This is a genomic window from Streptomyces sp. NPDC104202 (genome assembly GCF_055584185.1).
Map to the genome: position 1 here is coordinate 1 of NZ_JBVJMN010000020.1, position 114260 is coordinate 114260.

The following is a 114260-nucleotide window of genomic DNA, read 5'->3' on the forward strand; positions in this document are numbered from 1 at the left end:
TTTTTTTCTCGTGGTGTGGGGGCCGTACCCCCCCCCCCCCCCCCCCCCCCCCCCCCCCCCCCCCCCCCCCCCCCCCCCCCGCCCCCGTCGGCGCGCGGTCAGACCCGCTGGGGCTGCGGCTCCCCGATGAAGGTGCTCCACAGGGCCGCGTACCGCCCGCCCAGGGCGAGCAGCTCCTCGTGGGTGCCGTCCTCCGCCACCCGGCCGTGGTCCATCACGACCACCCGGTCGGCGCGGGCCGCCGTGGTGAGGCGGTGGGCGACGACGAGCGTGGTGCGGCGGCCGGCGAGGCGGTCGGTGGCGTGGTTGACCTGGGCCTCGGTGGCGAGGTCGAGGGCGGCGGTGGCCTCGTCGAGCAGCAGGACGTCGGGGTCGACGAGCTCGGCGCGCGCCAGCGCGATCAGCTGGCGCTGGCCGGCCGACAGGTTCCGCCCGCGCTCGGCGACCTCGTGGAGGTAGCCGCCGTCGAGCGTGGCGATCATGTCGTGCGCGCCGACCGCCCGGGCCGCCGCCTCGACCTCGGCGTCGGTCGCCGCGGGGCGTCCGTAGGCGATGGCGTCGCGGATCGTCCCGGCGAAGAGGTACGTCTCCTGCGGCACGACGCCGAGCCGGTGGCGGTACGCGGTGAGGTCGAGGTCCCGCAGATCGGTGCCGTCGGCGGTGACCCGCCCGCCGGTCGGGTCGTAGAAGCGCGCGACCAGCTTCACCAGGGTCGACTTGCCCGCGCCGGTCTCGCCGACGAAGGCGACGGTCTGGCCGGCCGGGATGCGCAGGTCGACGCCGGTGAGCGCCTCCTCGCCGTCGTCGGCGGAGCCGTACCCGAAGGAGACGTCCTCGAAGGCGATCTCGCCGCGCAGCGACAGCACGTCCAGGGGCGCGTCGGCGGCGGCCGTCGACGTCGGCTCCTGGAGGAGCTCCTGCATCCGCTTCAGCGAGACGGACGCCTGCTGGTACCCGTCGAAGACCTGCGAGAGCTGCTGCACGGGCGCGAAGAAGAGGTCGATGTAGAGGAGGTAGGCGACCAGGGCGCCGGTGGTGAGCGTGCCGGCCTCGATGCGGTTCGCGCCGACGACCATGACGGCCGCGGCGGCCGCCGAGGAGAGCAGGGTGACGAAGGGGAAGTAGACCGAGATCAGCCACTGGCCGCGCACGCGTGCCTCGCGGTACTCCTCGCTGCGGGCGGTGAAGCGGTCCGCGACGGAGTCCTCGCGGCGGAACGCCTGCACGATGCGGAGGCCGGAGACGGACTCCTGGAGGTCGGCGTTGACGATGCTGATCCGGTCCCGGGCCAGCTCGTACGCCCGCACGCTCGACCGGCGGAAGAAGTAGGTGGCGAGGGCCAGGACCGGCAGGGTCGCGAAGACGACCAGCGCGAGCTGGAGGTCGAGGAACACCAGCGCCACCATGATCCCGAAGAAGGTGACGACCGAGACGAAGGCGGTGACGAGGCCGGTCTGCAGGAACGTCGACAGGGCGTCCACGTCGGTGGTCATCCGGGTCATGATCCGGCCGGTCAGCTCGCGCTCGTAGTAGTCGAGGCCGAGCCGCTGGAGCTGGGCGAAGATCTTCAGCCGCAGGGCGTACAGCACCCGCTCGCCGGTCCGGCCCGTCATCCGGGTCTCCGCGGTCTGCGCGACCCACTGCACGAGCACGGTGACCAGGGCGAGCGCGGAGGCGGCCCAGACGGCGCCGACGGCGAGCCGGTTCACGCCTTCGTCGATGCCGTGCCGGATCAGGACGGGGAGCAGCAGGCCGGCGCCCGCGTCGAGCGCGACCAGGCCGAGGCTGATCAGCAGGGGGACGCCGAAGCCGCGGAGCAGCCGACGCAGCCCGTAGGCGTTCTCGGGCGAGACGGCCCGCGCCTCGTCGACGGCGGGGGTGTCGGTGGCCGGCGGCAGGGCGGCGACGGCGGCGAGCAGCTCGGGGGTGGCCCCGGGCGCGGCGCTCTCGCGGTCCGCGGCCCCGTCCCGTACCCACAGGGTGGGGGTGATGCCCCGCTCGGCGTCGAACTCGGCGTCGAGCTCGGCCCGCAGCGTGCGGTCCTCGGGAAGCTCGGCCGGCGCGGCCACGTGGCCGGGCGAGACGGCGCCCAGCTCGTCGGGGTCGGTGAGGAGACGCCGGTAGAGCTCCGAGCGCTCCTCCAGCTCCTCGTGGGTGCCGATGTCGGAGAGACGGCCGTCGTCGAGGACGGCGATCCGGTCGGCGAGGCCGAGGGTGGAGCGGCGGTGGGCGATGAGCAGCGTCGTGCGGCCCGCCATCACCGACTTCAGCGCCTCGTGGATCTCGTGCTCGACCCGGGCGTCGACGGCCGAGGTGGCGTCGTCGAGGAGGAGGAGCCGGGGGTCGGTGAGGATGGCGCGGGCGAGGGCGACGCGCTGGCGCTGGCCGCCGGAGAGGGTGAGGCCGTGCTCGCCGACCCGGGTGTCGTACCCCTCGGGCAGTTCGGCGATGAACCGGTCGGCCTGGGCGGCGCGGGCGGCGTTCTCGATCTGCTCCTGGGTGGCGTCCGGTGCGCCGTACGCGATGTTGGCGCGGACGGTGTCCGAGAAGAGGAACGAGTCCTCGGGGACGAGGCCGACGGCGGCGCGCAGCGAGTCGAGGGTCAGCTCGCGGACGTCGTGGCCGCCGACGAGGACGGCGCCGCGGGTGACGTCGTAGAAGCGCGGCAGGAGGAGCGAGACGGTGGACTTGCCGGAGCCGGAGGCGCCGACGACGGCGACGGTCTCGCCGGAGCGGATCTCCAGGGAGAAGCCGTCGAGGACGGGCTTGACGGTGCCGGAGGCGCCCTCGTACGCGAAGGACACGTCGTCGAACTCGACGGTGGCGGGCGCGTCGGCGGGGAGCTCCACGGTGCCGTCCGCGATGACCGGCTCGGTGTCGATCAGCTCGACGACCCGGTCGACGCCGGCCCGGGCCTGCTGGCCGACGGTGAGGACCATGGCGAGCATCCGGACGGGGCCGACGAGCGAGGCGAGGTAGGAGGAGAAGGCAACGAAGGTGCCGAGGGTGATCTGTCCGCGGTAGGCGAGCCAGCCGCCGAGGGCGAGGACGGCGACCTGGCCGAGGGCGGGGACGGCCTGGAGGGCGGGGGTGTACTTCGCGTTCAGCCGGATCGTCCGCAGCCGTCCGGCGAACAGCCTGCGGCCGGCGTCGCGGATCTTCCCGGTCTCCTGGTCCTCCTGGCCGAAGCCCTTCACGACCCGGACGCCGGTGACGGCGCCGTCGACGACGCCGGCGACCACCGCGGCCTGCTGCTGGGCGTGCCAGGTCGCCGGGTGGAGGCGGGTGCGGCTGCGCTTGGCGATGAACCAGAGCGCGGGGGCGACGGCGAGCGCGACGAGGGTGAGGGGCAGCGAGAGCCAGGCCATGACGGCCAGCGAGATGAAGAACAGCAGGAAGTTCCCGATGGTCATCGGGAGCATGAACAGCAGGCCCTGGATCAGCTGGAGGTCGCTGGTGGCCCGGCCGACGACCTGGCCGGTCGACAGCTCGTCCTGCCGCCGCCCGTCCAGCCGGGTGATCGTCCGGTACATGTCCGTGCGCAGGTCGTGCTGGATGTCGAGGGCGAGCCGTCCGCCGTAGTACCGGCGGACGTAGGTGAGGACGTACACGACGACCGCCGCCGCCATCAGCAGACCGGTCCACACGGCGAGCGAGCGGGTCCTCGTCCCGATCACGTCGTCGATGATCACCTTGGTCAGCAGCGGCACCAGCGCGAGCACGGCCATGCCGACGAGGGACGACCCCAGCGCCAGCAGCGTGTTCGCCTTGTACCGCCAGGCGTACGCGGCCAGCCGCCGAGCCCACCCCTGCTGTTTCTGCCCGACCGCCGCCACCCGTGGCCTCCCGTCCGTCCTGCTCTACCGGAAGACCCAACACGGCCGACGTGCGATTTCATCCCGCCGCAACAATCGGCGCGGCGGCGTCACAGGTGGGTCGGCTCGAACATCCGCAGGAGGGCCGGCAGGACCACCACCGAGGGGCCGGGGGTCGCCAGGGCCTTGGCCAGGTCGGCGGCCAGGGCGTCCGGGGAGGTGAGGGCGGCGGGGACGCCGAAGGACTCGGCCAGGGCGACGAAGTCGGGGCGGGTGAGCTCGGTGCCGGTGGTGGCGCCGAAGGAGTCCGTCATGTACTCGCGGAGGATGCCGTAGCCGCCGTCGTCGACGATCAGCCAGGTGACGTCGAGGTCGTACTGCCGCGCGGTGGCCAGCTCCGCGATCGAGTACATCGCGCCGCCGTCGCCGGAGACCGCGAGGACCGGGCCCGACGGGTCGGCGACGGCCGCGCCGAGGGCGGCGGGGAAGGCGTAGCCGAGGCCGCCGGCGCCCTGGGCGGAGTGCATGGTGTTCGGGTGGCGGGGGTCGAAGGCCGACCAGGCCCAGTACGCCAGGATCGTCATGTCCCAGAAGCTCGGGGCACGGTCCGGCAGCGCCTCGCGGACCGCCGCGACGACCCGCTGCTCCAGGCCGAGGTCCTGGGCGGCGATCCGGTCCGCGACCTTCGCCAGGACGGCCGCGACCCGCTCGGGGGCGGTCGGGTCGGTGCGCCGCTCCACCGTCTCCAGGAGGGCCTGGAGGGCGAGCCGGGCATCGGCGTGGATGCCGAGCGCCGGGTGGTTGGACTCCAGCTTCCCGGCGTCCGCCTCGATCTGGACGACCCGGCCGCGGGGGGCGAAGGTGTGGTAGTTCGAGGACAGCTCGCCGAGGCCGGAGCCGACGACGAGGAGGACGTCGGCGTCCTCCAGGAAGTCCGTGGTGTGCCGGTCCTCCAGCCAGGACTGCAGGGAGAGCGGGTGCCGCCAGGGGAAGGCGCCCTTGCCGCCGAAGGTGGTGACGACGGGCGCGTCGATCAGCTCCGCGAGGGCGCGCAGCTTCCTGGAGGCGTCGGCGCGGACGACGCCGCCGCCCGCGATGATCGCGGGCCGGGCCGCCTTCGACAGCAGGTCCGCGGCGACGGCCGTCAGCTCGGGGCGCGGCGCGGTCTCCTCGGGCGTCGCGTCCATCGCCGTGACCACGGGCAGCGTGGCCGCCGCGAGCAGCACGTCCTGCGGGATCTCCACCCACACCGGGCCGTGCGGGGCGGTGAGCGCCGACTCCCAGGCCGCCGCGATCGCGGACGGGATCTGGGACTGCGTGCGGACGGTGTGGACGGACTTCACGACGTCCCGGAAGGACGCCTGCTGGTCGCGGAGCTCGTGGAGGTAGCCGTGCCGGCCGCCGCCGAGCCCGGCCGCCGGGATCTGGCTGCCGATCGCGAGGACCGGGGCGGAGGCGGCGGCGGCCTCCTGGAGCGCGGCCAGCGACATGAGAGCGCCGGGGCCGGTGGAGAGGAGGAGGGGGGCCGCCTCGCCGGTGATGCGGCCGTAGCCGTCGGCGGCGAAGCCCGCGTTGTTCTCGACGCGGAGGCCGACGTACCGCAGGGAGGAGCGGCGCAGCGCGTCGAACATGCCGAGGGCGTGCTGGCCGGGGAGGCCGAAGACGGTCGCGGCGCCGAGACCCGACAGCGTCTCGATCACGAGGTCACCGCCGGTGCGGCCCGGGGGAGGGTTGAGGGCCGCCTCGGTCTGGGCCACCGTCGGCCTCAGCACGAGGTCGTGGTCGTGGGTCATGAGGCGTCCCTCCGGGGGTGGCGTCAGGTCGTGGGCAGGCGTTCCGCGAGGGGCGGAACGGGTGGGCACGACCCGATCACCGGGCCGCACCCGACCACGGACCCCGGTCCGCCACCGCCCCGAGGTTACTTCGCGTCGGCGGCGCGACCGGCGGCGATCTGGCGGCTCATGATCGTCGTCAGCTCGTACGCGGTGTGCGAGGCGGCGACCGCGGTGATCTCGGCGTGGTCGTAGGCCGGGGCGACCTCGACGACGTCGGCGGAGACCAGGTTGCAGGAGGAGAGGCCGCGCAGGATCTCCAGGAGCTCGCGGGAGGTCATGCCGCCGGCCTCGGGGGTGCCGGTGCCGGGGGCGTGGGCCGGGTCGAGGCAGTCGATGTCGATGGAGATGTACAGCGGGCGGTCGCCGATGCGCTGGCGGAGCTGGTCGGCGACCTCGTCGGCGCCGCGCCGGTAGACGTCGGACGAGGTGACGATGCCGAAGCCGAGCTTCTCGTCGTCGGTGAGGTCCTGCTTGCCGTAGAGCGGGCCGCGGGTGCCGACGTGGGAGAGGGCGGAGGTGTCGAGGATGCCCTCCTCGACGGCCCGGCGGAACGGGGTGCCGTGGGTGTACTCGGCACCGAAGTAGGTGTCCCAGGTGTCGAGGTGCGCGTCGAAGTGGAGCAGGGCGACCGGGCCGTGCTTCTTGGCGACGGAGCGCAGCAGCGGCAGCGCGATGGTGTGGTCGCCGCCGAGGGTCATCATGCGGGCGCCGGTGCCGAGGAGGTCGTCGGCGGCGGCCTCGATGGTCTCGACGGCCTCGTGGATGTTGAAGGGGTTGGCGGCGATGTCGCCGGCGTCCGCGACCTGGGCGAGGGCGAACGGGGAGGCCTCCTGCGCCGGGTTGTAGGGGCGCAGGAGGCGGGAGGCCTCGCGGATGGCGTTGCCGCCGAAGCGGGCGCCGGGACGGTAGGAGACGCCGGTGTCGAAGGGGACGCCGACCACGGCGATGTCGGCGGTGCCGACCTCGTCGAGCCGCGGCAGACGGGCGAACGTCGCGGGACCGGCGTACCGCGGGACGCGGGACGAGTCGATCGGGCCGCGCGGGGTGTTCTGGTCGCTGCTGCTCATGGCCGGGGTTCCTCCAGGGGGTGTCGGTTGGGTCCGGCTCGACCGTAAGTCGCCCGAAAGCGCCATTGAAGTGTACGTTTCCTCCACTGTACGGGCGCGTGATGTACGAAGGGTCCAGCTCATGGTCGCCGTGGACGGCTCCCCCGCCCCTCCCGCACCGCCGGTCCCGCTGGCCGCGCTGCTCGCCCGCGGGGAGCTGGGGCTGCAGCTGCTCACCGGCCCCGACGACGCGCCGCTGCACTGGGTGCACACCTCGGAGATGGCCGACCCCTACCCGTATCTGCTCGGCGGCGAGCTGCTCATGACGGCGGGCGTGCAGCTCGGCGATCCGGTGCGGTACGTCGGGCGGGTGGCGGAGGCGGGAGCGGCGGCGCTGGCGTTCGGCGTGACGCCGGTCTACGACACGGTGCCGCCGGAGCTCGTGGAGGCGTGCGCGGCCCGGGGACTGCCGCTGGTCGAGGTGCCGCCGAGGACGCCGTTCACGGCGGTGGCGCGGGCGCTGTGGCGGCTGATGGCCGAGGCCCGGCTGCGCGAGCTGCGCCGGGTGACCGAGGCGCAGCAGTCCCTCGCGGCGGCCGCGGCCCGGCCCGCACCGGTCCCCGCGGTGCTGGGCGCCCTCGCCTCCCGCCTCGCGGGGCGTGCGGTGCTCTTCGGGGCGGACGGCGCGGAGTCGGCGTCGGCGGGCCGCGCGGTGCCGGAGGAGGCGGCTCGGGCCCTGCGCGAGCTGGCCGGGGTGCTCGGCCCGCGGCCGGGAGGGCCGGCGTCGGCGAGCGGCGACGGCGGCGGGCTGCGGCTCGCGGCCTACGCGCTGGGCGGCGGCGACGGGCTGACGCTCGGGATCGCGTCGGAGCGGCGCGGTTCCGGCGACCACACGATCGCCGGCGTCGCCGTCGTCCTGCTGTCCCTCCTGACCGCCCCGCACCGCGGGACGGACGCGGCCGTGCGGGACGGCGCCCTGGTCCGGCTCCTGCTCGGCGCTCCCCCGGCCGAGGCCGCCGCCCCCCTCGGCCCCGGGCCCTGGACGGTCGTCCACGCCCGGGGCGGCGACGGCACCCCGTTCGCGGCCGCCTCGCTGGCGGCGGCGCTGGGGACGCCGCTGATGGACGCGGGGGCGAGCGCGGCGGACGGCGGGGCCCTCACCGCCGGCGCCCCCTCCCCCGTCCGTCTCCTCCTGCCCGCCTCGGCGCCCCTCGCCGCCCAGCCCGGGTGGACGCTCGGGGCCGCCGCCCCCGCCCACGCCCGGGACCTCGCCGCCGCCGACGCGGAGGCCGCCCGGGCGCTGCGGCGGGCGGAGGCGTCCCGCACGCCCCTGGCCCGGCACCGCCCCGCCGGGTTCGCGGGGCTCGTGGACCCGGCGGAGGCCGCCTCCTACGCCGGGACGGTCCTCGCCCCGCTCGCCGAGCCGCTCACCGAGACCCTGCGGGTCTGGCTGTCGCTGCACGGGAGCTGGGACCGGACGGCGACCGCACTGGACGTCCACCGCAACACGGTCCGGCAGCGGATCGCCCGCTGCACCGCGCTCCTCGGCCGGGACCTGGACGACCCGGACGTGAGGATGGAGCTGTGGTTCGCGCTGCGGCACCACTGAGGCGGCCCGGCCTCACGGCCAGAGCTTGTTCACGGCCGTCTTCGTCGTCGTCCTGAAGGCGGTCAGCGGGGCGTCCTCCAGGTCGCCCATCTGGCCCCAGCGGACGAAGGTGACGGTCCGGCCGTCGCGGCCCACCGAGAAGAGGTGGATGTCGGTGCTGCCGATCTGCGGGTCGGCGGTGTCCAGGCTGTAGACCCAGGCGCCCTCCTCGACGGCGACCTTGCCGTGGGCGGCGCTGACGGCCTTCAGGCCCGGGTTCTGCCGCTCCAGGAGGGGCCCGCAGCCGGCGAGGGACGTGCGGAGGGTGCCGACCAGCTTCACGGCGTCGGCCTCGGTGCGGGCGACGGTGGTGATCTGGACGCCGTTGGTGTCGAGCTCGGTGGCGAACTCGCGGTAGCGGGAGTTCTGCGCCGGGATCTTGTACGGGGCGCAGAGGGCGCCGCCGTTCTCCGGGACGCCGGCGAAGACCTGGGTGGCGGTCCACGGCGTCGACGACGGCGGCATCTGGGAGGCGGCGAGGAAGGCGGGCTGGGCGGCGGCCTGCGCCGGGGCCGTGGCGAGGGCCGCGAGGCCCAGGGCCGCGGCGGCGGCGGTGGCGAGTGCGGTGCGGAACGTGCTCATGCTGGTGGATCCCCCGTCGGGTGGTTCGGTCAGTGCTCCACCAGCGTCGGGCCGGCGCCCGCAGCCCGGCAACGGTGCCGCGCCCGGCCTCCGTCCCGGAACCATTCCACCCCTGCTGACGTGCAAGGACGTGAAGGGGTGGGACGCCGGGTCGAGGGGGACGGAATGCCGAAGGACGCCGCCGTCGAGGAGTTCGCGCGGCTCGTGCGCGGGCTGAAGGCACGGGACGGGAGGAGTTACGAGGCGCTGGGGCGGCGGCTGAGCGTCAGCGCGTCCACCCTCCACCGCTACTGCTCCGGCGCGACCGTCCCGGAGGAGTTCGCCGTGGTCGACCGCCTCGCCGTGCTGTGCGGGGCGGACGAGGAGGAGCGGCGGGCCCTGGAGGCGGCCTGGGTCCGCGCGGACGGCGCCCGCCGTCCTCCGGCCCCGGAGCCCCGGGCGGAGCCGGCACCGGACCCCCGCGCCGACCGGGTGCCCGGGCCCGGCCCGCAGCCCGAGTCCGGCCCGGCAGCGGCGCCCGGCCCGCGGCCGCAGCCGCGACCGGAGCCCGAGGCCGAGCCCGAGCTGGACCCCGTGCACGCGCGCGTGCCGGGCCTCCCGTCGGCGCGGCGGAGGCGGCGGTGGGGGTGGCCGGGCGTGGTGGGCGGGGCGCTGGCGGTCGTGGGGACGGTGACGCTCGGAGCCGTACTCCTGCCCGGGCAGGCCCGGGAGCGGGCCGCCGCACCGCCGGCGCCGCTGACCTGGACGGTCGCCTCGGACCTCTGGAGGAACGGGTGCGGGCACACCTACCTCGTGCGGCGGACGCCCCCTCCCCCGCCGGAGGCGGCCGACGCGCGGAGCTGGGCGACGGCGCAGGGGGCCGTGGACGGCGGGGAGACGCTGGTGCGGGTGTCGGTGCAGGGGAAGAGCGCGGCGGCGGTGGTGCTCCAGGCGCTGCACGTGCGGGTGGTCGAGCGGGGCACGCCGCCGCCGTGGACGGCGTACCGGATGGACGACGGGTGCGGCGGGGCGGTGACGCCGCGCCGCTTCGAGGTCGACCTGGACCGGCCGCGGCCGGTGGCGCGGGCGCTGGACGGGTACGACGCCTCCGGCCAGGAGGGCCGGACGCTCCCCGCGGTCTCCTTCCCGTACGTGGTCAGCGCCACCGAGCCGGAGGAGCTGCTGGTCTCGGCCGGGGCCGTGCGCTGCGACTGCCGCTGGTACCTGGAGCTGGAGTGGAGCGCGGAGGGGCGCCGGGGCACGGTCCGGATCGGGGACGAGGACGGTGCACCCTTTCGGACGAGCGGGGTGAAGGGGCGGCCCGTGTACGGGTACGACTCCGTGGGGAGGGCCTGGATCACAGGCGAGGAGTCTGGACAGGGTGGGTGACTGCTGGGTAACTTCGTTGACGGCAGACTGAGCAAGCGCTTAGACAAATGGGCCCGCACACCGGAGGAGTCGCATCGTGCGCCGTACCGTATTCAACGAGGACCACGAGGCGTTCCGGGAGACCATCCGCGCCTTCATCGAGGCCGAGGTCGTCCCCGTCTACGACGAGTGGTTCGCCGCGGGCCAGGCGCCGCGCGAGTTCTACGACAAGCTCGGCGAGCTGGGCATCTTCGGCATCAACGTGCCCGAGGAGTTCGGCGGCGCGGGCCTGGACACCCACAAGTTCGAGGCCGTCCTCTACGAGGAGACCTCGCGCGCCGGCGTCCAGTTCGGCGGCTCCGGCGTCCACGTGCTGCTCGCCCTGCCCTACATCAAGATGCTCTCCACCGACGAGCAGAAGAAGCGCTACCTGCCGAAGTTCGTCACCGGCGAGGAGATGTGGGCGCTCGCCATGACCGAGCCGGGCACCGGCTCCGACGTCGCGGGCATGAAGACCACCGCCAAGCTCTCCGAGGACGGCACCCACTACGTCCTCAACGGCGCCAAGACCTTCATCACCGGCGGCGTCCACGCCGACCGCGTGATCGTCTGCGCCCGCACCTCCGCCCCCACCGCCGAGGACCGCCGCCACGGCATCTCCCTCTTCGCCGTGGACACCAAGTCCGAGGGCTACTCCATCGGCCGCAAGCTGGACAAGCTCGGCCTGCGCACCTCCGACACCGCCGAGCTCGCGTTCGTCGACGTCAAGGTGCCCGCCGAGGACCTGCTCGGCGAGGAGGGCAAGGGCTTCTCCTACCTCGGCCACAACCTGGCCTCCGAGCGCTGGGGCATCGCCTTCGGCGCCTACGCGCAGGCCAAGGCCGCCGTCCGGTTCGCCCAGCAGTACGTCACCGACCGCACCGTCTTCGGCAAGCCGGTCGCCTCCTTCCAGAACACCAAGTTCGAGCTGGCCGCCTGCCAGGCCGAGGTCGACGCCGCCGAGGCCGTCGCCGACCGCGCCCTGGAGGCACTCGACGCGGGCGAGCTGACCCCCGCCGAGGCCGCCAGCGCCAAGCTCTTCTGCACCGAGGTCGCCCACCGCGTCATCGACCGCTGCCTCCAGCTGCACGGCGGCTACGGCTACATGAACGAGTACCCGATCGCCCGCCTGTACGCCGACAACCGCGTCAACCGCATCTACGGCGGCACCAGCGAGATCATGAAGTCGATCATCGCCAAGTCGATGGGCCTGTAGTCCAGGTGCCCGAACCGCACGACGCGCTGGATGCCCTGCTCGACCTGCTCGACCTGGAGCGGATCGAGCGGGACATCTTCCGCGGGCAGTCCCGGTCCGCGCTCGTCCCCCGCGTCTTCGGCGGCCAGGTGGCCGCCCAGGCGCTGGTGGCGGCGGGCCGGACCGTGCCCGGGGACCGCCTCGCGCACTCCCTGCACGCCTACTTCCTGCGGCCCGGCGACCCCGGCGCGCCGATCGTCTACACGGTCGACCGCATCCGCGACGGCCGCTCCTTCACCACCCGCCGGGTCGTCGCCGTCCAGCACGGGCAGCCGATCTTCCACCTCTCCGCCTCCTTCCAGGCGTACGAGGAGGGGCTCGACCACCAGGACCCCATGCCGGCCGCGCCGGACCCGGAGACCCTGCCGACGGCCGCCGAGATGCTCCCCCGGCACCTGCCCCGCGAGGTCGCGGACCGGCTCGTCGAGGCCCGGGCCGCCGTCGACCTGCGCTACGCCGACACCCCGCCCTGGGGCTCCGTCGGAGAACCCCGCGCGCCCCGCTCCCAGGTCTGGTTCCGCACCCACGGCAAACTCGCCGACGACCACCTCCTGCACGTCTGTCTGGCGACCTACGTCTCCGACATGACGCTGCTCGACTCCGTCCTGCTCGCGCACGGACGGGGCGGCTGGGCCGTCGGCGACGTCGTCGGCGCCTCCCTCGACCACGCCATGTGGTTCCACCGGCCCTTCCGCGCGGACGAATGGCTCCTGTACGACCAGGAGTCGCCCTCCGCCTCCGGCGGCCGCGGCCTCGGCCAGGCCCGGATCTGGACCCGGGACGGGAAGCTGGCCATCTCCGTCATCCAGGAGGGTGTCGTTCGCATCCCGCGCTGACGGCCGGACATACCGTCCGGACATGGCGCACAGCGACGGGACGACCGGCGGCGGGAACCAGGAGAGCACCTTCACGGTGATCGTGGCGGCGGCGGCCAACCTCGGCATCGCCGTCGCCAAGGCCGTCGCGGGCGTCATCAGCGGGTCCAGCGCGATGCTCTCCGAGGCCGCGCACTCCGTCGCCGACACCGTCACCGAGGTCATGCTCCTCACCGCGCTCAAGCGGAGCGACAAGCCGGCCGACGAGGACCACCCCGTCGGATACGCCGGCGAGCGGTACGTGTGGGCCCTGCTCGCGGCCGTCGCCACCTTCGTCGGCGGCGCGGTCTTCTCCTTCTACGACGGCGTCCACACCCTCGTCCAGGGCGAGGAGCTCGGCGACCCCACCGTCTCCTACGTCGTCCTCGGCGTCTCCTTCCTCCTGGAGGGCTACTCCCTCCGGACCGGCGTCCGCCAGGTCAAGGCCGAGGCCGCGCGCAGGAGGGCCCCCTTCGGGGAGTACCTGCGGCTCACCCCCGACACCACCGTCAAGGCCGTCGTCATGGAGGACTCCGCCGCCCTCACCGGCCTCGCGCTCGCCGCCGGCGGCCTCCTCGGCGCCCAGCTCACCGGCTCCTCCGTCTGGGACGGCGTCGCCTCCCTGCTCATCGGCGCCCTGCTCGTCTACGTCGCCTGGGTCCTCGGCCGCGCCAACGCCGAACTCCTCGTCGGCCGCCCCCTCCCCGCCCCCCTGCGGGCCGCGGTCCGCGAGGAGCTCCTCGCCGTCCCCCACGTCCTCCGCGTCCTCGACCTCGTCACCCTCATCCAGGGGCCCGGCGAGGTCCTCGTCGCCGCGAAGGTCGACTTCCGTGACGAGGCGACCGCGGCGGAGGTCGAGCGGGCGTGCGAGGAGGCCGAGGCGCGGTTGCGGGCCCGCGTCCCCTCCATCCGCCGCCTCTACCTCGACCCCACCCCCGCCGCACCACCGGCTTCCCGGTGACACGCCCCCGTGCGTCGCTGCGGACCGACGGGCGTCAGGCGGTGAGGCCGGCCTCGTGGAGGGTGTAGGCGGTCATGGGCTCGTAGAAGCGCGGATCGACGACGTGGTCGTCGAGGGGAACGGTCACCTGCATCGTCCCCTCCGCCTCGCCGATGAAGAGCGCGGGGTCGTTGCAGTCCGCGTACCCGACGGAGTCGATCCCGCGCTGCCCGGCCCGCCCGGCCCAGCCGTGGTCGGCGATGACGAGGTCGGGCCGTCCGGCGTCGCCGAGCGCGTCGAGGATGGCGTTCATGGGCTCCGGGGAGTGGGTGTGCCAGAGGCTGGCCCCGCGCTCGAAGACGGCGACGTCGGTGAACTGGACGACGTACCCCTCGTCGGCGATCAGCCCGCCGGGGATGCGGACGATGTCGCAGCCGCGGGCCCGCAGCGCGGCGGCGACGCGGCTGTGGACGTCGATCAGGGCGCCGGGGTGGCCGGTGGCGAAGAGGACCCGCTCGCGGCCGGCGGCGGCCTTGCGCAGCCGGGCGGCCATCCGGTCGAGGGCGTCGACGGTGAGTTCGGGGTCGATGGTGTCCTGGCCGGACCGGTGGGCGGGGTCGTCGACGACGCCGCAGCGCTCGGCCATGACGGCGAGGACGTCCTGCTCGTCGGTCCAGCGGTCGCCGAGTTCGAGGCCGAGCCAGTAGTGCCGGTCGCCGTTGGCGAGCTTGCGGTAGTGGGAGAGGTTGTTGTCGCGCGGGGTGGCGACGTCTCCCGCGATCCGGGTGCGGACGAGGTGCTCGACGAGGGCGGGGCGGCTGAGTATCGGCATGGGGCCATTCTGTCCGAGCCCCGGACGTCCGGGGCAAGCGGTTCCGTCCCGTGGACGGGCGGGTGTCGCCGGCCGTGCCCGGCGGGCCGGCGGGCGTCAGCCGCCGAGCGCGCCGAAGGCCCCGTGGGCGAGCCGGCGCAGCAGGTCCTCCATGGGGCCGCGGCCGAGGGCGGCCAGGTGGGGGGTGGAGTTCAGGAGGCCGAAGACGGCGTGCACGGCGGTCCTGGCCTCGGACTCGCCGGCGTCGGGGTGGAGCTCGCGGACGGCGGCGACCCAGAGCTCGACGTACTGGCGCTGGAGCTGGCGCACCCGCTTGCGGTCCTCGTCCTTGAGGCGGTCGAGTTCGCGGTCGTGGAGGGTGATGAGCGGCCGGTCGTCGAGGGCGAAGTCGATGTGGCCGTCGATGAGGGAGCCGAGGAGGGCCGCGGGGTCGCCGGCGGCCTCGCCGACGCGGAGGCGGCCGCCGTCGAGGAGGCGCTCGCTGATGCCGACGAGGAGCTCGGCGAGCATCGCGTCCTTGCCGGGGAAGTGGCGGTAGAGGCCGGGGCCGCTGATGCCGACGGCGGCCCCTATCTCGTCGACGCCGACGCCGTGGAAGCCGCGCGCCGCGAAGAGGCGGGCGGCTTCCCTGAGGATCTGCTCGCGCCGGGTCGGGGCGTCGGTCCTGCCGGTGGCGGTCGGGGTCGTGGTCATGGATTCGATTCTAGACAACCCGGTTAGCGGTCGTTAACCTGGGCGGCGTACGTTAACGCTCATTAACCGAGCAAGGGAGCTCGAGGGATGCAGCAGGCACCTGTGCTGACGAGCGCGGCGGACCCCGCGTCCGCGGCCTGGCAGGCCAACGAGGCGGCCCACCGCGAGCTGGCGGCGACCCTGCGCGCCAAGCTCGCGGCCGCCGCCCTGGGCGGCGGTGAGAAGTCCCGGGCCCGGCACACCGCGCGCGGGAAGCTGCTGCCGCGGGACCGGGTGGACACCCTCCTCGACCCGGGCTCGCCCTTCCTGGAGCTGGCCCCGCTCGCGGCGGACGGCATGTACGGCGGGCAGGCCCCGGCCGCCGGTGTCATCGCGGGCATCGGCCGGGTGTCGGGCCGCGAGTGCGTGATCGTCGCCAACGACGCGACCGTCAAGGGCGGCACGTACTACCCGATGACGGTGAAGAAGCACCTGCGGGCCCAGGAGGTGGCGCTGGAGAATCGTCTCCCCTGCCTCTACCTGGTCGATTCGGGCGGCGCGTTCCTGCCGATGCAGGACGAGGTCTTCCCCGACCGGGAGCACTTCGGCCGGATCTTCTTCAACCAGGCCCGGATGTCGGGCGCGGGCATCCCGCAGATCGCCGCGGTCATGGGCTCGTGCACGGCCGGCGGCGCGTACGTCCCGGCGATGAGCGACGAGGCGGTGATCGTGCGGAACCAGGGCACGATCTTCCTCGGCGGTCCGCCGCTGGTGAAGGCGGCGACCGGCGAGGTCGTCACGGCCGAGGAGCTGGGCGGCGGCGAGGTCCACTCGCGGATCTCCGGCGTCACCGACCACCTGGCCGAGGACGACGCCCACGCCCTGCGCATCGTCCGGAACATCGTGGCCACCCTGCCGGAGCGCGGCCCGCTGCCCTGGTCGGTCGAGCCGGCCGAGGAGCCGAAGGCCGACCCGTACGGGCTGTACGGCGCGGTGCCGGTGGACTCCCGCACCCCGTACGACGTGCGCGAGGTGATCGCCCGGGTCGTGGACGGCTCCCGCTTCCAGGAGTTCAAGTCGGAGTACGGCCAGACGCTCATCACCGGCTTCGCCCGGATCCACGGCCACCCGGTCGGCATCGTCGCCAACAACGGCATCCTGTTCGCCGAGTCCGCCCAGAAGGGCGCGCACTTCATCGAGCTGTGCGACCAGCGGGGCATCCCGCTGGTGTTCCTGCAGAACATCACCGGCTTCATGGTCGGCAAGGCGTACGAGCACGGCGGCATCGCCAAGCACGGCGCCAAGATGGTGACGGCCGTGGCCACCACCCGGGTCCCGAAGCTGACGGTCGTCGTCGGTGGCTCGTACGGCGCGGGCAACTACTCGATGTGCGGCCGGGCGTACTCCCCCCGGTTCCTGTGGATGTGGCCCAACGCCAAGATCTCGGTCATGGGCGGCGAGCAGGCGGCGTCCGTCCTCGCGACGGTCAAGCGCGACCAGCTCGGCAACGAGTGGAGCGCCGCGGAGGAGGAGGCCTTCAAGGCCCCCATCCGCGAGCAGTACGAGAGCCAGGGCAACGCCTACTACGCGACCGCCCGGCTGTGGGACGACGGCGTCATCGACCCGATGGAGACCCGTCAGGTCCTCGGCCTCGCCCTGACCGCCTGTGCCAACGCGCCCCTGGGTGACCCCCAGTTCGGCGTCTTCCGGATGTGAAGGGCTCCCAGAAGATGCAGAGCATGTTCGACACCGTCCTCGTGGCCAACCGGGGCGAGATCGCCGTCCGCGTCATCCGCACCCTGCGGGAGATGGGCGTGCGCTCGGTGGCCGTCTACAGCGACGCGGACGCCGACGCCCGCCACGTGCGGGAGGCCGACACGGCGGTGCGGATCGGTCCGCCCGCGGCCGCCGAGTCGTACCTGTCCGTGCCGGCGCTGCTGGACGCCGCCCGCCGCACCGGCGCGCAGGCCGTCCACCCGGGGTACGGCTTCCTCGCCGAGAACGCCGGGTTCGCGCAGGCGTGCGCCGACGCCGGTCTGGTCTTCATCGGCCCGTCCGCCGCGGCGATCTCCCTCATGGGCGACAAGATCCGCGCGAAGGAGACCGTGAAGGCGGCGGGCGTGCCCGTCGTGCCGGGCGCCGCGGACCCCGAACTGGAGGAGGCCGCCCGTGAGCTGGGCGCCCCCGTCCTGCTCAAGCCCAGCGCGGGCGGCGGCGGCAAGGGCATGCGGCTCGTCCGGGACCTGGCGGTCCTGACCGAGGAGATCGCGGCGGCCCGCCGCGAGGCCCGCTCCTCGTTCGGCGACGACACCCTGCTCGTGGAGCGGTGGATCGACCGCCCCCGGCACATCGAGATCCAGGTCCTGGCGGACACCCACGGCAACGTGGTCCACCTCGGCGAGCGCGAGTGCTCCCTCCAGCGCCGCCACCAGAAGATCATCGAGGAGGCGCCGAGCGTCCTCCTCACCCCGGAGATCCGCGCGTCGATGGGCGCCGCGGCGGTCGAGGCGGCCCGTTCCTGCGGCTACGTCGGCGCGGGCACGGTCGAGTTCATCGTCCCCGGCGGCGACCCGTCGTCGTACTACTTCATGGAGATGAACACCCGCCTCCAGGTCGAGCACCCGGTCACCGAGCTGGTGACGGGCGTGGACCTGGTGGAGTGGCAGCTGCGGGTGGCGGCGGGCGAGCCGCTCCCGTTCGGGCAGGACGACGTCCGGCTGGACGGCTGGGCGGTCGAGGCCCGCGTCTGCGCGGAGGACCCGTCCCGGGGCTTCCTGCCCTCGGGCGGCACGGTGCTCTCCCTGCACGAGCCGCAGGGCGACGGCGTCCGCACCGACTCGGGGCTCTCGGAGGGCACGGAGGTCTCCTCCCTCTACGACCCGATGCTCTCCAAGGTCATCGTCCACGCGCCGACCCGCGAGGCGGCCCTGCGCAGGCTGCGCGCCGCGCTCGCCGCCACGGTCACGCTCGGCGTGCCCACGAACGCCGGGTTCCTGCGGCGTCTCCTCGCCCACCCGGACGTCGTCGCCGGCCGGCTGGACACCGGTCTCGTCGAGCGCGACGCCGAGAGCCTGGTCCCGGCCGGCGTGCCGGACGAGGTGTACGCGGCGGCCGCCGCCGTGCGGCTCGCGGCGCTGGCGCCGGAGCCCCGGGCGGGCTGGACGGACCCGTTCTCGGTGCCGAGCGGCTTCCGCCTCGGCGGCACCCCGAAGCCCCTCGCCTTCCCGTTCCGGGTGGCGGGCCTCGAACCCGTGACGGTCGACGCGCCCGCCGGGGCGCACGTCACGGACACCTCGGTGACCGTGACGGTGGACGGCGTCACCCATCGTTTCCGGCGTGCCGGCTCCTGGCTCGGCCGGGACGGCGACTCCTGGAACGTCCTGGACCACGACCCGGTCGAGGCCGCGCTCAGCGGGGCGCGGCACGGGGGCGCGGACACGCTCGCGGCGCCGATGCCGGGGACCGTGACCGTGGTGAAGGTGGCCGTCGGGGACGAGGTCGAGGCCGGGCAGAGCCTGCTCGTGGTGGAGGCGATGAAGATGGAGCACGTCATCTCCGCGCCGCACGCCGGGACCGTCACCGAGCTGGACGTGACGCCCGGCAGCACCGTCGCCATGGACCAGATCCTGGCCGTGGTGACGCCCCGTGAGGAGGAGGACGCGTGAGCCTGCCGATGACCGTGAGGGACCCCTCCCTCCCCGCCCGGGTCAGGATCCACGAGGTCGGGGCGCGGGACGGGCTGCAGAACGAGAAGACGACCGTGCCGACCGCGGTGAAGGCGGAGTTCGTCCGGCGGCTCGCCGCCGCGGGGCTGACGACCGTCGAGGCGACCAGCTTCGTGCACCCGAAGTGGGTGCCGCAGCTGGCCGACGCGGAGGAGCTGTACCCGCTGGTCCGGGACCTTCCGGTGCGGCTGCCGGTGCTGGTGCCGAACGAGCGCGGCCTGGACCGGGCGCTCGCGCTGGGCGTCCGGCAGATCGCCGTGTTCGCCTCGGCGACCGAGTCGTTCGCGAAGGCCAACCTGAACCGGACCGTCGACGAGGCGCTGGCGCTCTTCGCGCCCGCCGTCACCCGGGCCATAGAGTCCGGGCTCACCGTCCGCGGCTACCTCTCGATGTGCTTCGGCGACCCCTGGGAGGGCGCCGTGCCGGTCGGGCAGGTCGTCCGGGTCGCCAAGGCCCTGGCGGAGATGGGCTGTGACGAGCTGAGCCTCGGCGACACGATCGGCGTCGCCACGCCCGGGCACGTCGGGGCGCTGCTGACCGCGCTGAACGACGCCGGGGTCCCCACCTCCCGTATCGCCGTGCACTTCCACGACACGTACGGGCAGGCACTGTCCAACACCCTGGCCGCGCTGCGGCACGGGGTGACCACGGTCGACGCCTCCGCCGGCGGCCTCGGCGGCTGCCCGTACGCGAAGAGCGCGACCGGCAATCTCGCCACCGAGGACCTCGTGTGGATGCTCGACGGCCTCGGCATCGAGACCGGGGTCGATCTGGCCGCCCTCACCGCCACGAGCGGGTGGATGGCCGAGCAACTGGGCCGGCCCAGCCCGTCCCGTACCGTCCGCGCCCTCTCCCACAAGGAGTGACGAATCCCATGTCCCTCGACCACCGGCTCACCGAAGAGCACGAGGAACTCCGCCGCACCGTCGAGGCGTTCGCCCACGACGTCGTCGCCCCGAAGATCGGCGACTTCTACGAGCGGCACGAGTTCCCGTACGAGATCGTCCGCGAGATGGGCCGCATGGGCCTGTTCGGCCTGCCCTTCCCGGAGGAGTACGGCGGCATGGGCGGCGACTACCTCGCGCTCGGCATCGCCCTGGAGGAGCTGGCCCGCGTCGACTCCTCGGTGGCCATCACCCTGGAGGCGGGGGTCTCGCTCGGCGCGATGCCCGTGTTCCGCTTCGGCACCGAGGAGCAGAAGCGGGAGTGGCTGCCGCGGCTGTGCGCCGGCGAGATGCTCGGCGCGTTCGGCCTGACGGAGCCGGGCGCCGGCTCGGACGCGGGCGGTACCCGCACCACCGCCGTACGGGACGGCGACCACTGGGTGATCAACGGCTCGAAGTGCTTCATCACCAACTCGGGCACGGACATCACGGGCCTGGTGACGGTCACCGCGGTCACCGGCCGCAAGCCGGACGGGCGTCCGCTGATCTCCTCGATCATCGTGCCGTCCGGCACCCCCGGCTTCACGGTCGCCGCCCCCTACTCCAAGGTCGGCTGGAACGCCTCGGACACCCGCGAGCTGTCCTTCGACGACGTCCGCGTCCCGGTGGAGAACCTGCTGGGCGAGGAGGGCCGCGGCTACGCGCAGTTCCTGCGGATCCTGGACGAGGGCCGGGTCGCGATCGCGGCGCTCGCGACGGGCCTGGCGCAGGGCTGTGTGGACGAGTCGGTGAAGTACGCGCACGAGCGGCAGGCGTTCGGCCGTCCGATCGGCGACAACCAGGCCATCCAGTTCAAGATCGCCGACATGGAGACCCGGGCCCACATGGCCCGGATCGGCTGGCGCGACGCGGCCTCCCGCCTCGTCCTCGGCGAGCCGTTCAAGAAGGAGGCGGCGATCGCGAAGCTGTACTCCTCCACGGTGGCCGTGGACAACGCCCGTGACGCCACGCAGATCCACGGCGGCTACGGCTTCATGAACGAGTACCCGGTGGCCCGCATGTGGCGCGACTCGAAGATCCTGGAGATCGGCGAGGGCACCAGCGAGGTCCAGCGGATGCTCATCGCCCGGGAGCTCGGCCTGTCCACCTGACACCCCGCCCCGCACCCCGCGCCCGCCGCACCGGCCTCCGGTACGGCGGGCGCCGCGCGTCGTACCCGAGCCGGCGCGGCCGGCCGCCGGACCGTGGCGCCGCCGTCGTCCGGGGATCGAACCGGGCTGCCGGGGCGCCCTTCTGAGGACCGGTCACCCGTGGTCGTGGCGGGAGTCACACGGGTTCGGGGGGCCCCGCCCACCGGAAAGAATGAGGTTAGGCTAACCTATCTTTCGACCTGTCCGGGCCCTGCCGCCTCCACGGCCGCGGCCCCAGAGAACGCCCGAGAAGGTGTCCCGACCCATGACGCACGCCGAGACCGCCCCCTTCCAGTTCTTCTCGCTCCGGGTCGACCGGACCCGGCGGCTGGGTCCCTCGCTGGTGCGGGTCACCTTCACCGGGGACGACCTGAAGAACTTCGCCGCCGGCGGCCGCGACCAGTCGCTCTCGCTCTTCCTGCCGCACCCCGGCCAGGAGGCGCCCGTCCTGCCGCCGCTGGACGACCCGGACATGTACGCGATCCTGGGCGCCTGGCGCGCGATGCCCGACGACGAGCGCGCGGTGATGCGTTCGTACACCGTCCGCGAGCAGCGCACCGACCCGGACGAGGTCGACATCGACTTCGCCCTCCACGAGGACGGCGGGCCGGCCTGCCGCTGGGCCGGACGGGCCGAGCCGGGCGACCGGGTGGTCGTGCTGGGGCCGGCGGTGGCGGACAACACGGGTGTCCGGTTCCGGCTCCCGGAGGACGCCGACTCCGTGCTGATCTGGGCGGACGAGACGGCCCTCCCGGCGGCCTCGGCGATCCTGGAGTGGCTGCCGGCGGAGACGCGCGCGCAGGTGTTCCTCGAAGTGCCCTACTCCGGCGACCGGATGGAGCTCGCCACCGAGGCGGACGCCACGGTGACCTGGCTCGTCCAGGAGGAGGGGGCGCCGTCCGCCGTGGACGCGGTACGCGGGGCCGAGCTGCCCGGCGAGGCCCCGTACGTCTGGATCGCGGGCGAGTCCGGTGCGGTGAAGGCGCTGCGCCGGCACTTCGTGCGGGAGCGCGGGCTCGATCGGCGGCGGGTCACGTTCGTCGGCTACTGGCGTAAGGGACTGTCCGAGGACGCCCTGCGCGAGGTTCCGGACGAGACGCAGGACGACGTGTAGGTACGGACCTTTCGACGCAACGGCCCTCCGGCCCTTCGGGGTTGGGGGGCCGTTGCGTTACAAAATTAGGTTAGGCTAACCTAACTGAAGTTGATCGATCCCGCTTCGGCGTGACCTCAGCGTCCCCCTGGCGTTCCCTCCCGAAAGGGCCCCCACATGCGCTCCCACCTGCTCAACGACGCCACGGCGGAGAGCTACCGGCGCTCCGTCACCGAAGGAGTCGAGCGGGTGGCGAGGAAACTCGCCACGACGCGAGGCCCCTTCACCGGCGTGACGCCCGCCGAGCTCGCCCCCGTCGTCGACGCCGTCGACCTCGACCGGCCGCTCGGCGACGCCTCCGCCGCGCTCGACGAGCTGGAGGACGTCTACCTGCGGGACGCGGTCTACTTCCACCACCCGCGCTACCTCGGCCACCTCAACTGCCCGGTCGTCATCCCCGCCGTCCTCGGCGAGGCCGTCCTCTCGGCCGTGAACTCCTCGCTCGACACCTGGGACCAGAGCGCCGGCGGCACGCTGATCGAGCGGAAGCTGATCGACTGGACTGCCGGCCGGATCGGCCTCGGCCCGGCCGCCGACGGCGTCTTCACCAGCGGCGGCACCCAGTCCAACCTCCAGGCCCTGCTCCTCGCCCGCGAGGAGGCCAAGACCGACGACCTGTCCCGGCTCCGCATCTTCTCCTCCGAGTGCAGCCACTTCAGCGTCCAGAAGTCGGCGACCCTCCTCGGCCTGGGCCGCGACGCCGTCGTCTCCGTCCCCGTCGACGCGAACAAGCGGATGCAGTCCGTCGTCCTCGCCGCCGAGCTGGAGGCCTGCCGCGCCGAGGGCCTCGTGCCGATGGCCATCGTGGCCACCGCCGGCACCACCGACTTCGGCTCCATCGACCCGCTGCCCGAGATCGCCGCCCTGGCCGAGGAGTACGGCGCCTGGATGCACGTGGACGCCGCCTACGGCTGCGGCCTGCTGGCCTCGCTGAGCCGCCGCCACCTCCTGGACGGCATCGAGCGCGCCGACTCGGTCACCGTCGACTACCACAAGTCCTTCTTCCAGCCCGTGAGTTCCTCCGCCGTCCTGGTCCGCGACGGCGCCACCCTGCGCCACGCGACCTACCACGCGGACTACCTGAACCCGCTGCGCACCGTCGCGGAGCAGATCCCGAACCAGGTCGACAAGTCCCTGCAGACGACCCGCCGCTTCGACGCGCTCAAGCTGTGGATGACCCTGCGGGTGATGGGCGCCGACGGCGTCGGCCGGCTCTTCGACGAGGTCTGCGACCTGGCCCGGGAGGGCTTCGAGCTGCTCACCGCGGACCCGCGTTACGACGTCGTGGTCGCGCCGCAGCTCTCCACCCTCGTCTACCGGTACGTCCCGGAGGGCGACGCGACGCCCGCCGAGGTCGACCGGGCCAACCTCCACGCCCGCAAGGCCCTGTTCGCCTCGGGCGAGGCCGTCGTCGCCGGCACCAAGGTCGACGGCCGCCAGTACCTCAAGTTCACCCTGCTCAACCCCGAGACCACCGCGGCCGACATCGCCGCCGTCCTCGATCTGATCGCCGGCCACGCCGAGCAGTACCTGGGAGAGAACCTTGTCCACGCCTGAGATCCACGACTTCATCGGCATCGGGCTCGGTCCGTTCAACCTCGGACTCGCCTGCCTGACCGAGCCGATCGACGAGCTGAACGGCCTCTTCCTGGAGTCGAAGCCCGACTTCGAGTGGCACTCGGGGATGTTCCTGGAAGGCGCCCACCTCCAGACGCCGTTCATGTCGGACCTGGTCACCATGGCCGACCCGACCTCGCCGTACTCCTTCCTCAACTACCTGAAGGAGAAGGGCCGGCTGTACTCGTTCTACATCCGCGAGAACTTCTACCCGCTGCGGACCGAGTACAACGACTACTGCCGCTGGGCCGCCGGGAAGCTCTCCTCCGTCCGCTTCTCCACCACCGTCGCCCATGTCGTCTTCGACGAGGCCGACGAGGTCTACGCCGTGACCACCGAGGCCGGCGAGACCTTCCGCGCGCGCCGGCTCGTCCTCGGCACCGGCACCCCCGCGTACGTCCCCGAGACCTGCGCGGAGCTCGGCGGCGACCTGATCCACAACTCGCGCTACCTGCCGAACAAGGCGGAGCTCCAGAAGAAGCGTTCCATCACCCTGGTCGGCAGCGGCCAGAGCGCCGCCGAGATCTACTACGACCTCCTGAGCGAGATCGACGTCCACGGCTACCGGCTGAACTGGGTGACCCGCTCCCCGCGCTTCTTCCCGCTGGAGTACACCAAGCTCACCCTGGAGATGACCTCGCCGGAGTACGTGGACTACTTCCACGCGCTGCCCGAGCAGACCCGCTACCGCCTGGAGACCCAGCAGAAGGGCCTCTTCAAGGGCATCGACGGCGAGCTGATCGACGCCATCTTCGACCTGCTCTACCAGAAGAACCTGAACGGCCCCGTGCCCACCAGGCTCCTCACCAACTCCGCGCTGCACGACGCCGCGTACGACGCCGCCTCGGGGACGTACACGCTCGGCTTCCGCCAGGAGGAGCAGGAGAAGGACTTCACCCTGGAGACCGAGGGCCTGATCCTCGCGACCGGCTACAGGTACGCCGTCCCCGCCTTCCTGGAGCCGGTCCGCGACCGCCTCAACTGGGACGGCCGGGGCCGCTTCGACGTGGCGCGCAACTACGCGGTCGACACGACGGGCCGCGGGGTCTTCCTCCAGAACGCCGGCGTCCACACCCACTCGATCACCTCGCCCGACCTCGGCATGGGGGCGTACCGCAACGCGTACATCATCGGCGCGATGCTGGGATACGAGTACTACCCCGTCGAGAAGACCATCGCCTTCCAGGAGTTCGCCGCATGACCGTCCAGATACGTCCCTTCGACCCGGCGAAGGACGCCCGGCTGATCCACCCCTGGGTCACCCATCCCAAGGCCGCCTTCTGGATGATGCAGGGCGCGAGCCTCGACGACGTCGAGCGCGAGTACGCGGCGTTCAGCGCCCACCCGCACCACCACGTCTTCATCGGCCTGGTCGACGGCGAGCCCGCCTTCCTGATGGAGCGGTACGACCCCGCGCACCTGGAGCTGGTCGGGCTCTACGACCCGCTGCCCGGCGACGTCGGCATGCACTTCCTGGTCGCGCCCACCGACACCCCCGTGCACGGCTTCACCCGGACCGTGATCACCGCCGTGATGGCCGAGCTGTTCGCCGATCCGGCCACCGAGCGGGTCGTCGTCGAGCCGGACGTGGCCAACACGGCCGTGCACGCGCTGAACGCGGCCGTCGGCTTCGTGCCGGAGCGGGAGATCCAGAAGCCGGAGAAGAAGGCCCTGCTGAGCTTCTGCACCCGCGCGCAGTTCGAGGCGGCCGTGGCGGTGGCGGCATGACCCTCGCCGACCCCGTCGCCCACCTCACCCCCGAGCGCTGGGCGGACGCCAACCGCGCCCTGATCCGCAAGGGCCTCGCCGAGTTCGCCCACGAGCGGCTGCTGAACCCGCAGGAGCTGGGCGAGAGCCGCTACCAGGTGCTCAGCGACGACGGCACGACCGAGTACCGCTTCACCGCGGACCGGTTCGCCCTCGACCACTGGCAGGTCTACCCCGAGTCGATCAGCCGGCACCGCGGCGACGAGCAGCTCCCCCTGGACGCGCTCGTCTTCGTCACCGACCTCCGCGGCTCCCTCGGCCTCAGCGACGAGATCCTGCCGGTCTACCTGGAAGAGATCTCCTCCACCCTCGCCGGCACCGCCTACAAGGCGACCAAGCCGCCGGTCACGTCCGCCGAGCTGGCCCACGCCGGCTTCCAGGCCATCGAGACCGGGATGACCGAGGGCCACCCCTGCTTCGTCGCCAACAACGGCCGGCTCGGCTTCGGCGTCGACGAGTTCCGCGCCTACGCCCCCGAGGCCGCGAGCCCGATCCACCTGATCTGGCTGGCCGCGCGGCGCGACCGCGCCACCTTCACCGCCGGCGCGGACATCGACTACGACGCCTTCGTCCGCGCCGAGCTCGGCGACGCGGCGGTCGACGGCTTCGCCGCGGTCCTGGCCGCCCGTGGCCTGGACCTCGCCGACTACCTCCTGATGCCGGTCCACCCCTGGCAGTGGTGGAACAAGCTGTCCGTCACCTTCGCCGCCGAGATCGCGCAGCAGCGCCTGGTCTACCTGGGCGAGGGCGACGACGGCTACCTGGCCCAGCAGTCGATCCGCACCTTCTTCAACACCTCGGACCCGTCGAGGCACTACGTCAAGACGGCGCTGTCGGTCCTCAACATGGGCTTCATGCGGGGCCTGTCGGCCGCGTACATGGAGGCCACGCCGGCGATCAACGACTGGCTGCACCAGCTGATCGCGTCGGACTCCGTCTTCGCCGCGGCCCGCTTCTCGATCATCCGCGAGCGGGCGGCGGTCGGCTACCGGCACCTGGAGTACGAGGCCGCCACCGACCGCTACTCCCCCTACCGCAAGATGCTGGCCGCGCTCTGGCGCGAGTCCCCCGTGCCGTCGCTGGCCGAGGGCGAGCGGCTCGCCACCATGGCCTCGCTGCTCCACGTGGACCACGCGGGCGCGTCCTTCGCGGGCGCCCTGGTCAAGGAGTCGGACCTGGAGGCGGCCGTCTGGCTCCGCCGTTACCTGGACGCCTACCTCCTGCCGGTCCTGCACAGCTTCTACGCCTACGACCTGGCGTTCATGCCGCACGGCGAGAACGTGATCCTCGTCCTGGACGAGCGCGGCACGGTCGCCCGCGCGATCTTCAAGGACATCGCCGAGGAGATCGTCGTCATGGACCCGGCGGCGGTCCTGCCGCCGGCCGTGGAGCGCGTGCGCGCCGAGATCCCCGAGGACATGAAGCTGCTGTCCGTCTTCACGGACGTCTTCGACTGCTTCTTCCGTTTCCTCGGCGCCACCCTGGCCGCGGAGGGCGTCCTCGACGAGGACGCGTTCTGGCGGACGGTCGCGGAGTGCGTGCGCGGCTACCAGGACTCCAAGCCGGAGCTGGCGGACCGGTTCGCCCAGTACGACATGTTCGCGGGGACCTTCGCCCTCTCCGCGCTCAACCGCCTCCAGCTGCGCGACAACCGGCAGATGGTCGACCTGGCGGACCCGTCGGCGGCCCTCCAGCTCGTCGGCGACCTGGTGAACCCGATCGCGCGGTTCGCCTGAGGGACCGACACGGCCCCGGCGGAGTACGGTCCTCCGCCGGGGCCGTCGTCATGCCCTACTCCGCCGGCCAGGGCACCTGCGGCGAGCGGTGGTAGGCGATGCCGAGGGCGTCGAAGCGCGGCGCCTGCTCGGCGAGGCGGACCTTGTACGTCTCCCAGTCGTGGCTCGCGGCGGGTGACCAGCCGAGCTCGGCGATGCCCGGCAGCCGGGGGAAGGCCATCGTCTCCAGGTCGGACGAGGTGGCCAGGGTCTCGGTCCACAGCGGCGCCTCGACGCCCCGGACGGCGGAGGCCGGCGTCCCGGGCAGGTAGGAGTCCGGGTCCCAGTCGTAGGAGCGCCTGACCTCGACGTAGCCGGCCCAGGAGAGGCCGAGGGCGGTGTCCTTGGTGTACTTCATGTCGAGGTAGGCGCGGTCGGCGGGCGAGAGGACGAGGCCGGTGCCGTTGCGGGCGGCGGCGGCGACGCGCTCCTTCTCGGCGGTGGGGGTGCGGTCGAGGCCCCAGTACTGGACGAGCGCGCCCTCGGCGGGAGTGGCGCCGGTGAGCTGGTGCCAGCCGACGACGGTCTTGCCGTACTTCGCGACGACGGGCTGCACCCGGTCCATGAAGGCCGTGTAGTCGGCGTGGCTGGTGGAGTGCGCCTCGTCGCCGCCGATGTGGAGGTAGCGGCCGGGGGTGAGGGCGGCGATCTCGCGGATCACGTCGTCGACGAAGTCGTACGTGACGGGCTTCGCGGCGCACAGGGAGCTGAAGCCGACCTTGACGCCGGTGTAGGGCGGCGGGGCGACGCCGTCGCAGTTGAGCTCGGCGTAGGAGGACAGGGCCGCGTTGGTGTGCCCCGGCATGTCGATCTCGGGGATCACCTCCTGGTAGCGGGAGGCGGCGTACCGCACGATCTCCCGGTACTGGTCCTTGGTGTAGAAGCCGCCGGGGCCGCCGCCGACCTCGGTGGCGCCGCCGTGGGCGGTGAGCCGGGGCCAGGAGTCGACGGCGATGCGCCACCCCTGGTCGTCGGAGAGGTGCAGGTGGAGGGTGTTGACCTTGTAGAGGGCGAGCTGGTCGATGTACCGCTTCACCTCGTCGACGGTGAAGAAGTGGCGGGAGACGTCGAGCATGGCGCCCCGGTAGGCGTAGCGCGGGGTGTCGGTGACGGTGCCTCCCGCGACCTTCCAGGGCCCGGGCTGGACGGTGTCGCGCTCGACGGCGGAGGGGAGCTGCTGGCGGAGGGTCTGGACGCCGCGGAAGAGGCCGGCGGGGGCGCGGGCGGTGAGGGTGAGGCCGTCGGGCGAGGAGGAGAGCCGGTAGCCCTCGTCGCCCAGCGCGCTGTCGCCGGGGGCGAGCCGGAGGCGGATGCCGTCGCGGGCGGCTGCCTCGTCGACGACGGGCAGCGGGAAGCCGGTGGCGGGGCGCAGGAGTCCGGCGAGGTAGCGGCCGAGGGCCCGGGTCTCGCCGGACTCCTCGTCGACGCCGATGCGGGTGGCCCGGGTGAGGGTGTACGGCTCGCCCCCGGGGGTCACGGAGGCGGGGACGGGGACGATCCGGCCGAGCGGGCGCACCTCGGGTTCGGCGGCGGGGACCGGGCCGCCCGCGGACGCCTCGCCGCAGGCCACTCCGGCGGCGGCGACCAGGAGGAGGGAGCCCACGAGGGCGGGGATCCTTCGGCGCTGTCTCACGGGCAAGCTCCCCTTCGGGCGATCGGTGCGTCCGTATGTCTGTATATCCGCTGTCTGCATATCCGCTCGGTCCCTGTGTACCGTTCACCCCCTTCGCCGATCAAGGTCTGGACCAACGGGGCCGTTTTCCTCGATGATCATGGCGCTCCTGCCCGATTTCGGGCAGGATTCTTGCAAAGGGCCCGAAGAACCCCCAGTATCGACGGGTGCTCGAACGCCGCCCGTCGCACGACGACCTCATCGACCATCTGGTCCGCAGCACCGCGCTCCAGCGCGGTGAGGCCGCCCGGGTGGTGCTCGACGTGCTGGCGTACTTCGACGAGACGACCGAGGAGTTCGTCCGCCGCCGCCACCGCGAGCTGCAGTCCGGCGGGGCCGTGAACGCCGAGATCTTCGAACGGATCGCGGCCGAACTGCCACACCGGGCCGTGGCGCCGCAGGAGCTCTCGCTCCGGCAGCTGCGCCGCATCGTCTACGGCTGAGACCGCCGCGGCGGCCGGGAAGCACCATCACTGACCTGGAGGGGTTACACCTATATGTGCGGAATTGTCGGTTACATCGGTAAGCGTGACGTCGCCCCGCTGCTGCTGGAGGGCCTGGCACGGCTGGAGTACCGCGGGTACGACTCCGCGGGCATGGTCATCACCAGCCCCAAGGCCGCCGGCCTGAAGATGGTGAAGGCCAAGGGCCGCGTGCGTGACCTGGAGGCCAAGGTCCCCAAGCGCTTCACCGGCACCACCGGCATCGCCCACACCCGCTGGGCCACCCACGGCGCGCCGAGCGACGTCAACTCGCACCCGCACCTGGACCCCGAGAACAAGGTCGCCGTCGTCCACAACGGCATCGTCGACAACGCCCAGGAGCTCCGCGCCAAGCTGGAGGCCGACGGCGTCGTCTTCGCCTCCGAGACGGACACCGAGGTCATCACCCACCTCATCGCCCGCTCCCAGGCCGACACCCTCGAGGAGAAGGTCCGCGAGGCGCTCAAGGTCATCGAGGGCACCTACGGCATCGCCGTGATGCACGCCGACTTCAACGACCGCATCGTGGTGGCCCGCAACGGCTCCCCGGTCATCCTCGGCATCGGCGAGAAGGAGATGCTCGTCGCCTCCGACGTCGCCGCCCTGATCGCCCACACCCGCCAGGTCGTCACCCTCGACGACGGCGAGATGGCCACCCTCAAGGCCGACGACTTCCGCACCTACACCACCTCGGGCGCCACCACCACGGCCACCCCCGAGACGGTCGAGTGGGAGGCCGCCTCCTACGACATGGGCGGCCACGACACGTTCATGCACAAGGAGATCTCCGAGCAGCCCGACGCGGTCGACCGCGTCCTGCGCGGCCGGATCGACGACCGCTTCTCCACCGTGCACCTGGGCGGCCTGAACCTGGACCCGCGCGAGGCCCGCACCATCCGCCGCATCAAGATCCTCGGCTGCGGCACCTCGTACCACGCCGGTCTCATCGGCGCGGGCCTCATCGAGTCGATGGCCCGCATCCCCGCCGACGCCGAGCCGGCCTCGGAGTTCCGCTACCGCAACCCGGTCGTGGACCCCGACACCCTCTACATCGCCGTCTCCCAGTCCGGTGAGACCTACGACGTGCTCGCCGCCGTCCAGGAGCTCAAGCGGAAGGGCGCCCGCGTCCTCGGCGTCGTGAACGTCGTCGGCTCGGCCATCGCCCGCGAGGCCGACGGCGGCGTGTACGTCCACGCCGGCCCCGAGGTCTGCGTCGTCTCCACCAAGTGCTTCACCAACACGGTCACCGCCTTCGCGCTGCTCGCCCTGCACCTGGGCCGCATCCGCGACCTGTCCGTCACCGACGGCAAGCGGATCATCGAGGGCCTGCGCAAGCTGCCCTCGCAGATCGAGGAGATCCTCAAGACCGAGGACGAGATCAAGAAGATCGCCGCCGAGTACGCCGGCGCCCAGTCGATGATGTTCATCGGCCGTGTGCGCGGCTACCCGGTCGCGCTGGAGGCCTCCCTCAAGCTGAAGGAGATCTCCTACATCCACGCCGAGGCCTACCCCGCCTCCGAGCTGAAGCACGGCCCGCTCGCCCTCATCGAGCCGGCCCTGCCGACGGTCGCGATCGTCCCCGACGACGACCTGCTGGAGAAGAACCGCGCCGCCCTGGAGGAGATCAAGGCCCGCAGCGGCCGCATCCTCGCGGTCGCGCACCAGCCGCAGGCGAAGGCCGACCACACCATCGTCGTGCCGAAGAACGAGGACGAGCTGGACCCGATCCTGATGGGCATCCCGCTCCAGCTCCTCGCCTACCACACGGCGCTCGCCATGGGCCGCGACATCGACAAGCCGCGCAACCTGGCCAAGTCCGTCACGGTCGAGTAGCGGCCTCGGGGCCTGTCCCCCCGAACCGCGCCACCGGGCCTGTCCCCCGGCGGTCCGACCGGACACGAGAGCGGTCCCCCGCACACACCCAGGTGTGCGGGGGACCGCTTTTTCCACGGGGCCCGGTCCGCCTCCGGGACGCCTCCGCGCCCTTTCGGCTCAGGCGCCGGTCAGCTCGCCGGGGCCGCGCTGCGGCTCGCCCGGCCGAGGGCGGTCGGCCACCCCGCCACCGCGGCCGTGGCGCCGTACCAGGCGAGCAGGCCGCCGACGGCGGCGACCCAGCCGCCCGCCTTCGCGAGTCCGCCGTTGTCGGCGAGCGCGCCTATGCCGAGCAGCAGCAGCGCGACGAAGAGCAGCCCGTACACGCCCTGCCCGAAGAGCCCGCCACCCTTGGAGGCCACGGTCAGCGTGAGGGCGAGGAGCGCCCACAGGAGGAGGAAGAGGCCGGCCGCGTCGGCCGAGCCGCCAGAGCCGCCGGCCCCGGTCCCCCAGGTGAACCAGAAGGCGCCGAGCGCCGTGTACGCCGTGCCCTCCGCGGTGCCGCCGGCCCGGAGGGCGAGCAGGCCGACGAGGAAGAGCGTGACGCCGCCGACCCAGGTGGCGAGGCCCGCGGCATCCGCTGCCGCGACGTTGTCGATGATCCCGGTACCGCCCAGGCCGAAGGCCAGCAGGGTCAGTCCGAGGGCGAGGTTTCCGAGCGTGGAGACGGTGTTTCCCGCGGCGACTTCGTTGTCCACGGCGGGCTCCCTTCAGGTGTGCAGTCGTGCTGCGTGAGCTGCTGTGATCCGGTGGCCTTTATGTACCCTTCACAAGCACACAATTCACCTGAGGAAGGCCGAATTTATGGCCGCATGACGGCAGTTGAGGGAGGGGGCGACGAACCGACGGCTCCGACGGGGCCGTTGGGAACACCGGGACGCACGAGACCGCCCGGACGGGCGGGAGCGGCGGGGCTACGGGATGACGATGACCGGCCGCTGGGCGCGGCGCGCGAGCCGGCCGGCGACCGAGCCGAAGATCCGGCCGACGATCCCGTGCGTGGAGCCGACCACGATCGCGTCGGCCGAGTACTCCCGGCCGACCTCCTCCAGCTCGTGGCAGATGTCGCCGCCGCGCTCGACGAGGATCCAGGGCACCTCCGAGAGGTGCTCGGCGCACGCCAGCTCCAGACCGAGGACCTCGGTCCGGTGATCGGGGACGTCGACGAAGACGGGCGGCTCGCAGCCGGCCCACACCGTGGTGGGGAGCCGGTTGGCCACGTGCACGATGATCAGGCCCGAGCCGGAGCGCCTGGCCATGCCGATGGCGTACGCGAGGGCACGCTCACTGGACGTGGAGCCGTCGAAGCCGACGACGACGCCGTGCCGGAAGGCCGGGTCACAGGCGTGACGTGGCTGTTCGACCGCGAGGGGGTCGACCGTGGAATCGGCGACGCGCTTGCGGTCCGCGGGTTCGGGGAATTCGTGACCGGCCATCGGTGTCTCGGCGAAGAGGGTCCTCGTGCGAAGGGACGGGGAAAAGGGGGGACGAACGACGGGTGGCGGCGGAGCTGTGTCCGGGAATCATCTTCCCAACCCCATACCCCCAAGGGTACGGCGCCACTCCTCTCCTGCCCAGAGCCCGCCGTGCCACCCCTGGCGTGCCCGCCGCCCGCGGGCGGCGTTCCAGGGAGCATGCACGAGGGGCTCGGGATCTGGCAATGCCGGTTGTGCCCTACAGGCGTCCGTACGGGGGCCAAACGGACGTCGCCGAGAGTGACCGGAACGTTCCGTTCCTCGTTGCCACAGGTCCAGCCCACCGTCGCAGGGAGACCGCCCGTGCCCGCACCATCGACCGCCGCCGGCCAGACCTCACCCGCCCGCCCCGCCGCCGTGGCCGCCCCCCGCGGGCGGCGCCGCGCGCCCGCCCCCTCCCCGTCCGCCGCCGCCCCGGAACCGGCGGCGGCCCCGGAGGCGGGAACCGGGGGCCCGGCCGACGACGTCGTCCGGTGGGCGGTCTTCTGCTGCGCGCTGGTCCCGGTGGTGCTCGTCGCGTACGGCACCTCGCTCGGCGGGGCCGCCGGGACGGCGCTCGGACTCGTGTCGGTGACGGCCGCCTGCCGGGTGCTGCTGCGCCGCTCGGAGCGCGGTCTGCACGCCGAGGGTGCGCGCGGGAGGCGCCGGCCCCGCCCCTGAGCGGGGTCCGGGAGGGCTCGGACCCCCTTCGAGTTGACAGGTTCGTACACCCGAACCCATATGTTTTCAGCCAAGTTCCATTCCTCGGCGCGTCCTTGGCGGAACGATTGCCCAACCCCGGTACGGAGAGCGGCGGAAGCCCTGCCCCGCACCCCCGCACCCCCGTGTACGGGGTCGTTCCCGGTCGGACCGCGTTTCCGGCGGCCCTCGGACCGGAGAGTTCGCCATCGATCGCTTCGCGCCAAGTTGCCTTGTCGACAATCCACCGGATGGAGAACTTGTCACGCCGGCGCCACGGGACGCAGTAGATTCGATCATGGGTACCGAAGACTGGGGTCTCGTGCAAAACCGAGGGGAAACGTGCAGGAGCGACACGACCAGGGAGACGCGAACACCGAGGGGGGCTTAGCGTCATGAGCCAGGACTCCGCCGCACCGGAGGCCGCACGGAAGCTGTCCGGGCGCCGCCGTCGCGAAGTCGTCGCGGTGCTGCTGTTCAGCGGCGGCCCCATCTTCGAGAGCTCCATCCCGCTCTCCGTGTTCGGCATCGACCGGCAGGACGCCGGAGTGCCCCGATACCGGCTGCTCGTCTGCGCCGGCGAGGACGGCCCGCTCCGGACCACCGGTGGGCTCGAACTCGCCGCGCCGTACGGCCTGGAGGCCATCAGCCGGGCGGGCACCGTCGTCGTCCCGGCCTGGCGGTCGATCACCTCGCCGCCGCCGCCGGAGGCGCTCGAGGCGCTGCGCCGGGCACACGAGGAGGGCGCCAGGATCGTCGGGCTCTGCACCGGTGCGTTCGTCCTCGCCGCGGCCGGCCTGCTCGACGGCCGTCCGGCGACCACGCACTGGATGTACGCGCCGACGCTCGCCAAGCGCTATCCGTCGGTCCACGTGGACCCGCGGGAGCTCTTCGTCGACGACGGGGACGTGCTGACCTCCGCCGGCACCGCGGCCGGAATCGATCTGTGTCTGCACATCGTGCGGACCGACCACGGCACCGAGGCCGCGGGCGCGCTGGCGCGCCGGCTGGTCGTCCCGCCGCGGCGCAGCGGCGGTCAGGAGCGCTACCTCGACAGGTCTTTACCCGAGGAGATCGGCGCCGACCCGCTGGCCGAGGTCGTCGCCTGGGCGCTGGAGCACCTCCACGAGCAGTTCGACGTGGAGACCCTGGCCGCTCGCGCGTACATGTCACGGCGGACCTTCGACCGCCGGTTCCGCTCGCTCACCGGGTCGGCCCCCCTCCAGTGGCTGATCACCCAGCGGGTGCTCCAGGCACAGCGGCTGCTGGAGACCTCCGACTACTCGGTCGACGAGGTCGCGGGCCGGTGCGGCTTCCGCTCCCCGGTGGCCCTGCGCGGCCACTTCCGGCGCCAGCTCGGCTCCTCGCCGGCCGCGTACCGGGCGGCGTACCGCGCCCGGCGGCCGCAGGGCGAGGCGGGCACGGTCGTGCTCGACCCGGTCGTGCCGGTGCAGGTCCCGGCGGGAGTCCGGCGTCCGTCCCTGGACCCGGGCAAGCCGCAGTCCGACGTGTACGCGCCGGGACGCGCCTCGCTGCCGGGCCAGCGCAGCGCGCCGTAACGACGACCCGCACGGCCACAAGCCGCGCACAGCAGGACCGACGGGCGCCCGGGGACGACCTCCCCCGGGCGCCCGTCGGCCTGCTCCGCTCGCGTCCGTAGCCCCTAAGGTGGACACATGAACGATCGCATGGTGTGGATCGACTGCGAGATGACCGGGCTCTCGCTGACGGACGACGCACTCATCGAGGTGGCCGCGCTGGTCACCGACTCGGAACTGAACGTGCTCGGCGAAGGGGTGGACATCGTGATCCGCCCGCCGGACGCGGCCCTGGAGACCATGCCCGAGATCGTGCGCCGGATGCACACGTCCTCGGGGCTGCTCGACGCGCTCGCCGAGGGCACCACGCTCGCCGACGCCGAGGCCCAGGTCCTCGCGTACATCCGCGAGCACGTCAAGGAGCCGGGCAAGGCGCCGCTGTGCGGGAACTCGGTCTCCACGGACCGCGGCTTCCTCGCCCGCGACATGCCGGCCCTGGAGAACCACCTGCACTACCGGATCGTCGACGTGTCCTCGGTCAAGGAGCTGGCCCGCCGCTGGTACCCGAGGGCGTACTTCAACAGTCCGGAGAAGAACGGCAACCACCGGGCGCTCGCCGACATCCGCGAGTCCATCGCCGAGCTGCGCTACTACCGCGAGGCGGTCTTCGTGCCGCAGCCCGGTCCCGACTCGGAGACCGCGAAGCAGATCGCCGCCCGCCACGTCGTGCCCGCCGAATAGCCGCTGCTCGCGCCCCCGGGAACCCGCTCGGGAAACGCGGGCGCGAGCACCCTCCGGGACCCTGTAGACTTCTTCTCGGCCGGTCGGGGAAACCTTCGGGAAAACCGCCGGTCATGGTGGGTATAGCTCAGCTGGTAGAGCACCTGGTTGTGGTCCAGGATGTCGCGGGTTCGAGTCCCGTTACTCACCCTGATGGTCGAGGCCCCGGTTCTGAGGAACCGGGGCCTCGGTCGTTCTCCGCCGCCGGACCGGGTCACCGCCGCGTTCCACACCCGGGTGACCCGCTGCCCGGCCGCCTGGGTCCAGCGGACGGTCCAGCCGTTTCCGCGGGGCCGTGCCGGAGTCGCGCTCTCACTCCCGTGCGGCCGACAGGACACGGTCAGGGTCGTACGCCGTCGAAGACGTCCGACGACGTACGTCCGGACGGGTGGCACCGCCGGACCGGCTCCCCGCACCCGGCGCGCGCGGCCACTACCGTCGGACGTCATGGGGAGGAGCAGCGGAGCCGCGTTCCGGACCGTCCTCGCCCTCCTCCTGGGCGCCTCGCTCGTCGCCGGCTGCGCCACGGACCCCCCGGAACCGTCCCCGCGGAACGTCGGCCCGGAGGCCGACGGCGCCGGCCGGCCGGTCACCCTCACCGTCGGGGTGTTCGGCACCTTCGGCTACCAGGAGTCCGGGCTCTACGACGCCTACATGCGACTCCACCCCGACGTCGCCGTCCGCCAGACCGTCCTCACCCGCAACGACGTCTACTACCCGCAGCTGCTCACCCACCTCACCGCCGGCTCCGGCCTCGCCGACGTCCAGGCCGTGGAGGTCGGCAACATCGCCGAGGTGCTCGCCACCCAGGCGGACCGCCTCGACGAGCTCGGCGCCGCCCCCGGCGTCGACCGGCGGGCCTTCCTGCCCTGGAAGTGGGCCCAGGGCACCGCCCCCGACGGGCGGACGCTCGCGCTCGGCACCGACATCGGGCCGCAGGCCGTCTGCTACCGCAAGGACCTCTTCGCGCGCGCCGGGCTGCCCGCCGACCGGGAGGCCGTCGGGCGGCTCTGGGCCGGGGACTGGCGCAAGTACCTGGAGGCCGGGGTGCGCTACCGCGAACGGGCCCCGGACGGCACGGCCTTCACCGACTCCGCCTCCGGGGTCCTCGCGGCGGTCACCGGCAGCGTCACCCCGCGCTACTACGACGAGCGGGGCGAACTGATCGTGGCACGGAACCCCGCCGTACGGAGGGCCTGGGACCTCGCCGCCGCCTTCGCCCGGCAGGGACTGACCGCCCGGCTCCAGCAGTTCACCCCCGGCTGGGACCAGGCGTTCGCGAACGGGGCGTTCGCCGCCCTCGCCTGCCCCGCCTGGATGCTCGGCTACATCGAGGACAAGGCGGGCCCGGCCGGGCTCGGCCGCTGGGACATCGCCCCGGCGCCCCGGCCGGGCAGCTGGGGCGGTTCCTTCCTCGTCGTGCCGTCGGCGGGGCGGCAGCGGGCGGAGGCGGCCCGGCTCGCGGCCTGGCTGACCGCGCCCGCCCAGCAGGCGGCGGTCTTCGCCCGGCGCGGCAGCTTCCCCAGCGCCTCGGCCGCCTACTCCCTCCCGGAGGTCGCCGACGCGCGCCACCCGTACTTCGGCGACGCCCCGGTCGGCGAGCTCTTCGCCCGGGCCGCGCTGGGCGTCCCCCGCGCGCCCATCGGCCCGAAGGACGCCCTGGTCTCCCAGACCCTGGCCGACGTCGGCATGCTCCAGGTCGACCAGACCGGCCGCTCGCCGGACTCGGCCTGGCGGGCGGCGATGCGGGCGATCGACAACGCGCTGGACCGGTGAGCGCCGTGACCGACGCACGGCCCGCGCCCCGGCGCACCCGTACGGGCTCCCGCTGGGCACCGTACGCGCTCGTCGCGCCGTTCTTCCTGTTCTTCGGCGCCTTCGGGGTGCTGCCGCTGGCCGCCACCGCGTGGGCGTCGCTGTACCGGATGGAGCTGACCGCGCCGGACGAGCGGGAGTGGGTGGGGCTGCACAACTACGCGCGCCTCGCCCACGACGAGTTCTTCTGGAACGCGCTGGCGAACACGGTCACCATCGGGGTCCTCGCCACCGTCCCGCAGCTGCTGCTCGCGCTCGGGGTGGCACACCTGCTGGACGTCCGGCTGCGGGGCCGGGGCGTCCTGCGCGTGGTGGCGCTCGCCCCGTACGCCACCTCGGTGGCGGCAGCGACCCTGGTCTTCGCGCTGTTCTTCGGCCGGGACCACGGGATGGCCAACTGGGTGATCGGGCTGGCCGGCCTCCCGCCGGTGGACTGGCAGAACGGCCCGTGGGCCTCTCGGTGCGCGGTGGCGTCGATCGTGATCTGGCGCTGGACCGGCTACAACGCGCTGATCTACCTGGCGGCGATGCAGACGGTCCCGCACGAGCTGTACGAGGCGGCGGCGCTGGACGGGGCCTCCCGGTGGCGGCAGTTCCTCCACGTGACGCTGCCGGGGCTGCGGCCGGCGCTCGCCTTCACGGGGCTGGTGTCGACGATCGGCGCGATGCAGCTGTTCGGCGAACCCCTGCTGTTCGGCAGCGGGGCGGGGGCCACCGGCGGCGCGGACCACCAGTTCCAGACGCTCGGGCTCTATCTGTACGAGCAGGGCTGGGTGAACCTCCATCTGGGGCGGGCCGCGGCCATCGCCTGGACCATGCTCCTGATCCTGGTCCTGGTGTTCGGCGCGGTCCGGCCCGCCCGGACGTTGCTCGCGCGCCGGGCGGGGGCGCGATGAGGACGGTGCGGGCCGGCTGGGGGACGTACGTGCTGCTCGCGCTCTTCGCGGCCGTCTCGCTGTTCCCGCTGGTGTGGACGGCGGTGGCGGCCTCGCGGACGAACACCCGGCTGGCGGCCACCCCGCCGCCCTTCCGGTTCGGACGGAACCTGCCGCGGAACGTGGAGATCGCCTGGACCGACGCGCGGCTCGGCGAGGCGCTGGCGAACACGGCCGTGGTGGCCGGGGCGGTCGCGGCCGGCACCGTGCTCTTCTCGACGCTCGCCGGCTTCGCCTTCGCCAAGCTGCGGTTCCGTCTGCGGGGCGTGCTGCTGCTGCTCGTGGGCGCGACGATGCTGATCCCGCCCCAGCTGGGCGCGGTCCCGCTCTATCTGATGATCGCCCGGCTGCACTGGACGGACGAGCTCCAGGCGGTGGTCCTGCCGTCGCTGGTGTCGGCCTTCGGGGTGTTCTACATGCGCCAGCACCTGCGGCGGGCGCTGCCGACCGAGCTCCTGGAGGCGGCGCGGACGGACGGGGCGGGGACGGCCAGGACGGTGTGGCACGTCGTGCTGCCGGCGGCGCGCCCGGCGATGGCGGTTCTGGGGATGCTGTCGTTCGTGGCGGCGTGGAACGACTTCTTCTGGCCGGTGCTGGCGCTGACGCAGACCGGGAACCCGACGGTGCAGGTGGCGCTCACCGGACTGGGCCGGGGCACGGTCCCCGACCAGTCGGTGGTGATGGCGGGGGCGCTGCTGGGGACGCTGCCGCTGCTGGTCGTCCTCGCGCTGTTCGGCCGGCACATCGTGGGCGGGGTGATGCGGGGCGCGGTGAAGGGCTGACCGCGGGCCCGCTCCGGCGACGACCGCCTCACCTGTTCGGACGAGGTGACGATCCGCCCCCTCCGCCCCCCTGCTAGCTTCGCCCCATGTCCACTATTCTCACATTTGACCATTTTTCGGCTCGGTGAGGCCGGGTGGGAGTCCTGCGTGACAACCCCGAACTGGCCCTCTTCCTCTGCCTCGCGGCCGGCTACCTCGTCGGCAAGCTCCGCGTCGGTCCCCTCACCCTCGGCGGCATCTGCGGCACCCTGATCGTCTCCCTGCTGCTCGGCGCCTGGGCGAAGGTCACCGTCTCCGACGACGTGAAGACGATCTTCTTCGCGCTCTTCATCTTCTCGCTCGGCTACCTGGCGGGTCCGCAGTTCTTCGCCAACCTCAACCGCAAGAGCCTGCGCTTCTTCGCCCTCTGCCTCATCGAGGTCGTCTCGGTCGTCGGCATCGCCCTCGGCCTCGCCGAAGGCTTCGACCTCGACGTCGGCACCGCCGCCGGCATCCTCGCCGGCGCCGCCACCGAGTCCGCCGTCGTCGGCACGGCCACCGAGGCCATCGGCAACCTCTCGGACCTGACCCAGGAGCAGATCACCCAGTACCAGGGCCACGTGGCCACCGCGTACACGGTCTGCTACCTCTTCGGCCTGGTCACCATCGTCATCTACACCAGCCAGATCATGCCGATGATGCTCCGGATCAACCTCCGTGACGCCTCGCGGGCGCTGTGGGAGCGGATGCGCGGGTCCGGCGGCGGCCTGGAGTCCGACGAGCTGGAGGCTCTGCCCGGCATGGTCGGCCGGACGTACCTGGTCACCCAGGCGGACGGCGCCCGGGTGGGCGACCTGGAGCGCGCGCTCGGCGGCCGGGTCACCGTCGAGGCCGTGAAGCGCGGCAGCAAGGTGCTCACCCCTCCACCGCCCGACTTCGAACTGACCCTGTCCGACCTGGTGCTGGCCGTCGGCCGACGGGCCAACATCATCGAGGCGGGCCGGGTCATCGGCCCCGAGACCCCGGCGGTCCCCGGCCTCGACACCCCGCTCGCCACCACCCAGGTGTCGCTGACCGACAAGGGCGCGATCGGCAAGTCGCTGAACACCCTCACCAGGGAACACCCGGAGTTCTCCACCGGTGGCGTGTACGTGACGGACGTGCTGCGCAACGAGCAGCACCTGCCCGCGACCCCGGAGACCGTCGTGCACCGCGGCGACGTGCTCACCCTGGTCGGCGCACGCTCCGGCCTCGGCAAGCTGGCCGCGAAGGTCGGCGCGACCGTGAAGAACGACGCGACCGACTTCATCTACCTGGGGCTCGGCATCGTCTGCGGGTCGCTGCTCGGACAGGTCGTCGTCGAGTTCGGCGACGTCCCGATGTCGCTCGGCACCGGCGGCGGCTGCCTGATCTCCGGGCTTCTCTTCGGCTGGTTCCGTTCCCGTACCCAGACCTTCGGCGCCTTCCCTCCGCAGGCCGCCACCACCCTCAAGGACATGGGGCTGGCGATCTTCATCGCCTGCACCGGTCTGGTGTCGGGCCCCCAGGCGTGGCCGCTGCTCAAGGAGTACGGCGCGCTGCTCCCGTTCGCCGGGATCGCGATGGTCCTGGTACCCGCGACGCTCTCCCTGATCGTCGGGAGGAAGCTGCTGAAGATCGAGAAACCGCTGCTGATCGGGGCCATCGCCGGCCAGCAGTGCTCCACCCCGGCCATCACCTCGATCACCCAGGTGGCCCAGAGCTCCGTACCGATGCTCGGCTACACCGTCACGTACACCCTCTCCAACTTCCTGCTGCCCCTGACCGGGCCCCTGCTCGTCGGCATCCTGGGAGCGTGAGGAGCAACGATGATCGACTTCCTCGACCGCAACATCTTCCAGCCGCACCCCGAGCTGCTCGTCTTCATCACCGTCGCGCTCGGCTTCCTCTTCGGCAGGCTGCGCTACAAGGCGATCGCGCTCGGCGCCGTCACCGGCTGCCTGGTGGCGGGGCTGCTGCTGGGAGCCCAGTTCAAAGTCACGATCGACGGCACGGTGAAGAACCTCTTCTTCACCATGTTCCTCTTCGCCCTCGGGTACAAGGTCGGTCCCCAGTTCTTCCGCGGTCTGCGGAAGGACGGCCTGCCGCAGGTGGTCAACGCGGTCGTCGTCTGTGTGACCGGGCTCCTCGTCTCCTGGGGTTTCGCCGTGATGCTGGGGTACGGTCCCGGGCTCTCGGCGGGTCTCCTCGGCGGCGCGCTCACCCAGTCCGCGGTCATCGGCGTCGCCCAGGACGCCATCGGCAACCTGCCGGGGCTCTCCGCCGACCAGATGAAGACCGAGGAGAACCTCGTCGCCATCGGCTACGCCGTCACCTACCCCCTCGGCACCATCCTCTGCGCGATGCTCCTCGCCAACGTCCTGCCCAGGCTCTACAGGCGTGACCTCGCCGCCGAGTCGGCCCTGCTCGCGAAGGAACTGGACAGCCCCGAGGACGACCCCGATCTGGCCGAGGGTTACTACGAGGTCGTCCTGCGCGCCTACGAGATGGACCACTCCGCGCTGGCGGGCCGGACCATCGACGACTTCGAGAACCAGCAGAAGGAGCTCGGCCACCGCATCTACATCACCCGGGTGCGGCGGGAGGGCAAGATCCTCGAACACGACCAGCAGACCGTGCTCCGCTCCGGCGACGTACTGGCGGTGAGCGCGCTGCGCGGTTCCCTGGTCGCGTTCGACGCCCGCGCGCACATCGGCCCCGAGACGGACGACGTGGAACTGCTCGGCTACCGGACCGAGACCCTTCACGTCGTCGCCTCCGAGAAGGCGCAGCTCGGCAAGACCATCGCCGACCTGCGCCGCGAGCCGTTCATGGTCGGCGTGTACGTCGACCGGCTCTACCGCTCGGGCGCCGAGTTCCCCTACCGGCTCACCACCACGCTGGAGCGCGGGGACACCGTGGTCCTCACCGGCCCGAAGCGGCTCGTGGACCCGGCGGGCGCGGCGATCGGCAAGCCCGTGCCGACCTCCTTCGCCACCGACATGCTCTGGGTGGGCCTCGGCATCTTCCTCGGCGGCTGCATCGGCATCCCGGCCCTGACGGTGTCGGGCGTGCCCATCTCGCTGTCCACCTCCGGCGGCGCGCTGATCATGGGTCTGGTCTTCGGCTGGATCCGGGGCAAGTACCCGACGTACGGCAACGTGCCGCCCGGCGCCCAGTGGTTCATGGACACCCTCGGCCTCTGCCTCTTCGTCGCGGTGGTCGGCATCAACGCCGGCCCGAGCTTCACCAGCGGCCTGTCGGCGGCCGGCTGGGGGCTGCTGATCTGGGGCGCGGTGGCGACGGTGGTCCCCCTGATCGTGGGCTTCCTGGTCGGCCACCACGTGCAGAGGATCCGCTTCCCGATCCTGATGGGCGTCCTGGCCGGCGGCCAGACGACGACCGCGGCGATCGGTGCGATCAACGAACAGTCGCGGTCGCAGATCCCGACGCTGGGCTACACGATCCCCTACGCGGTGGGCAACGTCCTGCTGACCATCTGGGGCGCCGTCATCGTCATCCTCAACCACTAAGGACCCGCCGTGCCCAAGACCACCTTCACCCGCCAGGAGATCCAGTCCTTCGCGCAGCTCTCGCCGTTCGAGCTGAAGGACAAGTTCATCGGGCTCGCCCAGGCCGCCCAGGCCGGCGAGCCCGGGCAGAAGGACAAGTCCCAGACGCAGATGCTGAACGCGGGACGGGGCAACCCGAACTGGGTCGCCACGGGTCCCCGGGAGGCGTTCCTCGCCCTCGGCCACTTCGCGCTCTCGGAGTCGCGCCGGGTGTGGACCGCCGACGACCTCGGCGGCATGCCGGAGCTCGTGGGCTCCGGGGCACGCTTCGACGCCTTCGTGCGGCGCCACCCGGACCTGCCAGGGATCGAGCTGCTGCAGAAGTGCGTGGAGTACGCCGTCGAGCGCTTCGGCTTCGACAAGGACGCCTTCGTCCACGAGCTCACCGACGGCTCCATCGGCGACAACTACCCCGTGCCGGACCGGATCCTGGCCCACACCGAGCAGATCGTCCGCGGCTACGTGCACGACGAGATGTTCGACAAGCGCCCGCCGTCCGGGGAGCTGTCCCTCTTCGCGACCGAGGGCGGCACGGCCGCCATGTGCTACATCTTCGACTCGCTGACGAAGAACGGGATCCTGCGGAAGGGCGACCGGATCGCCCTCATGGTGCCGGTCTTCACGCCGTACATCGAGATTCCGGAACTGGACACCTACGAGTTCGACGTCGTCACGGTCAACGCGAGCCTGTTCGCGGAGACGGGCGTGCGCGAGTGGCGCTACCCGACCGAGGAGGTGGCCAAGCTGGCCGACCCGTCGGTCAAGCTGGTGTGCCTCGTCAACCCCTCCAACCCGCCGTCGCTCGAACTGAGCCAGCGGGTCACGGACCAGATCAGGGACATCGTCGCCGGGCCGAACCCGAACCTGCTGATCGTGACGGACGACGTGTACGGCACCTTCGTGGAGGGGTTCCGCTCGCTCGCCGCAGAGCTGCCGCGCAACACGCTCCTGGTGTACTCGTACTCCAAGCACTACGGCTGCACCGGCCACCGGCTCGGCGTCATCGGCCTCCACGACGACAACGTCGTGGACGAGATGATCGCGAACCTTCCGCAGCCGGAGAAGGAGCGTCTGGACAGGCGCTACGGCACGCTGAGCCTGGAGCCGGAGAAGATCCGTTTCATCGACCGGCTCGTCGCCGACTCCCGGCAGGTCGCGCTCAACCACACCGCCGGGCTCTCGCTGCCCCAGCAGGTGATGATGTCGCTGTTCTCGCTCTTCGACATGCAGGAGGAGGGGCAGGCCTACAAGGAGAGGATCCGGGGCATCGTGCGCAGGCGCCTCGGCCTGCTCCTCGAAGGCGCGCAGATGAAGATCGCCGAAGAACCGAAGCGGGCCGCGTACTACGTCGAGCTCGACCTGCTCGCCGAGGCCGAGCGGGTCCAGGGGAAGGACTTCGCGGCCTTCCTGGAGAAGAACTACGAGCCCGTCGACCCGCTGTTCCGGCTGGCCGAGCAGACCGGTGTCGTCCTGCTCAACGGCGGCGGGTTCGACGGACCCGAATGGTCCGTGCGCGTGTCGCTCGCCAACCTCGACGACCTGGACTACCTGAAGATCGGCCACCACCTGCGGGCGATCTTCGACGACTACGCGGAGGAGTGGAGGGCCTCGCGGGCCTTGTGACGCCGCGGGCGGACAGGGGTGCGCGCCCCGGGCGGCGGTGGGGTGGTACCGGCCGGGGCGCGCGGTGTGGGGGGGTGTGGGGGCTCGGGGAGGGAGGAGGGGCTACTTGTACGCGGCGAACGCCTTGGTGAAGGCCAGCGGCTGCTGGAGGATCGAGGAGCAGGTGGCGTCGGCGTGGTCCAGGGCGCCGGCCGCGCACTGCTTGTCACGGGTCGAGGACCACATGGAGAGCCAGCCGATGCCCTTCGACCTGGCGAAGTCGACCAGCTGGGTGGCGTCGTCGACCTTGAAGACCTCGCCGGCGACGTCGTTGACGCCGATCATCGGGGTGACGGCGACGGCCTTCCAGGCGGCCGCGTCGGAGAGGCCGAGCACGCCCTTGATCTGGGCCTGGGTGGCGGTCGCGGCCTGGACGGCGTACGTGCCCATGTCGGCGCTGTACGCGGGGCCGTAGTCCATCGCCATGATGTTGACGGCGTCGACGCGGACCCCGTTCCGCTTGGCGTCGGCGAGCAGGTCCACGCCCGGCTGGGTGAGGCCCTCGGGCATGACCGGCAGCGTGAAGGAGACGTTCAGGCCGGGGTGGGACTTCTGGAGCTGGGCGATCGCCTGCGAGCGGCGGGTGTTGGCGGCGGTGTCGGGCAGGGCCGCGCCCTCGATGTCGAAGTCGACCTTGGTCAGCTTGTACTGGTCGATGGCCTTGCCGTACGCGGCGGCGAGCGCCGAGGAGCTCGTGCAGTTGAGGGCGAGCTCGTGGCCGGCGGCGCCGCCGAAGGAGACGCGGACGTCGCCGCCCTTGGCGCGCAGGGCACCGATCTGGGAGGCGACCCGGTCGCTCGCGAGGTCGGTGACCCCGCCCCACAGCGGGGCGCAGGCGCCGCCGGAGGTGAGGAAGGCGAGGTTGAACTCCTTGACGCCGGTGGCGTCGGCGGTCGCGAGCAGGTCGTACGTCGGGTAGAGCGAGGTGTCGACGTACGGCGCGTACTTCGCGGCCGCGCCCGGGGGCGTGGTGGAGGTCGCGGTGGGGGTGGGCGTGGGGGTCGCGGTGGCCGTGGCGGTGGGCTTCGGGCTCGCGGTGGCCGTGGCGGTCGGCGTGGGCTTCACGGTCGCCGTCGGCTGCGGGGAGGCGGTGGCGGTGGGCTGCTCGGTGGGGCGGCCGCTGGGGGTGGGGGCGGGGCCGCCGGCCGAGCAGGAGGCGCGGTTGATGAGGCAGTTCGAGGGGTCGCCGGCCTGGCCCGCGGCCGAGGTGACGAAGCCGACGGTGACGGACTGGCCGGGGGCGAGCTGCCGGTTCCAGCTCGCGGGCTTCACGGTGACGTGCCGGCCCGAGACGGTGTGATCGCCGTTCCACAGGGAGCTGATCGCCGTGCCCTGGGGGAGGTCGAACTCCAGCGTCCAGTCGGACTGCGCGGCGGAGGTGGCGTTGGTGACGACGTACTGGCCGGTGTAGCCGCCGGTCCAGGAGCTGGTCCTGGTGTAGGCCGCGCCGACGGCGGCGGCCTGGGCGGTGCCGGTGAGGGCGAAGGCGGCGCCGCCGACGACCGCCGCCGCGACGACCGCTCCGACGACCTTGGTCCTGGTGGTCGTCCTGCGCCGGTGCGCGTTCGTACCCATCGCGTGCCTGCCTCTGCGTGCCGGGGGTGTGGGGGGTGGTGCTGCGGCAGCACGCTAGCGAGGGACAAACGGACAAAGGGGGTCCCGTGGACACCGGCCGGGATTCTTACGGTCCGCTTAAGGAAGGCATCGGAACCAGGAAAGGTTCGCGCGGTGCGGCGCCCGCCGGGGGGCCGCGGTCGTCGCCGGGGGTGTGCGCCGGCGCCGCCGGCGGTGCTTCCGGGGCCCGTTCAGCCGTCCACGGCCCGCCGGGTCCCCGTCCCGCCGCCGCGCCGGCGCCGGGCCGGCCGGTGCCCGCGGCGGCCGGCCGCGGCGGCGCCGCGCAGGCCGTCGAGGGCGATCCAGATGCGCACCTCGGTGCCGCCGAGGACCGAGTGGCCGATGCGCACGTCGCCGCCGGTGGTCTCCGCCATCCGCCGGACGATGTCGAGGCCGAGGCCGGTGGAGCCCGCGCGGGCCCCGCTGTTGCCGCGGGCCAGGGCGGCGGCGGGGTCGGCGATGCCGGGGCCGGCGTCGGAGACGAGGACGATGACGGCGTCGTCGCCGTTGTGGACGTCGAGGGAGAAGGCGGTGCCCTCCGGGGTGTGCCGGAAGACGTTGCCGAGCAGCGCGTCGAGCGCGGCGACGAGTTCGGGGCGGGCGACGGGGATGCGGACCGGGCGCTCGACGCCGGCGACCCGCACCCGGCGGCCCTCGTCCTCGGCGAGCGCGGACCAGAACTCCATCCGCTCGCGGACCACTTCGGCGGCGTCGCAGCCGGCGCCGGGGCCGGTGGCCTGGGTCTGCGGCTTCGCGTCACGGGCCGTGCGGATGATGATGTCGACCTCGCGTTCCAGCTGTTCGACGGCGGCGCGGGTCTGTTCGGCGGCCGGGCCGGAGCCGAGCGAGGCCGCGTTGAGCCGGAGCACGGTGAGCGGGGTGCGCAGCCGGTGGGAGAGGTCGGCGGCCAGCTCGCGCTCGTTGGCGAGGAGCTGGACGACCTGGTCGGCCATCGAGTTGAAGGCGACGGCCGCCGACTTGAGCTCCGGCGGCCCCTCCTCGGGGACCCGGGCGCCGAGCCTGCCCTCGCCGAGGTCGTGGGCGGCGCCCGCGAGCCGCTGGGCGGGCCGGACCATCCGGATGCCGAGCCGGTCGGCGACGGCGACGGAGCCGATGACGAGGGCGATACCGACACCGGAGAGGACCAGCCAGGCGGTGGCGACACCGTTGCTCACCTCGCCCTCGGGGACGAAGAGTTCGACGACGGCGACCTGGCCGCTGCTGAGCGCGGTGGGCTGGAGCAGGGCGAAGCCGCCGGGCACCTCGGCGATCGAGGCGCGGCCGAGGACGCGGGTGGCGGCGAGGTCGTGCTCGCCGGCGCGCTGGGTGCCGATCTCCAGGGGTTCGTCGCCGGGTTCGGCGGCGGGCACGTGGATGGCGAGCCGTCCGGAGGCCCCGTCCTCGGTGGTGGCGACGGCCTTGTCGAGCTCGTCGCGGTCGGTGGTGATGGCGAGGACGGGGGCGAGTCCGGCGGCCCGCCGCTCGGCGTTGGAGAACGCCCGGTCGCGGGCCATCTCCTTGACGACGAGGCCGAGGGGGACGGCGAAGGCGATGACGACCATCGCGGTGACGGCCAGGGACACCTTGACGAGCGCCCATCTCACGGCTGCGGCTCCCGGGGCGGCTCCAGCTTCACGCCCACCCCGCGCAGGGTGTGCAGATAGCGGGGGCGGGCGGCCGTCTCGCCCAGCTTCCGCCGCAGCCATGACAAATGTACGTCGATGGTCTGGTCGTCCCCGTACGACTGCTGCCACACCTCGGCCAGCAGCTCCTTGCGCGGTACGACGACGCCGGGCCGTCCCGCGAGGAAGGCCAGCAGGTCGAACTCGCGGCGGGTCAGGTCCAACGGCGCGCCGTCCAGCTCCGCCTGACGGCGCAGCGGGTCGACCGAGAGCCCGCCGACCCGGATCGCCCGCGACGGCGGCGCCTCCCCCGCCGAACCCCGGGCGCGCCGCAGCACGGCGGCCATCCGGGCCGACAGGTGGTCGACCGAGAAGGGCTTCACCAGGTAGTCGTCCGCGCCCGCGTGGAGGAGCCGGACGATCTCCGCCTCGTCGTCCCGGGCGGTCGCGATGATCACCGGTACGTCGGTGATCCCGCGCAGCATCTTGAGCGCCTCGGACCCGTCCAGATCGGGCAGACCGAGGTCCAGGATCACGACGTCGAAGCGGAAATGGGCGACCTCGCGCAGCGCCTCCAGGGCCGTGCCGACGCTCCGTACCGTGTGGGAGGCCTCGGTCAGCTGCCGAATGAGGGCGGAGCGCACGAACTGGTCGTCCTCGACCACGAGCACACTTGCCATGGGCGGCACCGTACGCCATTCGGGGGAACCGGAGGACAACCTCCACCCTCCGGCACGGCCACGCGCGGGGTGGTGCACTATGTCCCGGTGCGAAGAGGACTCGTTCACGCCCTGGCCTGGTCGCTCGCCACCGGCGCGGCGGTCACCCTGTCCTGGTGGGGAGTGCACACCGTGCTGTCCGGCACCGTCTACGACCCTCCCCGCGCCCTGCCGCTGCCCGTCGGCGGCTCCGGCGGGACGACCACCTCCGGCAGTGACCCGCTGACCTCGTCGACGCGACGGCCGCCCACCACGGAACCCTCCGCTCCGACCGGTGCCCCCGCCACCCCGGGCGCCGGCACCACGTCCCCGCCCGCCCCCACCTCGCCGGCCCCGTCCCGCACCCCGAAGCCGACGGCGGTGGCCCCGGCCACGAGCGCCCCGGGCTCCGCCTCCGACGTGAAGAGCTACTCCGTCGACGGCGGACGGGTCGTCTTCGACCTCGGGGAGACCTCCGCCGAACTCGTCTCGGCGACCCCGGCCTCCGGCTGGCAGATGCAGGTGTGGAAGCAGCCCACGTGGATCCGGGTCACGTTCACCAGGGACGACCGCGAGCTGTCGGTCTTCTGCCTCTGGCACGACACCGCACCCCGGGTCGAGATCGAGGACCGCGCCACCTGAGCCCCGCCGGCCGGTCCGTCTCCTCCGGATCGTGCCGGTCGAGGGGCGGCACGGGTCGGGCACGACTCGAAGGACCCTAGGGCCTGTCGTCGCCATCCCCTCGTTGCCCGGCGGGGCAGAGGGGATGGTGACGACAGGCCCTAGCGGAAGACCGAAGGCGGCGGGACGGGCGAGGGCTTGGCGCTCGCGTCCGTGACCGGGGCCGCTCCCCCGGCGAAGTCGGCGAGGGCGCGGCCGTGTTCGACCCGGCCCGGATGGGGGTCGGTGGCGACCCGCCGGGTCAGTTCGGCCACCGGCAGCGCGCGGTCCGAGGCGAGCAGCACCGCGTTGCCGAAGCGCCGGCCGCGCAGCACGGTCGGGTCGGCGGTGAGCGCCAGCTCGGGGAAGACGGCGGCGGCCGTGGCGATCTGGCCGCGCAGATGGGCCAGCGGCGGCCCGTCGGCGAGGTTCGCCGCGTAGAAGCCGCCGGGCCGCAGCACCCGCCGGACCTCGCCGAGGAACTCGGTGCTGGTCAGGTGGGCCGGGGTACGGGCACCGCTGAACACGTCGGCGATGACGAGGTCGGCCCAGCCGTCCTGGACCTTGGCCAGGCCGTCGCGGGCGTCGGTGGACCGGACGCGGATGCGGGCGCCGGCGTCGAGCGGCAGTTCGCGGCGGACGAGCCGGACCAGCGAGTCGTCGAGCTCCACGATCTGCTGAGTGGAGCGGGGCCGGGTCGCGGCGACGTACCGGGCGAGGGTGAAGGCGCCGCCGCCGAGGTGCACGACCTGGAGCGGACGGTTCGGCGGGGCGGCGAGGTCGGCGATGTGCCCGAGGCGCCGCTGGTACTCGAAGCCGAGGTGGGCCGGGTCGTCGAGGTCGACGTGCGACTGCGGGGCCCCGTCGATGAGCAGCGTCCAGCCGCGCGGGCGCTCCCGGTCGGGTATGAGCTCGGCGAGGCCGCCGTCGACGGTCTCGACGACGGGGGCGGCGGCCGCCGCCCGGTCACGCTGCTTGTTCCTGGCCACTGCCCCATTATCGGGGCACACGGGACACGACCGCCCGGCGGCCCCGGGGCGGCGGCTCAGCGGCAGCCGTCGGCCGCCTCGATCAGCCGGGCCGCCTCGCCGAGGGCCTCGCGCAGCACCGCCGGGTCGGTCACCGGGTCGGTGTCGCCGGGCGGCAGCAGCCAGCCGGCCGGCCGGGGCGTGTCGCCCGCGGGCTCGGGGAGCTCGGGCAGGGCGGGCAGGCGCAGCCCGCGCCCGGAGGTCCGCGTACAGGCGCTGCCGGGCATGTCCCAGGCGGCGGCGGTGCCGGGCGGGACCAGGAAGCCGAGGGTGTCGCAGGTGCCGTCGTGCACGACGGGGCCGACGGCGGGGGTGGCGCCGCGGCGCAGGATGTCGACGGCCTCCAGACCCTGGCGGGCGGGCACGGTCACCAGGTCCCAGGGCTCGGCGGGCTGCTGGGGGGCGGCACCGTCCGGGGCGGGTGCGTGCCGCGTGGCCGACTGCGATCCGATCTCCGACATGGGACCCCTCCTCGCTCCTGAGGAGACGCGTCTCGCCTCTCCCTTACGGTTCAACGCCCGTGCGCGTCAACGGCTACGGCGCCATGCCGCCGCAAAGGATGGCAGTTCATGGCAGATCGCAGGCGAGATATCCGATTTGTAGCCAAACTCAGCGTGAGCATCCGGTCACGGCATGTACGTTCTTGCCGCCGGACCACCCGGCAGCACCAGGAGAGGGCTCGCCATGGCGATGTCACGGGCAGTTCCCAATCCCGCCTTCCGCCGGCTCCGCGGACAGCAGTCGCCCGCGGAGTTCGCGGCGGCCGTCCGCCGGGCGGCGCGGGAGATCGGCGAACAGGTCGCGTGCGACGCCCGCTACATCGGGCGCGTGGAGGCGGGCGAGATCCGCTGCCCCAACTACGCCTACGAGCGGGTCTTCCTGCACATGTTCCCCGGGCTCGGCCTGGCCGACCTGGGGTTCTCGGCGCGGGAGACGGTGCGCGGCCGACGGCAGGCCGTCCCGGCCGGGACAGCGCCTCCCGCCGCCATCACCCCCCGCAACGATGAGGAGAGCGACGTGCTGCGTCGCGCATTCATGACGAGCGGCTCCGCCACCCTGGCGGCCGCCTCGCTGGGACTCGGCGGCGGTCCCGCCGTCGCGATCCCCGCCCCCCGCGGCACCCACCGGATCGGCGACGCCGAGGTGCGGGCCGTCGAGGACGCCGTACGGCGGATCCGCCTGCTCGACGACCGGCACGGTGCCGACGGGCTCTACAAGGTCGCCGCCCAGCCGCTGCGCACCGCGTACGCGCTGCTCGACACCGGCACCATGGCGCGCCGGTCCACCGAGGACCGGCTGCACGCGGGCGCGGGGGAACTCTCCCTCTCCGTCGGCTGGCTGGCCCACGACTCGGGACGGCACGAGGACGCCCGCTCCCACTACGCCGAGGCGCTCGCCACCGCGCGCGTGGCGGGGAACGCGGCCCTGGAGGCGCACGCCTTCTGCAACACCTCGTTCCTGGCCCGGGACACCGGCCGGTACCGCGAGGCGGTCCGGGCGGCGCAGGCCGGGCTGCGGGCCGCCCAGCCGCTGGACTCGGCGCGGCTGCTGTCGCTGCTGTCGCTGCGCGAGGCGGTCGCCTGGGCCGGCCTCGGCGACCGCTCGGCCTGCGAGCAGGCCCTCGGGCGGGCGCACGGCCACTTCGACCGGGGGCCGGCCGACGGCGACCCCGAGTGGATGTCCTTCTTCGGCGAGCCGGAGCGGGAGGCTCTGGAGGCGCAGTGCCACTCGGCGCTGGGCGACTGGGGCCGGGCGGTCCGCCACGCCCACCGGGCCACGGTCCTGCAGAACCCGCACTTCGCCCGGAACCTCGCGCTCTACCGCGCCCACCTCGCCAAGGACCTGGCGCACGCCGGCCGCCGCGACGAGGCCGCGGCGGAGGCGAGACGGGTGGCCGAGTCCCTGGAGGGCATCGCCTCCGCCCGCATCCGCGGCATGCTCGCGGAGACGGACCGGATCCTCGCCGCCTCCTGACCTCCCGCCGCGCGGCCCCGGGGCGGCTACCGCTCCAGGTGGCCGGTGTCGTTCCAGCGCTCGACCGCCGGGTCGCCGTACGCCCAGCCCAGGACGGACAGGCTCGTCGGGTCGAGGCGGATGCGGGCCGCGAAGGACACGTCCTCGCCGAGCCAGCGGGCGCCGATCGAGCGCAGGATGTGGCCGTGCGCGAAGACCAGCACGTCACGGTCGGCGGAGCGGGCCCATTCCACGATCTCGTCGGCGCGGTCCGACAGCTGCGCCAGGGTCTCGCCCTCGGGGACGCCGTCGCGCCAGATGAACCAGCCCGGCTGCACGGCCTGGATCTCGGGCGGGGTCATCCCCTCGTACGCCCCGTAGTCCCACTCCATGAGCGCGTCCCAGGGCTCGGCCCGGTCGGCGAATCCGGCGAGCGCGCAGGTCTCGCTCGCCCGGACGAGCGGGCTCGTGCGGATCTCCACGCCGGGCAGGCCCTGCCAGGGCCCGTGGTGCAGGCGCTCACCGAGCAGCTTCGCGCCGCGCCGCCCCTCGTCGAGCAGGGGGATGTCGGTCCTGCCGGTGTGCCGGCCGAGAAGAGACCACTCGGTCTGGCCGTGCCGGGCGAGCAGGATGCGCGGTGCCATGGGAAGGACGCTCCAGGGGTTTCACGGTGCGGACGTGCCTCCCCCATCATCGCCCACCTGAATGCGCGGTGACCTCCGGGCAACCCTTCGGCGCCGCGCCGCGTCCCTCCCCCGGGGCGGACACCTTCTGGGGGGACTCATTCCATGCGCAAGCCACGCTGGTGGGCCGAACTGTCGCTGATCGCCGTCGTGTACGCGGCGTACACCGGCGGGCGGCTCCTCGTGCGCGGCGACGAGTCCGCGGCCGTCGAGCACGGCCTGGCGATCCTGCGCGCGGAGCAGGCGCTGGGGATCGACGCCGAGCACCCGCTGAACCGCCTGTTCACGGACGTTCCGGCGCTGGGCGTCCCGGCGGACTTCGCGTACGCCTCGCTGCACTACCTCGTGACCCCGGCGATCCTCGTGTGGCTCTTCCGGGGCCGCCCCGCCCACTACCGGGCCGCCCGGACCTGGCTGATGGTCTCGACCCTGCTCGGCCTGGTCGGCTTCACGCTGCTGCCGACCTGCCCGCCCCGGCTGCTCGACGCCGCGCACGGCTTCACCGACACGATGGCGCAGTTCAGCGCCTACGGCTGGTGGGGCGGCGAGGCCAGCGCGCCGCGCGGACTCGGCGCGATGACCAACCAGTACGCCGCGATGCCCAGCCTGCACGTGGGGTGGGCGCTGTGGTGCGGGGTGATGCTGTGGCGGCACGGGCGCACACCGTGGGCGAAGGCCCTCGGCCTGGCGTATCCGCTCCTCACCGCGGTGGTCGTGATGGGGACGGCCAACCACTACCTGCTCGACGCGGTCGCCGGGGTGGCGGTGATGGGCGCCGGGCTGCTCCTCGCCCCCTTCCCGCTGCGCGCCCTCGACCGGTGGCGGCCGACCCGTGCGGAGGACGGGGTGGCCGAAGCACCCCCGGTTGTCAGTGGCGGATGCGAGACTTCCCCGGGTGAGCAGCGCATCCCCGGACAGCGGTCCGTCCCTACCGCCGCAGACCACCCGACGGCAGCTCGCTGAGCTGCGCGGACCGGCCACCGTGCCGCGTCCGCTGGACGCGCGGGCGCTCGCGGCGCTCGCCGCGAACCCCGGCTGCCGGCGGCGGGCCCTGCTCGACGGTGCCGGGGTCGACAAGTCCGCGCTGGCCGCCAAGCTGGGCGCGCCGGCCCCCTTCGGCCAGTCGCAGTTCGCGATCGTGCGCGGCAACTCCTTCGAGGCCAAGGTGAAGGCGGACGGCGGCCGCGAGCTGCTGCGCCTCGTCGGCGCGGACGAGCCCGGCGAGGTCGCGGTGCCCGACCTCTCGGCGGCCGGGCCGGAGGGCCGGACGGCGCGCACCGCCCTCGCGCTGCGGGAGGCGACCGGGGCCGCCGGGACGTGGACGCTGCTCGACCATCCGCTGCTCGCCCTGGAGGTGGCGGGCTCGCCGGTCTACCTGGAGCCGGACGCGGTGGTCGTCGGCCCCGACGGCGGGTGGACGGTGGTGGAGATCAAGTCCTTCCCGATGGTCGACGGCTCGGCTGACCCGGCCAAGGTGGGTGCGGCGGCCCGCCAGGCCGCGGTGTACGTGCTGGCGCTGGAGCGGGTGGCGGCGCGCACCGAGGGCGCCCGGGTCGCGCAGTCGGTGGTCCTCGTCTGCCCGAAGGACTTCTCGAACGTGCCGACGGCGTCGGTCGTCGACGTGCGCAAGCAGCGCGCGGTCACCCGGCGCCAGCTGGACCGGCTCACGCGGATCGACGAGATCGCCGCCGCCCTGCCGGAGGGCGTCAGTTTCGACGTGGCGGAGCGCTCGCCGCAGGAGCTGGCGGCGTCCGTGGAGAGCGTGCCCCACCAGTACGCGCCGGAGTGCCTGGCCGCCTGCGAGCTGGCCTTCCACTGCCGGTCGCGGGCGCGGGAGGACGACGCGGTGGAGACCCTGGGCCGGTCCGTGCGGGCGGAGCTCGGCGGTCTGACCACGGTCGGCGCGGTGCTCGCCGCGGCGCGGGGCGAGCAGGGCGATCCGGCGGACCCGGCGGTGGCGGCGCTCCGCCGGGCCAGGGCGCTGCGCGAGGAGGCCCTGGCATGTCGCTGATCTCCCTGCTGGCCCGGATGGAGGCCGTCGAGTCGGGCCGGGCCCAGCCCCTCACGACCGTGCGGCACCGGCGGCTGTCGGACCGGCCGATGGTCCTCGTGCCGCTGACGACCGCCGGCGAGGCGGGCGCCCCGCTGGGCGCGCTGGTCGGCACGGATCCCGGGGAGCCCCGGCTGCTGGTGGTGGCCCAGCCCCGGGACCGGGACCTGCGGTTCGCGTTCCTGGCCGACCTGGCCGAGGAGGTCCTGCCGTACGTCGACGCGTTCACCGGAGTCGTCGAGGCGGCGGAGCGCAGCGAGGTGGACCCGGAGACGGGCCGGAAGGTGAAGGTCGAGGTCGAGCTCTGCGCGGACGCGCCGCAGCTGATCGTGCCGAGCCGGGCGGGCGTGGAGTACGTCCGGCTGCTCGGGCGGTCCACGCGCTTCCGGCGGACGGCCGAGCAGGACCCGGAGACGCCGTTCCCGGCGCCGCCGCGCGTCCCGCTGCTCGGCCGCTGGCTGACGCACTTCGGCGAGCGGGCCAGGGTGCCCGGCTCCTCGCTGCTGCTGGCGGCGACCGACCTCCTCAACCGGCACTGGGCGACCGGCCAGTCCTCCCTGGAGGACCAGCACCTGGGCGCGCTGCTCGCCTGGATCGACCCGCACGACGGGGAGCCGGGGGCCGCGGCGGCGCTGCGGGCCGAGGTGGGCCGGGACGCACGGGGGCAGCTGCTGTGCCCGCCGGCCGGACCGGCCACCGACCCGGCCTTCGACAACCGGCTCCTGGCGCCCGCGATCGAGCGGTACGACCGGGCCCGGCAGGCGGTCGGCGCGGCCGAGGACGGCGAGGCGGCGGACGAGGGGCTCGGCGAGCTGCACGCGGCCGAGCGGGAGCTGCGCCGGCTGGTCGCCTCGCAGCTGAGGCCGACCTGGGACGCGGTGTGGCGGGCGGTGGACCTGCTGCGGGAGCTGCCGGAAGGGGCCAGGGTCGCCGATCGCTGGACCCGGGACCGCTGGTCGTTCACCGCCCACCGCGACCGGGTGGCGGCCGGCGAGCCGCCGCAGCCGCGCCGGGACGACGCCGTGACGGCGGCGGCCAAGCTCGCCGCCCGTGAGCAGGCGCAGGGCCAGCTGGAGGCACAGGAGGCGCTGGACGACCCGCTGGTGCTGGCGGGCCGGCGGCTCGCGGGCGAGGCGTTCACCGCCGAGGTGGTGGAGGTGACGATGGCCTGGACGGAGTCGAAGCGGCCGGCGCCCCGGCCGCTCCTCACGGTCCGCACGGACGACCGGCCGCACCTGGGCGCGCGGGTGAAGGTCTTCCGCTCGCTCGACGGCAAGCCGCAGGCGGCGGAGTTCGTGCGGTACGAGGAGGACGGTTCGCTGCTGCTGCGGGTGCTCGACCGCATGGGGCGCTCCCGGGAGCCCGCGGAGGGTTCGGTGCCGGAGAAGGGCGAGCGGATCGCCTGGACGCTGTTCGAGCACGAGCAGCGGGTGGGGCCGAAGCTGCCGGACCCGGAGGAGACGCCCTGGACGCACGGCGGGCCGCCGGGGACCGACGCCGTCGAACTGCCCGACGCCGTGACCCCCGAGGACGTCCTGTGACCGCGTTCGATCCCTCCGCCGAGGCCGGCCGGGCGACCGCCGGCATCCTCGCGGACACCCTGCACGGCACGTCCCGCGGGGTGGTCGTCGACTCCCCTCCGGGGGCGGGGAAGTCGACCCTGGTGGTCCGCGCCGCCCTCGAACTGGCCGCGGCGGGGCGCCCCCTGATGGTGGTCGCGCAGACGAACGCCCAGGTGGACGACCTGGTGCTGCGGCTGGCCGAGAAGGAGCCGGACCTGGAGGTCGGCCGGCTGCACTCGAACGACAGCGACCCGTACGACAAGGCGCTGGACGATCTGGAGCAGGTGCGGAAGTCGGCGAAGGCCGGCGAGCTGGCCGGACTGCCGGTGGTGCTGTCGACCTCGGCCAAGTGGGCCCACGTGAAGAACGTCGAGCCGTGGGCGCACGCGATCGTCGACGAGGCGTACCAGATGCGCTCCGACGCGCTGCTGGCCGTGGCGGGGCTGTTCGAGCGGGCGCTGTTCGTGGGCGACCCCGGGCAGCTGGACCCGTTCTCGGTGGTGGGCGCGGAGCAGTGGGCGGGCCTGTCGTACGACCCGTCGGCGAGCGCGGTCTCGACGCTCCTGGCGCACAACCCGGAGCTGCCGCAGCACCGGCTCCCGGTGTCGTGGCGGCTGCCGGCCTCGGCGGCCCCGCTGGTCTCGGACGCCTTCTACCCCTTCACGCCGTTCCGCAGCGGCACCGGCCCGCAGGACCGGAAGCTGTCCTTCTCGGTGCCGTCGGACGGGTCGGGCCCCGACCGGGTCCTCGACGAGGCCGCGGAGTCCGGCTGGGGCCTGCTCGAACTGCCGGCCCGGCACACCCCGCGCACCGACCCGGAGGCGGTCGGCGCGGTCGCCCTGGTCGTCCGCCGGCTCCTGGACCGGGGCGGGGCCGCGGTCTCGGAGCGGGCGGAGGCGCCGGCGCCGCTGACGCCGGACCGGGTCGCGGTCGGCACGGCCCACCGCGACCAGGCGGCGGCCGTCCGGGCCGCGCTCGCGGAGCTCGGCGTGACCGGGGTGACGGTGGACACCGCCAACCGGCTCCAGGGGCGCGAGTACGACGTGACGGTCGTCCTCCATCCGCTCTCCGGCCGCCCGGACGCGACCGCCTTCCACCTGGAGACGGGGCGGCTGTGCGTGCTGGCGTCCCGGCACCGGCACGCGTGCGTGGTGGTCTGCCGCGCGGGCGTCACGGAGCTCCTGGACGAGCATCCGTCGACGGAGCCGGTCCAGCTGGGCGCGGCGGTGTCGTTCCCCGACGGCTGGGAGGCGAACCACGCGGTCCTCTCCCACCTGGCGGAACACCGGGTGACCTGGACCCCGTGAGCACCGCTGCCCCGCCGCGCGGGACTCCACACCGGGGCGCGGGGGAGCGCGGGGGCGCGGACGCGGGGGTTCGCGCTCTTGCGGGGCGCGGGACAATGGAAGACGGCCCGGGATTCCGGGCCGTGCCTGTGCGAGGAGGAGAAGGACCATGGCGGAACCCGCGGAGCGGAGCGGACAGCGACGGCTTCGGCCGGCACCGCTGGTCTTCGAGCCTGCCGAGGCGACCGCCGACCCGGAGCACTTCTTCGACCTGGAGTCGATGGAGGATCCGCGGGAGCTGCTGGCGCGGGCGACGGAGCTGACGCTGGCGTTCCGTGCGGCGACGGACCGGGCGACCGAGTTCCAGGCCATCGCGGCGGCCCAGCTCGCGGACCCGCGCCGGTTCGACCGGCTGACCGCGGCGGCCGTCGCCGAGAGGGCCCAGTGGACCGAGGACTACGCGGTCAAGATGATCGAGTTCGGTCGGGACCTGATCCGGACGAACGGCCGCCCGGCGGAGGAGTAGGCCCGGCGGGGGAACGGCCCGGCACCGCAGCCCGCCCGGCACGGGGAGCGGCCGGGCGTGCGCCGCGGGCCCGTGCGTCCGGTCTGCGGCGGCTGGCATATGCGGAGCGCACGATACTCCCCGCCGGGCCCTCGCGTCCGGGTTTTCGGGAACTCTGGGAAACCGGTCCGTCACGGCGAGTAGACCTGATCCATGACGACCTGGCTGCGCGACGAGACCCCGCACGACATCTTCCGGTTCCTCCGCGAGGGTGACGAGGGACGGCACCAGACGGCCCGGGTGACCGCCGACGGGGCCGCGTGGCTCGCTTCGGCCGCCGGCGGGAGCGGCGCCGCCCTCACCCGCTGGGAGGCCCGTCCGTCCTCGCCGGCCGCGCTGCCCTGCGGGACGGTCTTCGACGTCGTCAACGTGGACCCGGTCTTCGGGCGCCGGATGCTCGACCGGCTCTGGGAGGAGGGCCCCGGCTCGGGGCCCGTCGCGACACACCGCGGCCGGATGCTGCTCTTCGCCGCGCCGGGCACGGCCCAGCGGCTGCCCGCGCTGCTCGACTGGGAGGAGTGGAGCGACGCCGTCCCGCGGCCGCTCTGCCACGGGGTCGGCGACGCGGTGACCGTGCCGCCGCTGCTGCCCGGCGACAGCGCCGGACCCCGCTGGGTGGTCGCCCCGGACACCCGTCACCCGTGGCTGCCGGGACCCGAGGTCGTGCTCTGGGCCTGCGTGCGGGCCGTCCGGGCGGCCTCCGCCGCCGACGTGCGGGTATCGATTTTTCCTCCCGCCGATCCGGGTGCTAATGTCTACGACGTCAGCAGGCGCCGCTAGCTCAGTTGGTTAGAGCAGCTGACTCTTAATCAGCGGGTCCGGGGTTCGAGTCCCTGGCGGCGCACCGACAGAAGAAGCCCCTCGCGAAAGCGAGGGGCTTCTTCGTGCTCCGGAGCGGGTTCCGGGCCGGGCTCCGGCTCCGGCTCCGGGCTCCGGGGCGGGTCTCCCGACGGCCCCGCCGCTCAGTCCACCGCCGGCGGGGTGATCCGGACCGTCCAGGCGCCCGTCGCGGTCCGGTCGGCGACCTCGACCCGGACGCCCGTGCCGGGCACGGTGAGGGTCTCGCCCTCCTCCAGCGGGGCGTCCGCGAGCGGCGGGTAGACCGAGCGGTCCCAGCAAGCCTCGGTGCGCGGGTGCGCGTCAACAACCTCGACCGGGCCGTCGCCGGAGGCCGCTCCGGCCCGCACCCGGTAGACGAGCACGCCCTCGGTGCACGTCTCGGAGTCGTTGCCGGCGTCGCTGCGGGCCTCGACGGCGAGGACGCTGTCCGGTCCGGTGCGCACGACGGCCAGCCGGGTGCCGAGCGTGCCGCCGGCCGGGACCGGGGCGTCGGTCGGCTCCAGGCTGACCACCCGGGGGGCGGTTCCCTGGACGCAGCTGACCTGGGCCCGCGAGAGCCAGCCGAGCTTCCATTTGTGCCAGCCGAAGAGGTCGGGCGAGAGCCCGAACTGGCTGCCCATGACGTCCCAGTCCCCCACATGGGTGTCCCAGTCGCCCTTCCCGTCCACCGGGCGGCGGTAGAGGTCGGGCAGGTCGAAGACGTGGCCGGTCTCGTGGGCGAGCACGTTGCGGTCGGGCGGATGGCGTTCGAAGACCGTGACGACCCGCTTGATCTCGGTGCCGTCGACCTCCAGGGGGCGTTCGAGGTTGACGACCTTGGTGGCGTCCGAGTCCACGCCGGGCGCGTCCGGGTCGGCGACCAGGTAGACGATGTCGTACGCGGAGAAGTCGACGGCCGGGTCGGCGGCGGCGATCGCGTCGCGGAGGTACGCGGCCCGCTTCCCGGTGTCCCAGTCCCGCCGTATGTCGTAGGCGCCCGACTCCCTCGGCATGGCGGTCCAGGTGAGCTGGGGGTGGGGGCGCAGGACGAAGCGTCCGTAGGACGCCCGCTCGAAGTACTCGCTGGTGGCGGGGAAGTGGTCGGCGGCGAGCTCGGCGGGCGTGGTGAGCGGTTCGGAGTCGGGGAAGGACAGGAAGACCATGACCGCGTCCAGGGTCCGCGTGGGGCGCGGGTAGGACGCGTTCCAGGTGTCGAGGCCGAGCGAGTGATGGGCGGCGGTCCGGGGCAGGGCGCAGGGGGTCCCCGACGTCGCGCCGACGGCGGGGCCGGCGACGAGGCCGGTGGCGGCCAGGGCGGCGAGCGAGGTGAAGGCGGCCGCTCCGGCACGCAGCCGTGGGCGTTCCACTCCCCCGGGTGGCTGCTGACCCCTCACGTGGACCTCCGGATCGCGAATGCGGGACTCCCCACCCACCTTGTGACGATTCGAGGTGTTTCGCATGTTTCCGCTGCCCCGGTCGGGTGAGGCCGCCCCATGAGGTCGACGCGAGACGGACGTACTGCAGCTCACGGACAGTCACATTCGATCAGGCCGTCACCGGCCTGTGTCAGACCCGTGCGAAAACGATCGGGGCGCACACGGGGGTGGGCTTCCCCACACGGGTGGGTGACCCTCGCGCGCACCCCGGAGCTGGAAGGCTCCCCCGGACGGGCTCTATGATCGGCTCACTCTTCCCCGGCCGACCATCCCGACCACATGTGACCGGCCCGACTGCACTACGGGAGCGATCGGTGAGCGGAACCCCCGAAGGATCGGTGCATTCACAGCCGCCGGAGACACGGGCGGACGAGCCCGCGCTCACGGAGCGTCACCACACGGGCCCGGAACCCGAACGCCGTACCGGCGGACGCCCCGAAGCCCCCGCCCCGGCCGGCGGACGCCCCGAAGCCCCCTCCCGGGCCGCCGGCCGCTCCGAGGCCGAACTCCGCGACGGCGACGCGGCCTTCCGCATCGCCCGGCTCGCCATGGCCGTCGTGGACGAGGACGGCGTCGTCGTCACCGCGAACGACTCCTTCGGGACCCTGCTCGCCACCGAGGCCGGGGCGCTGCGCGAGCGGCCCGCCGCGGACCTGGTCGACCTCGCCTCCGACGGCCGCACCTGGCACGCGTACCGCGAGGTGCTGCGCGGCCGCCGCTCGCGCTTCCGCTGCACCCGGCGCCTCAAGCACCCCGACGGCCGCTCCCTGTGGGCCGAGATCACCGTCGCCCCGATGGCCGACGGCCGGCGGGTCCTGCTGTCGGTCGCCGACATCAGCGAGCGGCGCGAACTCCAGGCGCGGCTGCGTCACCTCCAGATGCACGACCCGGTGACCCGGCTGCCCAACCGCGCCCTGTTCTTCGAGCGCCTGTCGGCCGCCCTGGACGCCGCCGCCCCGGCCGACGGGTCCGCGGACGGGCCGGGCGGCGCGTCGCCCTCCCCCGACCGTTCATACGAGTCGTACGGGTATGGCAGAACAGGGCGGATCGGCCTCTGCTACCTGGACCTCGACGGGTTCAAGGCGGTCAACGACACCCTCGGCCACCGGGTCGGCGACCGGCTCCTCGCCGCCGTCGCGGCCCGGCTGACCGAGTGCGCGGACAGCGACGGCTACACCCGCAGCGGCGGCCATCTGGTGGCGCGGCTCGGCGGGGACGAGTTCGCGATCCTGGTCGAGGACTCCACCGGCACCGAGCAGCTGGCGGACCTGGCGCGCTCCGCCCTGAGCGCCCTCCAGCACCCCTTCGACCTGGCCGGGCAGCGGCTGTCGGTCTCCGCCTCGATCGGGGTGGTCGAGCGCTCGGCGCACGGGACGACGGCGACGGCCCTGATGCAGGCCGCGGACACCACGCTGTACTGGGCCAAGGCCGACGGCAAGGCCCGGTGGACCCTCTTCGACCCGGAGCGCAACGCCCACCGGATGACCCGGCAGGCGCTCTCGTCGACGCTGCGGCCGGCCGTGGAGCTCGGCGAGTTCGCGCTGGAGTACCAGCCGCTGGTGGACCTGGCGGACGGGTCCGTGCGCGGGGTGGAGGCGCTGGTGCGCTGGAACCACCCCCAGTTCGGCTCCCTCACGCCGAATCGGTTCATCGGGATCGCCGAGGAGGACGGTTCGATCGTGGAGCTCGGCCGGTGGGTCCTGCACACGGCCTGCCGGCAGGCCCGCCGGTGGCAGAAGGACCATCCGGACGAGCGCCCGATCTTCGTCAGCGTCAACGTCGCGGTCCGCCAGGTCTGGGACTCCGACCTGGTCGCGGACGTCGCCGGCATCCTCGCCGAGACGGGGCTCGCCCCGCACCTGCTCCAGCTGGAGCTGACCGAGTCCGCCGTGATGGGCTCGGCGGGCCGGCCGCTCCAGGCGCTCCAGGCGCTGAGCGACATGGGGGTGCGGATCGCCATCGACGACTTCGGCACCGGCTACTCGAACCTGGCCTATCTGAGCCGGCTGCCCGTCTCGGTGCTGAAGCTCGACGGCTCCTTCGTCCGCGGCTTCCAGGACGCGGAGCACGCCAACCCTGCGGACGAGCTGATCGTCGAGGCGCTCGTGCACCTGGCGCACCGGCTCGGGCTCACCGTCACCGCCGAGTGCGTCGAGACCGCGGGGCAGGCCGACCGGCTGCGCCGGATCGGGTGCGACACCGGACAGGGCTGGCTGTACTCGCGGGCCGTGGCGCCCGAGCGCATCGACGCGCTGATCGGCACGGAGCCGCTGAGCGTGTAGCCGGCGCCCGGGCGGGGCGCAGCCCCCGTCCGGGCATGGAACTGCCCCCGGCCGGAGGGACATTCCGGGCGGGGGCAGCGGTCATGAGGGGTTCAGCGGGTCAGGCACTCAGCAGGCGCCGAGGTCCTGCCAGACGCCCCACTCACCGGTGGTGCCGGGGACCTCGTTCTGGGTCCACCACTTGGCCTTGTACTTGCGGCCGTTGTGGGCGACCTCGTTGCCCGCGTTGTAGACCGTGCCGGCCACGTACGCCGGGACCGAGCCGCAGCCCGAGGTGGGCGGGGTGGTCGGCGGCGTGGTGGGCGGGGTGGTCGGGGGCGTCGTCGGCGGGGTGGTCGGCGGCGTCGTGGTCGGCGGGGCGGTGGTGCCGCCGAGCGCGGTGTTGATCTGCTTCAGCAGGGTGGCGTTCTCGTCCAGGCCGAGGAGCGAGTACATCATCGCGCCGCCCAGACCGCGCTGCTTGGCGTAGTCCACGCGGGCCTGGATGGACTTCTGGTTGAGGCCGGTGAAGAACTCGCCGTCCTTGTAGAAGTACGAGGACTTCGCCTGGTCGTCCCAGAAGGTGGTCGACGCGTTGTCGACGATGCCGCCGAGCTCCTTGTAGTGCGCGATGCCGGCCTGCTGGCTCAGCGGGCGGACGTTGGAGCCGCCGGTCGCGGTCTGGGCGAGGCCGTTGGCGGACCCGGCCGGGACGCCCTTCCAGCCACGGTAGTAGAACTCGTAGCCCAGGGTCAGCTTGTTGGCGGGGAAGCCGCCGGCGATGCCGTAGGCGGGCTTGCCGTCGATCCAGGAGTCGATCGCGTTGTCGATCGAGTACTTCTCGGTGCCCGGGGCGATCGGGTCGGTCGGGTCGTTCGCGCCGGAGTAGAGCGGCGACTGGTGGTACGTCGGCCCGTCGCCGTCCCAGGCGCCGTGCATGTCGTACGTCATGATGTTGGCGTAGTCCAAGTACTGGCCGATCTTGTCGGTCTCGATGTACTTGATCTTGTCCTGGCCGGCCGGCATGGCGGCGGTCAGCATGTACTTCTTGCCGCCGTTGGCCGCGCCGTACTCGTCGAGCTGCTTGCGGAACTCGGCGAGGAGCAGCGTGAAGTTCTGCTTGTCCTCGGGGGCGTAGTGGTTGCCCAGGTGGCCGCCGGAGGAGCCGGGGTACTCCCAGTCGATGTCGATGCCGTCGAAGATGCCGGCCGCCGTGCCCGCGCCGCCGTAGCCGCCCTCGACGGGCAGGTTGCCCTTGATGTACTGGTCGATGCAGGAGGCCACGAGCTTCTTGCGGCTCGCGTCCGTCTTGGCCGCGTCGCTGAAGTACTTGGAGTAGGTCCAGCCGCCGAGCGAGATGTTGATCTTCAGGTGGGGGTACTTCGCCTTCAGTTCCTTGAACTGGTTGAAGACGCCCACGATCGGCTGGTCCCACTTGTCGGCGATGCCGTCGACGGAGTCGGCCGCGCTGAAGGACTTCTGGTAGTCGGCGTACGAGTCGCCCGCACCGTCACCCGCGTTGGGGTTGTTGTCGTCGCCCGCGGCCTTGTTGGCCTCGAAACAGGTGAGGTTGGTGGGGTGGATGTTGCCGAACGAATAGTTGATGACGTCCAGCTGGCTCGCGATGCCCCGGGTGTCGAGGTGCTTGGGGTAGAACGCGTTGCCGTAGACGCTCCACTGGTCGTAGTACGCGATGCGCACGTTGCCCGCAGAGGCAGTGGTCGACGACTCGGCCGCCTGGGCGGAGCCGAGGCCGACGGTCGCGGCGAGCGTACCGGCGGCGAGGGCCGAGCTCAGGAGCGCGGCGATCAAGGGCTTACGGGGGTGCACGTGCGGCCTCCGATGGGGGGAGTACTGGGTGGTGCCGTACAGGAGCTGAGGAAGTGATAACCGGCGCATGAACGGCACGTCAATGGTCTGAACCAGATTGAGGACTAGACCAATTTCATGGCGAAAGACCTCGTCAGAGCCGTGCAGCACAAAAAGAAACCGCCCGCCACCATCGGTGACGAGCGGTTTAAGGTTCACTTAGGGACGGATCCGGAGCCCGATCGGAGGTGGACCAACCGGCCCGTGGAACTCCGGTTTCACACCGCCGACCCCTCCACGACATCGGGGAGCACGGGCAGTTCGTAGGCGTCGGCGATCAACTCGTAGCTCCGCAGCCGCGCTTCCCCGCCGTGCGCGTTCGCCGTGATCATCAGCTCGTCCGCGCCCGTCCGCTTGCGCAGGTCGTCCAGCCCGCCGCGGACCTCGTCCGGCGTGCCGTACACCACGTTCGCCAGCCAGCCGTCCACGAACTCCCTCTCGGCCGGGCTGAATCCGTACGTCTCCGCCTCCTCGGGCGTCGGCACCAGGCCGGGCCGGCCGGTGCGCAGCCGCAGCATCGCGAGGGCGCCGGAGAGGACCTGGCGGCGGGCCTGCGCGGCCTCGTCGGCGGCGAGCGCGGAGACGCCGATCATCGCGTACGGCGCGTCGAGGACGGCCGAGGGCCGGAACGACTCCCGGTAGAGGTCGAGCGCCGGAATCGTGTTCCTGGCCGAGAAGTGGTGGGCGAAGGCGAACGGCAGGCCCAGCAGGCCGGCGAGGCGGGCGCTGAAGCCGGAGGACCCCAGCAGCCAGACCGGCGGGCGGCCCTTCGGGCCCTGCACCGGACCGGGGACGGCGTGGATCCGGGCGTAGGGGTGCCCGTCCGGGAAGTCGTCGTCGAGGAACCGGGTCAGTTCGGCCAGCTGCTCGGGGAAGTCGTCCGCGCCCTCGTTCAGGGTGTCGGTGCGCCGCAGGGCCGCCGCCGTGGCGCCGTCGGTGCCGGGTGCGCGCCCCAGGCCCAGGTCGATCCGGCCCGGGGCGAGGGCCTCCAGCGTGCCGAACTGCTCGGCGATGACCAGCGGCGCGTGGTTGGGGAGCATGACGCCGCCCGAGCCGAGCCGGATGCGCCGGGTGTGGGCGGCGAGGTGGGCGAGGATCACGGCCGGGGAGGAGGAGGCGACCCCGGGCATCGAGTGGTGCTCGGCCACCCAGTGGCGGTGGAAGCCGCGCCGCTCGGCGAGCCGGCTCAGCTCGACGCTGGTGGCGAGCGCCTGGGTCGCGGTCCGGCCGCTGCCGACGGTCACCAGGTCCAGTACGGACAGCGGTACGGGCGCGGTCCCCCGCGCTTCTCCTCGAATGGCGTCGGTCACCGTCGGGACCCTCCTCGGCACGGGTGCGGCTGCGTCGCCGGAGACGGTCTCCGGACGCGCCCCCGGAACGGTCTCCCGGGGACATCAGGGCTACAACAGGAGGGGGTCTCCGGTTATTCCGGGGGCCAGGGAGCGTTCTCGGCCACCCGGGAGGGCATGGCCGGGACCGTGCGGCCATAAAAAATCTCCGGCCGGCCACCGGCCGAACGGTCGCACGGGCGCCGTCACGCACCCCGCTGACCTGAGACTCTCCGCACCACTCATGACGTGGGCATATGCCAGGGTGGTGCGCCCCAGCACAAGGCCCGGTTCGTCCGCATCATTCTCGCCAACAGCCGCCCCGTAAACGGTCCTTGGCGGCTATCGTGGTACGAAAGCTTGCGGTCACAACCTGGTAGGGGGAAACCGTGGCGCTGAAGCCCGAGCCCACCGCGCCGTTCCACTCGGTGCAATACGCCCTGCGCGTCCTGGAGACGGTGTCACGGCACGGCGGCGGAGTGACGGACGTCCAGATCGCGCGCGAGACCGGCCTGCCCGTCGCCCACCTCTCGTCCCTGCTCCTCATGCTCCGGCGCGAGGGGTACGTCGAGCAGGTCGCCGACGGCGCGTACGTGATCGGGGACTCCCTCGTCCTCCTCGGCTCCGGCCTGACCCGCCGCGAGGCCCTGGAGGCGAAGCTCCAGGAGACCCTGACCGAACTCCGGGACTCCGTCGGCGCGGCGGTCTACATCAGCCGGTACATCGACGGCGAGGTGAAGATCACCCAGTTCGCCGACGGCCCGCGCACGCCCAAGGTCAACGAGTGGGTCGACTTCCGCTCGGCGGCGCACGCCAGCGCGGTCGGCAAGTGCCTGCTCACCCAGCTGGACCAGAACGGACGGCGGGACCACCTCTCGCGCCACAAGATCGCCCGGCTGACCTCCCGGACGATCACCAGCGAGCGCATCCTCTTCTCCAAGCTCGACAGCCAGCCGGCGACCGTGCCGGTCCTGGACCTCCAGGAGTACGCGGTGGGCACGGTCTGCGCCGCCGTGCCGCTGACGGCGGGCTCCGCCGTGGGCTGCCTGGCGCTCTCCCTGCCGATCGAGCACGCCCACCGGCTCCGCGCCGCGGCCGACACGCTCAACCGCAGGGCCGCTCCGGTGGTGCTCTCGCTGGCGATCTGAGGACACGGGGGAAGCCGCCCCCGCGGGGTGGTCGGAAGCACCCCCGGGGACCAGGTAGTATTTTCTCTGTCAGCAGGCGCCGCTAGCTCAGTTGGTTAGAGCAGCTGACTCTTAATCAGCGGGTCCGGGGTTCGAGTCCCTGGCGGCGCACCGACAGAGAAGGCCCCCTCGCTCCGGCGAGGGGGCCTTCTCGTCATGCCCGGAGGAAGGTCAGCACGGCCAGGACGCGCCGGTGGGTGTCCTCGGCCGGCGGCAGGTCCAGCTTCGCCAGGATGTTGCCGATGTGCTTGCCGACCGCCGCCTCCGTCACGACCAGCCGCCGGGCGATCGCCCCGTTGGAGTGCCCCTCGGCGACCAGGCCCAGGACCTCCCGCTCGCGCGGGGTCAGCGCCGCCAGCGGGTCGCGGTGCCGGCGCAGCAGCTGCCGCACCACCTCCGGGTCGACGACCGTCCCGCCGTCCGCCACCCGGGTCAGGGCGTCCAGGAAGTCCTCGACCTGTCCGACCCGGTCCTTCAGGAGGTAGCCGACGCCGGTGCCGTCGCCCGCGTCGAGGAGGTCGGCGGCGTAGCTGCGCTGCACGTACTGGCTGAGGACCAGGACCGGCAGGGCGGGCCGCTCGGCGCGCAGGGCGACCGCGGCGCGCAGCCCCTCGTCCTGGAAGCCGGGCGGCATGCGGACGTCGGTGACGACGATGTCCGGGTCGTGGGCGGCGACCGCCTCGCGCAGGGCGTCGGCGTCGCCCACCGCGGCGACGACCTCGTGGCCGAACCGGGCCAGGAGCCCGATCAGCCCCTCCCGGAGGAGGACGCCGTCCTCGGCGAGGACGACGCGGAGCTTTCGGGCAGTGCGGGACACGGGATCTCCACTCGCAGCACGGTCGGCCCGCCCGGCGGGCTCATGATCGTCAGTGTGCCATCGAGGACGGCGATCCGGTCGGCCAGTCCGGTGAGACCGCTCCCCCGGGCCGGGTCCGCGGCACCCCTCCCGTCGTCCTCCACGTCGAGCCGCAGCAGGCCGTCGGCGTGCCGGGCGGTGATCACCGCCCGGCTCGCGCCGCTGTGCCTGCCGATGTTCGCGAGCGCCTCGCGGACGGCGAAGTACCCGGCGCTCTCCACGCTCGTCGGGAGCCGGGGCAGCTCGACGTCGGTGTCGACCGGGACGGCGGAACGGTCGGCGGCGTCGGCCAGGGCCGCGCCGAGCCCGTAGTCGGCGAGCACCTGCGGGTGGATGCCGTGGATCAGTTCGCGCAGTTCCGTCAGCACCTGGCCGGCCTCCGTGTGGGCCTTGGCCAGCTGGTCGGCGAGGGGGCCGGGCGGGGCGTCGAACCGGGCCAGGCCGAGGGTCATCGACAGGGCGACCAGCCGCTGCTGGGCCCCGTCGTGGAGGTCGCGCTCGATCCGGCGCCGCTCGGCCTCGAAGGCGTCCACCAGCCGGGCCCGGGAGGCGATGACCTCCCCGATCCGGCCGTCCCGCCCGTCGGCCTCGCGCGGGGCGAGCAGCGCCCGGGCGAGCGCGGCCCGGGCGCCGGCGAGGGCGGTCAGGGGATAGGCCAGCACCACGAGCAGGACGGCGCCGAGCAGCGCGGCGGCGAACGCCTCCGGATAGGAGGTGACCAGGTACGCCTTGACGACCTTGGTCTCCGCGCCGTCCGCGGCCAGCCGGAACGGCGCGCTCATCAGCGCCAGCGGCAGCCCGGCGCCGACCGCGAGCACGATCAGGTCCAGCGGCCACAGCACGACGGCGAGCAGCAGCCCGTACGCGAGTTCGCGCCAGGTGGCCTGCTCCCCCACCCGGACCCGGAGCCAGGCGGCGAGACCGGGTGCCGCGGGGACCCGGTGCGGGTCGGGCGCCGGGTCGCCGTCGACCAGCCGGAGCCTGCGTCGCTCGACGCCGCCGAGGGCGGGCCCGGAGAGCAGCAGCAGCGGCAGTCCGACCACGAGGAGCGAGAACACGCCGAGGACCAGGAACACCAGGCAGGCCGCCGCCCCGACGACCGCCCCGCTCGCCAGGTACGCGGCCGCCCGCCAGGGCCACGGCGAGAGCGGGAAGCGCGTCCGGGTGAGTGCCTGCCAGCAGGTGCGGGGTTCCATGGGCGCCCACGGTAGGCGGCGGCCGCCGCCCGGTGCCATGGGTCCGGGGGGTGGATCCGGGGTGGGGCCGGCCCTACCTCGTCTCGGGGACGGGGGTGCGGCCGTGGCGGGCGTACTCCTCCTGGAGGGCGGCCGTCGCGGCGGGGGTCAGGGGTTCGTAGGGGGCGGCGGGGGCGGGGCGCCACCAGACCGGGTCGGGGCAGAGGAAGGAGGCCCTCCGCAGGGCGACGCGGTGGATCTTGTTGGTGGCGGTGAGGGGGAGCTCGGGGACGACCCGGACGAAGCGGGGCGGCATCTTCGTCCCCAGGTCGGGCTGGGCGGCGAGGAAGCCGGCGAACGCCGCCGGGTCGAAGCGGGCGCCCGCGCGCAGGGCGAGCGCCGCCATGACCTGGTCGCCGGAGACCGGGTCGGGGACCGCGTAGACCGCGACCCCGGCGGCCCGGTCCCAGCGGGCGAGGATGTGCTCGACCATCGCCGCCGCGAGGTTCTCGCCGTCGACCCGCAGCCGGTCGTCGGTGCGGCCGGCGAAGTAGAGGAAGCCGTCGGCGTCCCGGTAGAAGAGGTCCCCCGTCCAGTACCAGCCGTCGCGCAGCCGGGCCGCCTCGGCCTCGGGGTTGCGCCAGTACCCCTCGAAGGGCGAGCGGCCCCGGTTGACGAGCTCGCCGACGGCCTCGGAGCCGTTGAGGAGACGGCCCTCGGGCGAGAAGCGGGCGGGCGGGCACTCCCGGCCGGAACCGGGGTCGACGACGGCGAGGTCGTCGGCGTCGGCGGCGCGGCCGATCGCGCCGGCGGGGGTGTCCGGGGTCCGCTGGACGGCCGCGCCGCCCTCGGAGGAGCCGTACCCCTCCACGAGCGGGACCCCGAAGCGCTCCCGGAAGCGGGCCGCGTCCACCGCCCCGGCCTCGGTGCCGAAGCCGAGGCGGAGCGGGTGCGCGCGGTCGTCGGGGCCGGGCGGGGTGGCGAGCAGGTACTGGACGGCACGGCCGACGTAGGTGAAGTAGGTGGCGCCGAAGCGGCGCACGTCGGGCAGGAAGCGGGAGGCGGAGAAGCGGGCCCGCAGCGCGACCCCGGCGCCGGCGGTGAGCGCGGGCGCCCAGTCGGCGATCACCGCGTTGCCGTGGAACATCGGCATGCAGACGTAGTGGACGTCGTCGGGGCGCACCCCGAAGTGCCCGACGAGGGAGGCGCCGGCCGCCGCGAGGCGCCCCTGGCTGCAGAGCGCGGCCTTGGGCGCGCCGGTCGAGCCGGAGGTGAAGGAGAGCAGGAAGCGGCTGTCGGGCCGGACGGGGCCGAGGCGCGCGTCGCCGGGGCGGGCGCCGGCGTAGGGGGCGAGCAGCTCGCCGTAGGCGTCGGTGTCCGTGACCAGGACGCGGACGCCCGGCAGCGGCAGCCCGTCGAGGAGCGGCAGGTGGGCGCGCTGGGTGACGAGGACCCGGCACGCGGTGTGCCGGATGTCGCGGGCGAGTTCGGCGCCGCGCCGGGTGGGGTTGATCCCGGCGACGGCGGCCCCCGCGAGGGCCGCCGCGCTGAGCCAGAGCGGGTACTCCGGCGTGTTGTCGAGCAGGATGCCGAGGTGCGGCTCGCCCCCCGGCACGGGTGGCATCAGGTCCACGAGCAGTGCGGCCCGCGCGGCGGCGCCGGCGGCGACCTGGTGGTGGGTGAGGGTGTGGTGTTCGTCCCTCAGGCCGATCCGGTGGTCGCCCCACTGGCGTCGTACGAGCTCCGCGACGGTGTCCGCACCCCTCATGGGCCGGACTGTAACTGACGTACCGTCAGAACTGAACGGCCGGAACCGGCCGACCGGTCAGAACTTGACGTCCGAGCAGGCGTAGAAGGCGTTCGCGGTGTCCGCGATCGTCCACACCGCCAGGATCACGTGACGGCCGGTCTTGCCCGCCGGGATGGTCCCGGAGTGCGAGAGGGTCGCCGGCGGCTGCTGGTTGTTGTAGGGGACGGTGAGGAACGGCTGGGGGTCGAGCGCGGCCCGGGTCAGCTTCTGACTCGGGTCCCAGCCGTTCCTGGTGATGTAGTACTTGAAGTCGGTGGTGCGGTGCCGGGCCGTGAACTGCCAGCGGAAGCTGTAGCTCTGGCCGGCGGTGAGGCTCGTCGCCGGCCAGGCGCCGCCCCGGGGGTCGTCGAGCTGGGCGAACTGGGCGAGCCCGGCCGAACAGATCTTTCCGTCGGCGGGTCCGGCGGAGGGGAATCCCTTCGGCCCCTCGACCGACTGCGGCTCCCACTGGATGGATCCGCAGTTGGTCACGGTGCCGTTGGCGCAGAGCTTCTGGCGGCTGATCGGCGCGTCGGTGTAGCCGTGGCTTCCGGCACTGCCCGTGCCGAGGAGGGTGACGCCGGCGACGCCGAGCGCCACCACCGCCGCTCCGACTGACTTGTTGCGCATGCTGTCGCTCCAGGAGAACGTGGGGAGTTCCGTTGGGTCGTGCTGCACGCGTGCGGTCGTACGGGCCGACAGGTCGGCCTCTGGTGCGGGTCGTTCATTTTGGTCTGGACCAAGTACCAAGGTATGGACGGAAGTTGAACCTGTCCATCCCCTCACGCACCCTCGGCCGGAGCCGTGCGGCCCGTGTAGAACGCGACCGTCAGGTCCTTGACCAGCGCCTTGCGCTCGTAGTCGTCCAGCTCCACCAGACCACGACTGGTCAGCCGGTGGACCACGTCGTCCACCGCGTCCACCACCGACGTCAGGACGCTGTCCCGGTGCTTCGCGTCGATCGCCGCGATCCGCCGCCGCCGCATCGCGGCCGCGACCTCCGGGGCGTACTCGATCCTCGTCGGCTGCGCCGAGAACACGTCCACGCCGACCGGGGCGCACTCCGCCGACAGCATCCGCGTCAGCGCCTCGCCGACCGCCTCCGCGTCGCGGAGCGTCGGGGCGTCCTCGTGGAAGGCGTCCGCCGGAAGCTGCGACAGCACCCGCGCCATCGCCGCCTCCACCTGCTCCCGCAGGTAGTCCTCGTGCCCGTCGACCCCCAGCGCCGCCCGGACCGTGTCCCGCACCCGCCACACCACGAGCACCGTGACGTCCAGCGCCGTGCCCTTGGCATCCACCGACGACAGCGGCTCACTGCGCCAGTGCCGCAGCCGCACGTCCACCCGGCGGCGCAGCAGCAGCGGGCTCACCCACACCAGACCGGTGCGCCGGACCGTGCCCCGGTAGTCGCCGAACAGCGTCAGCACCCACGCGTAGCCGACCCGGCCCCGGCCCAGACCGCCGAGCGCGAACAGCGTCGCCACCACGCCGAGCGCCAGCAGCGCCCACTGTCCGAGGTGGATGCCGTGGTACGGACGCACCGGCAGCCGCAGCATCCGCGCCGCCTGCTCGGGCACCGCGCCCGTCCACCACACGACCGCGGCCGAAGCCGCGACCGCCAGCGCCGCCGCCGCGACGCCGACCCACCCGGGCAGCACCGCGCCGGGCCGCTCCACCAGCGCCGGATCGGCGGTCGGCACCGGCCTCCTGCCGGCCGTGACCCCCGTCTCCTCGCCGGCTCCCCGCTCCTCCGTCCGCCGGGCGGGCTTGGCGTGCTTGCCCTGCCGGGCGGACCCGGCCCGGCCGTCCCGCTCCTGGGACCCGTCCTGCGGGGACCGCGTCAGGGGTCCGGCCGCCGCAGCGGCCGGCCCCTGCGTCTTCGAGGGCGCCGGGATCGCGGTCCTCGCGCCGTTCTTCGACAGCGGAGAGGCGGCCGGCGGCAGCGGCGGCGCCATGGCGACCGTGTCCGGACCCCCGTCGTCACCCTCCGCCCCGGACCCCGGGGCCCCGGGGTCGTCCCGGAAGAGCAGGTGCACCGGGATCGAGCCCGTCGTCTCCGCCCCGATCACGTTCTTCCGCCGCGCCGCCCGCACCACGGCCGCCACCGGCACCGCGACGGCCCCGACCCCCGCGCCGGCGATCTTCCCGAAGTCGGGCACCCGCTTCTCCCCGGCGGCCCCCGGTCCCCGCTCCCCCTCACCCGGCTCCGTCACCGGAACCGCCACCGGAACCGCCGGCGTCCCCCCGCTCCGCACCGCCGCGGCCGCGAACACCTCCGCCGGCTTCCGCGTGACGGCCCCCGCCTCGAAGGCCGCCGCGGGCGCGCCGGCACGCTCCGGCCCGCGTGCGGAATCCGCCGGCCGTCCGGCGACGGGGTCCTTCGCCGCGGCCGGTGCGGAGCCGGCGGGTCCGCCGCCGGCCGGGCGGACCGGCGCCGGTGCGGCCGGGTCGCCCGTCGTCACGCGGAACGTGGAGACGACCGGCTTCGCCGCCGTCGGGTCGGCGACGCGGAACCCCGGCACGGGACCGGCCGCGGCGGGCGCCTCGGTGGCGGGCGTGGCGGGACCGGGCGTCTCGGTGGTCGGCGTGGCGGAACCGGGTGCCTCGTCCCGCGCCGCCACGGCGGAGGCCGTGGCGGCGGTCGACACGGCCGCGCCGGCGCCGGAGGGTCCGGTCGGCGCCGAGTCGGCGGCGGGCCGGGAGTCCACGGGCCCGGCCGGCGCGGGCGCTTGGGTCGGCGTGGTAGGCCCGGCCGGCGCGGACGCTTCGGTCGGCGTGGTCGGCACGGCCGGCGCGGGCGCTCGGGTCGGCGTGGACGGGTCGCCGGGGAGAGTCGGCCGGTCGGGACCGGCGGGGCGGGAGCCCGGCGCCGGCGGGACGTCCACCGTGCCGGCCGGGGTGCTCGGCGTGACCGGGGCGCCGTCGGCCGGTCCGGAGGGGGCCGCGTCGGCGGACTCCGGCACGGTGCGGAGCCCGGGGGCCTCGCCCGCCGGGGTCGCCGCCCCGGCCGGGGCGACCGTGGTGACGCCCCCGGCATCCCCGGCCCCACCGGCCCCCGCCTCCGTCCGCGCACCGGCGCTCGTGTCGCCGCCCGCACCCGCGGTCGCGTCGGCGGGGTGCGCGGGTGGGGCGGGTTCCGGCGGAGGGGTGCGGACCGCCGGCGGGGAGGTGCGGGGGAGGGTGCCGTCGGTGAGGCGTCTGGCCGTGCGGGCCGCGTCACGGGAGGCGGCCGCGCCGGAGTCGGCGGGGTGCGGGGTCGATGCCGTCATTCGGGGTCCACCTCATGCTCTCGGGGTCATCGGAACAAACGCCGCCAGGTCTCGGGGCCGGGGTAGCCGTCGGCCGCTCCGCCGCGCCAGCCCTGTGCCCGCTGGAACGCCTCGACGTTGCGGCGGTCCGCCTCCGTCCAGCGCGGACCGGGTCCCGACAGGTAGTGCTTGCCGAAGCCCCGCTTCACCAGTTGTCTGCCCAGCTTCTCCACATATGCGTTGGATTGGCCCGGACGGAAGGAGCCACGCCCGGGAAAGCCCGTCGCATGCGCGCTCGGACCGCTCGAACCACCCGATCCGCCGATGCTGCGGCCGCCGCCGGTCACGAGGAGCTTCCAGGTGTCGGGCCCGGGAACGCCGTCCGCCTCCTTGCCCTTCCAGCCCTGCGCGAGCTGGAACGCCTGGGTCGCCCGCCGGTCCGCCTCGCCCCACTTCGGGCCGGGCCCCTTGCTGTAGTACTTCCTGCCGCCGCGCTCGACGAGGAGCTTCCCGAGCTGGGTGACGTACGCGTTGTTCGCGCCCGGCCCGAACTTCGCCGTGCCGGGGAAGGGCGTCGGGGTGGCGGTCGCGCCCGCGCCGGTGGTGCCACCGCCGGTCACGCCCTTGTAGCGGTAGGGCACGTACCGGTCGGAGTTCTCCCAGTACGCCATGGGCGTCGGCTGCTTCCGGGTGCGCGGCTTGGTCTGCTCGTAGGCGACGTAGGAGGTGTGGGTGTAGTCGGTCCAGCCGCCGAAGATCGTGACGTGGGAGCCGCGGGTCGGGTTGGCCGGGTTGTGGAAGAGGAGGATGTCGCCGGGCTGGAGCTCGGTGCGGTCGATGCGGTCGGCGAAGCGGTCGAGGCTGCCGGTCCACTCGTTGCTGCGCAGGTTCCAGGCCATCGAGATGTAGCCGGAGCAGTCCTGCCGGTAGCCGTCGGACCAGTACTTCTCCATGGAGTACGGGACCTGGGCGCTCACCCACAGCTTGGCGCGGTTGATGATGTCGGCCCGGGTCGTCCGGGGCAGCGAGGCCGCCGGGATCTGACCCGTCGTCGGGGCCGAGCCCGGATCCGGTTCGCCCGGGGCGTTCGGCGACGTCTGGGAGCCCGGGCCGGGGGCTCCGTGCAGCGGGCCCCGGCCGCCCTGCGGGGTCTCGGGGCCGGGCCACGGCGTGGTCGCGGCCGTGTCGCCCCCCGTCTCCGCCGGGACGGCCGGCCCCGCGGGGCCGGCGGGCTCCGCCGGGTGCGGGAAGGCGACGGCCGCGCCGGCCCCGCCCCCGCCCAGGACCACGCCCGCCGCCGTCACCAGGACCAGGGCGCGGCGGGCGCCGTGCGCGGCCGGGTGGCCGCCCGACCGGACGGGCAGGCCCAGCGCGAGGTCGCGGCGGCGCTGGGCGCATCCCGGGCAGCCGCAGTCGGCAGCGGGTTCGAACTCCTCGAAAACCGGCACGCTCATGCGATTCCCCTCCACACTCGTCAAGATCTTTTGACCCTCGTTTCGGGCGTCAGTGTCTCAACTGTCGTGACATATCGCATTTTGACGGATCGACGGACCGATATGACCATCCGACAGGCCGGAGCGATCGGAATTGGTCAGGAGCACACGTCCAGGTCGGGTAGAGTTCTCTCTGTCAGCAGGCGCCGCTAGCTCAGTTGGTTAGAGCAGCTGACTCTTAATCAGCGGGTCCGGGGTTCGAGTCCCTGGCGGCGCACGCAGAGTCAAGGCCCCCTCACCGATGGTGAGGGGGCCTTGGTCTTTTCCCGGCCGGGCCGGGAGGGCGCGGGGGGCCGGTGCGGTCAGACGCCCGCGGGCGTGGCTCCCGTGAGGTAGGCCGAGACGACGACGTTCGCGGTGTAGGTCCCGGCGGCGCGGTCGAAGGTTCCGCCGCAGGTGATGAGGCGGAGCTCGGCGCGGCGCGGGTCGCGGGCGCCGTAGGCCCGGGACGGGTCGAAGTGATCGCGGGGGAAGACCTGGACGTCGTCCACGGTGAACTCGGCGACCGATCCGTCCGTCCGGGTGACGAGGACCTTGGCTCCGGGACGGGCCGCGCTCAGGCCGTAGAAGACGGCCGGACGGGTCTCGGTGTCGACGTGGCCGACCAGCAGGGCGGCTCCGGCGGCGCCCGGACGGGTGCCGGGACCGAACCAGCCCACCGTGTGCGGCATCTCGAACGGCGGCGGATCGACGGCCCCCGTGGCGTCCAGGCCCCGCGAGACGACCGGCGCGGCGATGCCGAGGGAGGGGATCTCCACCCGCCGGGGTTCGAGGCCCGCCACGGGGGCGCGGGAGGGGGGCAGCGGCACGCCGAGGGGGCGGCCGACCGCGGCGATGTCACCGGTGGTGGGCGCCGAGCTGCTCCCCGGCCCCTCGGTGATGTCGCGGCCCCAGAGCCAGAGGCCGAGCAGCAGCAGGGCCCAGGCCACCCCGGTGACGAGTCGCCCGGTGCCCGCCGGGCGGGTGCCGGGCGACTCGGTCATTCCGCGCCCGGGGCCGTACCGGAGCCGGAGGCGCGGCGGCGGGAGCTGCGGAAGGCGACGGCGACGGCGGCGATCGCGGCCATGCCGAGGCCGAGCAGGGTGTACGGGGTGCCGAGGCCGCTGTCGCCGGTGGTCTGGGCGACGCCGGGGGCGGCGGGGGCGGCGAAGGCGGCGGCGCCGCCCCCGCCCGCGCGGACCGGGGCGACCGGACTGGGGTGGTGCGTCGGCTGGTGCGTCGGCTTGTGGGTCGGCTGCTCGTGGCGGACGCGCACGGTGCCGACGTCCGGGTGGTCGTGGCCGTCGCAGGTCACGCTGACCCGGTACGAGCCGTTCTCCAGCCCGGAGCGGACGGTGGCGTCGCCGAAGAGCGGCCCCTTGCCGCCGTCACGGCCGGTGAGCTCGGCGTCGGCGACGAACGCCGGGGACCTGGCGGCGCCGGTGGTGCCCTTGCAGCCCTCGACGCGGATGTCGACGTCGGCGCCGGGCGAGGCGGTGGACGGGGTGACGGTGGCCTTCACCCCGTCGTGGGCGTACGCGCTGCCGGCCGTGGGTGCCAGCACGAGTACCAGGGCCGCTCCCGCGGCACGGAGAGCAGTGGGACCTGAACGCATCGTGACCTCCTGATACTGGCAGGGTCACCCGGATCGGCGCTCTTCGCATCCGCAGGGGACGGCCCGGGGGCCGTCAGACGCGGTCGACGATGTCCGCGATCGAGTCGACGATCTTCGACGGGCGGAACGGGAAGCGGTCGATCTCCGCCTGCGAGGTCAGGCCGGTGAGCACCAGGAAGGTCTGCATGCCCGCCTCCAGGCCGGCCAGGATGTCGGTGTCCATCCGGTCGCCGATCATGGCGCTGGACTCGGAGTGGGCGCCGATGGCGTTGAGGCCGGTGCGCATCATGAGCGGGTTCGGCTTGCCGGCGAAGTACGGCTCCTTGCCCGTGGCCTTGGTGATGAGCGCGGCGACCGAGCCGGTGGCGGGCAGCGGGCCCTCCAGGGACGGGCCGGTCTCGTCGGGGTTGGTGCAGATGAACCGGGCTCCGGCGTTGATGAGGCGGACGGCCTTGGTCATCGCCTCGAAGGAGTACGTCCGGGTCTCGCCGAGGACCACGTAGTCCGGGTCGTGGTCGGTCAGGACGTAGCCGATGTCGTGGAGCGCGGTGGTGAGGCCGGCCTCGCCGATGACGTACGCGGTGCCGCCGGGGCGCTGGTCGTCGAGGAACTTGGCGGTGGCGAGCGCCGAGGTCCAGATGTTCTCGACGGGCACGTCGAGACCCATGCGGCGGAGGCGGGCGTGCAGGTCGCGGGCCGTGTAGATGGAGTTGTTGGTGAGGACCAGGAAGGGCTTCCCGGTCTCCCGCAGCTTCTTGATGAACGCGTCGGCGCCGGGGATCGGAACGCCCTCGTGGATGAGGACGCCGTCCATGTCGGTCAGCCAGGATTCGATCGGCTTGCGCTCTGCCATGGGTGCGGGACTCCTGCCGTACAAACGTGCGGTGTGCTGGGGACGCCGCGACAGCGCTGTGGCGACGTCCCCAAGCCTAGTCAGGAAGCCGTGATCTTCACCCTTCCGATCGTCGGCCGCCCGCGGCGGCGGCTCAGCTTCCCGTCGCCGCCTTCCACGCGTCGACGTACGCCGCGAGGTTCTCGTCGATGTCGGCCCAGTCCGGCTCGAAGACCTCGACGCCCTCCATCAGCTTGGCGAGCTGGACGGCGTTGGCGTCGGTCGGCTTGACGTCCTTGCGGGACGGGAAGCCGCCGCCGACGGCGCTGACCTCGCGCTGGGCCTTCTCGGCGAGCATGAAGTCGAGGAGCTTGCGGCCGTTGTCGGCGTGCGGGGCCTTGTTCACCAGACCGGCGGCGTAGGGCAGCGCGAAGGTGGTGGGCCTGCCGCCGTCCTTGGCCGGGAACCAGATGCCCAGGTTCGGCATGGACTTGGACTGGGCGAAGTTCATCTGGACGTCGCCGTTGGCGACGAGGAGCTCGCCCTTGTCCGTCTTGGGGGCCAGCTTGGAGGTGGAGGACGACGGGCCGACGTTGTTGGCCTGGAGCTTCTTCAGGTAGGCCAGGGCGGGCTCCTGGCCGCCGAAGTCGTGCATCGCCTTGATGAGGACGGCGGTGCCGTCGCCGGCGACGCCGGGCGTGGAGTACTGGAGCCGGTTCTTGTACCTGGCGTCGAGCAGCTCCTCCCAGGTGCGGGGCGCGGCCGGCAGCTCCTTCTTGTTGTGGACGAAGCCGAAGTAGTTGTTGACGACGGAGATCCAGGTGCCGTCGGAGGCCTTGTCGCCGCCGGCGACCTGGTCGGCGCCCTTGGGCGCGTACGCCTGGAGCAGACCCTTGGAGCCGGCCTGCTGGATGAAGGGCGGCAGGGTCACGATGACGTCGGCCTGGGTGTTGCTCTTCTCGCGGAGGGCGCGCTGCACCATCTCGCCCGAGCCCCCCTCGACGTACTCGACCCTGATGCCGGTCTCCTTCTCGAAGTCGGCGAAGACCTTGTCGTACCAGCCGTCGCCCGCCTCGCCCTTGAGGCCGTCGGCGCTGTAGACGGTGACGACCTTCTCGTCGGAGGCGGCGGAGGAGCCTCCGCAGGCGGTGAGGGTGGCGGCGAGGGCGAGCGCGCCGGCGACGGCGGCGACCGGCTTGACGATCGTGGACGGGGTAAGCATGACGTCGTTCTCTCCTGAGGAAGGGGCGGGGCGGGACGCCCGCCAGGGCCTGTCGTCGAAATCCCCTCGTTGCCCGAAGGGCAGAGGGGATGGTGACGACAGGCCCTAGCGGTAGGTGGCCTTGGTGCGGATGCGGGAGACGGCGAGCAGGACCAGCAGGGTCGCGGCCATGAGGATCACGGCGAGCGCCGAGCCGGTGAACAGGGAGCCCCGGTCGGTGGCGGTGAAGATGCGGACCGGCAGCGGCGTCCAGTCCGGCGGGTAGAGCATCATCGTGGCGCTGAGCTCGCCCATGGAGAGGGCGAAGCAGAGCCCCGCCGCCGCGTTCAGCGAGGGCAGCAGCAGCGGCAGCCGCACCCGGAAGAGGACGTACGCGGGACGGGCACCGAGGCTGGCGGCCGCCTGCTCGTACACCGGGTCGAGCCGCCGGATCGCGGCCGAGACGGACTGGTGGGCGAAGGCCGTGACCAGCACGGTGTGGGCGAGGATCACGATCCAGCGGGTGCCGTTGAGGAGGACCGGCGGCTGGGAGAAGGCGACGAGGACGGAGAGCCCGACGACCACGGACGGCACGGCGACCGGCAGCATGAACAGGGCGTCGAGGACCCGCCTGCCCCGCTCGCGGAGCGCCGCCGCGGCGAGCGCGGCCCAGGTCCCGGCGGTCAGCGCGACCAGGCTCGCGGTGACGGCGGTGACCAGGCTGGTGGTCAGCGCCTGGAGGGACTCGCCCCGGACGGCGGCCGTGTAGTGCGCGGTGGTGGGGCCCGAGGGGAAGGCGCCGGACCAGTGGGTGGAGAACGAGGCGGCGAGGACGACGAGCAGGGGCAGGGCGAAGAGCGGGACGAAGAGGACCGCGAACCCGGCCCAGGCCGCCCACCGGCCCGTACGGCTATGCACCAGCACGGCGGCTCACCCCCCGGTAGAGGGCGTAGAGGCCGACGGACAGGGCGACGTTGACGACGGCGACGACGCAGGCGGCGGCGTAGTCCGATTCGAGGATCGCCTTGCCGTACACGAGCATCGGGAGCGTCGTGACGCCCTTGGCGCCGGTGAACAGGACGATGCCGAACTCGTTCAGGCACATGACCAGGACGAGGCTGCCGCCGGCGGCCAGCGCGGGCAGCGCCTCGGGGAGGATCACCTGCCGCACGATCCGCAGCGGCCGCGCGCCGAGCGAGGACGCCACCTCCAGCTGCGCGGTCTCCATCTGGGAGAACGCGGCCAGGAGCGGGCGCACCACGAACGGGGTGAAGTACGTGATCTCGGCGAGCAGCACCCCCCACGGCGTGTTCAGGAACCGGAACGGACCGCTCGCGTCGCCGGTGACGTCCGTCCAGAGGCCGTTGGCCATGCCCGCGGTGCCGTAGAGGAACAGCAGCGCCAGGGTGATCAGGAAGGACGGGAAGGAGAGGAAGACGTCGATGAACTTCGACACCGCCTTCGCGCCGGGGAAGGGCACGAACGCGATCACCACGGCGAGGACGAAGCCGAGGACCAGACACCCGGCGGTCGAGGCGACGGCCAGCCAGACCGTGGTGACCAGGGCGTCGCGGAAGGCCGCCGAGGCGAACACCTCCGCGTACGCGCCGGGGGCGAGCGACTCCCGCACGACCAGTGCGAGGGGGTAGAGGAAGACGAGCCCGAGGACGGCGACGGGCGGCAGCGCCCACACCCAGGCGGGGACGGCGCGCGGGCCGCGTCCCCGGGTCCCGGGCGCGGCGGAGTCGGCCGCCGTGACGGTCGCGGCGCTAGCCATGTCCCACCCCGGAGGAGAGGAGCACGGCGTCCTCCGGTGCGAAGTGCACCGTCACCTCGGTCCCGAGCGGTGGCGTGTCCCGCAGCTCCCGGACGTCCGCCTTCACCCGGTGCCCGCCGACCTCGACGTACAGCCGGTGGGTGGAGCCGCGCCACTGGACCTCGGCGACCCGGCCCCGCAGGGCGTTGGGCCCGTCGCCCAGTCCGACGAGGTGCGGGCGCACGCAGAGGGTGGCGGCGGCGCCGGGCGCGGCCTCGGAGGCCGGCACCTTCAGGGCGGTCCCGTCGAAGGTGACGCCGTCCGTGCCGACCGTCACCGGCAGCAGGTTCGCGTTGCCGACGAAGGAGGCGGTGAACTCGGTGCGGGGGCGCCGGTAGAGGTCCTGCGGGGTGCCGCAGTCCTGGAGCCGGGCCTTGTCCATGACGGCGATCCGGTCGGCGAGGGTGAGTGCCTCGACCTGGTCGTGGGTGACGTACAGGATCGACACGTCGGGCAGCTCGCGGTGGAGCCGGGCCAGTTCGGCGAGCATCCCGGAGCGCAGCTGGGCGTCGAGCGCGGAGAGCGGTTCGTCGAGGAGGAGGACGCCGGGGCGGATGGCGAGGGCGCGGGCGATGGCGACGCGCTGCTGCTGGCCGCCGGAGAGCTCCCGCGGATAGCGGCGGGCATAGGCCGCCATGCCGGTCATCTCCAGGGCCTCGGCGACCCGGGCCGGGATCTCGTCCTTCGGCGCCTTCCGCGCCTTCAGGCCGAAGGCGACGTTGGCGTCCACCCGCAGGTGGGGGAAGAGGGCGTACTGCTGGACGACCATGCCGATGCCCCGCTTGTGCGGCGGGAGGCCGGTGACGTCGCGGTCCCCGAGGAACACCCGCCCGGAGACCGGCCGGACGAAGCCGGCGACGGCCCGCAGCGCGGTGGTCTTCCCCGAGCCCGACGGGCCCAGCAGGGCCATGACCTCGCCGGGCTCGACGGTCAGGTCGAGCGCGTCGAGGACGGTGGTGGAGCCGTACGCGACGGTGACGCCGTCAAAGCGGATCCCGCTGCTCATGCCTCGTACTCCCGTATCAGACCGGGCAGTCCGGCGATCGAGGCGAGGACGCGGGTGGCCCCGTGCTCGGTGAGCGCGGGCTCGCGGTGGGCGCCGGTGAGGACGCCCGCGACGATCCCCGCGCCCGCGCGGACCCCGGAGAGCATGTCGTACGAGGTGTCGCCCGCGACCACGATCCGGCGGACGTCGTCGACGGCGCCGGTGCGGAGGAAGGCGGCGAGGACCATGTCGGGGTAGGGGCGTCCCCGGCCGCCGGCGTCGGCCGGGCAGAGGGTGAGCCCCACCAGGTCCCGCCAGCCGAGGGCGTCGATGATGGCGTCCTGGGTGACCCGCGCGAAGCCGGTGGTGAGGACGACGGTCCTGCCCTCCTCGGTGAGGGCGGCGATGGTCTCGGCGGCGCCGGGGACCGGGGCGGTCATGCCGCCGGCGACGAGTTCCGCGTACGCCTCCTCGAAGGCGCGGTTGGCCTGCCGGGCGCGCGTCTCGTCGCCGCCGAGGAGGTGGCGGAAGACGGAGATCTTCGACTCGCCCATGGTGGCGCGGACGTACCCGATCATGGCGGCCGGGTCCTCGCCGAGGCGTTCGGCGGCGACGGTGAAGGCCCGCTCGACGAGGCCGTCGTCGGCGACGGTCGTGCCCGCCATGTCGAGGACGACCAGGTTCATGGGGGCGGCGGGGGTCCGGCGGGCCGCGGAGGGCGAGGAGCCCTCGGCGGCGGGGGCCGTGGGGTTCAGGGGGGTCAGGGGGGTCATGCGGTTCACCAGCCCAGTTCGTTCGCGGTCGTCTCGGCGATGGCGGGCGAGCAGGTCATGCCGCGTCCGCCGGGTCCGGTCACCAGCCACACGCCGTCGCCGACCTTCTGCCGGTGGACGACCCGGCTCGTGTCGACGCACTGCGCGTACACGCCGGCCCAGCGGCGGCGGATCTTCGGCAGCGGCCGGCCGAGGAAGGACTCGACGACGCGGGTGAGGTGCTCGTAGGGGTCTTCGAGGGTGTCGAAGGCGAAGGGGTGCTCGTACTCGTGGGTGTCGCCGATGGTCAGGCCGCCGTCGAGCCGCTGCACCATCAGGAGCTGCATCCGATGGGCCGCCGCGGTCGGGTCCTGCGGCTGCCCGGCGGCGAGGGCGTCGAGCGCGTCGGAGGCGTACGCCGGGTAGTACCGGAAGGAGTCCGCGTCGGCGACGGAGGTGGTCAGCGGCTCGCCGAGGGGTTCGGTCTGCATCATCTGGAGCCGGACGCGGCGGACCGGTATCTCGCCGGCGATCTCGCGGACGAGGCCGGAGAGCCAGGCGCCGGTGCACAGGACGACGGCGTCGCCGGCGTGGGTCTCGCCGCGGTCGTCCCGGACCGCGCTGTGGCCGGTGCCGTCGGCGGTGACGACGTCCCGGACCTCGCGGCCGGGCAGGAAGGTGTACCTGCCGGTGGCCAGGAGGGCCTCGCGCAGGGCGAGCTGGGCGACGCGGGGCTCGACGGCGGCGTCCCGCTCGCACCACAGGGCGGCCTCGAAGTCGCCACGCAGGGCCGGGTTCACCGCGCGGGCCTCGTCGGCGGTCAGCAGCGCGTAGCCGCGGGCCGCGGCGTCGGGGCGGGCCACGGCGGCCTCGGCGACGGCGCGTTCGAGGGGGCCCCGCACCGGGGTGAGGGAGCCGATGGCCCGGAAGCCGAGTCCCGGGACGCGGGCGCCGATGCCCTCCCACAGGTCGCGGGCGCGCAGGGCGGTGTCGAGCTCATCCCCGCCGGCGCGGCCGCTCACCCAGATCTGGCCGAAGTTGCGGAGGGAGGCTCCGCGCGCCTCGGCCTCGCGCTCGATGTGTACGACCTCGTGGCCGCGTTCCACTGCGTGCAAGGCGTGCATGGTTCCCACCACGCCGGCTCCTACGACGATCACCTTCATGGCGGAAACGGTCGTGCCGGTGGGTGACCCGGGAGGATCGGGTGGGCGACGGGACGGTGAACAGCCCGACAAGCTTGGACCAGACCCGTTACCGTTCCGTGATCGGGAGCCGTGCGACCCGGCGCCCCGTCACCTCTGCTTCCCCAGACGGGCGGTGAAGCTGAACCGGTCGCCCCGGTACAGCGTGCGGACCCGCTCCAGCGGCCGGCCCGCGGTGTCCCGGGAGACGCGGTGCAGCAGCAGCATCGGCAGCGCCGGCGGGGTGCCGATCAGCAGCGCCTCGCGCGGGGTCGCGAGCACGGTCTCGATGCGCTCGTCGGCGTCGCCGAACGCGATCCCGAGACGGTCGTGGAGATACGAGTAGAACGACGAGTCCGGGTCGAAGTCGACGTCCAGGCGCGGCACACGGGCCTCGGAGACGTACGTGCTCTCCAGGCCGACCCGCTCGTCGTCGGCGAGCAGCACCCGCTCCATGTGCCAGACCGGCTCGCCGCGTTCGACCCCCACCTCGGGGGCGAGCGCCTCCGGGCAGGGGAAGCGGTCCAGCGAGATGAGCCCTCGGCCGGGACGGCGCCCCTGCCGGCGCACGCCCTCGGTGTAGCTGGCCAGCGACAGGGGCTGTTCGAGCTTGGGGCCGGCGACGACCGTCCCCCGGCCCTGGCGCCGCAGCCGCCCCTCCAGGAGGAGTTCGCGCAGCGCCTGCCGCACGGTCTCGCGGGACACCTCGTACCGGACGGCGAGGTCCCGCTCGGTGGGCAGCAGCCCGCCCTCGCCCAACTCGTCCACGAGCACGGCCAGTTTCGCCTTGACCGCGTAGTACTTGGGCACGCGGCCGTGCTCGGGGATGCCGGATCGGACGGGGGCACCGGGGCTGGTCTGGTAGTTCACGGGACGGATCGTCGCAGACGGGTGTGAACGGGAGGGTGTACGGAAGGTGGCTCAGCGGTGCCGGGCCCGCCGGGAGGCCCGGACGAGGAGCGCGCCGAGGAGCACCAGCGCCGCCGCCGCCGGGGCGAGCAGCAGGGCCTCCCGGCCGGAAGCCCGCCCCGTACGGGCCAGCTCGCCTCCCGGCGTGAGGATTTCGGGGGCCGCCGGGTCCTTCGCGCCGGGCCGGCTGCCCGGGGGCACGGTCGTCCTGCCGGGCACCTCGGTCGCGCCGGGTCTGTCAGGTCGGGCGCTCCCGGCGGGCTCCGGCGGCGCGAGGGGCCCGGCGGGACCCACGGTGAGGCGGTAGTCCCCCGACTCCCCGATCCAGTCGCCGTCGGCGCCCCTGCGCTGGACGACCGCCGCGTTGACGACGACCTCGTCGGGGGCCGTGTCCGCGCCGAACGCCAGCCGGACGGGGACGCTGAGGGTCCCTCCCGCGGGCACGGCGAACCCGCCGAAGTCCGTGAACGCGCCGACGCTCTCCGCCTCCTCGGTCTCCTCGAAGGCCACCGGCCGCCAGCGCGCCGACCCCGCGTCGTAGAACTCGAAGCGGATCTGCGCGGGCCGCAGGGCGCGGGCCCCGTCCGTGAACACCAGCACCGGATGGATCTCCGAGCAGGACGCGTCCGTGGTGTTGGTCAGGTCGATCTTCCACTCCTGGAAGGGCCCGCCCGCCGGGTACTCCTGCGGCCCCCCGAGGATCCGGGTGTCGATCGGGAACCTGTCGTCGGGCGCGGCCCCGCAGGCCGGGGGCGGGGGCGGGTCGGGGGCGGGGGCGCCGACCGCCGGGCTCGTCACGGTGAGGAGCACCGCGGCCGCGGCCGCGGCGGTCGCGGCCCGACGGGTGTGCGGGGAGGTGGATGCCATGGGCGGGGCCTTCGCTGCTCGCGGGCGTACGGGTCGGCCGCGACGCTGCCACGCCGGAGCGGGCGGGCCGGGCAGCGACACCGGGGGCGCCCCCGGACGGCCCGCCTCTTCCGCCCGATCAGCCTATTGTCCGAAGATCGGACCGAGCAGGAGCCAGGCCGCCCCCTCGGCCACGGCGTCCGGCCCCGTCCCCGCCACGTCCACCGGCGTCGTCAGACCGAGCCCGGCCAGGACCCCGCGGACCCCGTCCGCGAACACCTCCGGGGCGCCGAGCACCACCCGCCCGCCCAGCAGCACCTGGTCCATGTCCAGGAGCCGCACCAGATTCGCCGCGCCCGCCCCGAGGATCCCGGCGGCCTCGCCGAGCTCGCCTCGCGCCACCGCCGCCAGGCACAGGACCTCCAGACAGCCGCGCCCGCCGCAGTCGCACGGGGGCCCGTCGAGCTGGACGGTCTGGTGGCCCATCTCGCCCGCTCCGGTCCTGTCCCCGCGCAGCGGCGCCCCGCCGAGGACGAGACCGGCGCCCAGTCCCGTACCGAGGTGGACGTACGCGAAGGAGCCGGGGGCGCCCGGACGCAGGGCCAGTCCGAGGGCGGCTGCGTTGGTGTCCTTGTCGAGGACGACGGGCAGCCCGGTACGCGCGGCCAGCTCGTCCCGCACCGGATGCCCCTCCCACTCCGGGAACCCCGTCACCCGCCCCGGCACCCCGGCCCGGTGGTCCAGCGGCCCCGGCATGGCGACGCCGACGCCGAGCACCGCGGGGAGCCCCGGACGGACGCCGCTCCCGGACGCCGCCGGTCCGTCCGCCAGCAGCGCCCGCACCTCGTCCGCGACGGTGTCGAGGACCGGGCCGGGGCCCGCCCCGAGGTCGAGGGCGCGGCGGCGCAGGGAGACGACCGCGCCGCCGAGGTCGGTGAGGAGCGTGGTGAGCGCGTCGCGGTCGGCGTGGACGCCGACGGCGTACCCGGCGGAGGGGACGAGACGCAGCACCGTGCGGGGCTTTCCGCCGGTCGAGGCGCGGTGCCCGGCCTCGGCGGCGAGGCCGTCGGCCCGGAGGCGTGCGGTGATCTTGCTGACGGCCTGGGGGGTGAGACCGGTCCGCTCGGCCAGCTCCAGCCGGCTGATGCCGGTCTCCCCCGCCGTGCGCAGCAGGTCGAGCACGAGCGCCGCGTTGTGGCTGCGCAGCGCCGGCACGTTCACGCCGCCCTGGTCCCTCGGATCCTTCTTCACGCTCCCATTGTGGCGGTCGCTTGCACTTTGGCAACAGCGTTGCTTAAGTGAGGGGCATGACTGGCACCGACCCCCGCACCCCCCTCCGCGTCGGACTCGTCGGCTACGGCCTCGCGGGCTCCGTCTTCCACGCCCCGCTGATCGCCGCCTCCGAGGACCTCGTCCTCGCCGCCGTCACCACCGGCAACCCCGAGCGGGCCGCCGAGGCCCGGGCCGCCCACCCCGGCGTCCGGGTCGTCGCCCGCCCCGAGGAGCTGTGGGAGCCGGGATCCGAGGCGCTCGACCTGATCGTCGTCGCCTCCCCCAACAAGACCCACGTGCCGATCGCCACGGCCGCCCTGGAGGCCGGCCTCCCGGTCGTGGTCGACAAGCCGCTCGCCGGCACGGCCGCCGAGGCCCGCGCGCTGGCCACCCTCGCGGAGGAGCGGGGCCTGCTGCTCTCGGTCTTCCAGAACCGCCGCTGGGACAACGACTTCCTGACGCTCCGCCGGCTCCTCGACGAGGGCGCGCTCGGCGAGGTCCAGCGCTTCGAGTCCCGCTTCGAGCGGTGGCGTCCGCGCCCCAAGGGCGGCTGGCGCGAGTCCGGCGCCGCCGAGGAGATCGGCGGCCTGCTCTACGACCTCGGCAGCCACGTCGTCGACCAGGCGCTCGTGCTCTTCGGCCCGGTGGTCTCGGTGTACGCCGAGTCGGACGTGCGCCGCCCCGGCGCCGAGGCCGACGACGACACCTTCCTCGCCCTCACCCACGCCGGCGGGGTCCGCTCCCATCTGTACGTCAGCGCCACCACCGCCCAGCTCGGCCCCCGCTTCCGGGTCCTCGGACAGCGCGCGGGCTTCGTGAAGTACGGCCTCGACCCCCAGGAGGCCGCCCTCCGCGAGGGTCTGCGGCCCGGCCCCGGCACCGCCTGGGGCGTGGAGCCGGAGGAGCTGTCCGGCCGGCTCGGAGCCGGGGAATCCCCGCTCACCGGCGGCGGCACCCCCGTCACCTCGGAGCCGGGCGACTACCCGGCGTACTACGCGGCCGTCGCCGCCGCCCTGCGCGGCACGGGTCCCGCCCCGGTCAGCGCGCACGAGGCCGCCGCGGCCCTGGACGTCCTGGAGGCGGCGCGGACGTCCGCCCGCGACGGCGTCACGGTGACCCTGTGAGCACCCCCGAGGTCACCGCCCTCGAAGCCCAGGAGGCCCGGCTGGTCCTCCCCCGGTTCACCCACGAGGACGCCTGGACGCTCGGCACGCTGCTCGTCGGCCTCGCCCGGGAGCGCCGCGCCCCCGTCGCGATCGACATCCGGCGGGGCGCGCAGCAGCTGTTCCACTGCGCGCTGCCGGGGTCGAGCGCGGACAACGACGCCTGGATCGACCGGAAGCGCCGGGTCGTCGAACGCTACGGCGCCGGCTCCTTCCTCGTCGGCGCCCGCTTCCGTGCGAAGGGGACGACGTTCGAGGCGTCCTCGCGCCTCGACCCCGACCGGTACGCCGCCCATGGCGGTTCGTTCCCGGTCGCGGTCGAGGGCGCGGGCGTGATCGGCTCGGTCACGGTCTCGGGGCTGCCGCAGGCCGAGGACCACGCCCTGGTCGTCGAGGCGCTGGAGCTGCTGCTCAGCTCATACGCCGCCGCCGACGGCTGAGGAGCACCAGGGCGCCGCCGCCCAGGCCGAGGGCGGCCGCGGTGGCGCCCATGACGATCTTCCCGGTGCCCGCCCCGGTCTCCGGGAGCTGGCCGTTCGGGCCCTGGTGGCCGCCGGCCTGGCCGTAGCCGCCGGAGTCGCCGTACCCGCCGGAGTCGTCGCCGTACCCGCCCGAGTCGTCGCCGTACCCGCCCGTGTCACCGCCACCGTCGGTCGAACCCCCGCTGGTGGGGTCCGTCGGCGTCGGCGTGGGAGTCGGCGTCGGCGTCGGGTCCGTCGGGGTGGGGGTCGGATCCGTCGGCGTCGGCGTCGGGTCCGTGGGGGTGGGCGTGGGGTCCGTCGGGGTCGGCGTCGGATCCGTGGGGGTCGGTGTGGGGTCCGTCGGGGTCGGCGTCGGATCCGTGGGAGTGGGCGTGGGGTCCGTCGGGGTCGGCGTCGGATCCGTCGGGGTCGGCGTCGGATCCGTCGGGGTCGGCGTCGGATCCGTGGGGGTGGGCGTGGGATCCGTCGGGGTCGGCGTCGGATCCGTCGGGGTCGGCGTCGGATCCGTCGGCGTGGGCGTGGGGGTCGGCGTCGGGTCCGTGCAGGACGGCAGGTCGCCGTTGAACGGATACGCGTGGAACTCCTGGCCGCCGCCCCCGGTGGGCTCGGAGGAGTGGGTCAGGCCGCCGGTGGTGAAGAACCGGCCGTTGATGCCCGGCATGGTCACCGTCGTCGCGCTGGCCTGGTTGCCGATCAGGACGCTGCCGGAGAACTGGGCCGTGCCCTCGAACTTCACCGCGGTCGCGTCCGGGAAGTTCCACAGCACGCGCTCGCGCAGCCCGTCCGGCAGGCCGGCGTTGTACGAGTCGATCGTGCGGTCGGCGCCGAGGACGTTGACGAGCACGGTCGCGTCCGCGGGGATGCCGGCGAAGGTGATGCCCTGCTGGCCGCCGCTCGCCGACTCCAGGTCGAAGTCGACGTTGAAGACCTGGAGCGCCGACGTGCCGTCTCCGGTGAAGAGGGTCTCGTAGCCGTTGTTGACCGCGGTGCCGGTGGCGGTGCGGGAGGCCCCGTTCACGTACGCGTAGCACTGGCTGGCGTCACTGAGCTGGTCGCGCAGGGCCGTGTACGGGGCGGCCGCGTCGTCGTCCTGCTCCGCGGTCGGGCTGACCGTGCCGGACAGCGTGCCCCCGTACCGGACGACGCCGTGGACCGTGCCTTCCTCGGCGAGGAGCCGCTGCTCGGCGGCGACCGTGAGGTCCTTGCCGACGGTGAGGAAGTCGGTGCCGTCGTCCGGCGGGACGCGCGAGCCCACGCCGGCGACGCCGACGTTGTAGACGGCGGAGACCCCCGCCTTCTTGTTCTGGTCGAAGCCCCCGAGGACGACGATCTTGCCCTCGGCCTCGGCCGCCGACTCGCGGACGAGGAAGTCTCCGCCGACGAAGATGTTGATGTTGTTGTCGCGGTAGACCACGGTCCCGCTGCCGATCTCGGGATACCCCGAGGGCGGGCACTTGCCCGGCTTGCAGGGGCCCAGCCCGCCCGGCAGCGGGTCGGCGTGGCCGGTCACGGCCAGCGCGCCGACCAGGGCCGTGGCCCCGACCGTCGACGCGGCGATGAGGGCGAGCCGGCGCCGGTCGCGCCGGCGCTCCCGGTCCCCGTCGCCGACCCCGCCCGGGTCCTTGCCGTCGCCGCTGCCCGTGCCCCTGTCCTGCGCAATTCGTTCCATATCCGGCAATATGCAAAAAAGCGCAGGAAAATGGCGACGCCCCACGCGGGGCGCCGCCATTTTCACCTCGACTGCCGTCGACCGCACACCCCCGCGGGGCGTGCCGCCGTCAGGCGCTCTTGAGCTCCTGGCGCTGACGGCCGAGCCCGTCGACCTCCAGCTCGACCACGTCGCCGGGGCGCAGGTACGGCTTCGGCTCCGGCTGCCCCATGGCGACGCCGGCGGGCGTGCCGGTGTTGATGACGTCGCCCGGGTACAGGGTCATGAACCGGCTGACGTACCGGACGACCTCCGCGACCGGGAAGATCTGGTCGGAGGTGTGACCGTCCTGGCGGAGCTCTCCGTTGACCCAGAGCCGCAGGCCGAGCGCCTGCGGGTCCGGCACCTCGTCGGCGGTGACCAGCCAGGGGCCGAGCGGGTTGAAGGTCTCGCAGTTCTTGCCCTTGTCCCACGTGCCGCCGCGCTCGATCTGGAACTCGCGCTCGGAGACGTCGTGGGCGACCGCGTAGCCGGCGACGTGCGCGAGCGCCTCCTCGTCGGTCTCCAGGTAGCGGGCGGTGCGGCCGATGACGATGGCGAGCTCCACCTCCCAGTCGGTCTTCACCGAGCCGCGCGGTACGAGCACGGTGTCGTCCGGGCCGACGACGGTGTCGGCGGCCTTGAGGAAGACGACGGGCTCGGCGGGCGTCGCCTGACCGGTCTCGGCGGCGTGGCCGTGGTAGTTCAGCCCGATGCACACGACCTTGCCGATCCGTCCGACCGGCGGGCCGATGCGCAGCCCGGTGGCGTCGAGCGCGGGCAGCACGCCGGCGCCGGCCGCGCCCCGGATCCGGTCGAGCGTCGCCGCGTCGGCGAGCAGACCTCCGTCGACGTCGTCGACGAGGGCCGACAGGTCGCGGAGGGTTCCGTCCTGGTCGAGCAGGGCGGGACGCTCGGCTCCCGGCGGGCCGACACGCAGCAGCTTCATGGTCTTCTCCCTGTGGTCGAGGCGGGCCCGGGCGGGCCCTGCGGTACCCCGGCCGATGGAGTGCGGCCATCGGAGGATTGGTCGATCCTCCAAGAGAACCGGTCAGTCTGCAAGACCCCGTTCACGCACTGGACCCTTACGCGCGAGTAGCAAGCGGCTCGGGCGCCTTCCCCGTGCGGAACAGCAGGGCCCGTTCGACGGCGGTCCAGGTGGTGCTGGTGACGACGTAGAGCGCGGCGGCGAGCGGGACCACGGCGACCGTGATCAGGGTGGCGAAGGACAGCAGCGGCATCACCTTGGCGATCGCGCCCGCGCCCGGCGTCGGCGGGCCCGGATCCAGCGGCTGCTCGGCGAGCTGGCGCTTGGTGCGCCGGTACGAGAACGTCGCCACTCCGGCGACCAGCGCGAAGAGCACCAGATAGACCTGCCCGGCCGGGCCGAGGACCCCGCCGCGGCCGAGGGCGTCGGCCCAGTGGTCGCCGAGCGGGGCGGCGAAGAGGGTGTGCCCGGCCATCCGGTCGCCCGAGAACAGGTGGTACATCAGCAGGAACGCGGGCGCCTGGAGCAGGCTGGGCAGGATGCCGGCGAACGGCGACACCTTCTCCCGCGCGTGCAGCTCGGTGATCTCCCTGCGCAGGCGGTCCGGGTTCTTGGCGTGCTTCCTGCGCAGCTCGGCGAGTTGCGGGGCGATCCGCGTCCGCGCCTTCTGCCCGCGGGCCGAAGCCCGCGACAGCGGATGGACCGCGAGGCGCACGGCCGCGGTGAAGAGCACGATCGCGGCGGCCGTGGCGGTGGTGGAGAAGAGCGGCTGGAGCAGGTCGGCGAGGTGCTCGACCAGCGAGGCGAAGACGGACAAGGGGAGCCCTCCGTGGGGTCTCGTCGTGCCGGGGGAAACCGGAAGGAATTCGGGTCTCGGCATGACGGATCCGCGCCAGGGCGTGTCCGGTGTGGTGTGCGGGCTCCCCTACGCGGCCGTCGGGAGGCGACGGCCGGGGGCTCGGGGTCTTCTGCGGCCGGCCGCGTCGGGATCGCGCTGCGGCAGGAACGCGGTGCGCCGCTCGCGGTCGCGGATCGCGGTCCGCACGGCGGTGGGCGGCACGGCCGGGGCCGTACGCGCCCCGATCAGGGCGCAGACGACCGTGGTCGCCGCGAGGGCGACGGCGGCGGAGACGCTCGCACCGTCGGAGAGCAGCAGGTCGGCGAGGGCGAGGAGGAAGAACAGCGGCGCGAGGACGCGCAGCACCAGGTCCCTGGCCGTCACCCCCACCACCTCCTCGTCGTCTTCACCGCGCGGCCCGCGGACCGCGCACGCCCGCGCCCGTCGCGCGTCTCACCGTGAGGACGCGTGGCGGCGGGGCGGAGTTCCCCGTGCGGAATGTTTTCCGCGCGCTCCAGGGGCCGCGTCGCCTGTGGACGGGAGGAGGCGGTGCCGGCTTCGGCGACACGGGACTGGCTTCGGCGACACAGAGCCGGCTCCGGCGACACGGGGCCGGCTCCGGCGACACGGGGCCGGCTTCCGCGGCACGGGGCCGGCTCCCGCTCCCGCCGTGCCCGGCCGCCGGGCGCTCACGCGTCGGCCGTCTCCAGCGGGACGAGGAGGCGGCGGGGTGCGAGGAGGGCACGGCTGACCGGGTCGTCCGGGTCGCGGTCGAGGGCGGCGCCCGGCCGCATCTCGACGTCGGCCGGCGGCACCGGGAGGCGGCAGGCGGGGCACTCGCCGTACGAGCCGAGTTCCGTGCCGCAGTCCGCGTGGTGGAAGTGGCGCACCGGCAGCGCACCGGGCACCTGCGCCCGGCCCCAGGCGCCGAGCGAGCGCAGGACGGGCCAGAGGCCGAGACCGCGCTCGGTCAGGACGTACTCGTCGCGCGGGGGCGACTCCTGGTAGCGGCGCCGTTCGAGGACGCCCGCGTCGACGAGCGCCTGGAGCCGGGCCGCGAGGACGGCGCGGGGGGCGCCGAGATGGACGAGGAAGTCGCTGAAGCGGCGCACGCCGTAGAAGGCGTCGCGGACGACGAGCAGCGTCCACCGCTCCCCCACGACCTCCAGGGCGCGGGCGATGGAGCACTGCTGGTGGGCGTAGTCCTTGCCGAGAGCCATGCCCCCATCGTACGCCAGCAGGTTCATTGACCGAACCTTGCTGGTACGGTGGGTTCATTCACCGAACCTAAGGGTGGAGGTTCCTGCCATGTCCCCGCTCGCCGCCGCACCCCTCACCGGGGCGCCGCCCCTGCGCGCGCCCCGCCCCGGGGCCGCCCTCGCCGTGACCGCCGCCGCCACCGCCGTCGCGCTGATGAACTACACGGCCCCGATGCTGACCCTCCCCGCCATGGCCGCCGCCTTCCGCACCCCGCCCTCGGCCCAGGCATGGCTGCTCAACGGCACCCCGCTCGGCCTCGCCGTCCTCCTCCTCGTCGCCGGCAGCCTCGCCGACGCCCACGGCCGCCGCCGCGTCTTCCTCCTCGGCACCCTCGCCCTCGGCGTCACCACCGCACTCGGCGCCCTCGCCGGCTCCACGCTCACCTTCACCCTCGCCCGCACCGCCCAGGGCGCGGCCAGCGCCGCCGTCCTCGCGGGCAGCCTCGGCCTCCTCGCCCACGCCTACCCCGCCGGCCGCGACCGCGTCCGGGCCACCGGCGTCTGGGGCGCCGCCGTCAGCGGCGGCATCGCCCTCGGCCCCCTCCTCTCCGGTGCCCTGAGCCTCCTCGACTGGCGCCTCGCGTACGCGGTCCTGGGCGCGGCCGCCCTGGCGATCGCGGCGGCGGGCAGCCGCGCCCTCCCGCGAACGGAGACGGCGGAGACGGCGGGGATGAGGGGGACGGCGGAGACGGCGGGGATGAGGGGGCCGGCGGAGACGGCCGTGGCGGCCGGGAAGGCGACCGGAGCGGCAGGCGCGGCCGCCGGGGTGGGGGCGGCGCGATCGGCTCCCCGTCCCGACCTCCCCGGGGCACTCGCGCTCGGCCTCGCCCTGGCGGCCCTGCTCACCGCCCTCACGCTCGGCCGCGACGGCTGGCTCCGACTGCCGGTGGGCCTGCTCCTGCTCGCCTCGGCCGCCCTGACGGCCGTCTTCGTGGCGGTCGAGCGCGCCAGCCGTGCCCCCATGATCGACCTGGCGCTGCTGCGGCGGCCGGCGTTCCTCGCCTCGACGCTCGGCGCGCTCTTCACGGGACTGGCGGTGATCGGCCTGTTCAGCGTGGTGCCCGCGCTGCTCCAGGGCGGGGCCGGGATGTCACCGCTGGGCGCCGCCTGGCTGTTCGTCCTGTGGTCCGGCACCGCGTTCGCCGTGGCCCTCCAGGCACGCCGCCTCGCGGGCCGCCTCTCCGCCGCGTACCAACTGGCCCTGGGCTTCGCCCTCTCGGCCGCCGGCGTCCTGGCCCTGCTCGGCGGCCTCGACGGCCCCTGGCCCCGCCTCCTCCCCGGCCTCCTCGTGGCCGGCGCGGGCAGCGGCCTCCTGAACGCCGCGCTCCCGCGCCTCGCCGTCGACTCCGTACCCCCGGAGCGCGCCGCGATGGGCTCCGGCGCGAACAACACCGCCCGCTACATCGGTTCCTCCGCCGGCGTGGCCCTCACCCTCGCCCTCGTCCCGGCCGGCCCGGACACCGCCCTGCTGACCTCGGCCGCCCTGGCCCTCACGGGCGCCGCCCTCACCCTCGCGCTGGGGCGGCGCAGGGGGTGAGCCGACCCTCCGCGTCCGCAGCGGCCGGCCCGCGGAGGGCCCGCCCGGCCTCACGGCCCTCCTGCCGCCTCACCCCTTCCCACCCGGCCCCGTACCGCCCCTCCCGCCCCACCCTCCCCACCCAGGCCCGTACCGCCCCACGCCTCCCGCCGCGCCCCTCCGGCCTCACGCACTCCCCCCGCCGCCCACGGCCGCGTCCGTGAACTCCTCCCGCGCGAGGACGTCCGCGTCGGGGCGGTCGTCGGACCGTTCCCGGGGGCCGAGGAGGCTGACGGCGACGGCCACCACGAGGTTGGCGGCGAGGGCGAGCAGGCCGGCGTTGACGCCGGCGAGCGGGTCGTTCCCGGAGAACACGAGCCCGCAGACGAGGGCGACGCCGACGCCGAGCCCGGACAGCCCGCCCCACAGGGTCATCCGCCGCCACACGAGCCCGACCAGCATCAGGGGCAGCAGCTGCGCCATCCCCTCGTACGAGATGAGGGAGAGCCGGACGAGGGTGTTCGGGGCGGTGTAGGTCATGACGAGGGCGAGCGACCCGGCGACGATGACCACCAGCTGGGCGAGGCCCTTCTCGTGGGCCCGCAGGCGCGGCGTCCCGCTCAGCACGCTCCGCCCCCACATGGTGCCGATGACCAGCATGAACACGGCCATCGGGACGATCGACGACAGCGCCGCGGCCACCCCGACGATCCCGACCGCCCAGGCCGGCAGCGAGTCCGTGACCAGCTTGAACAGGGCCAGGTTCGACTCGGCGCCGACGAGCCCCGGGACGACGAAGAGGGCGGCCGTGCCGAGGAGCATGGGCACGAAGAGCAGGACGTTGTAGGCGGGCAGCCAGACGGCGTTGCGGCGCAGGGTGTCGGCGTCGCGGGCGCCGAGATAGCCGGCGACGGTCGTCGGGAAGATCACGACGGTGAGGGAGTTGAGCACGGTGGTGGAGGCGAACCACCCGACCCCGTACTCGCTCCGCTCGCCCCCGTGACCCGGAAGGTTCAGCCACTCCCGCTTCTCGTCGACGAGCCGCCCGAGGAACTCCCCGAACCCGCCGAAGTAGTGGAGCGGGACGTACACGAAGAGGAAGCCCAGCGTGAGGATGACGAGGGCGTCCTTGAGGACCGACACCCAGGCGCTGCCGCGCAGCCCGCTCACCACCACGAAGCCGGTGGTCACGGCGAAGGCGAGGAAGTACGCCAGGTCGAGCCCGATCGCCCCGTACGAGATCGTCGAGACCACCACGCCCATGCCGGTGATCTGCAGCTGGATGTACGGCAGCAGGAAGACCGTCGCCAGCACGGCGACGAGCCCACCGAGCCACGGCCGCCGGTAGCGGTGCGCGGCCATGTCGCTGAGTCCCACGAGTCCGTGCTTGCGGGCGTACCCCCAGAGCATCGGGCCGACGACGTAACCCACCGCGTAGCCGCAGGACATGTAGGCGACGACGTACAGCACGGGGGCGCCGTAGTCGTACCCCCACCCGGCGGCCCCCAGGTAGCTGAAGCTCGTGTACCCCTCGCCGGCCATCAGCACCCAGATGAACACCGGCCCGAGCGAACGCCCGCCCACCGACCACCCGTCGAGCCCGCCGCCCTCGTGGCGGCGGACGGCCGTCAGCCCCAGGACGACGGTCGCCACCATGAACACGCCGAACACGGAGACGGACACGACGGCGGCGCTCACTCCCCGGCCCCCCGGCCGTCAGGACGCCCCGTCCGCCCCGCCCGGCTCTCCCACCTCCGCTGTTCCCGCAGGTCGCCACGGCGCGCGAGGGCGACGGCGACCGGGGTCAGCACCGTGGCCCCCAGCAGCCACAGGACGAACAGCGGCACCCCGTTCACCAGCGGCAGCACGGCCACGAACAGCACGTAGGGAACGAGAAGCCAAGCGAGCCACGGCCTGCGTCTGATCACCCGGCCGAGACTAGCCTCGCCCACACCACGAGCCGGTAGGCGCTGCTGAACTCCGGCGTGCACGTCGTCAGGGTGAGATAGGCGCCGGCCTCGGCGTACCCGTACGACGGCTTCACGATCGACCGCGGCACGGGCCGGATCACCCCGACGTCACGGGGCGCGGTCCGCGGCAGCACCTGGTCGACGCGGTAGACGTACGTACGCGCCCGTGTCCGCACCGTGATCCGGTCGCCCGCCACCAGCCGGTCGACGTACCGGAAGGGCTCGCCGTGGGTGTTGCGGTGCCCGGCCACGGCGAAGTTCCCCACGGCCCCGGGGGCGGCGGTGCCCGGATACTGCCCCACGTACCCCTTGTCGAGCACGGAACGCTTCGACACCCCGTGGGCGACCGGCACCGTCAGGCCCAGCCGGGGGATGCGGAGCACGGCGAAGGCGTCCGACGACGTCCCTCCCGACGGCTCCGCGGGAGCACCGCCCCGCGCGGCCGCCCCCGGCTCGACGCCGCCCCCGGACACCCCGGACCCGCCGGGCTCCTCGGGCGCCCCGGACCGGTCCGGCCCCGCGGACTCCGCCGGCCCCGGCGTGTCGCCGGGAGGAGACATCTCCCACGCGTCCCGCCACTCGCGCTCCAGCACCGTCACCTGCTCACGGGCCTCCGCCCGGGCCTGCCGGTTGGTCCACCACAGCTGATGGACGACGAGCAGCAGCACCACGACCCCGCAGGTGACGACGGTCTCGGCGCCGATCCACAGCACCCGCGCACCCGTCCGGCGCCGCCCCCGCCCCTGGACGACGACCGGCACCCGCTGCCCCACCCTGGCCCGCACGCGGGGCACGATAAGCGCTGAGGCGCCAACTCTCCAGGCCCGTACAGCAGTACGGTGGAGAACATGCGCCCCGACACCCCTGCCGCCCACACCACCGAGGCCGAGCGCCTCCTGCGCACGGCAGCGCAGCACCCCGGAGACCGCGAGCCCCTGTACCTCCAGGCCGCGGCCCACCTGGAACTGGCGGGCGACCGCCCGGGCGCCACCGCCCTCTACGACGACCTCCTCGCCGCCTCCCCCGCCGACCCCCACCTCATCCGGGCGCTGAAGGCGGCCAACCTGTGGGAGTACGGCCACGAGGCCGAGGCCCGCGCCATCATCGACGGCCTCCGGCGCGCCAAGCCCGCCGACGCGGCCGCCTGGGAGACCACGGCGGAGACCCTGGAGGCCCACGACGAGCTCGAAGCGGCCGAGTCCACCCTCACCGAGGCCGCCGAGCTCCTCGCCACCACCCCGGAGCTCCCCCACGCGACCCAGTCGCTCCTCATCACCCGCCACCGGGTCCGCCGCATGCTCGCGCTCCCCCACGACGACTGGGACACCCTCGCCGACCGGCTCCACACCGCGGCCGTCCCCCTGGACGAGCTCCACGACCCCAAGCGCCTCTGGGCCCTCGGCTCCTCCGACCCCGCCGAGCTCCAGGCCGAGATCACCCGCCTCCGCTCCGAACTCGGCACCTACCGCACCGCCCTCTCCCGCCCCTTCCCCGTCGCCGTCCTCCACTGGCCGGAAGCGGAACTCGACGAGCTCCTCGCCGCCTATCCCGAGCTCGAAGCCGAGTACCCCACCTACCGCGCCCACCTCACCGACATCGAGGCGTCCCTCCGCGAACTCGCCCAGGCCGGCACCCCCAACCTCGGCATCGTCCGCGCCACCGTCCCCTCCTACGAAGCCTTCGCCGCCTCCGAGTCCACTCCCCCCTCCCACCCCGCCCTCCTCCCCCAGTACGCCACCACCCTCGCCGCCCGCGCCCGCGCCACCGCCTGGCCCCCCACCCAGACCGACCCCTGCTGGTGCGGATCGGGACGGCCGTACGGGGAGTGCCACGGGGGCGCGGTGCAGGGGTAGGACCTGGAGCAGTACGGCAGCAGCTGACATAGTTCTTGCCGCCTCGGTGACATACGGCAGCAGCTGAGCCACGCTCCCTCCCTCATCATCTGTTCTCAGACAGGACCTGTTGCTTGCTCCCCCTTGACTTCGATATCTCTGCCGCAGTGAACATCCGGAAGCAGTTCGCAGAAGACGCTGAACTGGCTGCGGTCTGGAATCACCTCTTCCACCTGGAATCTGCTGAGCAGCGTTTTGCCCGCGCGCTCCGGGACACGATCGACCAGTTGCTGAACGGCGAGGACACGGGACGGTACGACTGGAAGAGTCTGTACAAAACAGAGAAAACGCATGCCGGCACCCTGGTAGAAATCAAACTCCAGCGCGTATTCGATTTCGCCGACGGCGTTGAAATGGATTACCGCATCGCCGGCATCGACGTGGACTGCAAGTACTCACAGCAGTTCGGCGCATGGATGATCCCGCCGGAAGCCCGGGGGCATCTGTGCCTCCTGGTGTGGGCAGAGGACCAGAAGAGCCTGTGGAGCGCGGGGATCATACGGGTCAGGGACGAGTGGCTGAACCGGGGAAACAACCGCGACATGAAGCTGACCGTGAAGGCGGAACACCGGGACAAGATCGCCTGGCTCTGGCGCGACGCGGAGCTGCCGGAAAACGTACTTCTGCACATGGCCCCCGCGGACCGTGCCGCCGTCTTCGCCCACACATCGGGCCAGGCCAAACTCAACGAGCTCTTCCGAAAGGTCCAGAACCGGAGGATAGGAAGGAACGTGATCCGCACCGTTGCCCAGCAGAAGGACTACATGAAGCGGGTCCGCGGGAACGGCGGCTCCCGCTCGGCGCTGCGCAAGGACGGATTCCTCATCATGGGGGACTACGAGAGCCACAAGCGCGTCGCCGCCGCACTGGGTGTACCTGTCCCCCGGGAAGGCGAGTTCGTCAGCACCCGCGTCATCGAAGTGCCCTTCCCGTCGGATCGCCGCAGCGTCGAGCTGGACGGCCGGTGGTGGGCATGCGCCAGAGACGGCGAGGCCACGGCTCCCGGCCCTTCCCTTCCGTCGCACACCGCATAGAACGACCCGGCCCACGGGCGCCAGGAGGGGCGCCGTCCTCATCAGACGGACCGGAGGAGGACCATAGCCCTATGTCCCAGCCAAGCGAAGGACCGGACTGGCTGCCCCCGGAAGGATCGTGGGCGTCCTCAGCAGCACGACGCCGGAACATGCAGGCGATCCGCAGCCGTGACACCAAGCCGGAGCAGCTGGTGCGGCGGCTGCTGCATGCGCAAGGGCTGCGCTACCGCGTCGCGGCCAAGCCGCTCCCCGGCCTCCGGCGCACCGCAGACATCGTCTTCAGGCCGGTGAAAGTGGCCGTCTTCATCGACGGCTGCTACTGGCACGGGTGCCCCGAGCACTACGTCGCCCCCAAGACCAACCCCGGGTACTGGTCGGACAAGGTGGTCCGGAACATGACCCGTGACGGGGATACCGATCAGCGGCTCAGAGACGCCGGCTGGACAGTGCTCCGCTTCTGGGAACACGAGCCGGCGGAAGCGTGCGCGGCCCGGATTACACAAGAGGTCAGGGCGCGCCGTGCCCTCGCTCGCGGCGAGGGCACGGGCAGCGGCACCGGCACCGGCACCGGCACCGGCTAATCAGCTGCTCTGGGCGTCGCGTTCCCGGGCGGCCTTGAGGACCTCCATGATCGACTTTCCGACCGCGGCCGCGACGGGCGGAGGGAACGCGTTGCCCACCTGGCGGTACTGCGCGGTCTTGCCGCCCTCGAAGATCCAGTCGTCTGGGAACCCCTGGACGATCGCTGCCTGCTGGACCGTGAGCATGGGACCGTCCTGGCCAAAGAGATCACGGTCCTCGGACTTCTTCGCCGCGCAGGTCTCGATGTCATTGGCCACACCCAGACCGGAGACGCCAAGCTGCCTCCACGCCGCCTTGGCCCGGCTGGGACCGAGGTCGGCGCCGCCGTGCTTCTTCGAACCCCCGACGAGCGTGGGTGCGATGCCGCCGCCCTTGCCCTTGAGCTCCGCATCCCGGCGAGTGGCGTTGCCCAGCCATGCCTTGTAGGCGTCGGCCGCCCGCTGGCCGTGCACTCCCTCGAAGTAGCGCCGGTAGCGGTCATGCATGGTCGGCTGAAGGGCCTCGGCGATGCTGACCGGCTCCTCATGTGTGGCAGTCGGCCATTCGTACTTCAGATCCTTGAGGACGTCGTCACGAAGAGCCACGAGAATGGCGCGCGGACGGAGCTGCGGAACGCCGAAGTCGCTGGCCTCCAGGACGCCCCACTCGCACACCGTGTACCCAAGCCCCCGGTCTGACCCGACAGTCCCGTCTTCCTCCCGGTACTCACCGCCCTGAAGGCTCGCCTTGATGAAGTCGCGGTAGTCGGAGAACTTGGGATCCATGATCCCGCGCACGTTCTCGATCATGACTGCTCTGGGGTTGAGCAGCTTGACCAGCTCCAGCATGCGCGGAAAGAGATCGCGTTCGTCGTCCTTGCCGAGCTGCTTGCCCGCGTGCGAGAAGGGCGGGCACGGCACACCGCCGGCGAGCAGATCGAGGCCGTCGCGTCGCCACTTCTCCCCGGCCTTCACCAGGTCCCTGTCCGGCACGAACTCCTTGACATCCGCGTGAAGGAGATCACAGTGCTCCTTCTCCCACCGCCACGCCTCCTGCGTGTCGATGTTCTTGCGCAGCGTCCTGGCCGCATGCGGGTCGATCTCGACGAGCGCCAGATGCCTGAAACCCGCCTGGTGCAGCCCGATGGCCTGCCCGCCGGCTCCGGCACAGATCTCGACCGAGGTGAACTCCGACTCAGTGCTGGCCATGCACCCTCCTTCGAACCCGAACCCTGCTGGCGCCCTGTGCCGCCAGCCATCACAGAGGGTGACATGCCCCACTGACAACCCCCCCAAGTGTGCGGCATGCCAGGCGTCTCCAGGCACCGGCCGGGCCAATCGCCGGCGAAAGGGCCGCGTGCCGCCCACGGCCAGCGGGCTCCGAGTGACCGCTTACTCCCCGGCTCCCGCGAGGAAGGTGAGAAACAAGATGATCAGCGTGAGTGCGCCACCGAACGCGACGAAGCCCGTCATGATCGACGCAGGGGTAGATCGGCCGTCCCAGCGGGCCAGCGCGACGGTCCCCGCGGCAACGATGAGCGCCATGAGGACGGCGAAGCCGACCGCGACGACCACGGTCAGCGAGATGTGCAGCATGAAGAAGCGACTCCAATGACAGGTTTCGTGGCAGGCGGCCCGTACCGGGCACCTCGGATTCCGGGATAGACGAGGCACGCCTCATCCCGTTCGGTGTTCTTCGGCTGAGCTGTAGCAGCCCGTACGGTCTACCTCCGCCCCTCGCCTGTCATGGGCAGCCTGGCCCGCAGGACGAGCTCGGCCGAGCTCGCCAGCCCGGCGCCCATCAGCGCGAGCGCGAGGCTCATCGTGCCGTCGCTGCTCCGCTGGGCGTCCGCGAGCAGAAGCGCCTCCACGAGGTCCAGGTCGCCCGTGCCGTACAGAGCGCCCGCCGCGTCGCAGAGCTCAGCCTCGGCCAGGGTCCGGCTGGCGGACCACGCCGTTCCCACCAGATGCCTCAGGTCTCCCGAGGCCCGCGCTGCGCGCAGGATCTCCAGCACCTCCGCCGTCCTGCCGTTCACCTCGCTGCGCCGGTCCTGCGCCGGTCCCGTTGCCGCAGTCCCGCCGGGCACGACAGGCGCCTCGTCGGGATCCTCCACCGAGGAGGTGAAGGCGGCGACGGCCTCTGCGGCCCGGCTGTCACGCTCAGCCGCCCGCAGGGCCTGGGCCCTGAGCGCCTCAAGGTCCTCGAGGGCTACGGGCAGATCCACGCCGCCGGACAGGCGCCGCACCGTGCCGTAGATCTCCTGGAGCTTCCTCAGGCGCGGCATACGCCGCCCGCTCCAGTAGTTGGACAGGGTGCTGAGCGGAATGGCCAGCTGCCCCGCACGGGCTCCCTGCTTCTCGGACCCCATGGCCCCGACGAGGACGCGGAACTGCCCTGCGAAGGCGATGCGTTCGGAGCTACAGCCCTGCCAATACGTCTCACGAACCTGGCCGAGAGCGGCCACCAGACCTCCAGAGGCGAGCGGATACAACGAGGAAACAGTCTTCCGTGATCAAGCACGTGGTCCGCAAGCGGGAATGCATCGTTCCGCCCGCCTCGATGTTTGCGTTGGGACACCTGCCCTGGGTCTCGGTGTTTGCGTTTTCAGACCGCATTGGTCATGGATGTTTGCGTTGGGCCGCAAACACCCATGACAGCTTGATCTCTTCGGGCTCACACCTGTCCAATGGAAATGCCGCCCGTGCGAGTCGCCGGCAGTCGTACGGTGCAAGTCCCGCGAATCAGTGCGAAGGAGAAAATGGTGACCAACGCTGACATTCCCTCGTGGCAGAACAGCAAGCAGGGGACGATGGTCCGCTGCGCGCTGTGGCTCGTCACCGAAGTCGGCGTGGGCGAGATCTTCACGAAGACCCAGCTTCGCGAGGCATTCCCGGAGACCTCACAGATCGACCGCCGGATGCGGGACCTGAGAGTTCACGGCTGGAATATCGCCACAAACCGGGATGACGCCACTCTTTCCCCCCATGAGCACCGCTTCGTCGAGATGGGTGCCGAGGTCTGGAAGCCCGGTCAGGCTCGGGTGAAGCCGGCCGCAGCGGCCATCACCGCCCCCCAGCGCCGCGAACTCCTCGACAGGGACGCCCACCTCTGCCGGGTATGCGGCATCGCGGCCGGCGAGGCATACGAAGGCGGGGCCGAGACGGCACAGCTGGACGTCGCCCGCAGGGAGGTCCTGAAGCCCGGGGGTACGGCGGTCGAGACAGTCATCGAGTGCCGCAAGTGCAGGATCGGCGGACGCGGCCAGCAGACCGACGTGACCGGCGTTCTCAGCCGATTGCACAGGCTGAGCGGAGTGGAACGCGAACTCTTTGCGCAGTGGGTGGCGGCGGACCGGCGGGACTTCAGTGCCATGGAAATCCTCTGGGGGGAGTACCGCAGCCTGCCCGCGGAATCGCGTGAGACGGTCCGCCAGGCTGCCAGCCAGTCGTAGCGGGGCCCGGTCCGACCGGACCGGAGGGAAACGGGCAAGGGCCCTGAGTTAAGGAGACCTGTGGGGATGCAGAAGTACGCTCTTCCGCCGAACAGCGAGGAGAACGCCGAGTTCGTCGCGCGACGGCTCAGCGAGACGACGGCGGGTGACGCGGTTTCCGAGACCGTCACCGTGGAGTGGAACGGCCGGCCGCATCACGTGGGCGTCATCGATATGCCGCTGCAGCGTGTGTATTTCAACCCGGCGACGCACCGGATCAGGGCGCAGCGGGAGCACGACCCCGCACTGGCGCGCGGACTGCAGGACGACCCGTGGGCGCCGGAAAGCCAGGACTACCTCCGCCGGCTCCTCATGGGAAAGCCCGCGAACCCTGACGAGACCGACCCCGACTTCGAAACGCTGGCGGAGAGCCTGCGGTCGGTCGAGCAGCAGGAACCCGGGCTGATGACGCACGAGGGCATCCTCGTCAACGGCAATACGCGCGCCGCCGCGCTGCGCCGGCTGGGCCGGTCCAGCATCCGCGTCGGCGTACTGCCCCGATCCTTCAGCTGGGACGACATCAACGCAGTTGAGCTGACCCTTCAGCTGCGGCCCGACAAGCGCCGGGACTACTCCTACATCAACCGGCTCATCGCCATGGAAGAACAGGAGCTGATGGGACGCGAAGCGGCCGACATCGCGCGCGACTTCCACATCCAGCTGAAGACGTTCAAGCAGGAGCGATGGATCCTCGGCGTGATCCGGGACATGATCGAGCGCAGCGCCACACCTGAGGGCGCCCAGCTCGCTCTCTCCGACTTCGAAGGCCACCAGGAGAACCTGAAGGAGCTGCACCGCACCTACACGAAGGTGCAGGCGGTCAGCCAGGAGAAGGCGGAGAGGGTCAAGGAGAACCGGATCACCGCGATCGTCCTGGACTTCGCCAAGACCAAGACACGCGTCATCGGCGAGGACTTCCAGGACACCTACCTGGAGGGAAGTCTGCCCGGCCTGTTCCAGGCAGGTGGCGCCGGAACAGCGGCACAGACAGGAATCGCTATCCCTGGGCTTTCTGTTGCTGTCGCTCCGCCGTCGGACGTGGTCGTGCAAGCCCGCGCAGTAACAGACCAGATTCTGCGGGCCCGCGCCACCGCGGCCTCTCGCCATCTCACCGACGAGCTGCGCGAGGCGGCGCGGCAGGAAGTGGTCGCCGCCCAGAAGGGAATGCGCCGCGCCCTGGACGCAGCGGAGCGGGACGACCGGCTGAAGAAGGTCCGGCAGACTACCGCCGAGCGGCTCGACGACGCGCGCGCAGCGATCGACCAGAGCGTGAGCGACCTCGTCCAGGCTCTCGGCAGCAACAGCCTGGACGAGGCTAGCTTCGACAACGCCCTGCTCAGGGTCAGGGCCAGCCTGACGAAGCTGGCCCGCCAGGCAAGCCGCGGCGTGTCCTCACAGGGTGAGGGTGTCACCTGGCTGATCAAGACGAGCGGGGACTGAGATGGCCGCCACCGAGGAGCCTTCCCTCAGACTGTGTTTCGACGGAACGCGGACCAAGGTCGTGTTCCGTGCGCGCGACGATGGACAGGCGCACCTGGTCCGGTTCATCGCCCGGTACGGCAGCGGCAGCCAGCGGGGCGCGCTGTCCGCCGAAGTGGATCTGGAGGAGTTCCTCGCGCAGCTCACGCTGCTCACCCACTGGCATGATCCGTCCGGAGTGCTCTTCGCATCTGACCTGAGGGCGCTTACCGAGGGGTCCGTACGGGACGCACAGGCAGTAGAGGACCGTATTCGCGCCGGACAGAACGGTACGGAGGTCCCCGGAGAGATCCGGCCTGCCGACGTGTCCATGCACCTGGGTGACACCTGGAAGGCGCCACTGACGAGCTTTCAGCGGAGGGACATCAGCAAGCTGCTGTCCCTGACACACGGGGCGAACTTCAGTGTGCCGGGCGCAGGCAAGACGCGTACGGCCCTGGCCGTCTATGCAGCCCTGCGTCACTCGGGGAAGGTCCGGAAGCTCTTGGTCGTCGGACCGAAGTCGGCGTACGAAGCGTGGACCGAGGAGGCCGCCGGATGCTTCACAGAGCGACCCGTGGTCCGCGTGTTCGCACGCCGGCCGGATTACGATGCCGAGATCCTGCTGGTCAACTACGAGAGACTGAGCCGATATCAGGCGGAGCTCGCCGACTGGCTGGCCACGGGCCCCGCCATGATGGTGCTGGACGAAGCCCACCGGATGAAACTCGGTGTCCGCGGCACCTACGGCGCCAGCTGCATGGCGCTTGGGCCCCTGGCCCAGCACCGGCTGATCCTGACGGGGACACCCGCGCCCAACGGGGCCAAGGACCTGGAGAGTCTGCTCTCCTTCGTCTGGCCCGGGCACGGCAGACGGGCCGTGGACAAAGCCGTGGACGGGGGCGACCTGAGCCATGCGAGCCGGGTGCTGCGTCCCCTGTTCACCCGCACCACCAAGAGCGAGCTCCAGCTTCCTCCAGTGGATGTCCGCGTGAAGTACGTCGAGCTTCCGGCAGCGCACCGGCGGCTCTACTCGGCACTCAGGAATCAGCTGACCGGCCTCCAGGACCGCGAGCAGGAGGAGTTCGCCCGCCTGGGAAAGGTTCTCGTCTACCTCCTGATGGCCAGCACGAACCCCGCACTCCTGGAATCGGGGTCCGACCGGTACGAGCCGCTGCCCTTCTTCGTGCCACCGCTGCGCGCCGCTGACGGCCTCCCGCTGAAGGAACTCATGCGGGATCTCCCCCGCTACGAGACATCGCCGAAATACGAGGCAGTGCTCCGGACCGTGACGGAGAATGCCCGTGCTGGCCGCAAGACCCTCGTGTGGTCAACGTTCGTGAGGAACCTGACCACACTCGCCCGAGCGCTGGAGCCCTTCAAGCCGGCGGTGGTCCACGGGGGCACTCCTGATCGCGAGGAGCAGATCCGCAGGTTCCGCGAGGACCCTGACTGCCTGGTGCTGCTGTCCAATCCAGCGACCCTCGGCGAGGGAATCAGCCTGCACCATGTCTGCCATGACGCCGTCTTCCTGGACCGCGATTTCGCCGCCGGCCGCTACCTGCAGAGCCTCGACCGGATTCACCGCCTGGGGCTGGCGGCAGACACGGAGACACGCGTGACCGTACTGATCGCTCAGGGCACGATCGACAACATCGTGCACGAGCGGCTGGGCCGGAAACTGGAGTTCATGGGGCAGATTCTGGATGATCAGTCCGTCCGGGAGCTGGCCGACCCCGAAGAAGACCTGACTCCTTGGGGCATGGACGCCGGCGATCTCCGCGCGCTCATCGGGCATCTCGAACCCTGCTGAGCGCAGTCCCTGGCCGCCAGCCCGCCCCGCGGCCTCCATGCCCCGTAGGCTCGGAGGAAAGCGACGTCCCGACCCGAAAGGCCCCGTCATGCCCCGTATCCCCTCCCCCGCCATAGCCGCCGCCGGACTTGTCGGGGGGTATGCGGTGGCGCGCTGGACGAAGAAGCGGCCGCTGGGGGGTGCCGTGCTGGCGGTGGCCGGTGGGGTGGCGGCTCGGGAGTGGCAGCGGGTGGGCGGGGCGAAGGCGTCCGTGGGGCTGACGACCGCGTACGTGGCCGCCTTCGCCGGGTCGCACCCGCTGGCCAAGAAGGTCGGGGCCTGGCCGGCGGTGTTCTCCGTCGCCGGGGCCGTGGCCGCCGCGTCCTGGGCCGTGACGCGCGAGAAGAGCTGAGCGACCTCCTCGGCCGTGAGGGCCGGGACCGCGAGAGTCGTGCCGGTCGTGGTATGGGCCAGGATCGGTGCCGGCCGGGGTCGTCGGGTCGTCAGGCGCCCGCCGCGTGGCTGATCGTGTAGATGAGGAGGCCGGCGAGGGCGCCGACGACGGTGCCGTTGATGCGGATGAACTGGAGGTCGCGGCCGATGTTGGCCTCGATCTTGCGGGAGGTCTGGGTGGCGTCCCAGCCGGCGACGGTGTCGGTGATGAGGGAGGTGATCTCGCCGCGGTACGTCGTCACGACGTACGCCGCCGCGTCCTCCGCCCAGCCGTCGACCTTGGTCTGGAGGCGGGTGTCCGTCGACAGGCGCTTGCCGAGGGAGATGAGGGAGGCGCGGGCGCGGAGGCGGAGCTGGCTGCGGTCGTCCTCGGCCGCCGCGATGATCAGGGTGCGGATCGAGGACCAGGCGGAGGCGATGACGTCCTGGATCTCGGGGCGGGCCAGGAGGTCGGACTTCAGGCGTTCGACGCGGGCCCGGGTGTCCGTGTCCGCCTGGAGGTCGGCGGCGAAGTCGGTGAGGAAGCGGTCGATCGCGCCGCGCGCCGGGTGACCGGGCATGTCGCGCATCTCCGTCACGAAGCGGAGGAGCTCCTTGTAGACGCGTTCGCCGATGCGGCGGTCGACGAAGCGGGGGGTCCAGCCGGGTGCCCCGCCCTGGACCGCGTCCATCACCGACTCGCCGTGGGTGACCAGCCAGTCGTGCGCCCGGGTGCAGACGAGGTCCACCGCCCGGCGGTGCGCCCCGTCGGAGACGATCTTCTCCAGCGTCTTGCCGAGGCCCGGCGCGATCTCCACCGCCTCCGCCCGGCGGGTGATCGCCTCGCCGACGACCGCCTGGACGTCGGCGTCCCGGAGGACCGTGAGCGCGCCGCGGAGGGCCGTGGACGCCTCCGCCGTGACCCGGTCCGCGTGGGCCGGGTCCGACAGCCATCCCCCGAGGCGGGCCCCGATGCCCAGGGCCGCGAGCCGGCCGCGTACGACGTCGGCCGAGAGGAAGTTCTCGCCCACGAACTGGCCCAGTGAGGCGCCCAGCTGGTCCTTCTTCGTGGGGATGATGGCGGTGTGGGGGATGGGGAGGCCCAGGGGCCGCCGGAAGAGGGCGGTGACGGCGAACCAGTCGGCGAGCGCGCCGACCATGCCGGCCTCGGCCGCCGCGGCGACGTAGCCCGTCCAGGCGCCCCAGCCGGCGTGCTCCGCCCAGGTCGCCAGGGCGTAGATCAGGGCGACCGCGAGGAGCAGGGACGTCGCCAGCGCCTTCATGCGCCGGACGCCTCTGCTCTTCTCCTCGTCCGCCGCCGTGTACGAGAAACTCACCAATGCACTCGACCTCCTACATCAGGGACTCCCGGCGCTCGTCCCGAGTTCCCCCGTACATCTTCGCGATCACCGCCTCGATGTCCGGCTCCCGCACCGAGAGGTCGAGGAGGGGATGGCGGGCGGCCACCGCGGCCACGAGCGGGGCGGCGGAGTGCGTGGCCGGGAAGGCGAGCCACTGACGGGGTCCCTCGGCGCGTACGAAGCGGGCGCCGGGGATGTCGGTGATCGGGGGCAGCTCGCGTTCGAGGTCGACCATCAGGAGCCGTTCGCCGGCGCCGGCGGCGTGCAGTCCGGGCAGGTCGCCGTCGTACACGAGCCGTCCGTGGTCGATCACCATGACGCGCGAGCAGAGCTGCTCGATGTCGGTGAGGTCGTGGGTGGTGAGGAGGACGGTGGTGCCGCGGGTGGCGTTGAGGTCCCGGAGGAACTCGCGCACCCGTGCCTTGGAGACGATGTCGAGGCCGATGGTCGGCTCGTCGAGGTAGAGCACCTCCGGGTCGTGGAGGAGGGCGGCGGCGATGTCGCCGCGCATGCGCTGGCCGAGGGAGAGCTGGCGGACGGGCACGTCGAGGAGTTCGCCCAGTTCCAGGAGTTCCACGCAGCGGCCGAGGTTCTCCCGGTAGCGGTCGTCGGGGATGCGGTACATGCGGTGCACGAGCCGGTACGAGTCCTTGAGCGGCAGGTCCCACCAGAGGGTGGTGCGCTGGCCGAAGACCACTCCTATCCGCCGGGCGAGCCGGGTGCGCTCGCGGGCGGGGTCGATGCCGGCGACGCGCAGCCGGCCGCCGCTGGGGGTGAGGATGCCGGTGAGCATCTTGATGGTGGTGGACTTCCCGGCGCCGTTGGGGCCGATGTAGCCGACCATCTCGCCGCGCTCGACGCCGAAGCTGATGCCGTCGACGGCGCGGACCTCCTTCTTCTCGCGGCGGAACGGTCCCGCCTTCCGGCGGACCGTGAAGACCTTCTCCAGTGCGTCCAGTTCGATGAAGGGCACGGCCCGTCTCAGCTTCCTGTCGATCGGTACGAACGGATTCCGGCCCGCCACGCCAGCCCGGCCACGCCGCAGCAGAGCGCCGCGACGAGCGGCGAGGCGAAGGCGGCCCACCCGGGCACTCCGGCGGGGGCGGGCCGGCCGAGGACGTACAGGGCGGGGAGCCAGTTCACGAAGGCCAGCGGGACGACGTACACGACGCCCCGCACCAGGTCCTGCGCGAAGAGCGTCGGCGGGTACCCGAGGAGGGTGTTGCCGCCGTAGGTGAAGGCGTTGGTGACCTCCGCGGCGTCCTGCATCCAGAACAGCGCCGACGCGCCGACGACCATCAGCGCGGCGAAGATCACGGCGCCGCAGACCACGGTGACGGGCAGCAGGAGCACCTTCACCGGTGTCCAGGCGACGTCGTCCAGCAGGACCAGGGCCCAGACGAGGACGAAGAGCCCCTGGGCGACCCGGCCGAACCTGCGCAGCGCGAACTTGTCCGCCGCGACCTGGGCGAGGAGGGGGGCCGGGCGCATCAGGAACGTGTCGAGCGAGCCGTCCCGGACGCGGCGGCCCATCCGCTGCAAGGAGCCCATCGTGAGGTCCGCGATGCCGAAGGCGGTGCCGGCCGTGCCGTACAGCAGCGCGACCTCCGCGAACGAGAAGCCGCCGAGGCCCTCGACCTGACCGAACATCAGCAGGATGACGACGAAGTCGAAGAAGGTGGCGAGGAAGCTGTTGACGAGGGTGAGCGCGAAGGAGGAGCGGTAGGTCAGGGTGGAGCGGATCCACATGCCGGCCACCATCCGGTAGGTGGCGAAGGAGCCGACCGGGGCGCGGGGCTCGTCGGGGGCCCCGAGGCCGTCCCGGGGGGCGGCGGGTCCGTGGCCGCCGTCGGGTTCCCGGCCGTCCCCGGGCCCCGGGGGCGAGGGGCGCAGGACGTCAGCCACCCTGGACCACCACCTTCCGCGTCGCGGCCACCTGGGCCATCCGTCCGGCGGCGAGCAGGACGGCGGCCCAGCAGCCCTGGAAGGCGTACGCCCCCGTCAGCGCCCAGCCCTCGTACCGGCCCAGGTAGACGTCGGCCGGCACCTGGAGCAGGGAGGCCCAGGGCAGGAGGCGCGCGATCTCGCCGAGCGTGCCCGGGAAGACGTTGAGCGGGAGGAGCATCCCCGAGAAGAACAGTCCGCTCAGCCAGGCGACCTGGGTGGCGCCCTGGCCGTCGAGCAGCCAGAACGCGCTCATCGCCACCAGGTACCAGAGCGCGAAGCCCACGACGGAGCCGAGCGCGACGGACGCGAGGAAGGCGGCCCAGGCGCCGGGTCCGGACGGGAGGGTGAAGCGGAAGGCGAGCCAGCCGACGAGCATGGGGACGACTCCCCGGCCCAGCAGCTGGTAGGCGCAGCGGCCGGCGTTGGCCGAGAACCACCAGGTCTGGAGGTCGGCGGGGCGGTAGAGGTCGACGGCGATGTCGCCGGTCCTGACGCGTTCCATCAGTTCGTCCTCGAAGCCGCCGCCCATGAGGCCGCAGACGGTGAGGAGCGCCTGGCCGATCCAGACGTAGGCGAGGGCGTCGTCGACGGCGTAGCCGCCGAGGTGCGGCCGTTCGTCCCAGAGGGCGATGTAGGTGTACGACAGGACGAGGCCGAAGACGCTGTTGGTGAAGATCCCGGCCGCCGTCGCGACCCGGTAGGTGGCGTGGCGCCGGAAGCCGCCCGCGGCCACCGTCGCGTACAGCCGCAGCATGGGAGTCCCTTTCCGGCACGAATCACGGCGAAGCGCACGACCCTAGTGGGCGGCGGGGTGTCGCCGCGACCGGATTTTCCGCCGGATTCGGGGCACGCTGGGTTCACGTTCGGGCGTTTCGTCGCATTCCGTGCAGTATGTGATGCCATGTCCCCTTCCTCCGGTACGAGTGACGATCCGAGCGACACCTCCGGGCCACGGCGAGCGGGCCGGGGCGCGGGCTGGGAGCCGAGGGACCCCACCCTCCCCTCCCCGCGCCCGGACGAGCGGCCCGTGCGGCGCCCCCGCCGCGTCCGCCGCGTCCTGCGGGCCCTCCTCGGGCTCCTCCTGCTCGGCACGCTGCTGCTCGCGGGCGCGTTCGCCGCCGGCTACCTCCTGGTGGAGATCCCGCCCGCCAACGCCGCCGCGGTCGCCCAGTCCAACGTCTACCTCTACCGCGACGGCACGCCGCTGGCCCGCGACGGCGAGGTCAACCGGGAGAACGTCCGCCTCGACCAGGTCCCGCTCACCGTCCGGCGGGCGGTGCTGGCCGCCGAGGACCGCGACTTCCACACCTCGCGGGCGGTCGACCCGAAGGCCATGGTCCGGGCCGCCTGGAACACCGTGAACGGCAAGGGCCGCCAGTCCGGGTCGACCATCACGCAGCAGTACGTCAAGAACTACTACCTGGGCCAGGAGCAGACGCTCACCCGCAAGGCCAAGGAGTTCTTCATCGCGATCAAGCTGGGCCGCGAGAAGAGCAAGGAGGAGATCCTCCAGGGCTACCTCAACACCAGCTACTTCGGCCGGAACGCGTACGGCGTGCAGGCCGCCGCCCGCGCCTACTACGGCAAGGACGTCGAGCGCCTCGACACCGCGGAGGGCGCCTACCTCGCCTCGCTGCTCAAGGCCCCCAGCGCCTACGACGTCACCACCCACCCCGAGAACCGCGCCAAGGCCGTGGCCCGCTGGAACTACGTCCTGGACGGCATGGTGACCGAGGGCTGGCTCACCCCCGCCGACCGGGCCGCGGCCCGCTTCCCGGCGCCGCAGAGCGCGCGGCCCGCCACCGCCCTCGCCGGCCAGCGCGGCTATCTCGTGCAGGCCGTGGAGGAGTACCTGACCGGCCGCGGGATCATCGACGAGAAGACGCTCGCCGGCGGCGGCTTCCGCATCACCACCACCCTGGAGCCCGCCAAGCAGGAGGCCCTCGCGCAGGCGGTCGTGGACCAGGTGCAGTCGCGGCTCGACCCGGACCGCGCCCCCGCCGACCGCAACGTCCGCGTCGGGGCCGCCGCCGTCGACCCCGCCGACGGCCGGGTGCTGGCCCTGTACGGCGGCGTCGACTACACCCGGCAGTACGTCAACAACGCCACCCGCCGCGACTACCAGGTCGGCTCCACGTTCAAGCCGTTCGTCTTCACCGCGGCCGTGCAGAGCGGGGCGCAGACCCAGCAGGGCGTGCCCATCACGCCGTACACGACGTACGACGGGACCAACCGGCGCCCGGTGGAGGGCTGGGACGGCGAGGCGTACGACCCCGCCAACGAGGACGACGCCAGTTACGGCGAGATCCAGGTCGGCGCCGCCACCGACCTGTCGGTGAACGCCGTGTACGCCCAGATGGCGGTGGACGTGGGCCCGGCGCACGTCCGGCGGACCGCGATCGACCTCGGCGTGCCCCGCTCCACCCCCGACCTCAACGCCTCCCCGTCGATCGCGCTCGGCCCGGCCACCGCGAGCGTCCTGGACATGGCGGCGGCGTACGCGACCCTGGCCGCCCACGGGCGGCACGGCTCGTACACCCTGGTGGACTCGGTCTCGCGGGGCGGCCAGGAGGTCGCCCTGCCCGCGCCGGCGGCGCGGCAGGCCGTCAGCAGGGAGGCCGCGGACACCACCACGTCGATCCTGCGGAGCGTCGTGGAGTCCGGCACCGGCACGGCCGCGCAGACCGCGGGCCGCCCGGCGGCGGGCAAGACCGGCACCGCCGAGGACGACAAGGCGGCCTGGTTCGCGGGCTACACGCCCGAACTCGCCACCGTGGTCGCCCTGATGGGCCAGGACCCCGAGTCGGGCCGGCAGGAGTCCCTCCACGGGGCGCTCGGCCTGGCCCGGGTCAGCGGGGGCGGGCCGCCCGCCGCGATCTGGGGCCAGTTCACCCGGGACGCCCTGGCCGGCACCGCGCCGAAGGAGTTCGAGCTCCAGCTGATGCCCGGCGCGCAGGAGCCGCCCGTCCCGCCGGTGCCCGACGGGACGAAGGAGGGCGAGGAGGAGGAGTACGTGACGGGCGAGGCGGGGCCGGGAGCCGCGACGCGCGCCCCAGGGACCCCGCGCCCCGCCGTGCGGGGTCAGTGACCGGACGTCGCCTTCAGGCCGACGACGGCGACGAGCAGGAGACAGACGAAGAAGATCCGGGCGGCGGTCGCCGGCTCGCCGAGCACGACCATGCCGAGCACCGCCGCACCGGCCGCGCCGATGCCGACCCACACGCCGTAGGCCGTACCGATCGGGAGGGTCTTCGCCGCCTGCGACAGCAGCAGCATGGAGGCGACGATCCCGGCGCCGGTGAGGACGCTGGGCCAGAGCCGGGTGAAGCCGTCGGTGTACTTCATGCCGATGGACCAGCCGACCTCGAGCAGACCGGCGACGACGAGAAGAACCCAGGCCATGACGAGACACCTCCGCGAGACGGGAAAAGGGGGTGCGTCGTCTTGTCGCGGAACCCGGTACGGCGCGTCTCGTCGGGTGTCTTCAGGCTAGCAAAGAAAGGGCGGGGGGGGCGGGGGGGGGGGGGGGCCCGGGGGGGGGGGGGGGGGGGGGGGGAGCTCCCAGGAAAAACCCAGTTCCTGAG

At 73.3% G+C, this 114260-nt stretch carries 98 protein-coding genes, 4 tRNA genes, 1 pseudogene and 1 riboswitch; of the genes and pseudogenes, 50 read left to right on the top strand and 53 right to left on the bottom strand.

The features are described from left to right. Nucleotides 1-98: 98 nt before the first annotated feature. The 3 genes from ACZ60W_RS15450 to speB form a co-directional block, all read right to left on the bottom strand. Nucleotides 99-3836, bottom strand: a complete 3738-nt coding sequence (locus ACZ60W_RS15450; protein ID WP_469755823.1) for an ABC transporter ATP-binding protein — start codon at nt 3834-3836, stop codon at nt 99-101. Nucleotides 3837-3925: 89 nt separating this feature from the next. After that, nucleotides 3926-5608, bottom strand: a complete 1683-nt coding sequence (locus tag ACZ60W_RS15455; RefSeq protein WP_469755824.1) for a thiamine pyrophosphate-binding protein — start codon at nt 5606-5608, stop codon at nt 3926-3928. Between the two features lie 125 nt (nt 5609-5733). Further along, nucleotides 5734-6717 (bottom strand): agmatinase, encoded by a 984-nt coding sequence (gene speB, locus ACZ60W_RS15460; protein ID WP_469755825.1) that lies wholly within the window; start codon nt 6715-6717, stop codon nt 5734-5736. Between the two features lie 121 nt (nt 6718-6838). On the opposite strand from speB, the gene ACZ60W_RS15465 reads away from it, so the two are divergent. Continuing rightward, a complete protein-coding gene (locus ACZ60W_RS15465; protein WP_469755826.1) occupies nt 6839-8305 on the top strand; it encodes a PucR family transcriptional regulator in 1467 nt (488 codons plus the stop codon). A gap of 12 nt (nt 8306-8317) precedes the next feature. Here the strand turns inward: ACZ60W_RS15465 and ACZ60W_RS15470 are convergent, their stop codons facing one another. Next, complete coding sequence (locus ACZ60W_RS15470; RefSeq protein ID WP_469755827.1) at nt 8318-8926, bottom strand: hypothetical protein; 609 nt, start codon at nt 8924-8926, stop codon at nt 8318-8320. Between the two features lie 165 nt (nt 8927-9091). On the opposite strand from ACZ60W_RS15470, the gene ACZ60W_RS15475 reads away from it, so the two are divergent. From ACZ60W_RS15475 to ACZ60W_RS15490, 4 genes are all read left to right on the top strand, one after another. Further along, nucleotides 9092-10294, top strand: a complete 1203-nt coding sequence (locus tag ACZ60W_RS15475) for a helix-turn-helix domain-containing protein (RefSeq protein ID WP_469755828.1) — start codon at nt 9092-9094, stop codon at nt 10292-10294. Nucleotides 10295-10370: 76 nt separating this feature from the next. Beyond that, nucleotides 10371-11528: an acyl-CoA dehydrogenase family protein gene (locus ACZ60W_RS15480; protein ID WP_469755829.1), complete on the top strand. Its 1158-nt coding sequence runs from the start codon at nt 10371-10373 to the stop codon at nt 11526-11528. 5 nt (nt 11529-11533) lie between these two features. After that, nucleotides 11534-12403 (top strand): acyl-CoA thioesterase, encoded by an 870-nt coding sequence (locus ACZ60W_RS15485; protein WP_469755830.1) that lies wholly within the window; start codon nt 11534-11536, stop codon nt 12401-12403. Nucleotides 12404-12425: 22 nt separating this feature from the next. Further along, entirely contained in the window at nt 12426-13382 is a 957-nt protein-coding gene (locus tag ACZ60W_RS15490; RefSeq protein WP_469755831.1) for a cation diffusion facilitator family transporter, read from the top strand. Between the two features lie 34 nt (nt 13383-13416). Here ACZ60W_RS15490 and ACZ60W_RS15495 read toward each other — a convergent pair whose 3' ends face one another. Both ACZ60W_RS15495 and ACZ60W_RS15500 read right to left on the bottom strand, forming a co-directional pair. Then, the gene (locus ACZ60W_RS15495) at nt 13417-14193 is read right to left on the bottom strand and encodes a phosphatase (protein ID WP_469755832.1); all 777 of its coding nucleotides are present in this window, start codon (nt 14191-14193) and stop codon (nt 13417-13419) included. A gap of 96 nt (nt 14194-14289) precedes the next feature. Further along, entirely contained in the window at nt 14290-14886 is a 597-nt protein-coding gene (locus ACZ60W_RS15500; RefSeq protein ID WP_366305126.1) for an SACE_7040 family transcriptional regulator, read from the bottom strand. An 87-nt stretch (nt 14887-14973) separates the two neighbouring features. On the opposite strand from ACZ60W_RS15500, the gene ACZ60W_RS15505 reads away from it, so the two are divergent. From ACZ60W_RS15505 to ACZ60W_RS15545, 9 genes are all read left to right on the top strand, one after another. Next, nucleotides 14974-16581: a carboxyl transferase domain-containing protein gene (locus ACZ60W_RS15505; protein ID WP_469755833.1), complete on the top strand. Its 1608-nt coding sequence runs from the start codon at nt 14974-14976 to the stop codon at nt 16579-16581. A gap of 14 nt (nt 16582-16595) precedes the next feature. Next, nucleotides 16596-18530, top strand: a complete 1935-nt coding sequence (locus tag ACZ60W_RS15510; RefSeq protein ID WP_469755834.1) for an acetyl/propionyl/methylcrotonyl-CoA carboxylase subunit alpha — start codon at nt 16596-16598, stop codon at nt 18528-18530. Beyond that, nucleotides 18527-19456, top strand: a complete 930-nt coding sequence (locus tag ACZ60W_RS15515; protein WP_469755835.1) for a hydroxymethylglutaryl-CoA lyase — start codon at nt 18527-18529, stop codon at nt 19454-19456. The genes ACZ60W_RS15510 and ACZ60W_RS15515 overlap by 4 nt, the downstream gene beginning before the upstream one ends. 8 nt (nt 19457-19464) lie before the next feature. Further along, nucleotides 19465-20625, top strand: coding sequence for an acyl-CoA dehydrogenase family protein (locus ACZ60W_RS15520; RefSeq protein ID WP_469755836.1), 1161 nt, complete (start codon nt 19465-19467; stop codon nt 20623-20625). Nucleotides 20626-20929: 304 nt separating this feature from the next. After that, nucleotides 20930-21778 (top strand): siderophore-interacting protein, encoded by an 849-nt coding sequence (locus tag ACZ60W_RS15525; protein ID WP_469755837.1) that lies wholly within the window; start codon nt 20930-20932, stop codon nt 21776-21778. Nucleotides 21779-21934: 156 nt separating this feature from the next. Beyond that, nucleotides 21935-23374 carry a pyridoxal phosphate-dependent decarboxylase family protein gene (locus ACZ60W_RS15530; RefSeq protein ID WP_469755838.1) on the top strand — a complete coding sequence of 480 codons (1440 nt, stop codon included), beginning with the start codon at nt 21935-21937 and terminating at the stop codon, nt 23372-23374. Next, nucleotides 23361-24635, top strand: coding sequence for a lysine N(6)-hydroxylase/L-ornithine N(5)-oxygenase family protein (locus ACZ60W_RS15535; RefSeq protein WP_469755839.1), 1275 nt, complete (start codon nt 23361-23363; stop codon nt 24633-24635). Before ACZ60W_RS15530 ends, ACZ60W_RS15535 begins: the two co-directional genes overlap by 14 nt. Next, a complete protein-coding gene (locus tag ACZ60W_RS15540) occupies nt 24632-25162 on the top strand; it encodes a GNAT family N-acetyltransferase (protein WP_469755840.1) in 531 nt (176 codons plus the stop codon). The genes ACZ60W_RS15535 and ACZ60W_RS15540 overlap by 4 nt, the downstream gene beginning before the upstream one ends. Further along, nucleotides 25159-26937, top strand: a complete 1779-nt coding sequence (locus ACZ60W_RS15545) for an IucA/IucC family protein (protein WP_469755841.1) — start codon at nt 25159-25161, stop codon at nt 26935-26937. The genes ACZ60W_RS15540 and ACZ60W_RS15545 overlap by 4 nt, the downstream gene beginning before the upstream one ends. Before the next feature lie 55 nt (nt 26938-26992). Here ACZ60W_RS15545 and ACZ60W_RS15550 read toward each other — a convergent pair whose 3' ends face one another. Then, a complete protein-coding gene (locus ACZ60W_RS15550; RefSeq protein ID WP_469755842.1) occupies nt 26993-28609 on the bottom strand; it encodes a beta-N-acetylhexosaminidase in 1617 nt (538 codons plus the stop codon). A 206-nt stretch (nt 28610-28815) separates the two neighbouring features. On the opposite strand from ACZ60W_RS15550, the gene ACZ60W_RS15555 reads away from it, so the two are divergent. Next, complete coding sequence (locus ACZ60W_RS15555; protein ID WP_366305105.1) at nt 28816-29091, top strand: hypothetical protein; 276 nt, start codon at nt 28816-28818, stop codon at nt 29089-29091. Between the two features lie 54 nt (nt 29092-29145). Then, the gene (gene glmS, locus ACZ60W_RS15560) at nt 29146-30963 is read left to right on the top strand and encodes a glutamine--fructose-6-phosphate transaminase (isomerizing) (RefSeq protein ID WP_366305103.1); all 1818 of its coding nucleotides are present in this window, start codon (nt 29146-29148) and stop codon (nt 30961-30963) included. A 170-nt stretch (nt 30964-31133) separates the two neighbouring features. Here glmS and ACZ60W_RS15565 read toward each other — a convergent pair whose 3' ends face one another. Continuing rightward, nucleotides 31134-31700, bottom strand: a complete 567-nt coding sequence (locus tag ACZ60W_RS15565) for a GPR1/FUN34/YaaH family transporter (RefSeq protein ID WP_469755843.1) — start codon at nt 31698-31700, stop codon at nt 31134-31136. A gap of 216 nt (nt 31701-31916) precedes the next feature. Continuing rightward, nucleotides 31917-32438 carry a universal stress protein gene (locus ACZ60W_RS15570; RefSeq protein ID WP_015033782.1) on the bottom strand — a complete coding sequence of 174 codons (522 nt, stop codon included), beginning with the start codon at nt 32436-32438 and terminating at the stop codon, nt 31917-31919. 342 nt (nt 32439-32780) lie between these two features. On the opposite strand from ACZ60W_RS15570, the gene ACZ60W_RS15575 reads away from it, so the two are divergent. The 4 genes from ACZ60W_RS15575 (at nt 32781) to ACZ60W_RS15590 (ending at nt 35623) form a co-directional block, all read left to right on the top strand. After that, the gene (locus tag ACZ60W_RS15575; protein WP_469755844.1) at nt 32781-33137 is read left to right on the top strand and encodes a hypothetical protein; all 357 of its coding nucleotides are present in this window, start codon (nt 32781-32783) and stop codon (nt 33135-33137) included. A gap of 413 nt (nt 33138-33550) precedes the next feature. Further along, nucleotides 33551-34714: a helix-turn-helix domain-containing protein gene (locus ACZ60W_RS15580; protein WP_469755845.1), complete on the top strand. Its 1164-nt coding sequence runs from the start codon at nt 33551-33553 to the stop codon at nt 34712-34714. A 117-nt stretch (nt 34715-34831) separates the two neighbouring features. Beyond that, on the top strand, nt 34832-35434 hold the full coding sequence (orn, locus tag ACZ60W_RS15585) for an oligoribonuclease (RefSeq protein WP_469755846.1): 603 nt from the start codon (nt 34832-34834) through the stop codon (nt 35432-35434). 116 nt (nt 35435-35550) lie between these two features. Then, a tRNA-His gene (locus tag ACZ60W_RS15590) sits at nt 35551-35623 on the top strand. Between the two features lie 65 nt (nt 35624-35688). On the opposite strand, the pseudogene ACZ60W_RS15595 reads toward ACZ60W_RS15590, so the two are convergent. Next, nucleotides 35689-35922: pseudogene (locus ACZ60W_RS15595) on the bottom strand (hypothetical protein); the annotation flags it as partial. Between ACZ60W_RS15595 and ACZ60W_RS15600 the strand changes: the two are divergent. From ACZ60W_RS15600 to ACZ60W_RS15625, 6 genes are all read left to right on the top strand, one after another. Further along, nucleotides 35921-37249 carry an ABC transporter substrate-binding protein gene (locus ACZ60W_RS15600; protein WP_469755847.1) on the top strand — a complete coding sequence of 443 codons (1329 nt, stop codon included), beginning with the start codon at nt 35921-35923 and terminating at the stop codon, nt 37247-37249. The pseudogene ACZ60W_RS15595 and the gene ACZ60W_RS15600 sit on opposite strands and share 2 nt — an antisense overlap. 5 nt (nt 37250-37254) lie before the next feature. Continuing rightward, nucleotides 37255-38184 carry a carbohydrate ABC transporter permease gene (locus tag ACZ60W_RS15605; RefSeq protein ID WP_469755848.1) on the top strand — a complete coding sequence of 310 codons (930 nt, stop codon included), beginning with the start codon at nt 37255-37257 and terminating at the stop codon, nt 38182-38184. Then, nucleotides 38181-39005: a carbohydrate ABC transporter permease gene (locus tag ACZ60W_RS15610; RefSeq protein WP_469755849.1), complete on the top strand. Its 825-nt coding sequence runs from the start codon at nt 38181-38183 to the stop codon at nt 39003-39005. Before ACZ60W_RS15605 ends, ACZ60W_RS15610 begins: the two co-directional genes overlap by 4 nt. 134 nt (nt 39006-39139) lie before the next feature. Continuing rightward, on the top strand, nt 39140-40822 hold the full coding sequence (gene aspT, locus ACZ60W_RS15615) for an aspartate-alanine antiporter (RefSeq protein ID WP_469755850.1): 1683 nt from the start codon (nt 39140-39142) through the stop codon (nt 40820-40822). Nucleotides 40823-40831: 9 nt separating this feature from the next. Then, a complete protein-coding gene (gene aspT / locus ACZ60W_RS15620) occupies nt 40832-42535 on the top strand; it encodes an aspartate-alanine antiporter (RefSeq protein ID WP_469755851.1) in 1704 nt (567 codons plus the stop codon). 9 nt (nt 42536-42544) lie between these two features. Continuing rightward, nucleotides 42545-44197: a bifunctional aspartate transaminase/aspartate 4-decarboxylase gene (locus tag ACZ60W_RS15625; RefSeq protein WP_469755852.1), complete on the top strand. Its 1653-nt coding sequence runs from the start codon at nt 42545-42547 to the stop codon at nt 44195-44197. Nucleotides 44198-44299: 102 nt separating this feature from the next. Here ACZ60W_RS15625 and ACZ60W_RS15630 read toward each other — a convergent pair whose 3' ends face one another. From ACZ60W_RS15630 to ACZ60W_RS15640, 3 genes are all read right to left on the bottom strand, one after another. Beyond that, a complete protein-coding gene (locus tag ACZ60W_RS15630; RefSeq protein WP_469755853.1) occupies nt 44300-45811 on the bottom strand; it encodes a cellulose binding domain-containing protein in 1512 nt (503 codons plus the stop codon). A gap of 230 nt (nt 45812-46041) precedes the next feature. Next, a complete protein-coding gene (locus tag ACZ60W_RS15635) occupies nt 46042-47454 on the bottom strand; it encodes a HAMP domain-containing sensor histidine kinase (RefSeq protein ID WP_469755854.1) in 1413 nt (470 codons plus the stop codon). Beyond that, nucleotides 47451-48152, bottom strand: coding sequence for a response regulator transcription factor (locus ACZ60W_RS15640; protein WP_469755855.1), 702 nt, complete (start codon nt 48150-48152; stop codon nt 47451-47453). Before ACZ60W_RS15640 ends, ACZ60W_RS15635 begins: the two co-directional genes overlap by 4 nt. 87 nt (nt 48153-48239) lie before the next feature. On the opposite strand from ACZ60W_RS15640, the gene ACZ60W_RS15645 reads away from it, so the two are divergent. After that, nucleotides 48240-48812 (top strand): hypothetical protein, encoded by a 573-nt coding sequence (locus ACZ60W_RS15645; RefSeq protein WP_469755856.1) that lies wholly within the window; start codon nt 48240-48242, stop codon nt 48810-48812. A 140-nt stretch (nt 48813-48952) separates the two neighbouring features. On the opposite strand, the gene ACZ60W_RS15650 is transcribed toward ACZ60W_RS15645, so the two are convergent. Then, nucleotides 48953-49819 carry a spermidine synthase gene (locus ACZ60W_RS15650; RefSeq protein WP_469755857.1) on the bottom strand — a complete coding sequence of 289 codons (867 nt, stop codon included), beginning with the start codon at nt 49817-49819 and terminating at the stop codon, nt 48953-48955. A gap of 56 nt (nt 49820-49875) precedes the next feature. Then, nucleotides 49876-50319 carry a hypothetical protein gene (locus ACZ60W_RS15655; protein ID WP_469755858.1) on the bottom strand — a complete coding sequence of 148 codons (444 nt, stop codon included), beginning with the start codon at nt 50317-50319 and terminating at the stop codon, nt 49876-49878. 223 nt (nt 50320-50542) lie between these two features. On the opposite strand from ACZ60W_RS15655, the gene ACZ60W_RS15660 reads away from it, so the two are divergent. Then, on the top strand, nt 50543-51832 hold the full coding sequence (locus tag ACZ60W_RS15660; protein WP_469755859.1) for a tetratricopeptide repeat protein: 1290 nt from the start codon (nt 50543-50545) through the stop codon (nt 51830-51832). 26 nt (nt 51833-51858) lie between these two features. On the opposite strand, the gene ACZ60W_RS15665 is transcribed toward ACZ60W_RS15660, so the two are convergent. Next, nucleotides 51859-52455, bottom strand: a complete 597-nt coding sequence (locus tag ACZ60W_RS15665) for a histidine phosphatase family protein (RefSeq protein ID WP_469755860.1) — start codon at nt 52453-52455, stop codon at nt 51859-51861. Between the two features lie 144 nt (nt 52456-52599). Between ACZ60W_RS15665 and ACZ60W_RS15670 the strand changes: the two genes are divergently transcribed. From ACZ60W_RS15670 to ACZ60W_RS15700, 7 genes are all read left to right on the top strand, one after another. After that, the gene (locus ACZ60W_RS15670) at nt 52600-53457 is read left to right on the top strand and encodes a phosphatase PAP2 family protein (protein ID WP_469755861.1); all 858 of its coding nucleotides are present in this window, start codon (nt 52600-52602) and stop codon (nt 53455-53457) included. Next, nucleotides 53390-54505, top strand: coding sequence for a hypothetical protein (locus tag ACZ60W_RS15675; RefSeq protein WP_469755862.1), 1116 nt, complete (start codon nt 53390-53392; stop codon nt 54503-54505). The genes ACZ60W_RS15670 and ACZ60W_RS15675 overlap by 68 nt, the downstream gene beginning before the upstream one ends. Beyond that, the gene (locus ACZ60W_RS15680) at nt 54496-56085 is read left to right on the top strand and encodes a hypothetical protein (RefSeq protein WP_469755863.1); all 1590 of its coding nucleotides are present in this window, start codon (nt 54496-54498) and stop codon (nt 56083-56085) included. Before ACZ60W_RS15675 ends, ACZ60W_RS15680 begins: the two co-directional genes overlap by 10 nt. Further along, nucleotides 56082-57413: an AAA domain-containing protein gene (locus ACZ60W_RS15685; RefSeq protein ID WP_469755864.1), complete on the top strand. Its 1332-nt coding sequence runs from the start codon at nt 56082-56084 to the stop codon at nt 57411-57413. The genes ACZ60W_RS15680 and ACZ60W_RS15685 overlap by 4 nt, the downstream gene beginning before the upstream one ends. A gap of 148 nt (nt 57414-57561) precedes the next feature. After that, nucleotides 57562-57918 carry a hypothetical protein gene (locus tag ACZ60W_RS15690; RefSeq protein ID WP_469755865.1) on the top strand — a complete coding sequence of 119 codons (357 nt, stop codon included), beginning with the start codon at nt 57562-57564 and terminating at the stop codon, nt 57916-57918. A gap of 192 nt (nt 57919-58110) precedes the next feature. Then, nucleotides 58111-58737 (top strand): hypothetical protein, encoded by a 627-nt coding sequence (locus ACZ60W_RS15695; protein WP_469755866.1) that lies wholly within the window; start codon nt 58111-58113, stop codon nt 58735-58737. Continuing rightward, nucleotides 58728-58801, top strand: a tRNA-Lys gene (locus ACZ60W_RS15700). Before ACZ60W_RS15695 ends, ACZ60W_RS15700 begins: the two co-directional genes overlap by 10 nt. 118 nt (nt 58802-58919) lie before the next feature. Here ACZ60W_RS15700 and ACZ60W_RS15705 read toward each other — a convergent pair. Continuing rightward, nucleotides 58920-60170 carry a M6 family metalloprotease domain-containing protein gene (locus ACZ60W_RS15705; RefSeq protein WP_469755867.1) on the bottom strand — a complete coding sequence of 417 codons (1251 nt, stop codon included), beginning with the start codon at nt 60168-60170 and terminating at the stop codon, nt 58920-58922. A gap of 281 nt (nt 60171-60451) precedes the next feature. Here ACZ60W_RS15705 and ACZ60W_RS15710 point away from each other — a divergent pair, with 281 nt between their 5' ends. Then, nucleotides 60452-62494 (top strand): putative bifunctional diguanylate cyclase/phosphodiesterase, encoded by a 2043-nt coding sequence (locus ACZ60W_RS15710; RefSeq protein ID WP_469755868.1) that lies wholly within the window; start codon nt 60452-60454, stop codon nt 62492-62494. Between the two features lie 108 nt (nt 62495-62602). On the opposite strand, the gene ACZ60W_RS15715 is transcribed toward ACZ60W_RS15710, so the two are convergent. Further along, nucleotides 62603-64303, bottom strand: coding sequence for a glycosyl hydrolase family 18 protein (locus ACZ60W_RS15715; protein ID WP_469755869.1), 1701 nt, complete (start codon nt 64301-64303; stop codon nt 62603-62605). Between the two features lie 257 nt (nt 64304-64560). After that, nucleotides 64561-65652 carry an LLM class flavin-dependent oxidoreductase gene (locus ACZ60W_RS15720; protein ID WP_469755870.1) on the bottom strand — a complete coding sequence of 364 codons (1092 nt, stop codon included), beginning with the start codon at nt 65650-65652 and terminating at the stop codon, nt 64561-64563. A 407-nt stretch (nt 65653-66059) separates the two neighbouring features. Between ACZ60W_RS15720 and ACZ60W_RS15725 the strand changes: the two genes are divergently transcribed. Beyond that, nucleotides 66060-66818 carry an IclR family transcriptional regulator gene (locus tag ACZ60W_RS15725; protein WP_017237127.1) on the top strand — a complete coding sequence of 253 codons (759 nt, stop codon included), beginning with the start codon at nt 66060-66062 and terminating at the stop codon, nt 66816-66818. A 76-nt stretch (nt 66819-66894) separates the two neighbouring features. Then, a tRNA-Lys gene (locus tag ACZ60W_RS15730) sits at nt 66895-66968 on the top strand. Nucleotides 66969-67011: 43 nt separating this feature from the next. On the opposite strand, the gene ACZ60W_RS15735 is transcribed toward ACZ60W_RS15730, so the two are convergent. From ACZ60W_RS15735 to ACZ60W_RS15760, 6 genes are all read right to left on the bottom strand, one after another. Next, nucleotides 67012-67674 carry a response regulator gene (locus ACZ60W_RS15735; protein ID WP_469755871.1) on the bottom strand — a complete coding sequence of 221 codons (663 nt, stop codon included), beginning with the start codon at nt 67672-67674 and terminating at the stop codon, nt 67012-67014. Further along, nucleotides 67605-68909, bottom strand: coding sequence for a sensor histidine kinase (locus tag ACZ60W_RS15740; protein ID WP_469755872.1), 1305 nt, complete (start codon nt 68907-68909; stop codon nt 67605-67607). Before ACZ60W_RS15740 ends, ACZ60W_RS15735 begins: the two co-directional genes overlap by 70 nt. A gap of 73 nt (nt 68910-68982) precedes the next feature. Then, nucleotides 68983-70656 carry an AMP-binding protein gene (locus tag ACZ60W_RS15745; RefSeq protein ID WP_469755873.1) on the bottom strand — a complete coding sequence of 558 codons (1674 nt, stop codon included), beginning with the start codon at nt 70654-70656 and terminating at the stop codon, nt 68983-68985. A 57-nt stretch (nt 70657-70713) separates the two neighbouring features. Next, nucleotides 70714-71307 (bottom strand): lytic polysaccharide monooxygenase auxiliary activity family 9 protein, encoded by a 594-nt coding sequence (locus ACZ60W_RS15750; protein ID WP_469755908.1) that lies wholly within the window; start codon nt 71305-71307, stop codon nt 70714-70716. Between the two features lie 152 nt (nt 71308-71459). Further along, nucleotides 71460-73946 (bottom strand): SPFH domain-containing protein, encoded by a 2487-nt coding sequence (locus tag ACZ60W_RS15755; protein ID WP_469755874.1) that lies wholly within the window; start codon nt 73944-73946, stop codon nt 71460-71462. A 26-nt stretch (nt 73947-73972) separates the two neighbouring features. Then, complete coding sequence (locus ACZ60W_RS15760) at nt 73973-75379, bottom strand: peptidoglycan-binding protein (protein ID WP_469755875.1); 1407 nt, start codon at nt 75377-75379, stop codon at nt 73973-73975. 182 nt (nt 75380-75561) lie between these two features. Between ACZ60W_RS15760 and ACZ60W_RS15765 the strand changes: the two genes are divergently transcribed. Continuing rightward, nucleotides 75562-75635, top strand: a tRNA-Lys gene (locus ACZ60W_RS15765). Nucleotides 75636-75720: 85 nt separating this feature from the next. On the opposite strand, the gene ACZ60W_RS15770 is transcribed toward ACZ60W_RS15765, so the two are convergent. From ACZ60W_RS15770 to ACZ60W_RS15825, 12 genes are all read right to left on the bottom strand, one after another. Next, on the bottom strand, nt 75721-76401 hold the full coding sequence (locus ACZ60W_RS15770; protein ID WP_469755876.1) for a class F sortase: 681 nt from the start codon (nt 76399-76401) through the stop codon (nt 75721-75723). Then, nucleotides 76398-77012 carry a hypothetical protein gene (locus ACZ60W_RS15775; RefSeq protein WP_469755877.1) on the bottom strand — a complete coding sequence of 205 codons (615 nt, stop codon included), beginning with the start codon at nt 77010-77012 and terminating at the stop codon, nt 76398-76400. Before ACZ60W_RS15775 ends, ACZ60W_RS15770 begins: the two co-directional genes overlap by 4 nt. A gap of 73 nt (nt 77013-77085) precedes the next feature. Continuing rightward, complete coding sequence (locus ACZ60W_RS15780) at nt 77086-77865, bottom strand: HAD-IIA family hydrolase (protein ID WP_376480219.1); 780 nt, start codon at nt 77863-77865, stop codon at nt 77086-77088. Nucleotides 77866-77998: 133 nt separating this feature from the next. Then, nucleotides 77999-79066: a 2-aminoethylphosphonate ABC transporter substrate-binding protein gene (locus ACZ60W_RS15785; RefSeq protein WP_469755878.1), complete on the bottom strand. Its 1068-nt coding sequence runs from the start codon at nt 79064-79066 to the stop codon at nt 77999-78001. 105 nt (nt 79067-79171) lie between these two features. Beyond that, on the bottom strand, nt 79172-79969 hold the full coding sequence (locus ACZ60W_RS15790; RefSeq protein ID WP_469755879.1) for an ABC transporter permease: 798 nt from the start codon (nt 79967-79969) through the stop codon (nt 79172-79174). Further along, nucleotides 79956-80822, bottom strand: coding sequence for a 2-aminoethylphosphonate ABC transporter permease subunit (locus ACZ60W_RS15795; protein ID WP_469755880.1), 867 nt, complete (start codon nt 80820-80822; stop codon nt 79956-79958). Before ACZ60W_RS15795 ends, ACZ60W_RS15790 begins: the two co-directional genes overlap by 14 nt. Continuing rightward, complete coding sequence (locus ACZ60W_RS15800) at nt 80815-81867, bottom strand: ABC transporter ATP-binding protein (RefSeq protein WP_469755881.1); 1053 nt, start codon at nt 81865-81867, stop codon at nt 80815-80817. The genes ACZ60W_RS15795 and ACZ60W_RS15800 overlap by 8 nt, the downstream gene beginning before the upstream one ends. Continuing rightward, nucleotides 81864-82532: an HAD family hydrolase gene (locus ACZ60W_RS15805; RefSeq protein WP_469755909.1), complete on the bottom strand. Its 669-nt coding sequence runs from the start codon at nt 82530-82532 to the stop codon at nt 81864-81866. The genes ACZ60W_RS15800 and ACZ60W_RS15805 overlap by 4 nt, the downstream gene beginning before the upstream one ends. 92 nt (nt 82533-82624) lie before the next feature. After that, complete coding sequence (locus ACZ60W_RS15810; RefSeq protein WP_469755882.1) at nt 82625-83761, bottom strand: TIGR03364 family FAD-dependent oxidoreductase; 1137 nt, start codon at nt 83759-83761, stop codon at nt 82625-82627. A gap of 129 nt (nt 83762-83890) precedes the next feature. Continuing rightward, a complete protein-coding gene (locus tag ACZ60W_RS15815) occupies nt 83891-84649 on the bottom strand; it encodes a GntR family transcriptional regulator (protein ID WP_469755883.1) in 759 nt (252 codons plus the stop codon). 51 nt (nt 84650-84700) lie between these two features. Next, entirely contained in the window at nt 84701-85555 is an 855-nt protein-coding gene (locus ACZ60W_RS15820) for a hypothetical protein (RefSeq protein ID WP_469755884.1), read from the bottom strand. Nucleotides 85556-85678: 123 nt separating this feature from the next. After that, entirely contained in the window at nt 85679-86785 is a 1107-nt protein-coding gene (locus ACZ60W_RS15825; protein ID WP_469755885.1) for an ROK family transcriptional regulator, read from the bottom strand. A gap of 56 nt (nt 86786-86841) precedes the next feature. On the opposite strand from ACZ60W_RS15825, the gene ACZ60W_RS15830 reads away from it, so the two are divergent. Together ACZ60W_RS15830 and ACZ60W_RS15835 are read left to right on the top strand one after the other, a co-directional pair. After that, nucleotides 86842-87930 carry a Gfo/Idh/MocA family protein gene (locus tag ACZ60W_RS15830; RefSeq protein WP_469755886.1) on the top strand — a complete coding sequence of 363 codons (1089 nt, stop codon included), beginning with the start codon at nt 86842-86844 and terminating at the stop codon, nt 87928-87930. After that, the gene (locus ACZ60W_RS15835) at nt 87927-88409 is read left to right on the top strand and encodes a heme-degrading domain-containing protein (protein ID WP_469755887.1); all 483 of its coding nucleotides are present in this window, start codon (nt 87927-87929) and stop codon (nt 88407-88409) included. The genes ACZ60W_RS15830 and ACZ60W_RS15835 overlap by 4 nt, the downstream gene beginning before the upstream one ends. Here ACZ60W_RS15835 and ACZ60W_RS15840 read toward each other — a convergent pair. The 5 genes from ACZ60W_RS15840 to ACZ60W_RS15860 form a co-directional block, all read right to left on the bottom strand. Continuing rightward, nucleotides 88381-90120 carry a choice-of-anchor A family protein gene (locus ACZ60W_RS15840; RefSeq protein ID WP_469755888.1) on the bottom strand — a complete coding sequence of 580 codons (1740 nt, stop codon included), beginning with the start codon at nt 90118-90120 and terminating at the stop codon, nt 88381-88383. The two genes, ACZ60W_RS15835 and ACZ60W_RS15840, sit on opposite strands and share 29 nt — an antisense overlap. Nucleotides 90121-90229: 109 nt before the next feature. Then, on the bottom strand, nt 90230-91087 hold the full coding sequence (locus tag ACZ60W_RS15845; protein ID WP_366305014.1) for a fumarylacetoacetate hydrolase family protein: 858 nt from the start codon (nt 91085-91087) through the stop codon (nt 90230-90232). A gap of 136 nt (nt 91088-91223) precedes the next feature. Next, the gene (locus ACZ60W_RS15850; protein WP_469755889.1) at nt 91224-91943 is read right to left on the bottom strand and encodes a YidC/Oxa1 family membrane protein insertase; all 720 of its coding nucleotides are present in this window, start codon (nt 91941-91943) and stop codon (nt 91224-91226) included. A 108-nt stretch (nt 91944-92051) separates the two neighbouring features. Beyond that, nucleotides 92052-92348 carry a DUF6412 domain-containing protein gene (locus ACZ60W_RS15855; RefSeq protein ID WP_469755890.1) on the bottom strand — a complete coding sequence of 99 codons (297 nt, stop codon included), beginning with the start codon at nt 92346-92348 and terminating at the stop codon, nt 92052-92054. Between the two features lie 305 nt (nt 92349-92653). Further along, nucleotides 92654-93184, bottom strand: coding sequence for a winged helix-turn-helix transcriptional regulator (locus ACZ60W_RS15860; RefSeq protein WP_469755891.1), 531 nt, complete (start codon nt 93182-93184; stop codon nt 92654-92656). Between the two features lie 88 nt (nt 93185-93272). Here ACZ60W_RS15860 and ACZ60W_RS15865 point away from each other — a divergent pair, with 88 nt between their 5' ends. Beyond that, the gene (locus ACZ60W_RS15865; protein WP_469755892.1) at nt 93273-94760 is read left to right on the top strand and encodes an MFS transporter; all 1488 of its coding nucleotides are present in this window, start codon (nt 93273-93275) and stop codon (nt 94758-94760) included. 165 nt (nt 94761-94925) lie between these two features. On the opposite strand, the gene ACZ60W_RS15870 is transcribed toward ACZ60W_RS15865, so the two are convergent. From ACZ60W_RS15870 to ACZ60W_RS15880, 3 genes are read right to left on the bottom strand one after another with little or no spacing between them, the layout of a single operon-like run. Further along, nucleotides 94926-96395: a sodium:solute symporter family protein gene (locus tag ACZ60W_RS15870; protein ID WP_469755910.1), complete on the bottom strand. Its 1470-nt coding sequence runs from the start codon at nt 96393-96395 to the stop codon at nt 94926-94928. A 38-nt stretch (nt 96396-96433) separates the two neighbouring features. Beyond that, a complete protein-coding gene (locus ACZ60W_RS15875) occupies nt 96434-96667 on the bottom strand; it encodes a DUF3311 domain-containing protein (protein ID WP_469755893.1) in 234 nt (77 codons plus the stop codon). Continuing rightward, nucleotides 96664-97494, bottom strand: coding sequence for a class E sortase (locus ACZ60W_RS15880; protein WP_469755894.1), 831 nt, complete (start codon nt 97492-97494; stop codon nt 96664-96666). The genes ACZ60W_RS15875 and ACZ60W_RS15880 overlap by 4 nt, the downstream gene beginning before the upstream one ends. Nucleotides 97495-97557: 63 nt before the next feature. Here ACZ60W_RS15880 and ACZ60W_RS15885 point away from each other — a divergent pair, with 63 nt between their 5' ends. From ACZ60W_RS15885 to ACZ60W_RS15895, 3 genes are all read left to right on the top strand, one after another. Beyond that, the gene (locus ACZ60W_RS15885) at nt 97558-98562 is read left to right on the top strand and encodes an SEC-C metal-binding domain-containing protein (RefSeq protein WP_469755895.1); all 1005 of its coding nucleotides are present in this window, start codon (nt 97558-97560) and stop codon (nt 98560-98562) included. A 146-nt stretch (nt 98563-98708) separates the two neighbouring features. Continuing rightward, nucleotides 98709-99635, top strand: coding sequence for a NaeI family type II restriction endonuclease (locus ACZ60W_RS15890; RefSeq protein ID WP_469755896.1), 927 nt, complete (start codon nt 98709-98711; stop codon nt 99633-99635). Nucleotides 99636-99706: 71 nt separating this feature from the next. Beyond that, complete coding sequence (locus ACZ60W_RS15895) at nt 99707-100216, top strand: very short patch repair endonuclease (RefSeq protein WP_469755897.1); 510 nt, start codon at nt 99707-99709, stop codon at nt 100214-100216. Here ACZ60W_RS15895 and ACZ60W_RS15900 read toward each other — a convergent pair whose 3' ends face one another. The 3 genes from ACZ60W_RS15900 to ACZ60W_RS15910 all read right to left on the bottom strand — a co-directional run bounded on the left by ACZ60W_RS15900 (nt 100217) and on the right by ACZ60W_RS15910 (nt 102480). Next, complete coding sequence (locus ACZ60W_RS15900; protein ID WP_469755898.1) at nt 100217-101404, bottom strand: DNA cytosine methyltransferase; 1188 nt, start codon at nt 101402-101404, stop codon at nt 100217-100219. A 183-nt stretch (nt 101405-101587) separates the two neighbouring features. Beyond that, a complete protein-coding gene (locus ACZ60W_RS15905; RefSeq protein WP_469755899.1) occupies nt 101588-101791 on the bottom strand; it encodes a hypothetical protein in 204 nt (67 codons plus the stop codon). Nucleotides 101792-101919: 128 nt separating this feature from the next. Further along, nucleotides 101920-102480: a hypothetical protein gene (locus ACZ60W_RS15910; protein WP_469755900.1), complete on the bottom strand. Its 561-nt coding sequence runs from the start codon at nt 102478-102480 to the stop codon at nt 101920-101922. A gap of 477 nt (nt 102481-102957) precedes the next feature. Here ACZ60W_RS15910 and ACZ60W_RS15915 point away from each other — a divergent pair, with 477 nt between their 5' ends. From ACZ60W_RS15915 to ACZ60W_RS15930, 4 genes are all read left to right on the top strand, one after another. Next, on the top strand, nt 102958-103647 hold the full coding sequence (locus tag ACZ60W_RS15915) for a hypothetical protein (RefSeq protein WP_469755901.1): 690 nt from the start codon (nt 102958-102960) through the stop codon (nt 103645-103647). Between the two features lie 66 nt (nt 103648-103713). After that, a complete protein-coding gene (locus tag ACZ60W_RS15920; protein ID WP_469755902.1) occupies nt 103714-105126 on the top strand; it encodes a transcriptional regulator in 1413 nt (470 codons plus the stop codon). A gap of 1 nt (nt 105127) precedes the next feature. Next, entirely contained in the window at nt 105128-106957 is a 1830-nt protein-coding gene (locus ACZ60W_RS15925) for a DEAD/DEAH box helicase (protein ID WP_469755903.1), read from the top strand. 88 nt (nt 106958-107045) lie between these two features. Next, nucleotides 107046-107348, top strand: coding sequence for a hypothetical protein (locus tag ACZ60W_RS15930; protein ID WP_469755904.1), 303 nt, complete (start codon nt 107046-107048; stop codon nt 107346-107348). Between the two features lie 91 nt (nt 107349-107439). Here the strand turns inward: ACZ60W_RS15930 and ACZ60W_RS15935 are convergent, their stop codons facing one another. The 4 genes from ACZ60W_RS15935 to ACZ60W_RS15950 all read right to left on the bottom strand — a co-directional run bounded on the left by ACZ60W_RS15935 (nt 107440) and on the right by ACZ60W_RS15950 (nt 111427). Then, nucleotides 107440-108708 carry a DUF445 domain-containing protein gene (locus tag ACZ60W_RS15935; RefSeq protein WP_469755905.1) on the bottom strand — a complete coding sequence of 423 codons (1269 nt, stop codon included), beginning with the start codon at nt 108706-108708 and terminating at the stop codon, nt 107440-107442. Between the two features lie 13 nt (nt 108709-108721). Continuing rightward, the gene (locus tag ACZ60W_RS15940; protein WP_469755906.1) at nt 108722-109702 is read right to left on the bottom strand and encodes an ABC transporter ATP-binding protein; all 981 of its coding nucleotides are present in this window, start codon (nt 109700-109702) and stop codon (nt 108722-108724) included. Between the two features lie 8 nt (nt 109703-109710). Beyond that, entirely contained in the window at nt 109711-110490 is a 780-nt protein-coding gene (locus tag ACZ60W_RS15945) for an ABC transporter permease (RefSeq protein ID WP_469755911.1), read from the bottom strand. Nucleotides 110491-110626: 136 nt separating this feature from the next. Then, the gene (locus ACZ60W_RS15950; RefSeq protein ID WP_469755912.1) at nt 110627-111427 is read right to left on the bottom strand and encodes an ABC transporter permease; all 801 of its coding nucleotides are present in this window, start codon (nt 111425-111427) and stop codon (nt 110627-110629) included. Nucleotides 111428-111577: 150 nt separating this feature from the next. On the opposite strand from ACZ60W_RS15950, the gene ACZ60W_RS15955 reads away from it, so the two are divergent. Then, a complete protein-coding gene (locus ACZ60W_RS15955) occupies nt 111578-113764 on the top strand; it encodes a transglycosylase domain-containing protein (protein ID WP_469755907.1) in 2187 nt (728 codons plus the stop codon). Here ACZ60W_RS15955 and ACZ60W_RS15960 read toward each other — a convergent pair. Further along, entirely contained in the window at nt 113758-114078 is a 321-nt protein-coding gene (locus ACZ60W_RS15960; RefSeq protein WP_366304988.1) for a DMT family transporter, read from the bottom strand. The two genes, ACZ60W_RS15955 and ACZ60W_RS15960, sit on opposite strands and share 7 nt — an antisense overlap. A 31-nt stretch (nt 114079-114109) precedes the next feature. Next, nucleotides 114110-114179, bottom strand: a riboswitch (guanidine-III (ykkC-III) riboswitch). Nucleotides 114180-114260 lie beyond the last annotated feature (81 nt).

What these genes read in the sequence shown, in the direction of transcription:
- ACZ60W_RS15830 (WP_469755886.1), top strand. Translation starts at nt 86,842, where the DNA reads ATGACTGGCACCGACCCCCGCACCCCCCTCCGCGTCGGACTCGTCGGC.
- ACZ60W_RS15570 (WP_015033782.1), bottom strand. Translation starts at nt 32,438, where the DNA reads ATGGCCGGTCACGAATTCCCCGAACCCGCGGACCGCAAGCGCGTCGCC.
- ACZ60W_RS15500 (WP_366305126.1), bottom strand. Translation starts at nt 14,886, where the DNA reads ATGACCACGACCCCGACCGCCACCGGCAGGACCGACGCCCCGACCCGG.
- ACZ60W_RS15495 (WP_469755832.1), bottom strand. Translation starts at nt 14,193, where the DNA reads ATGCCGATACTCAGCCGCCCCGCCCTCGTCGAGCACCTCGTCCGCACC.
- ACZ60W_RS15860 (WP_469755891.1), bottom strand. Translation starts at nt 93,184, where the DNA reads ATGGCTCTCGGCAAGGACTACGCCCACCAGCAGTGCTCCATCGCCCGC.
- ACZ60W_RS15760 (WP_469755875.1), bottom strand. Translation starts at nt 75,379, where the DNA reads ATGAGCGTGCCGGTTTTCGAGGAGTTCGAACCCGCTGCCGACTGCGGC.
- ACZ60W_RS15840 (WP_469755888.1), bottom strand. Translation starts at nt 90,120, where the DNA reads ATGGAACGAATTGCGCAGGACAGGGGCACGGGCAGCGGCGACGGCAAG.
- ACZ60W_RS15945 (WP_469755911.1), bottom strand. Translation starts at nt 110,490, where the DNA reads ATGGTGGCCGGCATGTGGATCCGCTCCACCCTGACCTACCGCTCCTCC.
- ACZ60W_RS15755 (WP_469755874.1), bottom strand. Translation starts at nt 73,946, where the DNA reads ATGACGGCATCGACCCCGCACCCCGCCGACTCCGGCGCGGCCGCCTCC.
- ACZ60W_RS15780 (WP_376480219.1), bottom strand. Translation starts at nt 77,865, where the DNA reads ATGGCAGAGCGCAAGCCGATCGAATCCTGGCTGACCGACATGGACGGC.
- ACZ60W_RS15510 (WP_469755834.1), top strand. Translation starts at nt 16,596, where the DNA reads ATGCAGAGCATGTTCGACACCGTCCTCGTGGCCAACCGGGGCGAGATC.
- ACZ60W_RS15545 (WP_469755841.1), top strand. Translation starts at nt 25,159, where the DNA reads ATGACCCTCGCCGACCCCGTCGCCCACCTCACCCCCGAGCGCTGGGCG.
- aspT (WP_469755851.1), top strand. Translation starts at nt 40,832, where the DNA reads ATGATCGACTTCCTCGACCGCAACATCTTCCAGCCGCACCCCGAGCTG.
- ACZ60W_RS15580 (WP_469755845.1), top strand. Translation starts at nt 33,551, where the DNA reads ATGAGCCAGGACTCCGCCGCACCGGAGGCCGCACGGAAGCTGTCCGGG.
- ACZ60W_RS15885 (WP_469755895.1), top strand. Translation starts at nt 97,558, where the DNA reads ATGCGCCCCGACACCCCTGCCGCCCACACCACCGAGGCCGAGCGCCTC.
- ACZ60W_RS15740 (WP_469755872.1), bottom strand. Translation starts at nt 68,909, where the DNA reads ATGGAACCCCGCACCTGCTGGCAGGCACTCACCCGGACGCGCTTCCCG.
- ACZ60W_RS15870 (WP_469755910.1), bottom strand. Translation starts at nt 96,395, where the DNA reads ATGGTGGCGACCGTCGTCCTGGGGCTGACGGCCGTCCGCCGCCACGAG.
- ACZ60W_RS15785 (WP_469755878.1), bottom strand. Translation starts at nt 79,066, where the DNA reads ATGCTTACCCCGTCCACGATCGTCAAGCCGGTCGCCGCCGTCGCCGGC.
- ACZ60W_RS15600 (WP_469755847.1), top strand. Translation starts at nt 35,921, where the DNA reads ATGGGGAGGAGCAGCGGAGCCGCGTTCCGGACCGTCCTCGCCCTCCTC.
- ACZ60W_RS15470 (WP_469755827.1), bottom strand. Translation starts at nt 8,926, where the DNA reads ATGAGCACGTTCCGCACCGCACTCGCCACCGCCGCCGCCGCGGCCCTG.
- ACZ60W_RS15930 (WP_469755904.1), top strand. Translation starts at nt 107,046, where the DNA reads ATGCCCCGTATCCCCTCCCCCGCCATAGCCGCCGCCGGACTTGTCGGG.
- ACZ60W_RS15750 (WP_469755908.1), bottom strand. Translation starts at nt 71,307, where the DNA reads ATGCGCAACAAGTCAGTCGGAGCGGCGGTGGTGGCGCTCGGCGTCGCC.
- ACZ60W_RS15910 (WP_469755900.1), bottom strand. Translation starts at nt 102,480, where the DNA reads ATGCCGCGCCTGAGGAAGCTCCAGGAGATCTACGGCACGGTGCGGCGC.
- speB (WP_469755825.1), bottom strand. Translation starts at nt 6,717, where the DNA reads ATGAGCAGCAGCGACCAGAACACCCCGCGCGGCCCGATCGACTCGTCC.
- ACZ60W_RS15630 (WP_469755853.1), bottom strand. Translation starts at nt 45,811, where the DNA reads ATGGGTACGAACGCGCACCGGCGCAGGACGACCACCAGGACCAAGGTC.
- ACZ60W_RS15865 (WP_469755892.1), top strand. Translation starts at nt 93,273, where the DNA reads ATGTCCCCGCTCGCCGCCGCACCCCTCACCGGGGCGCCGCCCCTGCGC.
- ACZ60W_RS15680 (WP_469755863.1), top strand. Translation starts at nt 54,496, where the DNA reads ATGTCGCTGATCTCCCTGCTGGCCCGGATGGAGGCCGTCGAGTCGGGC.
- ACZ60W_RS15525 (WP_469755837.1), top strand. Translation starts at nt 20,930, where the DNA reads ATGACGCACGCCGAGACCGCCCCCTTCCAGTTCTTCTCGCTCCGGGTC.
- ACZ60W_RS15805 (WP_469755909.1), bottom strand. Translation starts at nt 82,532, where the DNA reads ATGAACCTGGTCGTCCTCGACATGGCGGGCACGACCGTCGCCGACGAC.
- ACZ60W_RS15955 (WP_469755907.1), top strand. Translation starts at nt 111,578, where the DNA reads ATGTCCCCTTCCTCCGGTACGAGTGACGATCCGAGCGACACCTCCGGG.
- ACZ60W_RS15920 (WP_469755902.1), top strand. Translation starts at nt 103,714, where the DNA reads ATGCAGAAGTACGCTCTTCCGCCGAACAGCGAGGAGAACGCCGAGTTC.
- ACZ60W_RS15925 (WP_469755903.1), top strand. Translation starts at nt 105,128, where the DNA reads ATGGCCGCCACCGAGGAGCCTTCCCTCAGACTGTGTTTCGACGGAACG.
- ACZ60W_RS15895 (WP_469755897.1), top strand. Translation starts at nt 99,707, where the DNA reads ATGTCCCAGCCAAGCGAAGGACCGGACTGGCTGCCCCCGGAAGGATCG.
- ACZ60W_RS15820 (WP_469755884.1), bottom strand. Translation starts at nt 85,555, where the DNA reads ATGGCATCCACCTCCCCGCACACCCGTCGGGCCGCGACCGCCGCGGCC.
- ACZ60W_RS15905 (WP_469755899.1), bottom strand. Translation starts at nt 101,791, where the DNA reads ATGCTGCACATCTCGCTGACCGTGGTCGTCGCGGTCGGCTTCGCCGTC.
- ACZ60W_RS15670 (WP_469755861.1), top strand. Translation starts at nt 52,600, where the DNA reads ATGCGCAAGCCACGCTGGTGGGCCGAACTGTCGCTGATCGCCGTCGTG.
- ACZ60W_RS15775 (WP_469755877.1), bottom strand. Translation starts at nt 77,012, where the DNA reads ATGCGTTCAGGTCCCACTGCTCTCCGTGCCGCGGGAGCGGCCCTGGTA.
- ACZ60W_RS15530 (WP_469755838.1), top strand. Translation starts at nt 21,935, where the DNA reads ATGCGCTCCCACCTGCTCAACGACGCCACGGCGGAGAGCTACCGGCGC.
- orn (WP_469755846.1), top strand. Translation starts at nt 34,832, where the DNA reads ATGAACGATCGCATGGTGTGGATCGACTGCGAGATGACCGGGCTCTCG.
- ACZ60W_RS15455 (WP_469755824.1), bottom strand. Translation starts at nt 5,608, where the DNA reads ATGACCCACGACCACGACCTCGTGCTGAGGCCGACGGTGGCCCAGACC.
- ACZ60W_RS15660 (WP_469755859.1), top strand. Translation starts at nt 50,543, where the DNA reads ATGGCGATGTCACGGGCAGTTCCCAATCCCGCCTTCCGCCGGCTCCGC.
- ACZ60W_RS15465 (WP_469755826.1), top strand. Translation starts at nt 6,839, where the DNA reads ATGGTCGCCGTGGACGGCTCCCCCGCCCCTCCCGCACCGCCGGTCCCG.
- ACZ60W_RS15770 (WP_469755876.1), bottom strand. Translation starts at nt 76,401, where the DNA reads ATGACCGAGTCGCCCGGCACCCGCCCGGCGGGCACCGGGCGACTCGTC.
- ACZ60W_RS15505 (WP_469755833.1), top strand. Translation starts at nt 14,974, where the DNA reads ATGCAGCAGGCACCTGTGCTGACGAGCGCGGCGGACCCCGCGTCCGCG.
- glmS (WP_366305103.1), top strand. Translation starts at nt 29,146, where the DNA reads ATGTGCGGAATTGTCGGTTACATCGGTAAGCGTGACGTCGCCCCGCTG.
- ACZ60W_RS15845 (WP_366305014.1), bottom strand. Translation starts at nt 91,087, where the DNA reads ATGAAGCTGCTGCGTGTCGGCCCGCCGGGAGCCGAGCGTCCCGCCCTG.
- ACZ60W_RS15695 (WP_469755866.1), top strand. Translation starts at nt 58,111, where the DNA reads ATGACGACCTGGCTGCGCGACGAGACCCCGCACGACATCTTCCGGTTC.
- ACZ60W_RS15655 (WP_469755858.1), bottom strand. Translation starts at nt 50,319, where the DNA reads ATGTCGGAGATCGGATCGCAGTCGGCCACGCGGCACGCACCCGCCCCG.
- ACZ60W_RS15690 (WP_469755865.1), top strand. Translation starts at nt 57,562, where the DNA reads ATGGCGGAACCCGCGGAGCGGAGCGGACAGCGACGGCTTCGGCCGGCA.
- ACZ60W_RS15475 (WP_469755828.1), top strand. Translation starts at nt 9,092, where the DNA reads ATGCCGAAGGACGCCGCCGTCGAGGAGTTCGCGCGGCTCGTGCGCGGG.
- ACZ60W_RS15900 (WP_469755898.1), bottom strand. Translation starts at nt 101,404, where the DNA reads ATGGCCAGCACTGAGTCGGAGTTCACCTCGGTCGAGATCTGTGCCGGA.
- ACZ60W_RS15800 (WP_469755881.1), bottom strand. Translation starts at nt 81,867, where the DNA reads ATGAGCAGCGGGATCCGCTTTGACGGCGTCACCGTCGCGTACGGCTCC.
- ACZ60W_RS15810 (WP_469755882.1), bottom strand. Translation starts at nt 83,761, where the DNA reads ATGAAGGTGATCGTCGTAGGAGCCGGCGTGGTGGGAACCATGCACGCC.
- ACZ60W_RS15640 (WP_469755855.1), bottom strand. Translation starts at nt 48,152, where the DNA reads ATGGCAAGTGTGCTCGTGGTCGAGGACGACCAGTTCGTGCGCTCCGCC.
- ACZ60W_RS15520 (WP_469755836.1), top strand. Translation starts at nt 19,465, where the DNA reads ATGTCCCTCGACCACCGGCTCACCGAAGAGCACGAGGAACTCCGCCGC.
- ACZ60W_RS15540 (WP_469755840.1), top strand. Translation starts at nt 24,632, where the DNA reads ATGACCGTCCAGATACGTCCCTTCGACCCGGCGAAGGACGCCCGGCTG.
- ACZ60W_RS15745 (WP_469755873.1), bottom strand. Translation starts at nt 70,656, where the DNA reads ATGAGGGGTGCGGACACCGTCGCGGAGCTCGTACGACGCCAGTGGGGC.
- ACZ60W_RS15490 (WP_469755831.1), top strand. Translation starts at nt 12,426, where the DNA reads ATGGCGCACAGCGACGGGACGACCGGCGGCGGGAACCAGGAGAGCACC.
- ACZ60W_RS15710 (WP_469755868.1), top strand. Translation starts at nt 60,452, where the DNA reads ATGATCGGCTCACTCTTCCCCGGCCGACCATCCCGACCACATGTGACC.
- ACZ60W_RS15795 (WP_469755880.1), bottom strand. Translation starts at nt 80,822, where the DNA reads ATGGCTAGCGCCGCGACCGTCACGGCGGCCGACTCCGCCGCGCCCGGG.
- ACZ60W_RS15960 (WP_366304988.1), bottom strand. Translation starts at nt 114,078, where the DNA reads ATGGCCTGGGTTCTTCTCGTCGTCGCCGGTCTGCTCGAGGTCGGCTGG.
- ACZ60W_RS15665 (WP_469755860.1), bottom strand. Translation starts at nt 52,455, where the DNA reads ATGGCACCGCGCATCCTGCTCGCCCGGCACGGCCAGACCGAGTGGTCT.
- ACZ60W_RS15610 (WP_469755849.1), top strand. Translation starts at nt 38,181, where the DNA reads ATGAGGACGGTGCGGGCCGGCTGGGGGACGTACGTGCTGCTCGCGCTC.